The sequence below is a fragment of the Streptomyces sp. NPDC048496 genome (assembly GCF_043200055.1).
In the GTDB taxonomy this organism is placed as follows: Bacteria; Actinomycetota; Actinomycetes; order Streptomycetales; family Streptomycetaceae; genus Streptomyces.
The window spans coordinates 1-113,552 of record NZ_JBICXB010000008.1 but is presented as its reverse complement, the minus strand read 5'-3'; the positions used below and the strand labels follow the sequence as shown (position 1 = coordinate 113,552).

Genomic DNA, 113,552 nt, shown 5'->3' with positions numbered 1-113,552 from the left:
AAAAGGCCCTGGAATACATGGGGTTGACCGCCGGCCAGCCGCTGCGGGAGATCAACGTCGACACCGTCTTCGTAGGCTCCTGCACCAACGGCCGGATCGAGGACCTGCGCAACGCGGCCGCGATCCTGGACGGCCGCAAAGTCGCCGACGGCGTACGGATGCTGATCGTCCCGGGCTCGGTCCGGGTCGCCCTGCAGGCCGTCGAGGAGGGCCTGGACAAGGTCTTCACCGCGGCCGGCGCGGAATGGCGGCACGCGGGCTGCTCGATGTGTCTCGGCATGAACCCCGACCAGCTGGCCCCCGGCGAGCGCTCCGCGTCGACCTCGAACCGTAACTTCGAGGGCCGGCAGGGCAAGGGCGGCCGTACCCACCTGGTCTCCCCGCAGGTCGCCGCCGCCACCGCCGTGCTGGGCCGTCTGGCCTCGCCGGCCGACCTGTCCGACGCCCTTACGTCCGCCGGAGTCTGAGAACCATGGAAGCTTTCACCGCACACACCGGCCGGGCCGTCCCGCTGCGTCGCAGCAACGTCGACACCGACCAGATCATCCCCGCCCACTGGCTGAAGAAGGTCACCCGCGACGGCTTCGAGGACGGGCTCTTCGAGGCGTGGCGCAAGGACCCCGAGTTCGTCCTCAACCGGCCCGAGCGGGACGGTGCAACGGTCCTGGTGGCCGGTCCCGACTTCGGTACCGGATCCTCCCGCGAACACGCTGTCTGGGCCCTGCAGAACTACGGCTTCAAGGCCGTCATCTCCTCCCGGTTCGCCGACATCTTCCGTGGCAACTCGCTGAAGAACGGGCTGCTGACCGTGGTCCTCGACCAGAAGGTCGTCGACGCACTGTGGGAGCTGACCGAGGCCGACCCGGCCGCCGAGGTCACCGTCGACCTGGAGGCACGCCAAGTCCGGGCCGATGGCATCACCGCCGACTTCGAGCTCGACGAGAACGCCCGCTGGCGACTGCTGAACGGGCTGGACGACATCAGCCTCACCCTTCAGAACGAAGCGGACATCGCGACTTATGAGGTGGCAAGGCCGACCTTCAAGCCGCGTACAATTAACGCCTGAGCAGCGCGTTTCCAGTACTGCGCCCCCTGCCTTCTGGTAGGGGGCGCAGTCGCTTGTTGGGACCCCATCGGGCGACAACTCGCCCCAGATGGCACAATCGGTGCATGGAAAGCGACAGCCAACTCAAGCTTTACGGCCAAGTCGCCGACCGATTGAAGGAAGCGCACACAAGAGTGCGCGCACTGCAAGTCCCGGAGGGCGTACGGATGGCGCTGTCCCGGAAGCTGTTGGTCATCACGGCCGCGGCGAAGCACGATCTCCCGGATGCGGCAAGGCGTCTGGAGCGGTTGATGAAGGACCTCGATGAGGGCCGATTCCCCGAAGGTGACTGACCTCTGCGGAACTGCGCAGCGGTCGACTTCGTTGCGGCACTAGGGTGATTAGCCCGTTTCGTGTTTGATTTGCGGTATATATCTGCCTAACGTGCGAAAACGCTTGAACACTTACGTTCTGGCAATGTCTCCGAAGGGGAAGACGTGAACAAGGCACAGCTCGTAGAAGCGATTGCCGACAAGGTCGGCGGCCGCCAGCAGGCCGCGGACGCTGTTGACGCGGTACTCGACGCGATCGTCCGTGCAGTTGTCGCGGGGGACCGGGTTTCGGTCACCGGTTTCGGCTCGTTCGAGAAGGTCGACCGCCCGGCCCGCTACGCCCGCAACCCGCAGACGGGTGAGCGCGTGCGGGTCAAGAAGACCTCGGTGCCCCGCTTCCGCGCGGGACAGGGCTTCAAGGACCTGGTGAGCGGCTCGAAGAAGCTCCCCAAGCACGATGTGGCCGTGAAGAAGGCGCCCAAGGGCAGCCTCTCGGGCGGTGTTTCCGCCCGTGCGACCACCAAGGCCGCGGCCAAGAAGGCCGCCGCCAAGAAGGTCGCGGCGAAGAAGGTCACCGCCAAGAAGACCGTGACGGCGGCGAAGGCCGCCGCGGCCAAGAAGGTCACCGCGAAGAAGACCACCGCGGCGGCCAAGAAGACCACGGCGGCTGCGAAGACCACCGCGGCGGCGAAGAAGACGACGGCTGCCAAGAAGGCCGTCGCCGCCAAGACCGCGCCCGCCAAGAAGGTCACGGCGAAGAAGGCGCCCGCGAAGAAGGCCACGGCGCGCAAGACCACGGCCAAGAAGGCCGTCGCACGGAAGAAGTGACACCGAGCAGCGCAGGGCTACTCACACGCGCCGGGCCGGGCTCCCCTCGGGGAGCCCGGCCCGCGGGCTGTCCGGGGTGTGCTCAGCGGCCCCGTGGGCCGGACGCGCCCTTCAGAACGTCTGCAGCGTCACCAGGGTGATCCGCAGGGCCGCCCCCTCGCCCTCCACCTCGATCCGCACCCGCTGCCCCGGGCGCAGCAGCCGCAGGCCGCCCGCGTCGAAGGCCGGGGCGTCGAATTCCACCGGGGTGCCGTCGTCGAGCAGCACGCTGCCGGTGCGGGTCTCGGGGTCGTACGTGTACGAGGTCGCCTGCATGAACGGCAGCCTATCGGTCCCTCGCGGGCACTTCCGCGGCCAAGCTGCCCGCCGTGTGCGGACCCACCCCGAGGGCCAGCGCGGCCCGCAGATCGGCGCCGGTGTCCACGTCCTGGCGGACCGATTCGATACCGGCCGGGACTATTTCCACCGCGCCGGAGGCAAGATGCCGGGCCCGGGACGGACCCCCGAAAGCCGGACGCAATTCCACCCCCGCCGAAGCCGACAGAAAAGTCGTGCCGATTCCCGCCATATCCGTGACAAATGCGCGCGGAAATTCAGTGGCGAATTCGAGAACCCGGGCCAATTCCGCAGGACGCAGCGCGGGCAGATCCGCGTTGAGCGCGGCGAGTGCCGAGGCGGGCCTTCGGTCGCGTATCGTCCGCTCGCCGTGGGCCAGCGCGGCATTGAGACCGGCGGCCGGCCGGTCGGGAACGATACGCGCGCCGAGCGCCGAGAGCGCGGCCCCGGCCACCGGGTCGTCCGTGACGACCACCACATCCCGTACGGCCCGGCAGGCCAGCGCGGCGGCCACGGTGTCCTGTGCGAAGGCCAGAGCGAGCCGGGGGCGCAGCAAGGGGCCCGTTGCCTGCGTCAGCCTGCTCTTGGCCCGTGGCAGCGGCTTCAACGGGACGACCAGGGACCACACCCCGGTCCGGTCGGCGTTCGTGGCGATCTCCCCCTCGGTGCGCATCGCCGCCTATTCTCGCCTGCCGGTACGACAACCCGGCGCGACAACCCGGAGGGGCGGCCCCGGGGCCGGGGCGTACGGTGTTCTCGACAGAGCAGGGGCCTGGGGTGACACTTGACCGCCACAGGCAGGCAAACGCGTCAGGTCCGTAGAGGAAGGTGTCCGAGTGTCCGGCCGCAGAATCGGCTTCTGGTACCGCCTGGCGGCGGTCATCGCGAAACCGCCGCTGGTGGTTCTGTTCAAGCGTGACTGGCGGGGAATGGAGCACATTCCGGCCGAAGGCGGATTCATCACTGCGGTCAATCACAACTCGTATCTGGACCCGCTCTCCTACGGTCATTTCCAGTACAACACCGGCCGGGTGCCGCGGCTCCTCGCCAAGGCGGGGCTGTTCAAGACCCCCTTTGTCGGAATGATGCTGCGTGGCACCGGACAGATCCCCGTGTACCGCGAGACGACCAATGCGCTGGACGCCTTCCGGGCCGCCGTCGACGCCATCGAGCGCGGCGAATGCGTCGCCTTCTATCCGGAGGGGACCCTCACCCGCGACCCCGACATGTGGCCGATGGCCGGCAAGACCGGAGCCGCCCGCGTCGCGTTGATGACGAAGGCCCCGGTCATCCCCGTTGCCCAGTGGGGCGCGAACCTGGTGATGCCGCCGTACGCCAAGGAGAGGAAGCTCCAACTCTTCCCGCGCAAGACCCTCCAGGTGCAGGCCGGTCCGCCCGTCGACCTCTCCCGGTTCTACGACAAGGAGCCGACGCCCGACGTCCTGCGCGAGGCGACCGAGGTCATCATGGCCGCGGTGACCGCGCAGCTGGAGGACGTCCGCGGCGAGAAGGCGCCCGCCGAGCTCTACGACCACCGCAAGGCGCGTGCCGAACAGCGGCGCAAGGCCGAAGGAGAGGGACCCAAGTGACGCACCCCGTAAAAGCAGCCGTCTTCGGAACCGGCTCATGGGGTACGGCCTTCGGCATGATCCTCGCCGACGCCGGCTGCGAGGTCACCCTCTGGGGCCGCCGCGCCGAGGTCGCCGAGGCCATCAACACGACCCGTACCAACCCCGAATATCTGCCGGGAATTGAACTCCCCGAGTCCATCCGGGCCACCACCGACGCCGCCCGGGCGCTGCGCGGCGCCGACTTCGCCGTACTCGTCGTGCCCTCGCAGACGCTGCGCGCCAACCTCGCCGACTGGGCCCCGCACCTCGACCCCGACACCGTCCTCGTCTCGTTGATGAAGGGCGTCGAACTCGGCACCGCGAAGCGGATGAGCGAGGTCATCGAGGACGTCACCAAGGTCTCCGCGGACCGCATCGCCGTCGTCACCGGACCCAACCTGGCCAAGGAGATCGCCGAACGCCGCCCCGCCGCGGCCGTCGTCGCCTGCCAGGACGAGTCGGTGGCCCAGCGCCTCCAGGCCGCCTGCCACACCCCGTACTTCCGCCCGTACACCAACACCGACGTGGTCGGCTGCGAGCTCGGCGGCGCGGTGAAGAACGTCATCGGTCTCGCTGTCGGTATCGCCGACGGGATGGGGCTCGGCGACAACGCCAAGGGCTCGCTCATCACCCGCGGCCTCGCCGAGACCACCCGGCTCGGTCTCGCCATGGGCGCCGACCCGCTGACGTTCTCCGGACTCGCGGGCCTCGGCGACCTCGTGGCCACGTGCTCCTCGCCGCTGTCGCGCAACCACACCTTCGGCACCAACCTCGGCCGCGGCATGACGCTGGAGGAGACCATCGCCGTCACCAAGCAGACCGCCGAGGGCGTCAAGTCCTGTGAATCGGTGCTCGATCTGGCACGCCGGCACGGCGTCGACATGCCCATCACGGAGACGGTCGTCTCCATCGTCCACGAGGGCAAGCCGCCGATGGTCGCTCTGGGCGAGCTGATGTCGCGCAGCGCGAAGGCCGAGCGGCACTGACGCCCGACCGGCCCCGGTGACGCTGACGCGATCCGTACCAGCAGGTACGCTCAACGCGATATGAGCAGCGAGAACCTCCCCCAGAGCCCGGAGCAGCAGCTCCGCAAGCCGCGCGTGGCCGTCGTGTTCGGCGGCCGCAGCTCCGAACACGGCATCTCGATCGTCACGGCGGGTGCCGTCCTGAACGCCATCGACCGGACGAAGTACGACGTCCTGCCGATCGGCATCACGACGGACGGCCGCTGGGCGCTCACCGCCGACGAGCCCGAACGCATGGCCATCACGGACCGGAAGATGCCGGACGTGGCCCAACTGGCCGAGTCCACCGAGGGCGGCGTGGTGCTCTCCGTCGACCCCGGCAACCGCGAAGTGGTCTACAGCGAGCCCGGCTCGGTGCCCAAGGCGCTCGGCGAGGTCGACGTCGTCTTCCCCGTCCTGCACGGCCCGTACGGCGAGGACGGCACCCTTCAGGGACTCCTGGAGCTGTCCGGCCTGCCGTACGTGGGTGCCGGTGTGCTCGCCTCGGCGGTCGGCCAGGACAAGGAATACATGAAGCGGGTGTTCACGTCGTTCGGGCTGCCCGTCGGCCCGTACGTCGTCGTCCGCCCCCGCGAATGGGACAACGACCGCCTCGCCGCCCGCAAGCGCATCGTGGACTTCGCCGGGGAACACGGCTGGCCGCTCTTCGTCAAGCCCGCGCGGGCCGGCTCGTCCATCGGCATCACCAAGGTCGACGACCTCTCCGGACTCGACGAGGCGATCGAGGAAGCCCGCCGCCACGACCCCAAGTTCCTCGTCGAGTCCCTGCTGCGCGGCCGCGAGATCGAGTGCGGGGTGCTGGAGTTCGAGGACGGACCGCGTGCCAGCGTGCCCGCCGAGATCCCGCCGGTCACCTCGCACGACTTCTACGACTTCGAGGCCAAGTACATCGACTCGGCGTCCGGGATCGTGCCCGCCCCGCTCACCGAGGAGCAGACCGCCGAGGTCCAGCGGCTCGCGATCGACGCGTTCGAGGCCGCGTCCTGCGAGGGCCTGGTGCGCGCCGACTTCTTCCTCACCGAGGACGGCACGTTCGTCATCAACGAGATCAACACGCTGCCGGGCTTCACCCCGATCTCCATGTACCCGCGGATGTGGCAGGAGAGCGGTGTGAGCTACCAGGAGCTGGTCGACCGGCTGATCCAGGCGGCGTTGACCCGGCCCACCGGTCTGCGCTGACCCGGCGCTACACGCTGCTGGGGACCGTCTTCCTGACGGCCGGGGCGAACGCCGCCAGCGGGCTGGCGTCATGGGCGTACGCCGTCGAGAGCGTCACCTCGACATACGCCTTGCGATAGGTCGTGGTGAAGCGCGGACCGGCGTCCTCCGGCTGCTCCAGCAGCCAGTTGACGCCGTCCGCCTCGGTCCCCTTGGCCATGGGATCGTCCATCTTCGCGGGCCGGTCGACACCGCAGCGCAGTACGATCGCCCCGTCCCCCCAGGAGGCGGTCAGCACGGACTTCGGCCCGGAGTCGTCACGGTTCTGTCCGGCGACGGTCTCCGGCAGCTCCTTGTGCAGGGCACCGCAGTAGGCTGCGACTTCCGGCATCGGGGTGGGGACCGTGATCGACGCCGCGGCGTCCGTTGTGGAGCAGCCCGCCGCGGCCAGCATCAGAACGGCAGCGGACGGACCGAGAAACACGGGGCGGCGGAGCCGGCGGCGGAAGGACGTCACCGGCCCAGCGTAGACGGGGGCTACAGGTGGACGACCGGGCAGGTCAGAGTTCTGGTGATGCCTTCCACCTGCTGGACCTTGGCGACCACCATGCGGCCGAGTTCATCGACTGTGCCGGCCTGCGAGCGCACGATCACGTCGTACGGGCCGGTGACGTCCTCTGCCTGGATCACTCCCGGGATTTTCGCGATGGTCTCGGCGACGGTCGACGCCTTGCCCACCTCGGTCTGAATAAGGATGTACGCCTGTACCACGGAACCTCCAGGGCGGCCACGAGGATCATGTGGGGGAAAGAGACGCCACGGTATCGCGTTGCCGAGGGCGGCGGGGAGACCTGTGGAACGGATGACGTCCACAGCGTGGCGCACGGATGCCATGAGTTGACGTATGCCTTGACAGTACCGACAGCACTGAGGGTCCGCGACCGCAAGCGCAGCGGTGCGGACGGGGGACAGGCATGCCGGTGACAACGGGGGCAGACTGCTCCCGGCGGCGGCCGGGCCACGGCCCGGACCACCGGTCGCCGACCCAGACCGGACGTCCGTCCGGCGCGACAGATGAGAGGTGAGACTCGGTGAAGGGAACCGTGGGCGAGTTGGGGGAGTTCGGGCTCATCAAGGAGCTCACGTCCCGGCTCACCAGCACTCCGGCGGTACGGCTCGGACCTGGCGACGACGCCGCGGTCGTGGCCGCTCCCGACCGCAGGGTCGTGGCCAGTACGGACATCCTGTTGGAGGGACGGCACTTCCGCCGCGACTGGTCGACGGCGTACGACGTCGGACGCAAGGCCGCCGCACAGAACCTCGCCGACATCGCCGCCATGGGCGCCGTCCCCACCGCGCTGCTGCTCGGCCTGGTCGTCCCGGCCGAACTCCCGGTCACCTGGGCGGGCGAGTTGATGGACGGCATCCGTGACGAGTGCCAGGTCGCGGGGGCGGCCGTGGTCGGCGGTGACGTCGTCGGCGGGGAGACCATCACCGTCGCGATCACCGCACTCGGCGATCTGCGCAACCACGAACCCGTCACCCGGGCCGGCGCCCGGCCCGGCGATGTCGTCGCCGTCACCGGCTGGCTCGGCTGGTCCGCCGCCGGGTACGCGGTCCTGTCCCGCGGTTTCCGCTCGCCGCGCGCCTTCGTCGAGGCCCACCGGCGCCCCGAACCGCCGTACCACGCGGGCCCCGCGGCCGCCGGACTCGGCGCCACCGCCATGACGGACGTCAGTGACGGACTCGTCGCCGACCTCGGACACATCGCCGAGGCCAGCAAGGTCCGGATCGATCTGCGGTCCGGGCTGATCGACATCCCCTCGCAGATGTCCGACATCGGCCAGGCGGTCGGCGTGGACCCGCTCCAGTGGGTGCTCACCGGGGGAGAGGACCACGCGATCGTCGCGACCTTCCCCCAGGACGTGAAGCTGCCCGCCCGCTGGAAGGTGATCGGCGAGGTCCTCAACCCGTCGGCGCTGCCCCAGGTGACGGTCGACGGGGCCCCGTGGACCAGCAAGGGCGGCTGGGACCACTTCGGCGGCATCGAGGACGCCCACTAGATCGAGGACGCCCAGTAGATTGAGGCGTATGCCCGTACCTTCTGCCGCACCGCAGGTACCGCTCGTTCCACCCCGTGTGCTCACCGTTGCCGGATCCGACTCCGGCGGCGGTGCGGGCATCCAGGCGGACCTCAAGACGATGCTGGCGCTCGGCGTGCACGGCATGAGCGTGATCACCGCGGTGACCGCGCAGAACTCGCTGGGCGTCCAGGGCGCATGGGAGCTGCCCGTGGAGGCGGTTCGGGCCCAGTACCGCAGCGTCGTCGACGACATCGGCGTCCAGGCGGTGAAGACCGGCATGCTCGCGTCGGCCGCCCTCGTCGAGACCGTCGCCGCACTCCTCGCGGGAACGGACGCCCCGGTGGTCGTCGACCCGGTGGGGATCTCCAAGCACGGTGACCCACTGCTCGCTGCCGAAGCCCTCGATTCCGTACGGACGAAGCTGCTGCCGGTCGCCACGGTGGCAACCCCCAACCTGGACGAGGTGGCGCAGCTCACCGGCGTGACGGTCACGGACGAGACCGGAATGCGGCAGGCCGCGGCGGAGATCCTGGGATACGGGCCGCGCTGGGTCGTCATCAAGGGCGGTCACCTGCCCGGCGAACCGGTCGACCTCCTCACGGACGGCACCGAGGAGCACTGGCTGCGCGCCCCCCGCCACGGCAACCGGCACACGCACGGCACGGGCTGCACCCTCGCCTCCGCGATCGCCTGCGGGCTGGCCCGGGGCAACGACGTACCGGCGGCCGTACGGGCCGCGAAGGCGTACGTCACCGGGGCGATCGCGGCGGGCTTCCCACTGGGCACCGGGATCGGCCCGGTCCGGCACGGCTGGCAGCTGTAACGGGCTCCCCCACGACAGGGAGTGGGGGAGCACAGCAAAAAGCCGGTCCACCGAGGTGGACCGGCTTTTTGGGCAACCGGAAGGCTGCGCTACGACGGGAACGTCAGCGCGCGACCTTGCCGGCCTTGATGCACGAGGTGCAGACGTTGAGCCGCTTCGGCGTCCGACCGACCACGGCACGCACGCGCTGGATGTTGGGATTCCAGCGACGGGACGTACGGCGGTGCGAGTGCGAAATGTTGTTGCCGAAGCCCGGCCCCTTGCCGCAGACGTCGCAGTTGGCAGCCACGGGTCACTCCAAAGACTTCAGGTGCACTTACAGTGAATTCCGGCGCGCCGGAATCATTTGACTGAAGTGGCGGTACCGGAGGAAAGGCCCGACTCTCATCGGGCAACCGAAGCAGCATACAACGGCTGCGTCGGTAGAAGGAAACTACCATGGGTTTCCCCGCCGTCCGCCCCGCCCCTGTCCCTGCCGGAGGCACCGGGCGGGACTAGTCTGCGGTTCAGTCCGCCCGCACGGCCGCTCTTCAGGAGGAACACCAGGTGCCGCAGACCGCCGACGACATGGACGCCGTCGCGGTGCGTACCTGGTGCTCACTGGCGCTGGAGGCGTTGGGCCGGGAGCGTGAGGCGATCGACGCGATCAACGTCTACCCCGTCGCGGACGGGGACACCGGCACCAACCTCTATCTGACGGTGGAATCGGCGGCGGCCGCCGTCGAGGCGGTCTTCGCCGCCCACGAGACCGGTACGTCCGTGCCCGCCCTCGCCGATGTCGTACGGGCCATGGCACACGGGGCGCTGATCGGCGCCCGCGGCAACTCCGGCACGATCCTTGCGCAGCTGTTGCGCGGCATGGCGGGGGTGCTGGCCGACGGGCACGACGCGGACCATCTGCGCCGCGCCCTGACCCGGGCCGCCGAGGCTGCCCGGCAGGCCGTCGCGCACCCCGTCGAGGGCACGGTGCTGACCGTGGCCACGGCGGCCGCCGTGGCCGCCGTGGCCACGGCGGGCGACCCGAGACCGGAAGCGGTCGCGCAGGCGGCGTACGAAGGGGCGCGTACGGCACTGGACGCGACCCCCGGGCAGCTCGCCGTCCTCGGGCGGGCGGGAGTCGTAGACGCCGGAGGCCGTGGCCTGGTGACCGTCCTGGGGGCGCTTGTCGAAGCGGTCTCCGGTGAGGCGCCCGCACGCGGGACCTGGGTGACGCCCGACATCGCCCCCGTGACCGCTGCCGCCGCCGACGACTGCGCGGCAGGCGGACCGGTGGACGGACCCGCCTTCGAGGTGATCTATCTCCTGGAGGCCTGGGACGACGCCGTCGACCGGCTGCGGGCCCGGCTCGACGGGCTCGGCGACTCGCTCGTCGTGGTCGGCGGCGACGGGCTGTGGAACGTCCACGTCCATGTCGACGACGCCGGTGCGGCGGTGGAGGCCGGGGTCGAGGCGGGCAGGCCGTACCGGATCCGGATCACCCACTTCGGCGCCGACCGGGTCCACCCCCACCACAGCGAGCCCGCGCAGCGCGGTGTCGTCGTGGTGGTCCCGGGCGACGGGCTCTCCGGGCTGTGCACGGAGGCCGGCGCGACCACGGTGCTCGCCCGCCCCGGAGAGCCGCCCGCCAGCGGTGAACTGGTCGATGCGATCCGTCGCGCCCACGCCCGTGAGGTGGTCCTGCTGCCCAACGACGCGGAGCTGCGCCACACGGCCGCGGCGGCCGCGGAGCAGGCCCGTACGGAAGGCATCCGGGTCGCCCTGATCCCGACCCGCGCCGCCGTCCAGGGCATCGCGGCACTCGCCGTCCACGAACCGGACCGCAGCTTCGACGAGGACGTGGTGGCGATGACCGCCGCGGCCGGCGCCACCCGGTACGCCGAACTGGCCGTCGCCGAGCGGCAGTCGTGGACCATGGCGGGCATCTGCCAGGCCGGCGACATCCTGGGTCTGATCGACGGCGATGTGGCGGTCATCGGCGAGGACGTGCCCGGCACGGCCCGGGCCGTCCTCGACCGGATGCTGTCGGCGGGCGGTGAACTCGTGACGCTGGTCCTGGGCGAGGACGTGTCGGACAGCCTGGCGGAGGCGCTGCAGGAGCATGTGCGCGAGGGGTACCTGGCGGTGGACACGGTGGTGTACCGGGGCGGCCGCCAGTGCGCTCCGCTGCTGATCGGGGTGGAGTAGGACAACCCGCCCCGGGGCGCGTTGTCGAGCGGGGACCCGGGGGACCGATCCCACGGGCGCCCAGACGTTTCCGACCAGGGGATTCCGGTGGTGCGGGCGACTTCTGTCAGTGGCTTGGTGTGCAATGGATCGCGTGTCCGCGTTCGATGAACCCCTGAAGAAGCTGCTCGGCGGTGCCACCGCGAAGGTGATGGCCGAGCACCTCGACCTGCACACGGTCGGTGATCTGCTGCACCACTACCCGCGGCGGTACGAGGAGCGCGGCCAGCTCACCGCGCTGACCGACCTCCCGCTGGACGAGCACGTGACCGTCGTCGCCCAGGTCGCCGACGCGCGGATCATGGTGTTCAACAACGGCAGGGGCAAGCGCCTGGAGGTGACCCTCACCGATGGCAGCGGCCGGCTGCAGCTGGTCTTCTTCGGCCACGGCGTGCACAAGCCGCACAAGGAGCTGCTGCCGGGCCGCCGGGCGATGTTCGCGGGCAAGGTCTCCGTCTTCAACCGGAAGATGCAGCTCGCGCACCCCACGTACCAGCTGCTCGACACCGCGGACGCCGACGAGGCCACGGAGGCGGTGGACGCCTTCGCCGGGCGACTGCTGCCCATCTACCCCGCCTGTAAGCAGCTCGACTCCTGGCGGATCGCCAAGGCCGTCGACACCGTGCTGCCCAGCGCCCGGGACGCCGTCGACCCGCTGCCGCTCCCGCTGCGCGAGGGGCGCGGCTTCACCCCGCTGCCCGAGGCGCTGCTGAAGATCCACCGCCCGCAGACCAAGGCGGACATCGCCGACGCCAGGGACCGGCTGAAGTGGGACGAGGCGTTCATCATGCAGGTCGCGCTCGCCCGCCGACGGTACGCGGACACCCAGCTCCCGGCGGTGGCACGCAGACCCGGGCACGGCAGGCTGCTCGACGCCTTCGACGCCAAACTGCCGTTCACCCTCACCGAGGGCCAGGAGAAGGTCTCCAAGGAGATCTTCGACGACCTGGCGACCGAGCACCCGATGCACCGGCTGCTGCAGGGCGAGGTCGGGTCCGGGAAGACCATGGTCGCGCTGCGCGCCATGCTCGCCGTCGTGGACGCGGGCGGACAGGCCGCGATGCTCGCCCCCACCGAGGTGCTCGCCCAGCAGCACCACCGCTCCATCACCGAAATGATGGGGGAGCTCGCCGAAGGCGGAATGCTGGGCGGCTCCGACCTCGGTACGAAGGTGGTGCTGCTGACCGGGTCCATGGGGATGGCGGCCCGCCGTCAGGCGCTGCTGGACCTGGTCACCGGCGAGGCCGGGATCGTGATCGGCACGCATGCGCTGATCGAGGACAAGGTGCAGTTCCACGACCTGGGGCTGGTCGTCGTCGACGAGCAGCACCGCTTCGGAGTGGAACAGCGCGACGCGCTGCGGTCCCGGGGGAAGCAGCCGCCGCACCTGCTGGTGATGACCGCCACCCCCATTCCCCGTACGGTCGCGATGACGGTCTTCGGCGACCTGGAGACGTCCGTCCTGGACCAGCTGCCGGCGGGCCGCTCGCCGATCGCCAGCCATGTCGTCCCCGCCAAGGACAAGCCGCACTTCCTCAGCCGCGCCTGGGAGCGGGTCCGCGAGGAGGTCGGGAACGGGCATCAGGCATACGTCGTCTGCCCCCGGATCGGTGACGACGCCGACGACGAGGCCGAGAAGAAGAACAGGAAGAAGGCCGCGGAGAAGGCGGCCGGGGACGACGGGGAGAAGCGCCCGCCGCTCGCGGTCCTGGAGATCGCCGAACAGCTCACCAAGGGCGCTCTCGCCGGTCTGCGCATCGAGGTGCTGCACGGCAGGATGAACCCCGACGACAAGGACGAGGTGATGCGGCGCTTCGCCGCGGGCCAGGTCGACGTCCTGGTCGCGACGACCGTCATCGAGGTCGGGGTCAACGTCCCGAACGCCACCGCGATGGTGATCATGGACGCCGACCGGTTCGGCGTCTCCCAGCTCCACCAGCTCCGCGGCCGGGTCGGCCGGGGCTCCGCCGCCGGCCTCTGTCTGCTCGTCAGCGAGGCACACGAGGCGAGCCCCGCCCGCGCCCGGCTCTCCGCCGTCGCCGCCACCCTCGACGGCTTCGAACTGTCCCGGATCGACCTCGAACAGCGCCGCGAGGGCGATGTCCTCGGCCAGGCCCAGTCCGGGGTCCGCACGTCCCTGAGGATGCTCTCCGTCATCGACGACGAGGAGGTCATCGCCGCAGCCCGCGAGGAGGCCGTGACGATCGTCGCGGCGGACCCGGAGCTGGTCCGCCTGCCGGAGCTGCGCACCGCGCTGGCCGCCCTGCTCGACAAGGAGCGCGAGGAGTACCTCGACAAGGGCTGAGGACGGGGGACGCACGGGGCCCCCAAGCCCCGGCGGGCCCGAAGCCATATCGTGGGATGCACGGCGCCCGCCCGACACCGGCGGGCCACCCCCCGACCCGAGGATCAGACACCCATGACCCGCGTGATCGCCGGCTCGGCCGGCGGACGCCGCCTGGCCGTCCCGCCCGGCACCGGCACCCGCCCCACCTCCGACCGCGCACGCGAGGGCCTGTTCTCCACCTGGGAAGCGCTCCTGGGCACCCTGGAGGGCATCCGAATCGCGGATCTGTACGCGGGCTCCGGCGCCGTCGGTCTCGAAGCGCTCTCCCGCGGCGCGGTCCACGCCCTGCTCGTCGAGGCCGACACCAAGGCCGCCCGCACGGTCCGGGACAACGTCCGTACGCTCGGTCTGCCCGGCGCCGAAGTCCGTACCGGCAAAGCCGAACAGATCGTGACAGGACCGGCGCCCGCGGACCCGTACGACGTGGTCTTCCTGGATCCGCCGTACGCCGTCACCGATGGCGATCTTGGCGAGATACTGCTCACACTCCGTGCTCAGGGCTGGCTCACCGGCGATGCCCTCGTCACCGTGGAACGGAGCACCAGAGGCGGAGAATTCAACTGGCCCAAGGGATTCGAGCCACTGCGGGCCCGTCGCTACGGCGAGGGAACGCTTTGGTACGGTCGCGCCGCCTCTACGTGCGAAGACGCACGATGACCGCACCGGAGAGCGAGGGACTCAAGTTGCGCCGCGCCGTCTGTCCGGGGTCGTTCGACCCCATCACCAATGGGCACCTCGACATCATTGGCCGCGCCTCGAAGCTGTACGACGTCGTACATGTCGCGGTGATGATCAACCAGTCCAAGAAGGGCCTGTTCACGATCGACGAGCGGATCGAGCTGATCCGTCAGGTCACCGCGGACTTCGGCAACGTCGAGGTCGAGTCCTTCCACGGCCTCCTGGTCGACTTCTGCAAGCAGCGCGACATCCCGGCGATCGTGAAGGGCCTGCGGGCCGTCAGTGACTTCGACTACGAGCTGCAGATGGCCCAGATGAACAACGGCCTCTCCGGGGTCGAGACGCTCTTCGTGCCGACCAATCCCACGTACAGCTTCCTGTCGTCCTCCCTGGTCAAGGAGGTCGCGGCCTGGGGCGGCGACGTCTCGCACCTGCTGCCGCCGCTGGTCCACGAGGCACTCGTCGAACGTCTCGCCCAGCAGTGATGCACTGACCGTCCGTCACCCGGTGTCGGACGGGCGCCGACTGGCCGTACAGTCGTGCCGTCCGTCTCCAATCAGCAGTAGAGAGTGGCGAGCACACGGTGGACGTGCAGAAGAAGCTCGACGAGATCGTCGAAGCGGTCGGGAACGCCCGGTCCATGCCCATGTCGGCGTCGTGCGTGGTCAACCGCGCCGATCTGCTCGCCATGCTCGAAGAGGTACGTGAAGCCCTCCCCGGCTCACTCGCCCACGCCCAGGAGCTCATCGGCGGCCGGGAGCAGATGGTCGAGCAGGCCCGGCAGGAGGCCGAGCGGATCATCGAGACCGCCCACGCCCAGCGCGGCTCACTGATCTCCGACACCGAGATCGCCCGGCAGTCCCGGACCGAGGCCGACCGCATCCTCGACGAGGCCCGCAGGGAGGCCGACGAGGTACGCGCCGAGGCCGACGAGTACGTCGACAGCCAGCTCGCCAACTTCGAGGTCGTCCTCACCAAGACCATCGGCTCCGTCGACCGGGGCCGCGAGAAGCTCCTCGGCCGTGGCCAGGGATTCGACGAGCAGGGGTACGAGGACCCCGACTTCGCCGAGGCCCCCGAGCGCAGCGCCGACCCGGAGACGCTCCGGCACCGCGCCGACGAGTACGTGGACACCAAGCTCGGCGCGTTCGAGGCCGTGCTCGCCAAGACCCTGGAAGCGGTCGGCCGCGGCCGGCAGAAGCTGCACGGCCGGGTCGCCACCGACGATCTCGGCGCGCACATGGCCGCCCAGGATGCCGCGGGCAGTCAGGGCCACACCAGCGACGAGGACCATTGGGCCGGTCTCGCCGAGCTCGCCACCCCGGAGCCGCAGCCGGTGCCCCAGCAGGTCCAGCCGCACTTCCCGGCACAGGCGCAGCCGAGCTACGCGGAGACGTACGCGTACCAGGAGCAGCCGCAGCAGGACATGTACGGGTACCAGCAGCCGGACCCGTACGCCGCCTATCAGCCGCAGGGTTACGACGAGGGCCGGGCACAGCTGCAGCCGCAGGGGTACGACGAGGGCCGGGCACAGCTGCAGCCGCAGGGGTACGACGAGGGCCAGGCACAGCTGCAGCCGCAGGGGTACGAGGGCTGGCAGCAGCCGATGCCGGCGCACCAGCCCCTTCCGCCGCAGGGCGAGAGCGCCCTCGACGAGACCAGCCTCTTCGACACCAGCATGATCGACATCAATCAGCTCCGCCGGTATGAGCAGGAGCGCTGACCGGGGCGATCCGGACGCAGGCCGAACGCGACCGGTTCCGGCCGGTTCGGGACCGGAATCGGCCCCGGTTGGGAGCAGGGTAACGCGTCCAGTATCCTGGTTCTTCGGTCGCGCGTAGATCTGCGGTCCCGGCTGTCCGCTTCGACTTCCGATCCGGTCGGCCCCTCCCCACGGTGCGCATTGCGCCATGCATACGATTTTCGAAAGCAGGAAAAGCCCTGAACGGCCACCTCGACCACCGAAACCCTCTCGTGTTCGATACGCACGAGCTGGGTCGGCGTCCCGGTGCCCTCCTGCGGCTGACCCGCTCGGTGGACGCGCCCCAGGACCTCGGTATCGACGGGGTCATCGGTGTGCCGGAAGGCGCACCCGTGGAGCTGGAGCTCCGCCTCGAATCGGTCATGGAAGGGGTGCTTGTCACAGGCACCGCCCGTGCGTCGGCCGAGGGGGAGTGCGTAAGGTGTCTGGAGCCGCTGCGCCAAGAGGTTGCGGCGGACTTCCAGGAGATGTTCTCGTACCCTGACGCCGATGACCGGGGCCGCAGCAAGGCGGCGGACCCGGCCGACGACGCCGAGGACGACGAGGACAGGCTCTTCATCGAGGACGGCTTGTTCGACCTCGAACCAGTGCTGCGTGATGCGGTGGTGCTCGCACTGCCGATGCAGCCGGTGTGCCGGGAGACCTGTGCCGGCCTGTGTTCCGAATGCGGGATCAGGCTGGACGAGAACCCCGGTCACCACCACGATGCCGTCGACATCCGTTGGGCGGCATTGCAAGGACTCGCCGAGACCGTTCAGGACGGCGAGAAGGACAACATGGGCGGCGCCGAAGCGGGCGTCGACGAGAAGCAGGAGAAGTAGCCGTGGCTGTTCCGAAGCGGAAGATGTCGCGCAGCAACACGCGCCACCGCCGGTCGCAGTGGAAGGCTGCGGTCCCCACCCTGGTTTCGTGCGAGCGTTGCCAGGAGCCGAAGCTGCAGCACATCGCGTGCCCCAGCTGCGGCACGTACAACAAGCGCCAGGTCCTCGAAGTCTGAGCGGCTGGTGAGAGGCCCGATGTCTGAGTTGTCCCACGCCAAGAAGCAGGCAGACAACGTCAACACAGCCTCGTCCCACACGCTTCTGGAAGGGCGGCTCGGGTATCACCTTGAGTCCGCCCTTCTGGTGCGTGCGCTGACCCACCGTTCGTACGCATACGAGAACGGCGGCCTGCCCACCAACGAGCGGCTCGAATTCCTCGGGGATTCGGTACTCGGTCTAGTGGTCACGGACACGCTGTACCGCACCCACCCCGACCTGCCCGAAGGCCAGCTGGCCAAGTTGCGGGCCGCGGTGGTCAACTCGCGTGCACTTGCGGAGGTGGGCCGCGGCCTCGACCTCGGCTCCTTCATCCGGCTCGGCCGGGGCGAAGAGGGCACGGGCGGCAGGGACAAGGCATCCATCCTCGCCGACACGCTTGAAGCGGTGATCGGCGCGGTCTATCTCGATCAGGGCCTCAGCGCGGCCTCGGAGCTGGTCCACCGGCTCTTCGACCCGCTGATCGACAGGTCCTCCAATCTCGGCGCCGGCCTGGACTGGAAGACCAGCCTCCAGGAACTCACCGCGAGCGAGGGCCTCGGAGTCCCCGAGTACCTCGTCACGGAGACCGGCCCGGACCACGAGAAGACCTTTACTGCTGCTGCTCGCGTCGGTGGTGTCTCGTACGGCACCGGCACCGGCCGTAGCAAGAAGGAAGCGGAGCAGCAGGCGGCGGAGTCCGCCTGGCGCGAGATCAGCGCTGCTGCGGAGCAGCGGGAGGCCGCGGCGAAGGCCGCAGCCGACGGAGGGGCCGCCGACACCCCTGCCGGCCCGTTGCTGTCCACGGACGTCACTCCGGCCTGACCCGGGAAACCCCTCGGCGCCTCGTGCACCGGGGGGTTCTCCCTGTCCGGACCCAGGGCGTGACCGCACAGTCACGCCCCGGGGGCGTCCGGCGGATCAGGGCCGTACACCCCGTAAACTGTCCAGTCTCTTGAGGAGCCACTCCGTGCCCGAGCTGCCTGAGGTCGAAGTCGTACGGCGCGGTCTTGAGCGCTGGGTCACCGGCCGCACGGTCGGTGAGGTCGAGGTCCTGCACCCGCGCGCGGTCCGCCGCCATCTCGCGGGTTCCACGGACTTCGCGGCCCGGCTCAGCGGTAGCCGCTTCGGTACGGCCATGCGCCGCGGCAAGTACCTGTGGGTTCCGCTGGACGACGACTCCTCCTCGCTCCTCGGCCACCTCGGCATGAGCGGTCAGCTGCTCGTACAGCCGCAGGACACCCCCGACGAGAAGCATCTGCGGATCCGGATCCGCTTCGACGACGCCCTCGGCACCGAGCTGCGCTTCGTCGATCAGCGGACCTTCGGCGGGCTCTCCGTCCACGAGAACACCCGGGACGGGCTGCCCGACACCATCGCGCACATCGCCCGCGACCCCCTGGACCCCGCCTTCGACGACGCGGCGTTCCACACCGCTCTGCGTCTGCGCCGTACAACGGTCAAGCGTGCCCTGCTCGACCAGTCGCTGATCAGCGGCGTCGGCAACATCTACGCGGACGAGGCGCTCTGGCGCACCAGGTTGCATTACGACCGGCCCACCGCGACCCTGACCCGGCCCAGGTCGGCCGAGCTGCTCGGCCATGTCCGCGACGTGATGAACGCCGCGCTCGCGCAGGGCGGCACCAGCTTCGACAGTCTCTACGTCAATGTGAACGGCGAGTCGGGCTACTTCGACCGGTCGCTCGACGCGTACGGGCGCGAGGACGAGCCCTGCCACCGCTGCGGTACGGCGATGCGCCGCCGCCCGTGGATGAACCGCTCCAGCTACTACTGCCCGAGCTGCCAGCGGCCGCCGCGGGTCAGCACGCCTAGAGCGTGACCTCGCGCGCCTCGTCGTAACGGCTGCGGGCGTCGAGGACCTCGGGCATCCGGCCCTCGACGAGGTGGATCAGCGCGAGCAGCCGGCCGGCGACCTCGCGTCCCAGCGGGGTCAGCTCGTAGTCGACGCGTGGCGGATTGGTGGGCTGCGCCTCCCGGAGGACGAGGCCGTCCCGCTCCAGTGCGTGAAGCGTCTGGGAGAGCATTTTCTCGCTCACCCCGTCGACCTTGCGGCGCAGCTCGTTGAAGCGGGCACCCGTCTCGTACAACGCGGTCAGCGTAAGGCTGCCCCAGCGCCCGGTGACGTGCTCCAGCGTGCCGCGCGAGGGGCACTGCCGGGAGAACACGTCGAAGGGCAGGCTGTCGGCGCCGTCCCGCGGGGTGGTCTCGTCCATGAGAAACAGCTTACGCCCGCACAGCGCTCCCTTTTGGAGTGCGCTGTGCGGGGGTAAGTGATGAGGCAGAAGTGCGGCCCGTGCGGTCCGGAAGGAATCCCGGAGAGCCCCGGAAGGATCAGAACCGAAGAAGTGACCTGCCGGGTCTTCGACCTGCGGTCATGTGAGCGATCAACGCTGTGACCTGCTGCTGAGCTGTCGGGCCTATCCACTGCGGGCGCGCGTCGGCGGCGGCAGCGCCGAGCGGGCCGCAGGCAGGAGCGCGGGCGCAGCCAGAGCCGGGTGCCTTGATGAGGTAGAGAAACCTGTAACAGTTCTAGGGTGAGCTTCCACCCACACAGCATGTCGGCCACGTGCTGTCCGGCATAGCACCTGGACGGCACGTCATCACAACAGGGCGAACGTTGCCGGGAGGGGCACTAGTTAGGGCGTGTATCGAAAGTAGATCTTGACCGCGCGATGATCTCGGCAAGTGCCGCCGATGTCGCCGACCTGTCAGCCGCCGGGTCCTCCACTGCCAAAAGCCCCACTGTTGTCATCCTTGTGTGCGTCCCTTGGCGAAGAGGGCCGGTTGATCTCATATGGGCTGAGACCTTCCCCGAAATCATCTGCATCCCTCAAGTTTTCGCCGCTTCGGGAGGAAGGCTGGGCCCGTGGTCCCTGCTGTCGTGCTCGAGACCGACGGCGCGTGTCCCACCAGACGAGGCCAAGCAGAACAGCGACTACGACCACTGCTATGCCGAGGGGGAAAATCCAGCGCACGGCCGAAGCGGCCACTGTGATGTCACTGATGGGCACCTGGCTCACAAGGTGGCTCATCTGGCCCACGTCCTTCCTGAGGGGATTCCACCGCTCACAACGCGAGGCAGAGGCTTCCGCTCATTGGAGAGAGCCCGCGATGGCCGGAGCCGCGGGAAACTCCGATCCCGCCGCCCTTGGCGGGATCAATCTCGCGGGGCCCGCCTGAACTGGACGTCTGGCAAGGCTCAAGCTCCCTGATAAGTCTACGGCGCGGAGCCGTACGGGGGACGCTCCGCGCCCGCCCGGACGGAGCCTCACGGTGGCGCACGCCTCTAGCTAGTGCCGCATCAGGCAACGTTCGCCGCGTTGCCTGATCGAACTCTGTTGCCGGTCTGGGCAGCGAGTTCTTTGGTCATGAAGACGCGGCTGGTGCCCGGCGGATCGCAGGGGACCTCTCCCAGGCGCTTCCACCCTTGTTTCCGATAGAAGCCGGGTGCCTGGAAAGTGATCGTGTAGAGCACGGCGGCGCGGCAGCCGTCGCCCGCTGGTGCGCGCGTGCCTGGACTGGACCGAGCGCCGCCCCCACCTGGCCGGCGCGGTGGGTGCCGCCCTGTGCAGCCACGCCCTCACCGCCGGCTGGGTCACGCGGATCGGCACGACCCGCGCGCTCGCCGTGACCGTCACCGGCCGCCGGGCATGGCACGATCACCTGGGCCTGCCGCTGGCTGATCTCTCGTTCTGCCACCCGGACGCCGTGACGACAGCGCACTGTGGGGACCAGTATCCGAACGGCGCGTCACGTCACAACGAGCATCAAGGCTCTCAGTGAACACCTCGGCCGCCATGACCCCGGCTTCACGCTGCGGACCTACACGCATCTGATGCCGTCGAGCGAGACCCGTACGCGGGCCGCCGTAGACACAGTTTGGGCCGCCTCGGTTGCCGATAACGGCCCCGAGGCGGCCCAAGAAATCTGACAGGTCGCTGACCTGTGAAAATCTCAGAAACCGAAGTCCTGGGTCCACCAGGGGCCGCCGGAGCCGAAGTGCACTCCCACGCCGAGGGTCTTGTAGTCACAGTTGAGAATGTTTGCTCGGTGGCCTTTGCTGTTCATCCAGGAGTCCATCACCGCCTGTGCGTCCGCCTGGCCGCGGGCGATGTTCTCGCCGCCGAGCCCCGTCACACCGGCCTTCGACGCGCGGTCCCAGGGGGTCCGGCCGTCGGGGTCGGTGTGGTCGAAGAAGCCGCGGGCCGCCATGTCGTCACTGAAGTTCTGGGCGAGCGAGGTGAGCGGGGCACTGGCCGTGACCGGGCTGCAGCCGACCTTCGCGCGCTCCTGGTTGACCAGCGCGAGCACGGCGGCCTGGGCGGAGGTGTCGCCGGCCGGGGGCGTGGCCCTGCGCGCCGGAGCGGCGGCAGATGTCGTCGGCGCCGCCGAGGCCGTGGCGGACGGCGCGGAACCGGTCGCCCCGGCTGCCGCGGGCGCCTTCGTCCTCTCTGTCTGCTCGGCCGCCTTCGAAGGGGAGGCGGACGGCGTGACCGAGGTGCTGGGGGAGCCCGACCGCTCGGACTTCCGGGGCCCCGGGGAACGCTCGGTGCTGCGGCCGGCCTCGGCCGACGCGATACCGCGGTCGGCCGGAGCGGTGGTGGAGCCGCCCTGCGTCAGCAGGTCCGGCGCTCCCTGGGAGCGGATCTGGTCGGTCGCCGCGCCACCGGTCACCTGGTACGTGCCGCCGCCGGGCAGCAGACCCGAAGCCACGGCCACGACTCCGACGGCCATCGCAGCGGAGACGCCGATCAGTCCCGTACGCATGGGCACGCCGGACCGCTTCCTGCGGCGCGCGCCGCGGCGCGCGCGGGCTTTCGCGACCGCGGGCGTGTCAGCGACCGAACCTGCCACGGGACCTGCGGCGGAGCGTCGATGGCGTCCCATCTGCCGTCCCCTTCTGATGGTCTGGACGCCAGAATCGGCGTCAATACGCCTCACCCGATCGAGTGAGGCTCTGGTTTCGACGGGACTGTACGCCATGGCTCAACGGGGCGAAGTGACCCTTGAGCAATTTGCCGGTTAGCGTTCGGCCATGAACGAAGATGTACGACTCACCGCCTGGGTGCGCGGCCGAGTACAGCAAGTAGGGTTCCGCTGGTTCACCAGGGCAAATGCTTTGGAGATCGGTGGCCTCACCGGATTCGCCCTCAATCTCGACGACGGTCGAGTACAGGTTGTCGCCGAGGGGCAACGTGAGAATTGCCACCGCCTGCTGGAGTGGCTGTGCTCCGACGACACACCCGGACGCGTGGATGGAGTCACTGAGATCTGGGGCACCCCGCGCGGCGGTTACGAGGGGTTTGCGATCCGCTGATCCCGTTCCGAATGAGGTCCGAATTCGGGGTCGTGTTCGGACCGTGTTCGATGGGCGGCGAGGGGTGACGAGAAAGCCCGCTCATCTGCGTACACATGAAATGACCTGCGGAAGGACCGGACAGTTGCCAAGATTCGGCTGCCGTGCCAGGCTGCGGCAGTAAGGATGATCTCCACGCCCCCCAGGGCCCCGCAGGAGAGTCGCGCCGCGTGATCGTCAAGCCGCGCGCCCCCGGGTCACCCGCGTCTACGGGGTGTGATCGTGTTGACCGTCAAACTTTTTGGTGAGACGCTGAAAACCCCGCGCACCTTAGCTGTTTGGCAGAGTTCTTTGGCAGCAGAACCGCAGTGATGACAGGGCACTGCCGAGCACCGCGGGTGCGATTCCCTCACGACCCACACCGCATCGGTCGGTCACTCAGTGTGGAGGACCATCCATCATGGCAAAGGCGCTTCTCGGTTACGTCGGCGGTTCCGACCCGCGACTCCTCGCCGAGATGCGACGGCTCCAGCAGCGCGTCCAGGACCTGGAATCCGAGCTCGTACGGATCCAGGACGAGAACGACGCGCTCAACGCCGCCGCCCAGCACCAAGAGTCGCTGCTCGACAGCATCGACATCGACGTACCTCAGGCGGAGCCGGCGCTGACCTGACCGAGGGCCCACAGGGGCCGGTCGGGCTGCTCGCGTCAGCCGTCTGAGTTCATCACCGGATCGTCACCGGAATCGTCACCGGATCATTGAAGATCATCACTGTGATCTGTCGCCTTCTTGATCCGCCGCGTTCTTTGATCCGTCACGCAGCACTTCGCAAGATTTGCAAGGGGCGCTTCGGCGTCCCTTCTTTCTTTTCCCCGACTGCGACAGACCCGCCCCGGATGTACACCCCTTCCCTTACGGCCTCCCGCGCGATAGGGAGTGGGCTCCCGACGCCCTGCGGCTCCGCTTGCCGCGTTGTCGTCAGTCACCGACGCTCCGCGTCGACTCCCTCGTCCGCCTTGCAGTCGAAGCCGCACGACGCCGCTCGCTGATCCACTCCCTATCGCGCGGGAGGCCGTTACCGTCTGATGTGCCCTGCACCTTCATCAGTGAAACCGAGAGCGAAAGGTAGAGTCCGGCGGCGTGCATCTCAAGGCCCTGACCCTGCGTGGTTTCAAGTCGTTCGCCTCCGCCACGACCCTGCGGTTCGAACCCGGGATCACCTGCGTCGTCGGTCCCAACGGTTCCGGCAAATCCAATGTGGTGGACGCGCTCTCCTGGGTCATGGGTGAGCAGGGAGCCAAATCCCTGCGCGGCGGCAAGATGGAGGACGTGATCTTCGCCGGCACCACCGGGCGGCCGCCGCTCGGACGCGCCGAGGTGTCGCTGACCATTGACAATTCCGACGGTGCGCTGCCTATCGAGTACGCCGAAGTGACGATCACGCGGATCATGTTCCGCAACGGCGGCAGCGAATACCAGATCAATGGCGATACGTGCCGGCTCCTCGACATCCAGGAACTTCTCTCCGACTCCGGTATCGGCCGGGAGATGCACGTCATCGTCGGACAGGGCCAGCTGGACTCCGTACTCCATGCCGATCCGATGGGGCGCCGCGCATTCATCGAAGAAGCCGCTGGTGTGCTCAAGCACCGCAAGCGGAAAGAGAAGGCGCTGCGGAAGCTGGACGCGATGGGAGCCAATCTGGCCCGTGTCCAGGACCTCACGGACGAACTGCGGCGGCAGTTGAAGCCGTTGGGCCGGCAGGCGGCCGTCGCCCGGCGGGCCGCCGTCATCCAGGCCGATCTGCGCGACGCGAGGCTGCGGCTGCTCGCCGACGACCTGGTGCGGCTGCACGACGCGCTGCGCAGCGAGATCGCCGACGAAGCGGCGCTGAAGCAGCGTCGGGAGGCGGCGGAGGCGGAGCTGAAGGCGGCGCTGACGCGTGAGGCGGAGCTGGAGGACGAGGTACGACGGCTGGCGCCGCGCCTGCAGCGGGCCCAGCAGACCTGGTACGAGCTGTCGCAGCTCGCCGAGCGGGTACGCGGCACGATCTTGTTGGCCGATGCCCGGGTGAAGAGCGCCACCGCAGCGCCCGAGGAGGAGCGGCGCGGTACGGGATTCAGGGACCCGGAAAGCATGGAGCGCGAGGCCGCCCGGATCCGGGAGCAGGAGGCGGAGCTGGAGGCCGCGCTGGCGGCGGCGGAACACGCGCTGGAGGACACCGCCGCCCACCGGGCCGAGCTGGAACGGGAGTTGGCGGCCGAGGAGCGCAGGCTGAAGGACGCTGCCCGCGCCATCGCCGACCGGCGCGAAGGGCTCGCCCGGCTGACCGGGCAGGTCAACGCGGCGCGCAGCCGGGCCGGTTCGGCGCAGGCGGAGATCGACCGGCTGGCCGCCTCGCGTGACGAGGCGCAGGAGCGGGCGGTCAGGGCGCAGGAGGAGTACGAGCAGCTCAAGGCCGAGGTGGAGGGGCTGGACGCGGGTGACGCGGAGCTGGGCGAGCGCCACGACGCCGCCAAGGGGGAGCTCGTCGAGGCGGAGTCGGCCCACTCCGCCGCCCGGGAGGCCGCCACCGGCGCGGAACGGAAGCGGGCGGCGGTCGCGGCCCGGCACGAGGCCCTGGCCCTGGGCCTGCGCCGCAAGGACGGCACGGGCGCGCTGCTCGCCTCGCGCGACAGCCTGTCGGGCCTGCTCGGCCCGGCCGCGGAACTGCTGACGGTGGCCCCGGGCCACGAGGTCGCGGTCGCGGCGGCACTGGGCGCGGCGGCGGACGCGGTGGCGGTGACGGACCCGGCTACGGCAGCGAACGCCATCCGGCTGCTGCGCAAGCAGGACGCGGGGCGGGCGGCGCTGCTTTTGGGGGGTGCGAGCGCGGGTGCGGGTGCGTCCGACGCTGATACGGGGCAGGTGCTCCTCCAGGGCGGGGCCGCGACGCAGCAGGTACCCGGGCAGGGTTCGGCGCCCGCCGCGGCCGGGGACGTCCCGGCGCCGGGTCAGGCCCCCGACGTCCCGTCCCACGGCCCCGCCGGCCGCCCCGAGGCACCCGGCCACGTGCTCCGCGCCGCTGCCCCGGACGCCCCGCCCGCAGTCGCCGATCTTGTCCGCGGACCCGCTGAGCTGATGGCTGCCGTGCGTCGGCTCGTGCGTGGCATGGTCGTCGTCCCCACCCTGGAGGACGCCGAGGATCTTGTTGCCGCGCATCCCGAGCTGACCGCCGTGACCGGTGAAGGAGACGTCCTCGGGGCGCACTTCGCGCACGGCGGTTCCGCCGGGGCGCCCAGCCTGCTCGAAGTGCAGGCGGCCGTCGACGAGGCCGCCGCCGAACTGGCGGACCTTGCTGTCCGGTGCACCGAACTGGCCCAGGCCCAGCGGCTCGCGGGGGAGCGACGCAGTGCCTGCGCCGCGCTCGTCGAGGAGCTGGGGGAGCGGCGCAGGGCCGCAGAGCGGGAGAAGTCGGGGGTGGCCCAGCAGCTCGGCCGGCTCGCCGGGCAGGCCCGCGGGGCCGCGGGCGAGGCCGAGCGGTCGGCCGCCTCCGCCGCCCGCGCCCAGGACGCCCTGGAGCGGGCGACCGAGGAGGTCGAGGAACTGGCGGAACGGCTGCTCGTCGCAGAGGAGATGCCGGTCGAGGAGGAGCCGGACAACTCCGTGCGCGACCGGCTCGCCGCCGACGGTGCCAATGCCCGCCAGACCGAGATGGAGGCCCGGCTCCAGGTCCGTACCCACGAGGAACGGGTCAAGGGACTCGCCGGGCGTGCGGACTCCCTCGACCGCGGTGCCCGCGCCGAACGCGAGGCCCGTGCCCGTGCCGAGCAGCGTCGCGCCCGGCTGCGCCACGAGGCTGCGGTGGCCTCGGCCGTTGCCTCCGGTGCCCGTCAGCTCCTCGCCCATGTCGAGGTGTCCGTCGAACGCGCCGGGCAGGAGCGGGTCGCCGCCGAGGCGGCGAAGGCGGAGCGCGAGCAGGAACTGATCGTCGAGCGTGGCCACGGACGTGAGCTCAAGGGTGAGCTGGACAAGCTGACCGACTCCGTTCACCGTGGTGAGGTGCTCGGCGCCGAGAAACGGCTGCGGATAGAGCAGCTGGAGGCGAAGGCCCTTGAGGAGCTGGGCGTGGAGCCGGCCGGGCTGGCCGCCGAGTACGGCCCCGACCAGCTGGTGCCCCCGTCGCCGGCCGCGGAGGGTGAGGAACTGCCGGAGGACCCTGAGCATCCGCGCAACCAGCCGAAGCCGTTCGTCAGGGCGGAGCAGGAGAAGCGGCTGAAATCCGCCGAACGGGCGTATCAGCAACTCGGGAAGGTGAATCCGCTCGCCCTTGAGGAGTTCTCGGCACTGGAGGAGCGGCACAAGTTCCTCTCCGAGCAGCTCGAAGACCTGAAGAAGACCCGGGCCGATCTGATGCAGGTCGTCAAGGAGGTCGACGAGCGGGTCGAGCAGGTGTTCACGGAGGCGTACCGGGACACGGCCCGTGAGTTCGAGGGCGTCTTCTCACGGCTGTTCCCGGGCGGTGAGGGGCGGCTCATCCTGACCGATCCGGACAACATGCTGGCGACCGGGGTCGATGTCGAGGCGCGCCCGCCGGGCAAGAAGGTCAAGCGGCTCTCCCTGCTCTCGGGCGGCGAGAGGTCTCTGACGGCTGTGGCGTTGCTGGTCTCGATCTTCAAGGCCCGGCCGAGTCCGTTCTATGTGATGGACGAGGTCGAGGCGGCTCTCGACGACACCAATCTGCAGCGGCTGATCCGGATCATGGAAGAGCTCCGGGAGAGCTCGCAGCTCATCGTGATCACGCATCAGAAGCGGACGATGGAGGTCGCGGACGCGCTGTACGGCGTCTCGATGCAGGGTGACGGCGTCTCCAAGGTCATCAGCCAGCGGCTCCGCTGAGGCTTTACTAAATCTTCAAGTCTTCAACGCACCTTTTGGGTGGCCCTGGGTAGATGTCGACTTACGCGTGATTGACTTCGAAACTTGAAGGCATAGGCTCTGGATCGTCTTTTTTGACTTCAAGTGGTGGCGCCTCTGGAGTTATGCGCCACTTGGAAGAGTTCCCCCCACGCCTGACGACGCGGCCAGGCACCAGGAGATCATGTGACCAGCACATCGCAGACACCGGGATCCGGAGCCCGCGCGGCCCATCCGGAACACCTCGGCCACGTCATCTTCATTACGGCAGCCGCTGCGATGGGCGGCTTCCTCTTCGGCTACGACAGCGCCGTGATCAACGGCGCCGTCGAGGCGATCCGGGACCGCTACGACATCGGCTCCGGAACGCTGGCCCAGGTGATCGCCGTCGCCCTGATCGGCTGCGCCATCGGCGCCGCCACGGCGGGCCGTATCGCCGACCGGATCGGCCGCATCCGCTGCATGCGGATCGCCTCGGTCCTCTTCACCATCAGCGCCATCGGCTCCGCGCTCCCGTTCGCCCTCTGGGACCTGGCCTTCTGGCGGATCATCGGCGGCTTCGCGATCGGCATGGCCTCGGTCATCGGCCCGGCCTATATCGCCGAGGTCTCACCCGCCGCCTACCGTGGCCGGCTCGGCTCCTTCCAGCAGGCCGCGATCGTCATCGGCATCGCCATCTCGCAGCTGGTGAACTTCGGCATCCTGCAACTCGCCGACGGCAAGCAGCGCGGAACGATCGGCGGCCTCGAGGCCTGGCAGTGGATGCTCGGCGTCATGGTCGTACCGGCGCTCCTCTACGGCCTGCTGTCGTTCGCGATCCCCGAGTCGCCGCGCTACCTGATCTCCGTCGGCAAGAACGAGCGGGCCAAGAAGATCCTCTCCGAGGTCGAGGGCAAGGAAGTCGACCTCGATGCCCGCGTGGCCGAGATCCAGACAGCCATGCACCGCGAGCACAAGTCCACCTTCAAGGACCTGCTCGGCAGCCGCTTCGGCTTCCTGCCGATCGTCTGGGTCGGTATCGGTCTCTCGGCGTTCCAGCAACTCGTCGGCATCAACGTGGCGTTCTACTACTCGGCGACGCTGTGGCAGTCCGTCGGTATCGACCCGACCACGTCGTTCTTCTGGTCGTTCACCACATCGATCGTCAACATCATCGGTACGGTGATCGCGATGGTCCTCGTCGACCGAGTGGGCCGCAAACCGCTCGCGCTCGCCGGCTCCACCGGCATGGCGATCGCACTGGCCTGTGAGGCCTGGGCCTTCTCCGCCGAACTGGTCAACGGCAAACTCCCCACCACTCAGGGTGTTGTCGCCCTCATCGCGGCCCATGTCTTCGTGCTCTTCTTCGCCCTGTCATGGGGTGTGGTGGTCTGGGTCTTCCTCGGTGAGATGTTCCCGAACAAGATCCGCGCCGCCGCGCTCGGTGTCGCCGCGTCCGCTCAGTGGATCGCCAACTGGGCGATCACCGCGAGCTTCCCGAGCCTGGCCGACTGGAACCTGTCGGGCACCTACATCATCTACACATGCTTCGCCGTGCTCTCGATCCCCTTCGTGCTCAAGTTCGTGAAGGAGACCAAGGGCAAGGCGTTGGAGGAGATGGGCTGATCCCCGCTGCCCATCTCCTCGACCACCCGTCCCCGGCCCGCGCCCGCGGGCCGGGGACGCGCGTCCGTCCCTGCGTACGTCAGCCGGAGATCGCCTCGCAGAACAGCCGCAGGCCGCGCCACCCCTCCTCGACCGGCATTCCGACGCACAGCGGATACAGCACCAGGCTGTCGGCGTCCAGCGCGACCAGCTGCTCCGGGGTGACGATCCGGTAGACCTCTTCGTCCCGCAGCTCCGCCACCGTCGTGGCCGCCGAGCGCACGGCCGACCGGACGTCCTTCGACTGCCAGGAGGCGTAGGTCCGGGCCTCGTGCAGGAAGTGCCCGCCGTGCCGGCCCCACGTCCGCTCCGGATCCTCCGACACATGCAGCAATGGCGTCTTTGTCGCCGGCACGGCGAAGCCGCCGGTGCACCAGTAGGCGCCCGCGGGACGGGTGTCCAGCAGCGCCGCATCGTACGAACGCCCCCGCAGCTGATCCACTCCGAATACGCCGATCCACATACGCCGATCCACGCCGAGAACGTCACGGCGAGCAAGGTCGGAAAGGGGATGAACGAATCCAGGGAAACTCGTCGCCACCATCATCAGCAGACTCCCCGGAAGGAGACTGATCGCGGCATTCATACCGATCGCCCAGGTGGGAGGGGACGCGAATCCCAGTGCCTGTGCGGTGAAACCGGCCGAATGCATCGACATCGCATTGATCAGCACGATTCCGACCGCGGCAGTCGGCAGATACGGCATGGAGATCCAGTCCGGCCGGTGCGCTCGCTGTCGGGGACGGGGTCCAGGCCGCGGGTCCCCGCGGGCCGGATCGTACCTTTGCCGCCAAAAGGGCCATAACGACCTTCCGGATCCCGGAGTGGTCCTCCGGGGCCGCCACCTGGCGGGGATGTGACTGATACTGGGTGGGTTATGGAATTCGTCATCCTTGCTGTAGTCATCGCCGCCCTGGTCGTGGCCGGCCTGATCAGCGGGCTCGTGGTCAGCGGCCGTAAGAAGAAGCAGCTGCCCCCGGCACCGTCGAGCACGCCGACCCTCACTCCCGCCGAACCCCATGTCGGCGAGGAAGCCGAGACACCGCGCGAGGAACCGCGCCGCACCATCGAGGAGGCCGGTCCCGCCGGCGCCGAGGCTCCCGCCGAGGAAGCCCCGGCAGTCGCCGAACCGGCGGCGCCCGCAGTCCCCGCGCTGGAGATCCCGGAGCCCACCGCGGGCCGTCTCGTACGGCTGCGCGCCCGGCTCGCCCGCTCGCAGAGCACCCTCGGCAAGGGACTGCTCACGCTTCTGTCCCGCGACAACCTCGACGAGGACACCTGGGAGGAGATCGAGGACACCCTCCTCACCGCCGATGTCGGCGTCGCCCCCACCCAGGAGCTGGTGGAGCGGCTCCGAGAGCGCGTCCGCGTCCTCGGTACCCGTACCCCCGAGGGGCTGCGCGGCCTGCTGCGCGAGGAGCTCCTGGCGCTGCTCGGCACCGACTTCGACCGTGCGGTCAAGACGGAGAGCGGCGTCGACACGCCCGGCGTCGTGATGGTCGTCGGCGTCAACGGCACCGGCAAGACCACCACCACGGGCAAGCTGGCCCGGGTCCTCGTCGCCGACGGCCGCAGCGTGGTGCTCGGCGCGGCCGACACCTTCCGTGCCGCCGCCGCCGACCAGCTCCAGACCTGGGGCGAGCGTGTCGGTGCCCGGACCGTGCGCGGACCCGAGGGCGGCGACCCGGCGTCGATCGCCTTCGACGCGGTGAAGGAAGGTATCGCCGAGGGTGCCGATGTCGTTCTCATCGACACCGCCGGCCGGCTGCACACCAAGACCGGGCTCATGGATGAGCTCGGCAAGGTCAAGCGCGTTGTCGAGAAGCACGGCCCGCTCGACGAGATCCTGCTCGTCCTCGACGCCACGACCGGGCAGAACGGCCTGGTTCAGGCACGGGTGTTCGCCGAGGTCGTCGACATCACCGGCATTGTTCTCACCAAGCTGGACGGCACCGCCAAGGGCGGCATCGTCATCGCCGTCCAGCGCGAACTGGGCGTACCGGTGAAGCTCGTGGGTCTCGGCGAGGGACCGGACGACCTGGCTCCGTTCGAGCCGGAGGCGTTCGTCGACGCACTGATCGGCGACTGACGGGCCGATTGCGGCTCCTCCGCCCCCGAACGCCGGGCGGGCTCGACAGCGAGCCCGCCCGGCGTCGTCGTTCCCGCCGCTGGTGCCGTGTCCGGCAGTGTCTGCCCCATGAGGAGCGTCGTCCGGTGCGTGCGATCGCGAGGCGGCCGGACGTCCTTGGACGGGGTCTCCCCTGCTCGAACGAAGCTGAGAGCTTGGGGAAGGAGCTACCAGGGCTTTTGGCCGACGCGGCGAGCGGGCGTGCCGGGCGGTGCGACGGGGCAGAGCGTGCCGGGAGGGGCACCAGGAGGGCACTGAAGATCTCGGCCGGGCTCCCGGCGTCTTGCACGCACATCTGCGGCGTTGCCAAAACGGCCTGATAGCTCCGTTATGAGGCCGCTTCGGCGCCTTGCAGCTGCACGCACCAGACGCCGCTCGCTGATCCGGCCAAGACCTTCAGCACCCTCCTAGGAGCGATGGCAGATGTACGCCAGGGTGCCCAGCAGCAGCCGCGCCTGCGGTGGCGTGGCCGCCGTGTCCAGGACCGGCGGACGCAGCCAGCGGACCGGCCCGAGACCGCCCTCGTCCGACGGCGGTGCGGTGATGTGGCAGCCGTGCCCCAGCGCCCGCAGATCCAGATCCGCGTCGTCCCAGCCCATCCGGTAGAGCAGCTGCGGAAGTTCGGCGGCGGCGCCCGGCGCAACGAAGAACTGCGCCCTCCCGGACGGCGTCACGGCCACCGGGCCGAGCGGCAGCCCCATCCGCTCCAGCCGCACCAGCGCCCGCCGCCCGGCCTGTTCGGCGACGTCGAGCACGTCGAACGTGCGCCCCACCGGCAGCAGCATCGAAGCGCCTGGCACCTCCGCCCATGTGCGTGCCGCTGTGTCCAGCGTGGCGCCCGCAGGCACCTCGTCGGCGAACTCCAGCGGATGAGTGCCGGGGGAGAGGCAGGCGGTGTCCCCGCAGGAGCACCTTCCGGCCGCGGCCCGCGCCCCCGGCGCGACGGCCCAGCCCCACAGCCCTGTGTACTCGGCCACCGCGGTGCACTCGGCCGCACGGCCTCGACGCCGTGAGCCGGATCGCATCTCCCGGATGCCGCCGATCGTGAAGCCCATGCCCCCTCCAACGGGTCCCGCTCGCCGGTGGTTACGACGCGGAGTAGCGTTGTGACACTCCGTCGCCCCGTCGATCCGGCAGCGCCCGGATGGTGCCCGGGGTCCTGCGACACGAGCCACGCGCCCCTGCGCGCTTCACTGCGTCGGCTGCTGATCGTCGTCTGTCAAGTGAATCGCGCCGGGCGGCAGGCGCGTTCATTCGAAGGGGTGGCGAATGGTGGCGTTTCTGTGAATGCCGTCGCGGGTCGGTGATCGTAGGATTACCGTCGGTACACGAACCATGGAAGTATGTGCGCCTGTGGGTATGCCGGAGGCAATCCGATTTCCTGTTCGATGGCGCCCCACCCCCATAGGGGCGGCTTTGGCTCACGGCAATCTGATAGTGGTTCGCGCGACAGTATTCAGCGGGATGGGGGCGTTCCAGTGAGTGGCAGCGGCGCAGGCGATTCGAATGCCGGTAAGCGCCCCAACGGGCAGTTGGGATCATGGTTCGTGCGCAGCGGCTGGTCGAAGGGCGAGCTGGCACGGCAGGTGAACCGCAGGGCGCGCCAGATGGGTGCCCACCACATCAGCACCGACACCTCCCGGGTGCGGCGCTGGCTCGACGGCGAGCAGCCGCGCGAACCGATCCCGCGCATCCTTTCCGAGCTCTTCTCCGAGCGCTTCGGCACCGTCGTCGCCGTAGAGGACATCGGGCTGCGCTCCGCCCATCAGTCACCGTCGGTGTCCGGCGTGGACCTGCCCTGGGCGGGCCCGCAGACCGTCGCCCTGCTCAGCGAGTTCTCCCGCAGTGACCTGATGCTCGCCCGCCGCGGCTTCCTCGGCACCTCGCTCGCCCTTGCCGCCGGCCCGGCCCTCATCGAACCCATGCAGCGCTGGCTGGTGCCGGTCGCCGCCGCGGCACCCGCGGAGCCCGAGTCGCCGGCCGCCGCCCGGCGCCCCTCCCGGCTCTCCGGCCCAGAGCTCGACCTGCTGGAATCCACCACCGTGATGTTCCGCCAGTGGGACGCGCAGTGCGGCGGCGGACTGCGACGCAAGGCCGTCGTGGGCCAGCTTCATGAGGTCACCGACCTGTTGCAGGAACCGCAGCCCGCGGCCACCGCCAAGCGGCTCTTCCGGTGTGCGGCCGAACTCGCCGAACTGGCGGGCTGGATGAGTTACGACGTCGGTCTCCAGCCCACGGCCCAGAAGTACTTCGTCCTTGCGCTGCACGCCGCGAAGGAGGCCGGCGACAAACCGCTGGGCAGTTATGTCCTGTCCAGCATGAGCCGTCAGATGATCCACCTCGGACGGCCCGACGACGCCCTCGAACTCATCCATCTCGCCCAGTACGGCAGCCGGGACTGCGCCACCCCGCGCACCCAGGCCATGCTGTATGCGATGGAGGCCCGCGCGTACGCCAACATGGGCCAGCCCAGCAAGTGCAAGCGAGCCGTCCGAATGGCCGAGGACACCTTCCTCGACGCCGGGACCGACGGCGAGCCGGAGCCCGACTGGATCCGCTTCTTCTCCGAGGCCGAACTCAACGGCGAGAACTCCCACTCGTACCGTGACCTCGCCTATGTGGCCGGCCGCAGCCCCACGTACGCCTCGCTCGCCGAGCCGGTCATGGAGAAGGCCGTCGAGCTCTTCGGTGAGGACGACGAGCACCAGCGGTCGTACGCCCTGAACCTGGTCGGCCTCGCCACCGTCCATCTCCTCAAGCGCGAACCCGAACAGTCCACGGTGCTCGCCGAGCGGGCCCTGCGGATCGCCAAGAAGGTCCGCTCCGAGCGCGTCAACACCCGGCTGCGCAAGACCGTCGACACCGCTGCCAGGGACTTCGGCGACATTCCCGCGGTTGCCCAACTCACCGATCTCCTCACCGAGCAGCTGCCCGAGACCGCCGAAGCGGTCTGACCGGGCACCCCCTCACTCCGGCCACGACGACCACCCTGCACAGACCGACTTCGGCTCCCCCTTGCCAGGTCAGCGGGTGATCGGCGTGGCCGGTTCGCGTTCCCGCTCCCGTACTCCAGAGTTGTCACCGCACCGTATGCGGCCACGGCGGCAGGGTAGGCCCGGCCCCGGATGCGCCACTCGCGGTTCATGGGGACGTAACACGCCACACCTCTTCGTCACTGCGGCGAAACACCGTGCGGCATCGGCGGAAACCGCGCTGGGCGAACCTCATGGCGCATAACCGGCCCGCACCCTTTCCACCGTGGTCCCGCACGTGGTCCCGCAGGTTTCGCCCCACGCGGCCGCACCGACGACGAGGAGACGCCGATGCCCCCAGGCATCACGACGCTTGCCGCAGACGCCCCGACGCTGTCTGCCGCCAACACAGGGTTCATGCTCATCTGCTCCGCCCTCGTGATGATCATGACCCCGGCCCTCGCCTTCTTCTACGGAGGCATGGTCCGCGTCAAGAGCACCCTCAACATGCTGATGATGAGCTTCATCAGCCTCGGGATCGTGACGATCCTGTGGGTGCTCTACGGATTCAGCCTCGCCTTCGGCACCGACATCGGCTCGTTCATCGGCTGGAGTTCGGACTTCGCCGGCCTGAGCGGGATCGGCATCACACAGCTCTGGGACGGCTACACCATCCCGGTCTACGCGTTCGCCGTCTTCCAGCTGATGTTCGCCGTCATCACCCCAGCCCTGATCAGCGGCGCTCTCGCCGACCGCGTCAAGTTCACCTCCTGGTCCCTGTTCGTCGCCCTGTGGGTGACCGTCGTCTACTTCCCGGTCGCGCACTGGGTCTGGGGCGCCGGCGGCTGGCTCTTCGAGCTCGGCGTCATCGACTTCGCCGGTGGTACGGCCGTCCACATCAACGCCGGTGCGGCAGCCCTCGGCGTGATCCTCGTCATCGGCAAGCGCGTCGGCTTCAAGAAGGACCCGATGCGGCCGCACAGCCTGCCGCTCGTCATGCTCGGCGCCGGTCTGCTGTGGTTCGGCTGGTTCGGCTTCAACGCCGGCTCGTGGCTCGGCAACGACGACGGCGTCGGCGCGGTCATGTTCCTCAACACGCAGGTCGCCACCGCCGCCGCGATGCTCGCCTGGCTCGGCTACGAGAAGATCCGCCACGGCTCCTTCACCACCCTCGGCGCCGCGTCCGGCGCGGTCGCCGGACTCGTCGCCATCACCCCGTCCGGCGGTGCGGTCAGCCCGCTCGGCGCGATCGCCGTCGGCGCGATCGCCGGTGTCCTCTGCGCCATGGCGGTCGGCCTCAAGTACAGGTTCGGCTACGACGACTCCCTGGACGTCGTCGGCGTCCACCTCGTCGGCGGTGTCGCGGGCTCGCTCCTCATCGGCTTCTTCGCCACCGGCGGTGTCCAGTCCGACGCCAAGGGCCTCTTCTACGGCGGTGGCCTCGACCAGCTCGGCAAGCAGGCCGTCGGAGTCTTCGCGGTCCTCGCGTACTCTCTGGTCGTCTCCGCGGTCCTCGCCCTCCTCCTCGACAAGACGATCGGCATGCGGGTCGACGAGGACGACGAGATCTCCGGCATCGACCAGGTCGAACACGCCGAGACCGCGTACGACTTCAGCGGCGCCGGCGGCGGTGCGGCCCCGCGTACGGCCTCCGCACCGGCATCGGAGACCACGGCAGCAGCGCAGACCAAGAAGGTGGACGCATGAAGCTCATCACGGCAGTCGTGAAGCCGCACCGGCTCGACGAGATCAAGGAGGCCCTCCAGGCCTTCGGCATCCAGGGCCTCACGGTCACGGAGGCCAGCGGATACGGGCGCCAGCGCGGCCACACCGAGGTCTACCGGGGCGCCGAGTACACCGTCGACCTCGTCCCCAAGATCCGTATCGAGGTCCTCGTCGAGGACGAGGACGCCGAACAGCTCATCGATGTCGTGGTCGAGGCCGCCCGAACCGGCAAGATCGGAGACGGCAAAGTCTGGAGCGTTCCCGTCGAGACAGCCGTACGGGTACGCACCGGCGAACGCGGCCCGGACGCACTCTGACCGACGGCCTCGCAAACTGAAAGGCAGCTGGGTGACGAGCACCGAAGTGACCACCGAATCCGAAGACTCGGGACCCAGCGGCTACGCGGCGGCCCGGCTGCGCCTCCTCCAGGAGACGGCGCGGTCCGGGCCGCCGCGCCGTGCGGCCCTCGCCTCACTCACCGACGACTGGCTGACCGCCCTGTTCGCCACCGCCACCGACCAGACCGGCGTCCGCGGCGCCGCCCTGGTCGCCGTCGGCGGCTACGGCCGCGGCGAACTCTCCCCGCGCAGCGACCTCGACCTCGTGCTCCTGCACGACGGCAGAGCCGACGCCGGAGCCATCGCCTCCCTCGCCGACCGCATCTGGTACCCCGTCTGGGACCTCGGCCTCGCCCTCGACCACTCCGTACGGACCCCCGGCGAAGCCCGGAAGACGGCCGCCGACGACCTCAAGGTGCAGCTCGGACTGCTCGACGCCCGGACCGTCGCCGGAGACCTCGGCCTGGTCGCCGCGATGCGCACCACGATCCTCGCCGACTGGCGGAACCAGGCTCCCAAACGGCTTCCCGCCCTCGACGAACTCTGCCGCGAACGCGCCGAGCGCCAGGGCGAGCTCCAGTTCCTCCTCGAACCCGACCTGAAAGAGGCCCGCGGCGGCCTGCGCGACGCCACCGCCCTACGCGCGGTTGCCGCCTCCTGGGTCGCCGACGCCCCCCGTGAAGGCCTCACCGAGGCCCGCCGCATCCTCCTCGACGCCCGCGACGCCCTGCACCTGACCACGGGCCGCGCCACCGACCGCCTCGCCCTCCAGGACCAGGACCAGGTCGCCACCGCCCTCGGCCTCCTCGACGCCGACGCACTGCTGCGCCAGGTGTACGAGGCCGCGCGCACCGTCTCGTACGCCACCGACGTCACCTGGCGCGAGGTCGACCGCGTCCTGCGCGCCCGGTCCGTACGCCCCCGGCTGCGCGCCATGCTGGGCGGCGGCAAGACCGCCGCCACCGAACGCACCCCACTCGCCGAAGGCGTCGTCGAGGCCGACGGCGAGGTCGTCCTCGCCCGCACCGCCCGCCCCGAACGCGACGCCGTGCTGGTCCTGCGCGCCGCCGCCGCGGCCGCCCAGTCCGAACTGCCGATCTCCCGCCACGTCGTGCGCCGCCTCGCCGCCGCCGCCCGCCCGCTGCCCGTGCCCTGGCCCGCCGAGGCCCGTGAGGAGCTCGTCACCCTGCTCGGCGCGGGCGAGGCCACCATCCCCGTCTGGGAGGCCCTCGAAGCGGAAGGGTTGATCACCCGGCTGCTGCCCGACTGGGAACGCGTCCACTGCCGCCCGCAGCGCAACCCCGTCCACACCTGGACCGTCGACCGTCACCTCGTCGAAGCGGCCGTCCGCGCCTCCTCGCTCACCCGCCGCGTCGGCCGTCCCGACCTCCTGCTCGTCGCCGCCCTGCTCCACGACATCGGCAAGGGCTGGCCAGGCGACCACTCCGTCGCCGGGGAGGTCATCGCCCGCGACGTCGCCGCCCGGATCGGCTTCGGCCAGCACGACGTGGGCGTCGTCGCCACCCTCGTACGCCACCATCTGCTGCTCGTCGAGACCGCCACCCGCCGTGACCTCGACGACCCGGCCACCGTCCGCTCCGTCGCCACCACCGTCGCCAGCGCGTCCACGCTGGAGCTCCTGCACGCCCTCACCGAGGCCGACGCGCTCGCCACCGGGCCCGCCGCCTGGTCCACCTGGCGTGCCTCCCTCGTCGCCGACCTCGTCAAACGTGTCGCCGCGGTCCTCGCCGGCGAGGCAACCACCGATCCGGAACCCGTCGAACCCAGTGCCGAACAGGAACGGCTGGCCATTGAGGCGCTGCGCACCGGCGAACCCGTCCTCGCCCTGCACGCCCAGGCCGAGACCCCGGATGAGGACGGCGAACCGGAACCCATCGGTGTCGAACTCCTCATCGCGCTCCCCGACCGCCCGGGCGTCATGCCCGCCGCAGCCGGAGTTCTCGCCCTGCACCGTCTGACCGTCCGCGCGGCCGACCTGCGCGCCGTCGAACTCCCCACCGAGCTCGGCGAGTGCGCCGACGTGCTGCTGCTCAGCTGGCGGGTGGCGGCGGAGTACGGCTCCCTGCCGCAGGCAGCCCGGCTCCGCGCCGATCTCGTACGCGCCCTGGACGGTTCCCTCGACATCCCGGCCCGTCTCGCCGAACGCGAAGCCGCCTACCCGCGGCGCCGCGGGGTGAAGGCACCACCACCTCGGGTGACGGTCGCGGCGGCGGGCTCGCGGCTGGCGACCGTGATCGAGGTGCGCGCCCAGGACGCCCCCGGGCTGCTGCACCGGATCGGGCGGGCGCTGGAACAGAGCGCGGTACGGGTGCGCAGCGCGCACGTGTCGACGCTCGGCGCCAACGCGGTGGATGCCTTCTACGTCACAGGGACGGACGGGGAGCCGCTGTCCGACGCACGCGCAACAGAGCTGGCCCGAGAGGTCGAGCGGACCCTGGGCTGACTCCCGCGCGCTACGCGGAAGGGCCCTCGTCCGTCACGAGAAACCGGGCGAGGGCTTTGCGTTTCCCGGTGTCCGGATACCCTTGGGGACGACTGACCTGCACCCGACCCCGACCCTGAGGACCGACGAGCGCCGTGTTCGATACTCTCTCCGACCGCCTTAGCGCGACTTTCAAGAACCTCAGGGGCAAGGGCCGCTTGTCCGAGGCGGACATCGACGCCACGGCCCGCGAGATCCGTATCGCCCTGCTCGAGGCCGATGTCGCGCTTCCCGTCGTGCGCGCTTTCATCGCCAACGTCAAGGAGCGGGCGCGCGGCGTCGAGGTCTCCCAGGCGCTGAACCCCGCCCAGCAGGTCGTCAAGATCGTCAACGAGGAGCTTGTCGGCATCCTCGGTGGTGAGACCCGGCGGCTGCGGTTCGCCAAGAACCCGCCCACCGTGATCATGCTCGCGGGTCTGCAGGGTGCCGGTAAGACCACCCTCGCCGGAAAGCTCGGCCTCTGGCTCAAGGGCCAGGGCCACTCCCCGCTGCTCGTCGCCTGTGACCTCCAGCGCCCCAACGCCGTCAACCAGCTGAGCGTCGTCGCCGACCGCGCCGGTGTGGCGGTCTACGCCCCGCAGCCGGGCAACGGCGTCGGTGACCCGGTCCAGGTCGCCAAGGAATCCATCGAGCACGCCCGCTCCAAGCAGTACGACGTGGTCGTCGTCGACACCGCCGGCCGCCTCGGTATCGACGAGGAGCTGATGCAGCAGGCCGCGGACATCCGCGACGCCGTCAGCCCCGACGAGATCCTCTTCGTCGTCGACGCGATGATCGGCCAGGACGCGGTCAACACCGCCGAGGCCTTCCGGGACGGCGTCGGCTTCGACGGCGTGGTGCTCTCCAAGCTCGACGGTGACGCTCGCGGTGGTGCGGCCCTGTCGATCGCCCACGTCACGGGCAAGCAGATCATGTTCGCGTCGAACGGTGAGAAGCTCGAGGACTTCGACGCCTTCCACCCCGACCGCATGGCGTCCCGCATCCTCGACATGGGTGACCTGCTCACCCTGATCGAGCAGGCGGAGAAGACCTTCAGCCAGGAAGAGGCCGCCAAAATGGCCTCCAAGCTGGCGTCCAGCAAGGGCAAGGACTTCACCCTCGACGACTTCCTGGCCCAGATGGAGCAGGTCAGGAAGATGGGCTCCATCTCCAAGCTGCTCGGCATGCTGCCCGGTATGGGGCAGATCAAGGACCAGATCAACAACATCGACGAGCGCGACGTGGACCGTACCGCCGCGATCATCAAGTCGATGACGCCGCACGAGCGCCAGGAACCGACGATCATCAACGGCTCGCGCCGGGCCCGTATCGCCAAGGGCTCCGGTGTCGAGGTGTCCGCCGTGAAGAACCTGGTGGAGCGGTTCTTCGAGGCGCGCAAGATGATGTCGAAGATGGCGCAGGGCGGCGGCATGCCCGGCATGCCGGGGATGCCGGGCATGGGTGGCGGCGCGGGCCGGCAGAAGAAGCAGGTCAAGCAGGCCAAGGGCAAGCGCAAGAGCGGCAACCCGATGAAGCGGAAGGCCGAGGAGCAGGCCGCGGCCGTCCGTCGCGAGCAGGCGGCGGCGCAGGGGGGCGCGTTCGGTCTCCCGGCGGCGCAGGAGGACCAGAGCTTCGAGCTTCCCGACGCGTTCAAGAAGTTCACGGGCTGACACCCGACGCCCTCAGGGGCACACAGGTAAGGGGCATTCGCCATGGGCGGGTGCCCCTTACCCGTGCCACCTGGTTGCGCGCCCGTATCGCGTCGGCGTCCCTCCACGGGCCCAGCGGACAGCTCCTCCGAGGGCTTTGATCGTATTTCTCCTTTAATGTCGGCTCAACGGCTGTCGGCAAAGGAGCGCGCGTGACCAATTCCGTACCGCCACGCGATCGGACCGACCAGCCGTGGCGCTCCGAAGGTGCCCCACCGCCCACGCCGAAAGGCCGGAAGATGCCGGGCGGCTGGGGCCGACTGCTGCTGACCGCGCTGGCCGTCTATCTGATCGCCAACCTGGTGCTGTCCTTCTTCAACGGCAGGAACGAGCCGACCATCGCGTACACGGAGTTCAGCAAGCAGGTCACGGCGGGCAACGTCTCCAAGATCTACTCCAAGGGCGATTCCATTCAAGGGCAGCTCAGGAAGGAGGCGAAGGTCCCGGGCACCGACCGCACGTACACGAAGTTCGTCACCCAGCGGCCCGCGTTCGCCGACGACAACCTCTGGGCCGAGCTGGTCAAGGAGGACGTCACCGTCACCGCCGAGCCGGTCGTCAAGGAACGCAGTTTCCTCGCCAACCTGCTGATTTCGCTGGCGCCGATGCTGCTGCTCGTCCTGCTCTGGGTGGTCATCGCCCGGCGGATGTCCCGGGGCATGGGCGGCGGGATGGGCGGCTTCGGCCGCAAGGCCCCGCCCAAACCGGTCGAACTGGAGGAGGGCAAGCGCACCACCTTCGAGGATGTGGCCGGTATCGACGAGGTCGAGGGCGAACTCAACGACGTCGTCGACTTCCTGAAGAACCCGCAGCAGTACCGGAGGATGGGCGCCCGGATGCCCGGGGGAGTGCTGCTCGCGGGTCCGCCCGGCACAGGCAAGACACTCCTGGCGCGGGCCGTGGCCGGCGAGGCGGGCGTGCCGTTCTTCTCCGCCTCCGCCTCCGAGTTCATCGAGATGATCGTCGGCGTCGGTGCCGGCCGGGTACGGGAACTGTTCGCGGAGGCCCGCAAGGTCGCCCCCGCCATCATCTTCATCGACGAGATCGACACCATCGGCCGGGCCCGTGGCGGCGGCTCCGGCATGGGCGGCCATGACGAGCGCGAACAGACGCTGAACCAGATCCTCACCGAGATGGACGGCTTCTCCGGATCGGAAGGCGTCGTCGTCCTCGCCGCGACCAACCGCGCCGACGTCCTCGACCCCGCCCTCACCCGGCCCGGCCGCTTCGACCGGATCGTCCATGTGAGCCCTCCCGACCGGACCGGCCGGGAGGCCATCCTGAAGATCCACACCCGGCAGATCCCGCTCTCCGACGACGTGAGTCTCGGCCAGGTGGCGCAAACGACCCCCGGCATGACCGGTGCCGACCTCGCCAACCTCGCCAACGAAGCCGCGCTTCTCGCCGTCAAGCGCAAGCAGTCCGAGGTCAGCCAGACCGACCTGTCGGACGCCCTGGAGAAGGTCCAGCTCGGAGCCGAACGACCGCTCGTCATGCCGGAGGAGGAGCGGCGCAGGACCGCGTACCACGAGAGCGGCCACGCTCTGCTCGGCATGGTCCAGCCGGGCGCCGACCCCGTGCGCAAAGTGACCATCGTGCCGCGCGGCCGGGCCCTCGGCGTCACTCTCTCGACGCCGGACGCCGACAGGTACGCGTACACCGAGCAGTATCTGCGCGGCCGTATCATCGGCGCCCTCGGCGGCATGGCCGCGGAACAGCTGGTCTACGACGTGGTCACCACGGGCTCGGAGAGTGACCTGGAACAGGTCACTCTTCTGGCGCGCGGAATGGTCGGACGCTGGGGGATGAGCAGCAGGATCGGCAGGCTGACGGCGATCCCGGGCGACGTCCAGCAGGCGTACGGACTCTCGGCGGCGCCGGCCACGCTGGACGCCGTGGACGACGAGATGCGGCGCATCGTCGACGAGTGCTACACCGAGGCGCAGCGGCTGCTGCGCGAGCACCGGGAGAAGCTGGACGCGCTGGCGTCGGCGCTGCTGCAGAACGAGACGCTGGACGAGGAGGCGGCCTACCGGACGGCCGGTATCCCGCGCCTGGCCAAGTAGGACCGCCCCACCGCGTTCGCACCGGCTTCAGGAGGTGCAGACGAGATAGCGGAAGACATTCGGCATCCACACCGTGCCGTCCTGGCGCCGGTGCGGGTGCAGTGCCTCCGCGACCTCCTTCTCCACCTGGGAGCAGTCCGTCGCCCGCACCGCCGCATCGAACAGCCGCGTCGACAGCAGCCCGCGCACCGCACTGTCCAGGTCCGCGTAGCCGAACGGGCACGCCACCCGCCCCGAGCCGTTCGGATTCAGTCCGGCCCGGAACGCCACGTCCTCCAGATCGTCCCTGCGCGCCGGGCGCCAGCCGCCCGCGCGGGGCGCCCGCGCCCCGTCGGTGAGCCGGGCCGCCACCCGGAGCACCGCCGCGGTCGCGCACCGCTCGGGGGGACCCCAGCCGGTCAGCACCACCGAGCTGCCCCGGGCGAGCAGCGCCACGGCGGACTCCAGGGCGGGCAGCAGCCCTTCGGAGTCACCCGCCGAGCAACCGATCGGGGTGAACGCGGTGAGCAGGTTGTACGGGACACCGTCGGCCGGCGCGACGGCGGACGGATCACCGGCGAAGAGCTGGGGCGGCCCGGCCGGGGCAGGATCGGGACCGCCGTCCCACGCCGCTCCCGGCAGCAGCCGTTCGCGGGCCAGGTCAAGGCGTTCACCGTCGGTGTCGACGCCGGTGACGCGAGCCCCGCGGGCGGCCGCGATCAGCAGCGCGAGCCCGGAGCCGCAGCCGAGGGAGAGCATCCGCGTACCGGCTCCGACCTCGAGCCGGTCGTACACCGCTTCGTACAGCGGCGCGAGCATCCGCTCCTGGATCTCGGCCCAGTCACGAGCACGGGTTCCGGGGTCCACCGGGGCGGACGGATCCGTCTGCCCGTGGTGCCGGACGAGCGTTGGTGTCATGGAAAGCGCCCCAATCCGCCGAGAGGTAGGTCGTTCCCGAGTGATGGACGGCCCCCGTGTGTGCGTGCCCGCACTCCCCCCGTATGTCAGAGAACTGCGCATCCGCGGCCGCGTCCAGAGGGCGGATGGCAATGGTTGTGCGCCTCGGTGGTGCGCCCCCGCAGACAGTCGGCCGTGACCGGTCCCGTCACTCCGTGGGAAAGGCGATGTCACCGTACGATGCGCGCCATGGCAAAGGCACCCGTTCTCACACCCCAGGCCGAGGACTTTCCCCGCTGGTACCAGGATCTGATCAACAAGGCAGAGCTCGCGGACAACGGCCCGGTGCGCGGCACCATGGTCATCCGACCGTACGGATACGGCCTGTGGGAGCGGATGCAGCAGGAGATGGATACCCGCATCAAGCGCGCGGGCGCCCAGAACGCCTACTTCCCGCTCTTCATCCCCCAGTCTTACCTGACACGCGAGGCCGAGCACGTCGAGGGCTTCGAACCCGAGCTGGCCATCGTCACCCACGGCGGCGGGAAGGACCTCGAAGAGCCCGTGGTGGTGCGGCCGACGTCCGAAACGATCATCAATGAGTACTTCTCGAAATGGGTGCAGAGCTACCGGGATCTGCCCCTGCTGATCAACCAGTGGGCGAACGTCGTCCGCTGGGAGATGCGCCCGCGGGTCTTTCTCCGTACGACCGAATTCCTCTGGCAGGAGGGCCACACGGCCCACGCGACCTACGAGGATGCCCGCGACTACGCCGCGTACATCCACCGGGACGTCTACGCGGACTTCATGACTCAGGTCCTCGGCATCGATGTGGTGCTCGGCCGCAAGCCCCCGAGCGAGCGGTTCGCGGGCGCCATCAACACCCTCACGCTCGAATCGATGATGGGCGACGGCAAGGCCCTGCAGATGGGTACGAGCCATGAGCTCGGCACCAACTTCGCCAAGGCGTTCCACACCGAGTACCTGTCCCGGGAGGGCAGGCAGGAGCTGGTCTGGCAGACCTCCTGGGGCACCTCGACCCGGATGGTCGGCGGCCTGATCATGTCCCACGGTGACGACCGGGGGCTCCGCGTCCCGCCGCGGCTCGCCGCCGTGCAGGCGGTCGTCCTCGCGATCAAGGAGGACGACGCGGTGCTGACCGCGGTCCGCGAGATCGGCGACCGGCTGCGGGAGGCCGGGATCAGGGTCCAGATCGACGATCGCACCGACACCCCGTTCGGCCGCCGCGCGGTCGACTGGGAGCTGAAGGGTGTGCCCGTACGGATCGAGATCGGTCCGCGCGACCTGGAGAACGGCACCGCGATGCTGGCCCGCCGCATCCCCGGCGGGAAGGAGCCGGTCGCGATCGAGGCACTGCCGGCCCTGCTCCCGGCGGTCCTGGAGGAGGACCAGGCGACGCTGTTGCGCGAGTCCCGGGCCCGCCGCGAGTCCCGCACCAGCGAGGTGTCCACCGTCGACGAGGCCGCGGAGGCGGCGGTCGCGGGCGGCTGGGCGCGTATTGCGTGGGATGTCCTCGGCCCGGCGGGGGAGGCCCGGCTCGCGGAGCACGGGGCGTCGGTACGGTGCCTGGTGGCCGAGGACGGGTCGGTGCCGGAGTCGGACGACGCCCCGGGTACTGTCGCCGTGGTGGCCCGCGCCTACTGACGCCCCGGGCGCTCCCGGAGCCGTCGGAACCCCGGCGCGGAGGCATCGTCTACGCACCGGGGCGTACCCGGCACTACGTACCACCTTGGTGTGAGCTGTGAGAGTTCTCCACAGATCTGCGCACCCGCCCTCGTCAGGGCGCATCAACGGCAACTGACTGGTACGTGCAAATTATTTGGGATGCCCCGGAATAGGAACACCGGGGCACTCGCGCTCGTTGTCACGACGTGAGCACGACACCACCTGTACTTGCCGCAGAGCTGGCACAGGCGTGGGCCGACATTCAGCGGTACCACCCCGAGCTGCCCGATCTTGCCGCGCCAGAGTCCCTGATCGGAGAGTCCTCGTCCGCCTGTGGCGGCGAGCTCTCCTTCGAGCGACTGCTGCATGAGGCAGTCCATGGAATCGCCGCCGCACGAGGTGTCCGCGACACCTCCCGCGCCGGCCGCTACCACAACCGCAGATTCCTCGCGATCGCCGAGGAGCTGGGCCTCGACCATGCCGAGGAGCCCCACCCCAGCAGTGGATTCTCGCTGGTCACGCTCAATCCCGAGGCGAAGCGCAGGTACCGCCCGACGATCGAGCGGCTGCAGCGCGCCCTCAAGGCGCACACGGTCGCCACCGCCGCCGACACCAAGCGCTCCTTCCGCGGGCCCGCCGCCCGGCACGGCTCCTCCGGAGGAGGCGTGCGGGTCAAGGCCGTCTGCGACTGCGGACGCAACGTCCGGGTCGTTCCCTCGGTCCTCGCCCAGGCGCCGATCGTCTGCGGTGGCTGCGGGAAGCCGTTCCGTATCCCGGAAGCAGTGGTCGCGGTGGGGTGACCCGACGTGGTGTGGCACAATGGCAAGCTGTACTCGACAGTCGCACAGGACCCCTCTCTCCTCCGGCTGACGCGTCCATCGGGCACCCGAGTACCGCAACCCCACGTGGCATCTTCGTTGTGCCCAACCACGTCATAGACCAGGAGACACCACTTCCGTGGCAGTCAAGATCAAGCTGAAGCGTCTGGGCAAGATCCGTTCGCCTCACTACCGCATCGTCGTCGCCGACTCCCGTACCCGCCGTGACGGCCGGGCCATCGAGGAGATCGGCCTGTACCACCCGGTGCAGAACCCCTCGCGCATCGAGGTCAACTCGGAGCGCGCGCAGTACTGGCTGTCTGTCGGCGCCCAGCCGACCGAGCCGGTTCTCGCGATCCTGAAGCTCACCGGTGACTGGCAGGCCCACAAGGGTCTCCCGGCCCCCGCGCCGCTGCTGCAGCCGGAGCCCAAGGCTGACAAGCGCGCCCTGTTCGAGGCCCTGGCCAAGGACACCGGCGAGGAGTCCAAGGGCGAGGCCATCACGCAGAAGGCAAAGAAGTCCGACAAGAAGGCTGACGAGGCTGCTGCCGCGCCGGCCGAGTCGACCGAGGCCTGAGCATGCTCGAGGAGGCTCTCGAGCACCTCGTGAAGGGCATCGTCGACAACCCTGACGATGTGCAGGTCGCCTCGCGCAACCTGCGCCGTGGTCGTGTGCTGGAGGTCCGGGTTCACCCCGATGATCTCGGCAAGGTGATCGGCCGCAACGGTCGCACCGCACGCGCACTGCGAACCGTCGTGGGCGCCATCGGCGGCCGTGGCATCCGCGTCGACCTCGTCGACGTGGACCAGGTTCGCTGACAGAGTTGAACACCGGCACGGGCCGGGGAGGGCCATGCGCCCGCCCCGGCCCGTCGTCGTATGACAGGAGAGACACAAGGTGCAGCTGGTAGTTGCGCGGATCGGCCGCGCCCACGGCATCAAGGGCGAGGTCACCGTCGAGGTACGCACGGACGAGCCCGAACTCAGGCTCGGACCCGGGGCCGTACTCACCACCGACCCGGCCGCGAACGGACCGCTGACGATCGAGACCGGCCGGGTGCACAGCGGCAGGCTGCTGCTGCGTTTCGAGGGCGTACGGGACCGTACGGCGGCCGAGGCCCTCCGGAACACCCTGCTGATCGCCGACGTCGACCCGGCGGAACTTCCGGAGGACCCCGAGGAGTTCTACGACCACCAGCTCATCGACCTCGATGTGGTCCTCGCCGACGGCACCGGGATCGGCCGGATCACCGAGATCTCGCACCTGCCGTCCCAGGACCTCTTCATCGTGGAGCGCCCGGACGGCAGCGAGGTGATGATCCCGTTCGTCGAGGAGATCGTCACCGAGATCGATCTGGAGGAGCAGCGCGCGGTCATCACCCCGCCGCCCGGCCTGATCGACGACAGCCAGGCCGTGGTCGCCTCCGCGCGGGACGACGAGGCCGCCGAGCAGGAGAACGAAGCCTGATGCGGCTCGACGTCGTCACGATCTTCCCCGAGTACCTGGAACCGCTGAACGTCTCGCTCGTCGGCAAGGCCCGCGCCCGCGGCCGCCTCGATGTGCATGTGCACGATCTGCGGGACTGGACGTACGACCGGCACAACACGGTCGACGACACCCCGTACGGCGGCGGTCCCGGCATGGTCATGAAGACCGGCCCGTGGGGCGACGCCCTGGACGAGACGCTGGCGAACGGCTACGAGGCGGGGGCACACTCCCCGGTGCTCGTGGTGCCCACGCCCAGCGGCCGCCCGTTCACCCAGAAGCTCGCTGTGGAGCTCTCCGAGCGACCGTGGCTGATCTTCACCCCGGCCCGCTACGAGGGCATCGACCGCCGGGTGATGGACGAGTACGCCACCCGGATGCCGGTCGTCGAGGTCTCCATCGGCGACTACGTGCTGGCCGGCGGGGAAGCCGCCGTACTCGTGATCACGGAGGCGGTGGCCCGGCTGCTGCCCGGCGTGCTCGGCAACGTCGAATCGCACCGCGACGACTCCTTCGCCCCCGGCGCCATGGCCGATCTGCTGGAGGGCCCGGTCTTCACCAAGCCCCCCGAGTGGCGCGGCCGGGGCATTCCGGACGTCCTGCTCAGCGGTCATCACGGGAAGATCGCGCGCTGGCGGCGGGACGAGGCGTTCCGCCGCACCGCGCTCAACCGGCCCGATCTGATCGAGCGCTGCGAGGCGAGCGCCTTCGACAAGAAGGACCGTGAGATCCTCTCCATCCTCGGCTGGTCCCCGGAGCCCGGTGGCCGATTTTGGCGCAGGCCCGAAGCCGTGGAAGAATGAGCCGCTGCTGTACGTCCGGTGTGCGCCCCTGCCACAGGGGGAACGACGCCCGCCCGACGCGATCAGCACCCCATCTCCTTACGATCTCCCGTCGATGACCTGTGGCATCGGCGAAGAAAGCAGACAACATGGCTTCCCTGCTCGATGGCGTCAACGCCGCTTCCCTGCGTACGGACGTCCCGGCGTTCCGTCCCGGTGACACCGTCAACGTCCACGTGCGAGTGATCGAGGGCAACCGCTCCCGTATCCAGCAGTTCAAGGGCGTAGTCATCCGCCGCCAGGGCGCTGGCGTCAGCGAGACCTTCACGGTCCGCAAGGTCTCCTTCAGCGTCGGCGTCGAGCGCACCTTCCCGGTGCACAGCCCGATCTTCGAGAAGATCGAGCTCGTCACCCGCGGTGACGTCCGTCGCGCCAAGCTGTACTACCTCCGTGAGCTGCGCGGCAAGGCCGCGAAGATCAAGGAGAAGCGCGACAACTGAGCTGGTGCCCCTCCCGGCAAGCTTTGCCCCGTCGCGGCAAACATTGCCGGTCACGGCACTAGCTCCCAGCTCCACGGCTCGGCCGGATAAACTCTGGCCCCGATGGACACGGAAGCAGAGCACACGGAGCGCGACCGCTCTTCCGCACCCGAAGCAGGGGCGGAGGGGAGGTCGCGCTCTTTGCGTATCCCGGACCGGTTCGCCTCGTTGTCGTGGCGGCGCGCAGCCTTCCTGGGCGCCGTCTGCGCGGTCTTCCTGCTGCTCTTCAGTACCTATGTGCTGCAGCCGTTCCTGATCCCCAGTGGCTCGATGGAGTCCACCCTGCGCGTGGGGGACCGGGTGCTCGTCAACAAACTGGCGTACCGTTTCGGCTCCGTACCGCACCGCGGCGACGTGGTGGTCTTCGACGGCACCGGATCCTTCGTCCAGGTGGCGCCCGCCGAGAACCCCGTCACCGGGCTGCTGCACGGCGCGGCAGCGTCCCTGGGGCTGGCGCAACCTGCCGAGACCGACTTCGTGAAGCGGGTGGTGGGCGTGGGGGGCGACCGAGTGGTCTGCTGCGACGAGCGGGGCAGGATCGAGGTGAACGGCCAGCCGGTGGACGAGGACTATCTTCATTCCGGCGACGACCCGTCCCGGGTGGCCTTCGACATCGTCGTCCCCGACGGCACGCTGTGGATGATGGGCGACCACCGGAGCAACTCCCGCGACTCCCGTGACCATCTCGGAGAGCCCGGCGGCGGCATGGTGCCGGTCGACATGGTCATCGGCCGGGTGGACTGGATCGGCTGGCCGCTGGGCCGGCTGGGCTCGATCCGGGAGACCGGCGCCTTCGACTCCGTACGGGTACCTGGCGGGACGCATGGGTAACCGCGGACGGGCGAGCGGCGCGTCCGACGCCGACGATCCGCTGCCGACCGGCACCAGGCCGACGGTCGCGCGCTCGCTGCCGACCCGGGCGGAGCGGCGCAAGCTGGCCCGCCGGGTCAAACGGCGGCGGCGCAGGTCCGCCGTGAAGGAGATACCCCTCCTCATCACCGTGGCGCTGCTCATCGCACTCGTCCTCAAGACGTTCCTGGTACAGGCCTTCGTGATCCCGTCGGGGTCGATGGAGCAGACGATCCGGATCGGCGACCGGGTGCTGGTGGACAAGCTGACGCCCTGGTTCGGATCCAGGCCCCAGCGCGGCGACGTGGTCGTCTTCAAGGACCCGGGGAGCTGGCTGGGACAGGAGAACGTCGCGAAGAGGGATCCACCCGTCGTCGTCAAACAGGTGAAGGAAGTTCTCACCTTCATCGGGCTGCTGCCGTCCGACGACGAACAGGATCTGATCAAGCGGGTGATCGCAGTCGGCGGTGACACCGTGAAGTGCTGCGACAAGGACGGCAGGGTCACCGTCAACGGCGTACCGCTCGACGAGCCCTATCTGCATCCGGGCAATCCGCCCTCCACGCTCAAATTCGAGGTAAAGGTTCCGGCCGGCCGAATCTTCGTCATGGGCGACCACCGCTCCAATTCCGCCGATTCGCGCTACCACCTGGACGAGCCGGATCACGGCACGGTCTCCGAGGACGAGGTCGTGGGACGGGCTGTGGTCATCGCCTGGCCCTTCGGGCACTGGCGGAGACTGGAAGAGCCCGAGACGTTCGCTTCGGTCCCGGACGCGCGTGCCGGGACGTCGGTGGCGTACGCACCGTCGAATAGTGTGTCGTCCCAGGACCTCAATGGAGTGGTCCGGCTCCCGACCCCTGCGGAACTCCCGCTCGTTATGGGAGTGGTGGGCCTGCACCTACGAGGGGGCAGGCGGTGGCACGGAGTGAGGAGTGGATGTGGGGGATTTGGCGGTCGGCGCACGATCCGGACACGACGAACCCGAGGACCGGCCCGAGAGCGAAGGGTCTGCCGAGGCGACGCCGGGCCGGGCGGAGAGTGACGGCGACTCCCCGGACGGTGGTGGTAGGGCTCCGGCGAAGCCACGCTCCTTCTGGAAGGAGCTGCCCCTGCTCATCGGCATCGCGCTGATTCTGGCGCTGCTGATCAAGACGTTTCTGGTGCAGGCGTTCTCGATCCCCTCGGACTCGATGCAAAACACGCTCCAGCGGGGCGACCGGGTGTTGGTCGACAAGCTGACCCCCTGGTTCGGCTCCGAGCCGCAGCGCGGCGAGGTCGTGGTCTTCCACGACCCGGGCGGCTGGCTGCCGCCCGGCGAGTCGGCGCCGCAACCCAACCTCGCGCAGAAGTTCCTCAGCTTCATCGGACTCATGCCGTCCGCCGAGGAGAAGGACCTGATCAAGCGGGTCATCGCGGTCGGCGGTGACACGGTGGAGTGCAGCAAGAACGGGCCGGTCATTGTCAACGGCAAGGCGCTGGACGAGCAGTCGTTCATCTACCCGGGGAACACCCCGTGCAACGACGAGCCGTTCGGTCCGATCAAGGTGCCCGAGGGCCGTATCTGGGTGATGGGCGACCACCGCCAGAACTCCCTGGACTCCCGCTACCACCAGGCCCTGCCGGGCGGCGGCACGGTCTCCAACGACGAGGTCGTCGGCCGAGCCATCGTCGTGGCGTGGCCGATCAACCGCTGGGCGACCCTGCCGGTCCCGAGCACCTTCGACCAGCCGGGGCTGAACGCCGCGATGGGGCTGGCGCCGGGAGCACTCGGTGTAGCCGGAGCGCTGCCCCTCGTGTTGTGGCGTCGCAAGAGGCTGACCGCCGGGCGTACTGCCGGGTAGGGTGCCGACTCGGATCAGCGATTGTCGATCTCCGAGGTGGGGGACGCTGGGATGAGTGGAACAGGACGTACGGGTGACGGCCACGGTCGGCTCGGCAGCATGCTGTCGGGGCTGGCCGTGGCCGTCGGCTGTGTGCTCTTCCTCGGCGGGTTCGCCTGGGCGGCGGTGGTGTACAAGCCGTACACCGTGCCGACCGAGTCGATGACGCCGACGGTGAACGCGGGTGACCGGGTGCTCGCGAAGCGGGTGGACGGCGCCGAGGTGCGCCGAGGTGACGTGGTGGTCTTCAAGGACCGCGCGTGGGGCGACATGCCCATGGTGAAGCGGGTCGTGGGCATCGGTGGCGACAGGATCGCCTGCTGCGAGAAGAGTGGCCGGCTCACCGTCAACGGCAAGCCCATTGAGGAACCGTATCTGCAGACCAAGGGCCTCGCCTCGGTGGAGAACTTCACGGCGGAGGTGCCCAAGGGGCAGCTCTTCCTCCTCGGGGACGAGCGCAGCGGCTCCCTGGACTCCCGGGTCCACCTCGACGACCCGGGGCAGGGTTCGGTACCGCGCAGTGCCGTGCAGGCCCGGGTGGACGCCATCGCATGGCCGATGAACGGGATGATCGAGCGACCGCAGGCGTTCGCGGACCTTCCCGGCGGGGTGTCGGAGCCCGGCCCGCTGAAGCTGCAGCTCGCGGCCGTGGTGGCGGGTGTGGTGCTCATCGTCGGCGGCGCGGCGTACGGACCGATCGCGGCACGGTCCGCAGGGAGCAGGCGCGGACAGGGCGGGAAGGTGCCTGCGGGTGCCCGCTGAGACCCGGAAGGTCGCCCGGGTGATCCTGCTCGACCCCGACGACCGCATTCTGCTGATGCACGGCTACGAACCGGACAACCCCGACATCACCTGGTGGTTCACGCCCGGAGGCGGCCTGGAGGGCGACGAGACCCGCGAGGAGGCCGCGCTGCGCGAGCTCGCCGAGGAGACCGGGATCACGGATATCGAGCTCGGCCCCGTGCTCTGGCGGCGCATCTGCTCCTTCCCGTTCGACGGGCGGCGCTGGGACCAGGACGAGTGGTACTACCTGGCACGAACCACGCAGACCGACACGGATCTGAGCGGGCTCACAGGGCTGGAACAGCGCAGTGTCTCGGGCCTGAGGTGGTGGACCTGCGCCGAACTGTCGGTGGCGCGTGAGACGGTGTATCCGACCAGGCTCGCCGGGCTGCTGCGCACGCTGCTCGACGAGGGTCCGCCACGTACGCCAGTGGTTCTGGCCCCCGAAATCGTCTGAGCCTTCGGGGGCGCGGGAGCCTGGCGCACAATAGGTGGACGCACGGCTGAAGGGGAACATGCCAATGAGCGCCGAGGACCTCGAAAAGTACGAGACCGAGATGGAGCTGAAGCTCTACCGGGAGTACCGAGACGTCGTCGGTCTGTTCAAATATGTGATCGAGACCGAACGGCGTTTCTACCTCACGAATGACTACGAGATGCAGGTGCACTCGGTTCAGGGTGAGGTCTTCTTTGAGGTGTCCATGGCGGACGCATGGGTCTGGGACATGTACCGGCCCGCCCGGTTCGTCAAGCAGGTACGCGTCCTGACCTTCAAGGACGTCAACATCGAAGAACTCAACAAGAGCGATCTCGAACTCCCTGGCGGCTGAGTCGCTCCGGCGGTGGCCGGTCCGTCCGGGTGACGGAGTTGTCCACAACCGCTGAGTTGTCCACCAAGATCCACCAGCGGGGTCCGGACGCGTCAGAGTCGGTGCCGGAGGTGGTGCCGACATGAACGCACGGGGGGCACTCGGGCGGTACGGCGAGGATCTGGCGGCGCGGCTGCTGACCGACGCCGGCATGGCCGTACTGGAACGGAACTGGCGCTGTCGCGCCGGTGAGATCGACATCGTCGCGATGGACGGGGACGCGCTGGTCGTCTGCGAGGTCAAGACCCGCAGGGCGGGGGCGTTCGAGCATCCGATGGCGGCCGTCGGCCCGGTCAAGGCGGACCGGCTGCGGCGGCTCGCCGAGATCTGGCTCGACCGGAACGGCGGCCCGCCGCCGGGCGGGGTACGGATCGATCTGATCGGCGTGGTGCTGCCCAGACGGGGCGCGCCGGTCGCCGAGCATGCGCGCGGGGTGGCCTGATGGGGTTCGCGCGGGCGTGCTCGGTGGCGCTGGTCGGCGTCGAAGGCGTGGTGGTGGAGGTCCAGGCGGACCTGGAGCCGGGCGTGGCGGCGTTCACCCTGGTCGGTCTGCCGGACAAGAGCCTGGTGGAGAGCCGGGACCGGGTCAGGGCCGCCGTGGTCAACTCCGGGGCCGAGTGGCCGCAGAAGAAACTCACGGTTGGGCTCTCCCCGGCTTCCGTGCCCAAAGGAGGCAGCGGCTTCGATCTCGCTGTCGCGTGTGCCGTACTCGGCGCGGCCGAGCGGATCGATCCCTCGGCCATCTCCGATGTGGTGATGATCGGGGAACTCGGCCTCGACGGCCGGGTGCGGCCGGTCCGCGGTGTGCTGCCTGCCGTGCTCGCCGCGGCGGAGGCGGGGTACCGGAAGGTCGTCGTGCCCGAACAGACCGCGGGCGAGGCGGCGCTGGTGCCCGGGGTCTCGGTCCTCGGGGTGCGGAGCCTGCGGCAGTTGATCGCCGTGCTCAGCGACGAGCCGGTACCCGACGAGCGGGAGAGCGACGAGGAGGGACGCCCGTCCACGATGCTGGCGGGGCTGATGGTGCCGGGCGCGGGCATCGGTACCGGACTGGCACGGGTCTGCGCACAGGGCGAGGGACATCACCCGGACCTGTCGGACGTCGCCGGCCAGGAGACGCCGCGTCTGGCCCTCGCGGTCGCGGCGGCGGGCGGGCATCATCTGCTGCTCTCCGGACCCCCGGGCGCGGGCAAGACCATGCTGGCCGAGCGGCTGTCCGCGATTCTGCCGACGCTGACCCGGCAGGAATCCCTGGAGGTGACCGCGGTGCACTCGGTGGCGGGCATTCTGCCGCCGGGTGAACCGCTGGTCACCCGGGCGCCCTACTGCGCACCGCACCACTCGGCGACGATGCAGTCGCTGGTCGGCGGGGGGAACGGACTGCCGAGGCCCGGGGCGGTCTCGCTGGCCCACAGAGGTGTGCTGTTCCTGGACGAGGCGCCGGAGTTCTCCGTCCGGGCGCTCGACGCGCTGCGCCAGCCGTTGGAGTCGGGGCATGTGGTGGTGGCGCGCAGCGCCGGGGTGGTGCGGCTGCCCGCCAGATTTCTGATGGTGCTGGCGGCCAATCCCTGCCCCTGCGGGCGCCACACCCTCATCGGCGCCGGTTGCGAATGCCCGCCCTCTTCGGTCCGCCGCTACCAGGCGAGACTCTCCGGGCCGCTGCTCGACCGGGTGGATCTGCGGGTGGTCGTCGCACCAGTCACGCGCGAGGACCTGATGGGCAGGGGAGGCCGGGGCGAGTCCACGGCCGTCGTCGCGGCGCGGGTACGGGAAGCCAGGGCCCGGGCGGCAGAACGGCTTGCGGGCACGGGATGGACCACCAACAGCGAGGTACCCGGCCATGAGCTGCGAACCCGGCTGCTCACGGCGCCGGGGGCGCTCATGGAGGCCGAACGGGACATGGAGCGGGGGCTGCTCACCGCGCGGGGACTCGACCGGGTGCTGCGGGTGGCGTGGACCGTCGCCGATCTGCGCGGCGCGGATCGCCCGGAGGCGTCCGATATCGCGGCGGCCCTGGAACTGCGGACCGGGATCGCCCGGGGAGCCTTGGCCCGGGGCGGGGCGTCATGACGCCGGAGTCGGTGGGAGACCGCGAATCAGGGCGCGGGCAGGAGGCGGTGGGCGGCCGGCAACCGGTACGTGCGCCAGGGACGGTGGGGGAGCGGGAGCGGCTGGCACGGGCCGCACTGACCCGCGTGCTGGAGCCGGGGGACGAGCACGGTGGCCGCTGGCTGCGCCAAGTCGGCGCCGTCGAGCTGATGCGGAGGCTGACGTCCCGGGACGGGACCGCGGAAGAGCTGAGCGGCATGACGCCGAAGCGGCTCGCCGGATACCGGTTGCGGGTCGGGTCCGCCGAGCCCGAGCGGGACCTGGCGGCGGTCGCCGCGGTGGGCGGCCGTCTGGTCTGTCCCGGTGACCGGGAGTGGCCCAGCCAGCTCGACGACCTGGGCGACTCCAGGCCGACCGCGCTCTGGGTGCGGGGCCGGCCCGATCTGCGGCTCTGGGCGCTGCGTTCCGTCGCCGTGGTCGGCGCCCGCGCCTGCACTCCGTACGGGGCGCACATGGCGGCGAGCCTCGCTTCCGGGCTGGCGGAGCTGGGGTGGGTGGTCGTGTCGGGCGCCGCGTTCGGGGTGGACGGGGCGGCTCACCGCGGCGCACTCGCGGCCGGCGGGGCGACCATGGCGGTCCTGGCCTGCGGTGTCGACATCGCCTATCCCCGAGGCCACGCCGAGCTGATCGGACGCGTGGCGGAACAGGGTCTGGTCATCGGCGAGTTGCCGCCGTCCGATCATCCGACACGCAGCAGATTTGTCCTTCGGAACAGGGTGATTGCCGCGTTGACGCGGGGGACGGTCGTGGTGGAGGCGCAGTACCGCAGCGGTTCGCTGGTCACGGCGCGCAGGGCTCAGCAGCTCGGCCGCTTCACCATAGGGGTTCCGGGACCCGCCACCAGCGGGCTGTCGGCCGGTGTCCATGAACTGCTCCGGGGCGAAGGTGTCCTGGTCACAGACGCCTCGGAGGTGGCCGAACTGGTGGGGGACATCGGTGATCTCGCTCCCGCCCGACGCGGCCCTCTGCTTCCCAGGGACCTGCTGGACGCCGTCTGCGCCCGGGTCCTCGACGCACTGCCCTCCCGCGGTTCCGTCAACGCGAGGGACGTCGCCCGCACTGCGGGGACCGGCGCCGACGAAGCGCTCGGAAAGTTGTACGAACTCCACTCACTGGGGTTCGTCGAACGTGATGGCGAAGGATGGCAGTTGACGCGGCGGCCGGCATGCGACGGGGACGCGCGGCGAGGCGGTCCTTGACCTGGAGCATTCGGGTGAAAAGGTGATGCCGATGACCTCGGCGGATCCTTCAGCGACCCCTCCGGGACCGCTGCACAGGCGACGGGCCCGGAGCGTAGTCGTGTCCGTTCCCCCAGAAGTACCCGGCGTCGATGCTCTATCCTGCGCGCACCGCGACGCTTCAGTCACGCTACGCTCACAAGGAATCCGACTCAGACACAAGTCCCCCGGCACTTCACAGCAGAACGGCTCAAGGCACCACATGCCCCAGCACACCTCCGGGTCTGACCGCGCAGCAGTGCCACCCGCTGCGCGTGGCACTGTGCGCCCCCCTGCCCCCTCCTCGCTCGACGAGTTGTGGCGTTCGTACAAGTCCACGGGCGACGGCCGGCTGCGGGAGCAGCTGATCCTTCACTACTCGCCGCTGGTGAAGTACGTCGCGGGCCGGGTGAGCGTGGGACTGCCGTCCAATGTCGAGCAGGCGGACTTCGTCTCCTCGGGAGTCTTCGGACTGATCGACGCGATCGAGAAGTTCGACATCGAACGGGCCATCAAGTTCGAGACGTACGCGATCACGCGCATCCGCGGCGCGATGATCGACGAGCTCCGGGCGCTCGACTGGATCCCGCGCTCCGTACGGCAGAAGGCGCGGGCCGTGGAGCGCGCCTACGCGACACTGGAGGCGCAGCTGCGGCGTACCCCGTCCGAGGCGGAGGTCGCGGCGGAGATGGGCATCGCCCTGGAAGAACTGCATGCGGTTTTCAGCCAGTTGTCGCTGGCGAACGTGGTCGCGCTGGAGGAGCTGCTGCATGTCGGCGGCGAGGGCGGCGACCGGCTGAGCCTGATGGACACCCTTGAGGACACCGCCGCCGACAATCCGGTGGAGGTCGCCGAGGACCGTGAGCTCCGCCGGCTGCTCGCCCGGGCGATCAACACGCTCCCGGACCGCGAGAAGACTGTCGTCACCCTCTACTACTACGAGGGGCTCACCCTTGCCGAGATCGGCAACGTGCTCGGGGTGACCGAGAGCCGGGTCAGCCAGATCCACACCAAATCGGTGCTGCAGCTCCGTGCGAAACTGGCCGACGCGGGACGTTGAGCAGGCGTCCGGCCGGGCGATGTTGGCTGCCCGCGCCCCTCTCGAACACCTGCCGCCGTAGAGTGGATCCGTGCCCAGGATTCGAGCGGCCTCCGTGGCCGAGCACCGGACCATGCAGCGCGGCGCCCTCCTGGACGCTGCCCGCTCCCTGCTGTCCGAGGGCGGTACGGAGGCGTTGACCTTCCCCGCTCTCGCCGAGCGCACGGGCCTTGCACGGTCCTCCGTCTACGAGTACTTCCGTTCCCGCGCGGCCGTCGTCGAGGAGTTGTGTGCCGTCGACTTCCCCGTCTGGGCGGCCGAGGTCGAGAACGCGATGGAGCGGGCGCAGACGCCCGAGGGAAAGATCGAGGCGTATGTACGCCGCCAGCTCGATCTGGTCGGGGACCGGCGGCACCGCGCTGTCGTCGCCATCTCGGCGAGCGAGCTGGACGCGGGCGCACGGGAGAAGATCCGGGCAGCGCACGGCGGGCTGATCGCCATGATCGTCGAGGCACTCGGTGACCTCGGCCATGAACAGCCGAGGCTGGCGGCGATGCTGCTGCAGGGCTCGGTGGACGCCGCCGTGCGCCGTATCGAACTGGGTGTGGCGGAGGCGCCCGGGGTGATCGCTGACACCGCCGTCGCCATGATCCTGCGGGGCGTACGGGGCTGACGCCCGTACCAGGCCCCCGTCGCGACGAGGAGCACGGCAGGGTCTGCGTACCCGACGGCGCCCGGCGCCCGCGGCTCCGGTACGCCGAACACCGGCAGCAGCCGCGCAGGGCCCCGCCGCAGCAGCGCCGGAGGCAGCAGCGACAGCGGATCCAGATACGCGTCACCACGCCGCAGCCCCCAGTGGAGACACCCGGACTCGCAGTGGAACGGTCCGCCCTCCACGACCGCGACCGTCTGGCCGGCGCGGACCTCGTCACCTTCCGAGACCAGCGCCCGCACCGGCTCGTACGTCGTGCGCAGCGGCGGATCACCGGTCCCCGCCACCTCGATCGCCAGCACCCCCCGTCCGGCGACGCGCCCCGCGAACGAGACCCGGCCGTCGGCGGCGGCTCGCACCCGGGCACCCGGCGCGGCGGTGAGGTCGACGCCACGGTGCCCCCGCCCGTAGGTGCCGGCCGGCGGCTCCCACCCCCGTACGACCGCGGGCCGCCCCGCGAGCGGCCACGCGCGCCCGCCGTCCGGCATGGGGTCGTCCGCGGCGGCGCCGCCCGCACCGCACAGCATCGTGAGCACGGCCATGAACGCCGCCACGAGCGCCGCCCGGGCGCGGCGAGCCGTCGGTTCTGGTGTGTATCGCATGGCCCGAACCGTTCCGCACCCGGCGGATCCGTGGGGATCATGGACTGGATCTGTGGACTACTCGCCGGTTGTGGACAGCGCCGTCACCCGGCACTCGACGGGTCCCGTACACTTCTTGTGGCGATCCGGGTCACCGGGTCGACTTCGCACGCCCCGCCACCTCCCTCTCTGCGGACGGTGGCCGCGCTCCTCGGTCCCTTGTGGCACGGCGCGTCGGGGCGTCAGGCGCGACCGCAATCCTGCGGTTGCGACAACCGAGCACCTCAAGGAGTACGGCCATGGCCGTCGTCACGATGCGGGAGCTGCTGGAGAGCGGCGTCCACTTCGGTCACCAGACCCGTCGCTGGAACCCGAAGATGAAGCGCTTCATCTTCACCGAGCGCAACGGCATCTACATCATCGACCTGCTCCAGTCGCTGTCGTACATCGACCGCGCCTACGAGTTCGTCAAGGAGACCGTCGCACACGGCGGTTCCATCATGTTCGTGGGTACGAAGAAGCAGGCCCAGGAGGCCATCGCCGAGCAGGCGACGCGCGTCGGCATGCCGTACGTCAACCAGCGTTGGCTCGGTGGCATGCTCACCAACTTCTCCACCGTCTACAAGCGCCTTCAGCGTCTGAAGGAGCTTGAGCAGATCGACTTCGAGGACGTGGCCGCCTCCGGCCTCACCAAGAAGGAGCTCCTGGTCCTCTCCCGCGAGAAGGCCAAGCTGGAGAAGACCCTCGGTGGTATCCGCGAGATGCAGAAGGTGCCCAGCGCCGTCTGGATCGTCGACACCAAGAAGGAGCACATCGCCGTCGGTGAGGCGCGCAAGCTCCACATCCCGGTCGTCGCGATCCTCGACACCAACTGCGACCCCGACGAGGTCGACTACAAGATCCCGGGCAACGACGACGCGATCCGCTCCGTCACCCTGCTCACCCGCGTGATCGCCGACGCCGTCGCCGAGGGCCTCATCGCCCGCTCCGGCGCCGCGACCGGCGACCAGAAGCCGGGCGACAAGGCTGCCGGTGAGCCGCTCGCCGAGTGGGAGCGCGACCTGCTCGAGGGCGACAAGAAGGCAGACGCCGAGGTGCAGACGTCCGCCGAGACCGAGAAGGTCGCGGACGCCGCCGAGGCGCCGGCCGAGGCCGCTGCCGAGGCTCCGGCCGCGGACGCCGAGCAGGCCTGACAACTCCGTCACGGCTGAATGACGGCGGGGGCCGGTGCCACAGGCACCGCCCTCGCCGTTCACCCGTAGATCTTTCAGACTTCGAGAGAGAACACAGACTCATGGCGAACTACACCGCCGCTGACGTCAAGAAGCTCCGCGAGCTCACCGGCGCCGGCATGATGGACTGCAAGAAGGCGCTCGACGAGGCCGACGGCAACGTCGACAAGGCCGTCGAGGAGCTCCGTATCAAGGGTCAGAAGGGCGTCGCCAAGCGCGAGGGCCGTTCTGCCGAGAACGGTGCCGTCGTCTCCCTCATCTCCGAGGACAAGACCTCCGGCGTCCTGCTCGAGCTGAAGTGCGAGACGGACTTCGTCGCCAAGGGCGAGAAGTTCCTGGCCGTCGCCGACGCTCTCGCCGCTCACGTCGCCGCGACCTCGCCGGCCGACCTGGCCACGCTGCTCGCCTCCGAGATCGAGGCCGGCAAGACTGTTCAGGCCTTCGTCGACGAGGCCAACGCCAACCTCGGCGAGAAGATCGTCCTGGACCGCTTCGCGCAGTTCACCGGCGGTTACGTGGCTGCGTACATGCACCGCACCATGCCCGACCTTCCGCCGCAGGTCGGCGTCCTGGTCGAGCTGGACAAGGAGAGCGCCGAGGTCGCCAAGGACGTCGCGCAGCACATCGCCGCCTTCGCCCCGAAGTACCTCAACCGCGACGAGGTCCCGGCCGAGACGGTCGAGAACGAGCGTCGTGTCGCCGAGGCCACCTCTCGCGAGGAGGGCAAGCCCGAGGCCGCCCTTCCGAAGATCGTCGAGGGTCGCGTCAACGGCTTCTTCAAGGACGTCGTCGTCCTGGAGCAGGCCTTCGCCAAGGACAACAAGAAGTCCGTCCAGAAGGTCCTGGACGAGGCCGGTGTCACCCTGAAGCGCTTCTCGCGCATCAAGGTCGGCATCTGAGTCCGTCCGCGAAAAACGGTGGACCCCGATAGGGTCCAGTGCAGTCGTCGGCCGCACACCCGCCGTACGACCGCAGATCTGACGAGGAGGCCATTGCCGCTGAGGGACACCAGACCCACCGGCAATGGCCTTCTTCGTATGTGCACGAGGAGAATCTCCATGAACAAGGGCGCGGACGCCGCCAAAGGTGACCACAAGCGCGAGGACGGCAAGGTGGCCGGACGCTTCATGCTGAAGCTGTCCGGGGAGGCATTCGCCGGCGGCGGGGGCCTCGGCGTCGACCCCGATGTCGTACACGCCATCGCCCGGGAAATCGCGGCTGTCGTCCGGGGCGGCGCGGAAATCGCGGTTGTCATCGGCGGCGGCAACTTCTTCCGCGGCGCCGAGCTCCAGCAGCGCGGCATGGACCGGGCCCGGTCCGACTACATGGGCATGCTCGGCACCGTCATGAACTGCCTGGCGCTCCAGGACTTCCTGGAGAAGGAGGGCATCGACTCCCGCGTCCAGACCGCCATCACCATGGGGCAGGTCGCGGAGCCGTACATCCCGCTGCGCGCCGTGCGCCACCTGGAGAAGGGACGCGTCGTCATCTTCGGCGCCGGTATGGGCATGCCGTACTTCTCCACCGACACCACCGCCGCCCAGCGCGCCCTGGAGATCGACGCCGAGGGTCTGCTCATGGGTAAGAACGGGGTGGACGGGGTCTACGACTCCGACCCGAAGACCAACCCCGACGCGGTGAAGTTCGACGCGCTGGAATACAGCGAGGTGCTCGCCCGCGATCTCAAGATTGCCGACGCCACCGCCATCACCCTCTGCCGTGACAACCAGCTGCCGATCCTCGTCTTCGAACTGACCGCAGCCGGCAATATCGCCCGCGCCGTCAAGGGTGAGAAGATCGGCACGCTCGTGAGCGACCAGGGCACCCGGGCCTGACAACCGGGGGGCCGCCCGGGGGAATCCCCCGACGGCCCCGGGGCCGGCCGGGGACACCCGGGGGACGGTCCCGAAGGATGGACAACGGCCTGCCGGTCGGACACCGTGCAGGTGAGGACGCGACGCAGGACCCGCCGGGCCCGAGCACGCCGGGCCCACTCAAGACACGCAGGAGCACGTGGTGATCGAAGAAACCCTCCTCGAGGCCGAGGAGAAGATGGAGAAGGCCGTCGTGGTCGCGAAGGAGGACTTCGCCGCGATCCGCACCGGCCGTGCGCACCCGGCGATGTTCAACAAGATCGTCGCCGACTACTACGGCGCGCTGACCCCGATCAACCAGCTGGCCTCTTTCTCGGTTCCCGAGCCGCGCATGGCCGTCGTGACGCCGTTCGACAAGAGCGCGCTGCGCAACATCGAGCAAGCCATCCGCGACTCCGACCTCGGCGTCAACCCGAGCAACGACGGCAACATCATCCGAGTGACCTTCCCCGACCTCACGGAGGAGCGTCGTCGCGACTACATCAAGGTCGCGAAGACGAAGGCCGAGGACTCCAAGATCTCGATCCGGGCCGTCCGCCGCAAGGCGAAGGAGACCCTGGACAAGCTGGTCAAGGACAAGGAGTCCGGCGAGGACGAGGTGCGCCGCGCCGAGAAGGAGCTCGACGACACCACTGCGAAGTACGTCGCGCAGGTCGACGAGCTGCTCAAGCACAAGGAAGCCGAGCTGCTCGAAGTCTGATGAACGACTCTTCCTGGGGCGCCCCGCAGGGAGCCGGCTACGGGGGTACGCCCGAGATGAGGGCTGCCCCGGCAGGTCCTGCATACGATGTGCATGACGCCCAGCAGACTCGGCCCATGCCCATCGTGCCGGACGTTCCCGATGCAGGTAGAGACGCTCACGACCATGACGACCGGAACGGGGGAGCCGCCGGCCGGCGCGGCGGCCCCCCGTACCGTGACGAGAAGCAGCAGGAGCCCATGTCCACCGCGCCGCCGCCCCCGCAGAAGAAACGTGCGGGCCGTGACCTGCCAGCCGCCATAGGGGTCGGTGTGGGGCTCGGGGCCGTCATCGTCGCCTCGCTGTTCATCGTGAAGGCCGTCTTCATCGGCGTGATAGCGATCGCCGTCGTCGTCGGCCTCTGGGAGCTCACCTCCCGGCTGCAGGAGCGCAAGGGCATCAAGGCACCGCTCGTACCGCTCGCGATCGGCGGCGCGGCGATGGTCGTGGCCGGCTATGTGCGCGGAGCCGAGGGCGCCTGGGTCGCCATGGCCCTGACCGCTCTGGCGGTGCTCGTCTGGCGGATGACCGAGCCGCCCGAGGGGTACCTCAAGGACGTCACGGCCGGTGTTTTCGCCGCGTTCTACGTACCCTTCCTGGCCACCTTCGTCGCGATGCTGCTGAGCGCCGACGACGGGCCGCAGCGGGTCCTCACCTTCCTCCTGCTGACCGTGGTCAGCGACACGGGCGCGTACGCCGTCGGCTGGCGCTTCGGCAAGCACAAGCTCGCGCCGCGGATCAGCCCCGGGAAGACCCGCGAGGGACTGTTCGGAGCCGTCGCCTTCGCGATGGTCGCCGGTGCGCTGTGCATGCAGTTCCTGATCGACGACGGCACCTGGTGGCAGGGGCTGCTGCTCGGCCTGGCCGTCGCTGCCAGCGCCACCCTGGGTGACCTGGGCGAGTCCATGATCAAGCGGGATCTCGGGATCAAGGACATGGGTACGCTGCTCCCCGGTCACGGCGGGATCATGGACCGACTGGACTCGCTGCTGCCGACCGCTCCGGTGGTCTGGCTCCTGCTGGTGCTTTTCGTCGGCTCCGGCTGAGAAGCCGGGCCCCCAGCCTGACCTGCGTTTTTATGAGTGAGGGTCCGTTGTCCACAGGACAGCGGACCCTCACTCCTCTGTCTCGGCGAGGATCACCGCCGGCCGGACGCGGTCGCACCCTGTCCCGCCTGAGCCGGCGACGACAGCTGGCACCACGGCGTGTCTGCGACACTGGAGGAACCATGCCTAAGCCCGGAGAACTCACTTTCGTCGCGCCCCGCGGAGCCAAGAAGCCGCCGCGGCACCTCGCCGACCTCACGCCCGCCGAGCGCAAGGAAGCCGTCGCCGCGATCGGCGAGAAGCCGTTCCGCGCGCAGCAGCTGTCGCAGCACTACTTCGCGCGGTACGCGCACGACCCCGCCGAGTGGACCAACATCCCGGCCGGTTCACGGGACAAGCTCGCCGAGGCGATGTTCCCCGACCTGATGTCCGTGGTCCGGCACATCAGCTGCGACGACGACACCACCCGTAAGACGCTGTGGAAGCTGCACGACGGGACGCTGGTCGAGTCCGTCCTGATGCGCTACCCGGAGCGGGTGACGATGTGTATCTCGTCGCAGGCCGGGTGTGGGATGAACTGCCCGTTCTGCGCGACGGGGCAGGCCGGTCTGGACCGCAATCTGTCGACCGCCGAGATCGTCCACCAGATCGTGGACGGCATGCGGGCGCTGCGCGACGGGGAGGTTCCGGGCGGGCCCGCGCGGCTCTCCAACATCGTCTTCATGGGCATGGGTGAGCCGCTCGCCAACTACAAGAGGGTGGTCGGCGCGATTCGCCGGCTGACCGACCCGGAGCCGGACGGTCTCGGTCTTTCGCAGCGCGGCATCACCCTCTCCACCGTGGGCCTGGTGCCGGCCATGCTGCGCTTTGCCGACGAGGGCTTCAAGTGCCGTCTCGCCGTCTCGCTGCACGCGCCGGACGACGAGCTGCGGGACACGCTCGTGCCGGTGAACACGCGCTGGAAGGTGCGCGAGGTGCTGGACGCGGCGTGGGAGTACGCGGAGAAGTCCGGCCGCCGGATCTCCATCGAGTACGCGCTGATCCGCGACATCAACGACCAGGCCTGGCGCGGTGATCTGCTCGGCCGGCTCCTCAAGGGCAAGCGCGTCCATGTCAACCTGATCCCGCTCAACCCGACGCCCGGCTCGAAGTGGACCGCTTCCCGGCCCGAGGACGAGAAGGCGTTCGTCGACGCGATCGCCTCCCACGGAGTGCCCGTGACCGTGCGGGACACCCGCGGCCAGGAGATCGACGGGGCCTGCGGGCAGCTGGCGGCATCCGAGCGCTGAGGCCGAAAGAGCCCGTGTAACCTGGGCCCGAAATCAACTTCATATTCCGACAGGGGAGCGCCACAGCGCTGAGAGTGCGGCACCGAGGACAGGTTGGCCGCAGACCCTCTGAACCTCGCCCGGGTCATTCCGGGTAGGAAGTTCGGTCATCAACTCATGCTGTTGCGCCCTGCCCGCTTCTCCAAGGGCAGGGCCGCGTCTCTTCCTGGTCAAACCCAGGAGGAATTCATAATGAGCACCACCCGCACCACGCGTGGGACCAAGCAGCTCGCGGCGACGGCCCTCGCTGCCGCGCTCGGCGTCACGGCACTCGCCGGCTGCGGCAGTTCCGACGACTCGGCGTCAGGGGCCGGTGACACGAAGGGTTCCGGCTCCAAGACCGTGACCCTTGTCAGTCACGACTCGTTCAACGTCTCCAAGGACGTGCTGAAGGCGTTCACGAAGGAGACCGGCTACACGGTCAAGGTGCTGAAGAGCGGTGACGCAGGCGCTGCCCTCAACCAGGAGATCCTGACCAAGGGTTCCCCGCGCGGTGATGTGTTCTTCGGCGTCGACAACACGCTGCTCTCCCGCGCCCTCGACAACGGACTGTTCACCCCGTACGAGGCGAAGGGCATCGACCGCGTCGCGGCCGATGCCCAGCTGGACGCGGCCAAGCACCGGGTCACTCCGATCGACACCGGCGACATCTGCGTCAACTACGACAAGAAGTACTTCGCCGACAAGAAGCTCGCGCCGCCGAAGACCTTCGACGACCTGGCGAAGCCCGCGTACAAGAACCTTCTCGTCACCGAGAACGCCGCGACCTCGTCGCCCGGTCTCGGCTTCCTTCTCGGCACCGTCGCCACCTACGGCGAGAGCGGATACCAGGACTACTGGAAGAAGCTGAAGAGCAACGGTGTGAAGGTGGTCGACGGCTGGGAGCAGGCGTACAACGAGGAGTTCTCCGGGTCCGCGGGCGGCAAGAAGGCCAAGGCGGACCGGCCGCTCGTCGTCTCGTACGCCTCCAGTCCGCCGGTCGAGGTGCTCTACGCGAAGCCGCAGCCGAGCGAGGCTCCGACCGGGGTCGCGACCGGGACGTGCTTCCGGCAGATCGAGTTCGCCGGTCTGCTGAACGGCGCGAAGAACGAGGCGGGCGGCAAGGCGCTGCTGGACTTCCTGATCAGCAAGAAGTTCCAGGAGGACATGCCGCTCAACATGTTCGTGAACCCCGTCACCAAGGACGCGAAGCTGCCGGAGCTCTTCACGGAGTTCGGCGCCACGGTCGACAGGCCCACCACGGTGGCCCCGGACGCCATCGCCAAGAACCGTGAGCAGTGGGTCCGGTCGTGGTCCTCGCTCGTAGTGAAGTAGCGAAGAGTCCCGTACGCGGTCCGGGCGCGGGCGGGAAGGGTTCGCGCGCCCGGTCCGGGCTCGCGCGTCCCCGGCGCGCGGGGGCGTGGCGGGGGAGCGTGGTGCGGCTCGGTCTGATGGCCGTGCCCGTCGCGTTCTTCGCGCTGTTCTTCGCCTACCCCGTCGTCGCGATCGTCGGCCGCGGGCTGAACGCCGACGGCGCCTGGCAGTTCGGCCGGATCGGCGAGGTGCTGACCCGGCCGGACATCCTCGACGTCCTCTGGTTCACCACCTGGCAGGCCCTCGCGTCGACTGCGCTGACCCTGTTGATCGCGCTGCCCGGCGCGTATGTCTTCGCCCGCTTCGACTTCCCCGGCAAGCAGGTGCTGCGGGCGGTCGTCACCGTGCCGTTCGTCCTGCCGACCGTCGTCGTGGGGACGGCCTTCCTGGCGCTGCTGGGGCGCGGCGGTTTCCTCGACGAACTGGCGGGCGTGCGTCTCGACACCACGGTGTGGGCGATCCTGCTCGCCCATGTCTTCTTCAACTACGCGGTCGTCGTGCGGACCGTCGGCGGGCTGTGGTCGCAGCTCGACCCGCGGCAGGAGGAGGCCGCCCGGGTGCTGGGCGCCGGGCGGTTCGCGGCGTGGCGGCGGGTCACTCTGCCGGCCCTCGCGCCCGCGGTGGCCGCCGCCGGGCTGATGGTCTTCCTCTTCACGTTCACCTCCTTCGGTGTCGTACAGATCCTCGGCGGTCCGGCCTACTCCACGCTGGAGGTCGAGATCTACCGGCAGACCGCCCAGCTCCTCGACCTTCCGACGGCCGCCGTGCTGACGCTGGTTCAGTTCGCCGCGGTCGGCGCGATCCTGGCCGTGCACGCGTGGACCGTGCGGCGCGGGGAAACGGCGCTGAAGCTGGTCGATCCGGCGCGTACCTCCCGCAGGCCGCGCGGCACCGGGCAGTGGGCGCTGCTCGGCGGGGTCCTGCTGACGGTACTGGTGCTGATCCTGCTGCCGCTCGGTGTGCTCGTGGAACGTTCGCTGGACACGCCCGGCGGCTTCGGCTTCGGCTACTACCGCGCCCTGCAGTCCGCGGAGGCGAGCGGCAGCACGTTCCTGGTCGCACCTCTCGAAGCGATCGGGAACTCACTGCAGTACGCGCTGGTCGCGACTGTGATCGCGCTGATCGTCGGCGGGCTCGCGGCGGCCGCGCTGACGCTCCCCCAGCCTCGAACGGACTCGGCCGGGGGGACCCCCCTGGCCGGGCGGCTGGTCCGGGGTTTCGACGCGCTGCTGATGCTGCCTCTCGGGGTGTCCGCCGTCACCGTCGGCTTCGGCTTTCTGATCACGCTGGACAAGCCCCCGCTGGACCTGCGGACTTCGTGGATCCTGGTGCCGCTCGCCCAGGCGCTGGTCGGCGTTCCCTTTGTCGTACGGACGATGCTGCCGGTCCTGCGGGCGGTGGACGGCCGGCTCCGGGAGGCGGCGGCGGTGCTCGGGGCGTCGCCGCTGCGGGCCTGGCGCGAGGTCGATCTTCCGCTGGTGCGAAGAGCGGTGCTGGTCGCGGCGGGCTTCGCGTTCGCCGTGTCGCTCGGCGAGTTCGGGGCGACGGTGTTCATCGCGCGGCCCGACAACCCGACCCTGCCGGTGGCCGTGGCGCGGCTGCTGGGACGGTCCGGGGAGCTCAACTACGGGCAGGCGATGGCGCTCAGCACGATTCTGATGCTGGTGTGCGCGGTGTCGCTGCTGCTGCTCGAACGTATCCGCCCGGACCGGTCCAGGGAGTTCTGACGATGCTCGGGGTGTGGACATGCTGACACTGGAATCCGCCACGGTCCTCTTCGGGAAGCGGGCGGCGCTCGAAGCGGTGGATCTGAAGGTCGCGGACCACGAGATCGTCTGTGTCCTGGGGCCCAGCGGCAGCGGCAAGTCGACCCTGCTGCGCGTGGTTGCCGGACTGCACCCGCCGGACGGCGGCCGGGTGCTCCTCGACGGCGTCGACCAGGCCGGCGTGCCGGTCCACCGGCGCGGTCTCGGCCTGATGTTCCAGGATCATCAGCTCTTTCCGCACCGGGACGTCGGCGCCAACGTCGCCTTCGGGCTGCGCATGCACGGCGTCACACGCGGCGACCAGGACCGCAGGGTCGCCGAACTTCTCGAACTGGTGGGTCTGCCCGGCGCCGAACGGCGGGCCGTCGCCGCACTGTCCGGCGGAGAACAGCAGCGCGTCGCCCTCGCGCGGGCGCTCGCCCCGCGGCCGAAGCTGCTGATGCTGGACGAGCCGCTCGGCCAGCTGGACCGCAGCCTGCGCGAACGCCTCGTCGTCGAACTGCGCACCCTGTTCGCCCGGTTGGGGACGACGGTGCTCGCCGTCACCCACGACCAGGGCGAGGCCTTCGCCCTCGCCGACCGGGTCATCGTGATGCGCGACGGGCGGATCGCCCAGGCGGGCACCCCGTTGGAGGTCTGGCAGCGCCCTGCCTCAGCGTTCGTCGCCCGGTTCCTCGGCTTCGACAACGTGGTGGACGCGACGGTGACCGGCGCGGTGGCCGGTACGGCGTGGGGGAAGGTGCCGGTGCCGGACGGCTCGCCGCACGGCCCGCGCGCTCTGCTGGTGCGTCCGGCGGGCGTACGGCTCGGATCCCCGGAGTCCGGGCTGCGCTGCACGGTCGGCGCGCGCACCTTCCGGGGCAACCATGTCGCCGTGACCCTTCACCCCGAGAGCGGACCGCTCCTGGAGGCGGAGTGCCCGCTGCGGGACACCCCGCAGGAGGGCGCGTCGGTGGGTGTGACCTTCGACGCGTCGGAGACAGTGGTACTGCCCGCGACGTTCTAGGCGCAGCGCGCCCCGGTTGACGGGGCAGTTCCGCGCTATATTAAACACATCGGTTAATTAACGAGGTGGTTAAGGGCGTGGCTGAAACGGACCGGCTCAGCACCGTCTTCGCGGCTCTGGCCGACCCGACGCGTCGCGCGATCCTCGCGCGACTCGCCGTGGGCGAGGCCACGGTCACCGAACTTGCCGAGCCGTTCGACATGAGCCTTCCTGCGGTTTCCCGGCATCTGAAGGTGCTGGAGCGCGCCGGGCTGATCACGCGCGGCCGGTCGGCGCAGTGGCGGCCGTGCAGGCTGGAGGCGGCGCCGCTGGCGGACGCCACGGAGTGGCTGGACCATTACAGGACGTTCTGGGAGAGCAGTTTCGACCGCCTCGGGGAACACCTCACGCAGCTTCAGAAGATCCGGAACGATTCCGAGAAGGACAGGGGCCATGACTGAATCGGTACGCGAGGGCATCGACATCACCCGTATTTTCGACGCCCCGCGGGAACTCGTCTTCGAGGCCTGGACGACCCCCGAGCACTTCGCCGCCTGGTACGGCGGGGACGCCGAGGTGCCGCTCGACCGGGTGTCGATGGACGTCCGGCCGGGTGGCATGTGGAGCCTGGTCATCGTGGTGCCGGGCACGGAGATGCCGTTCCACGGTGTCTACCGGGAGGTGGTCGCACCCGAGCGGCTCGTCTTCACACTGAAGGACGCGACCGCGCCCGACGACATCGAGGGCGAGATCGTCACCGTCACGTTCACCGATCGCGGCGACAAGACCACCGAGATGGTCTTCCAGCAGCGCGGCGGCAACCTCACGGCCGAGCAGTACGCGGCGGCGGAGGACGGCTGGGAGGCGTTCTTCGACGCGCTGGCCAACCGGCTCGCGACGATCTGAACCGCTCAGCCGGACAGCCGGGCGAGTGCCTCGGGGGCCTCGTCCACCGTGTCGACCAGGGCGATACGGGACTCCATCGGCCGGCCGGCGGCCAGCGTCCGCAGCAGTGGCCAGGCGGGCACTTCCTCCGTCCAGTGGGCGCGGCCGACCAGCACCATCGGGGTCGGTGTGCCGCGTGAGCCGTAGTAGTTCGGTGTCGCGTTGTCGAAGACCTCCTGCACGGTTCCGGCGGCGCCCGGCAGGAAGACGACGCCCGCCGTGGAGCGGGCGAGCAGCCCCTCCTCGCGCAGCGCGTTGACGAAGTACTTGGCGATGTGGTCCGCGAACGGGTTCGGCGGCTCATGACCGTAGAACCAGGTGGGGATCGAGACCGAGCCGCCGCCGTCCGGCCAGCGTTCCCGCACGGCGAAGGCGGCCAGCGCCCAGTCGGTGACCGACGGGGTGAAGGACGGGGCGGCGGCAAGGAGTTCGCATGCCTTGTCCAGCATCGGATCGGGATGCGGCGCCGCGTACGCGCCGAGGTTCGCCGCCTCCATCGCGCCCGGACCGCCGCCGGTGGCCACCGTCAGCCCGCCGCGCGCCAGGGTCCGGCCCAGCCGGGCGGCGGCCGCGTACGCCGCGCTGCCGCGCGCGGTCGCGTGGCCGCCCATCACCCCGACCACCCGCGCCCCGGTGAGGACCTCGTCCAACGCGTCGGAGACCGCGTCGTCATGGAGTGCGCGCAGCATCGAGGCGAAGGCGTCGCCGTTCGCGCGGGTCCGCTGGAACCAGCGGTACGCGCGCGCGTCGGGCGTCGCCTCGTAACCCCCCTCCGCCAGCCCTTCGTAGAGCGCGTCGGGGGAGTAGAGCAGGCCGCGGTACGGATCGAAGGGCAGCCCCGGCACGGGCGGGAAGACGAACGCCCCGTCGGCCCGCACCTTCGCCGCCGCGTCCGGCTCCATCCGGCAGCCGAGGAAGACCGCGCCGGACGTGTCCGCGGCGAACAGCGCGGCGCTGCGGTCCGTCAGATCGACGGACTGGACGCGATATCCCGCCAGTGACCCGCCGGCGATCACCGCGTCGAATTCGGCGAGCGACTCGATCTCGATGCCGGGTGCAGGAATGCTGTCGTCCGGGTTCTCCACGCTGTCATGCTACGTACCGGCCGGGGTGTACCGCTCCAGCCGTACGGTCATATGCCCCCGAGTGGGAGGTGGCACCGTGACGGACGTGGCGCCTGGGGCGGAGCGGGACGGAGTGGTGCGAGCGCCCGTACCGTCGGGCCCGCCTTCCGTCGCACTGCGTGGCATCGCCGCCGTCTGCGCCGTACCGGGATCGTGGCAGTCGGCGGTGCCGATCGAGAACGGGTACGGCGTCGACGACGAGGAGCAGGGCGCGGGGGTCCGGATCTGCCGGGGGCTGCGCGAGCCCCGGCCGGAGATCCGGCCGGCCTTCCGGCACCTCGGCCGGCTGCCGGTCGGCTCCACGGCCGGCCGGCGGACCCTCAGCCGGTCAGCGGCAGCGCGGCCAATTCGGCGATCGCCCAGGTGATCGGGGTGAATACGACCAGCAGAATGCCGACCCGCAGGGCCGTCGCTGCCCGCAGCGCCGAGGCCGGCGCACCGAGCCGCAGCAGCGTCTGAGCCAGGTGGGCGCGGGCCTGCTTCGCCTCCAGGGCGGAGGTCAGCAGCGTCGCCGTCGTGCAGCCCAGTACGAGTACGGCGCCGAGCGCGGTGAGCGGGCCGAAGGGACGCGGACCCGTCCCGTACAGCGCGAACGCCGCGATCACCGCGGAGAGCACCGCGCAGACCACACCCAGCGGCCGGCCGATCCGGCGCGCCTCGTCCATCAGCACCCTTCCGGCCAGCAGACGTACGGCTCCGGGACGCACCGCCTGCAGCAGCTGTCCGCAGAGGTGCGTCAGTCCGGGACCCGCCATGGCCAGACCGATTGCCGTCAGCGACCACCCCGCCAGCACCCACACCGGGGTGCCGTCGGGAATTCCCGGCAGGGGGAACGGGCTGCCCGCGCCATCGCGGCTCGCGTACGCCTCGACCGCGAGACCGGCTGCCGCCAGCGCCACGCCCCACGGCAGTCCGGTCGGCGGAGCCGCCGGAGCCGGAATCTGCTCGTCCGGCACGATGTCCTGCGTGCCGTCCTCCGGCACCGCCGCCTGTAGCGGCCGGGTGCGCAGCGCCATCGCGCTTGCCGCCGCCGCGGCCACCGGCACCAGCGTCAGCAGAACAAGGGTCGCGGCCACCGGCAACGGGGCTCCTGCGCCCAGCGGTTCGGCCGCCGCACCGTCGAACGGCAGCCCGGTCAGATCGCCGCGCAGATGCACGAAGAGAAGCAGCGCCACCATCGACCCGAGGGTGCAGGACATGGCGGTGGAGACTGCGGCCAGCACGCCGAGCCTGACCGGCCCCAGACCGACGGCGGACAGCCCCGGACGCGGGCGGGTGCTCGGGTCCGTACGGGCCACCGCGACCGCGAACTGCACGGTGGCGGCCAGCGGCACGAAGCACCACAGCAGCCGCAGCACCGAGGCGGTCGAGTACGCCGGATGCGTCGACGCGTATGCCAGGGTGCACAACAGCAGGAAGCCGACCCCGGCTGAGGCGGCCGAGACCAGCAGTCGCCGCACCAGGACCAGCGGATGGGTACCGCGGGCTAGACGGAGAGCGAGCACGCCGCGCGGCCTTCCGTATCGGACACCGCGGGCAGGGCGACGGTGGCGACGCGGCGGCCGTCCAGCAGCGGGACCGTGCGGTCTGCCAGCGAGGCGACCTCCACGTCATGGGTGGCGAGCACGACCGTGATGCCGTGCGAGCGGGCCGCGCTCGTCAGTGTCCGCAGCACGTGGGTGCGGTCCGTGCGGTGCAGCGTCGCGGTCGGCTCGTCGGCGAAGATCACCGTGGGTGAGCCGGCCAGCGCGCGGGCGACGGCGATCCGCTGGCGCTGTCCCTGGAGCAGCGTGTGGGGACGCTGCTTGGCGCACATGCCGATGTCGAGCCGCTCCAGCCACTCCATGGCGGTCTTCTTCGCGGCCCGGTGCGAGGTGCCGCGCAGCAGCAGGGGAAGCGCTGCGTTCTCCCAGGTGCTCAGCTCCGGTACGAGCTGGGGATCGGGTGCGATCCAGCCGAACCGGTCACGGCGCAGCCGCTCGCGCAGCCGCGGACCCATGGTGTGGACTGGGACGCTGTTGAACCACACCTCGCCCTGCTGAGGCACCAGTTGGCCGGAGAGGCAGTGCAGCAGAGTCGTCTTGCCGCTGCCTCGCGGGCCGGTCACGGCGAGGATCTCGCCGTCGTGGACCTCCAGGGAGATCCCGCCGAGCGCGGGTGAGCCGTTGTGGGAGTGGTGCAGGGAACGCGCCCAGATCACGTCGTTGTCCGGCGGGGCCACCATGGCGTACACCTCGGTTCAGATCAGATTTCCCGTCCCCCGTACGGGGGAACGAAGAGGAGGCCGATCGGTCACTCGGCACCGTAAGGATTCGGACCGCGGTGTGCGCACAGCACGCGGCCCGGGTGCGCTTCTTCCCACTCGAATGGGCGCATCCGGGCCGCGTGGACCATATGAAATGACCGCTGGAATGCGGTCGGCCGGTGATCGGGCCGGGGTCAATCGGTCAATCGATCCGTGGTCGATCAGCCGATCGACCCGCGGCCTGGGTCACCGTCCCTCTCAGAGCTTCGTCCAGGCTTCCGTCAGGACGCTCCGGAGGATGCCCTCGATCTCGTCGAACGTCGACTGGTCGGAGATCAGCGGCGGCGCGAGCTGGACGACCGGGTCGCCGCGGTCGTCGGCCCGGCAGTACAGACCGTTGTCGTACAGCGCCTTGGAGAGGAAGCCGTAGAGAACGCGCTCGGTCTCCTCGTCGGTGAACGTCTCCTTGGTGACCTTGTCCTTCACCAGCTCGATGCCGTAGAAGAAGCCGTTGCCGCGGACGTCGCCGACGATCGGCAGGTCGTGCAGCTTCTGCAGCGTCGTGAGGAACGCGTTCTCGTTGTCCAGGACGTGCTGGTTGAGACCCTCGCGCTCGAAGATGTCGAGGTTGGCGAGGCCGACCGCCGCGGAGACCGGGTGGCCGCCGAAGGTGTAGCCGTGCAGGAAGGTGTTGCCGCCCTCGTAGAACGGCTCGGCGATGCGGTCCGAGACGATGCAGGCGCCGATCGGGGAGTAGCCCGACGTCATGCCCTTGGCGCAGGTGATCATGTCCGGCACGTAGCCGAACTTGTCGCAGGCGAACATCGTGCCGAGGCGGCCGAAGGCGCAGATGACCTCGTCGGAGACGAGCAGCACGTCGTACTTGTCACAGATCTCGCGGACCCGCTGGAAGTACCCGGGCGGCGGCGGGAAGCAGCCACCGGCGTTCTGCACCGGCTCCAGGAAGACCGCGGCGACCGTCTCCGGTCCCTCGAAGAGGATCTCCTGTTCGATCTGGTCGGCGGCCCAGCGGCCGAAGGCCTCCGGGTCGTCGCCGTGGATCGGGGCGCGGTAGATGTTGGTGTTCGGCACCTTGTGCGCGCCGGGGACCAGCGGCTCGAAGGGGGCCTTCAGGGCCGGCAGGCCGGTGATGGACAGGGCGCCCTGCGGGGTGCCGTGGTAGGCGACCGCACGCGAGATGACCTTGTACTTGGTCGGCTTGCCCTTGAGCTTGAAGTACTGCTTGGCGAGCTTCCAGGCGGTCTCGACGGCCTCGCCGCCGCCGGTGGTGAAGAAGACCTTGTTGAGGTCGCCCGGCGCGTAGTCGGCGAGCCGCTCGGCCAGTTCGACGGCCTTCGGGTGGGCGTAGGACCACACCGGGAAGAAGGCCAGCTCCTGGCCCTGCTTGTAGGCCGCTTCGGCGAGCTCGTGACGGCCGTGACCGGCGTTGACCACGAACAGGCCGGACAGGCCGTCGAGGTAGCGCTTGCCCTGGTCGTCATAGATGTAGGTGCCCTCGCCACGCACGATGGTGGGAACGGGCGCGTTCTCGTAGTCCGACATGCGGGTGAAGTGCATCCACAGGTGGTCGTACGCGGTTCGGCTGAGGTCCTTGCTCACGGCTATCGGGTTCCCCACATATAGGTCTGCTTCTTGAGCTTCAGGTAGACGAAACTCTCGGTGGAGCGCACGCCGGGGATGGCCCGGATGCGTTTGTTGATCGTTTCCAGCAGGTGGTCGTCGTCCTCGCAGACGATCTCCACCATCAGGTCGAAGGAGCCCGCGGTCATCACCACGTACTCGCACTCGGCCATGGCCGACAGCGCTTCCGCGACAGGATCGAGGTCGCCTTCGACATTGATGCCGACCATCGCCTGCCGCCGGAACCCCACGGTGAGCGGGTCCGTGACGGCGACGATCTGCATCACGCCCTGATCGAGCAGCTTCTGGACGCGCTGCCGCACGGCCGCCTCGGAGAGGCCGACGGCCTTGCCGATCGCGGCGTACGGACGACGCCCGTCCTCCTGGAGCTGCTCGATGATTGCGAGGGAGACGGCATCGACCGCTGGTGACGATCCGTTCCCGGTCCTGGAGTCTGCGCTGCGACTGGCCACGCGTCCACTGTGCACCGAGACTCGTCTGTCTTGCAACCCTCAATCGATGAAATTCGTTGTTTGAGGATCCAGATCTCACTGAATCCGAAGTTCTCAGTGGTTTGGTATGTCGAAAGCGATACCTCTGCGACTAGGCTGGACGTCTCACCCATTGGACGTGTCGACAGGAGGGGTGGTTGTGACCACCGAGGTGCGCCGTCTGCGCAACTACATCAACGGGGAGTTCCGGGACGCCGCGGACGGGCGGACCATCGACGTGGTCAACCCGGCGACGGAAGAGGTCTACGCGACCTCCCCGCTCTCCGGCCAGACCGATGTCGATGCCGCCATGGACGCCGCCGCGGCGGCCTTCCCCGCCTGGCGCGACATCACGCCCGCCGAGCGCCAGAAGGCCCTGCTGAAGATCGCGGACGCGTTCGAGGCGCGGGCGGAGGAGCTGATCGCCGCCGAGTCCGAGAACACCGGCAAGCCGATCGAGCTCACCCGCACCGAAGAAATCCCGCCGATGGTGGACCAGATCCGCTTCTTCGCGGGCGCGGCGCGGATGCTCGAAGGCCGCTCGGCCGGCGAATACATGGAGGGGATGACCTCCATCATCCGCCGCGAGCCGGTCGGCGTCTGCGCCCAGGTCGCGCCGTGGAACTACCCGATGATGATGGCGGTATGGAAGTTCGCCCCGGCGCTCGCCGCGGGCAACACCGTCGTCATCAAGCCGTCCGACACCACCCCGGCGTCGACCGTGCTGATCGCCGAGATCATCGGCGACATCCTGCCCAAGGGCGTCTTCAACGTCCTCTGCGGCGACCGCGAGACCGGCCGCGCGATGGTCGAGCACCGGACCCCGGCGATGGCCTCCATCACCGGTTCGGTACGGGCCGGCATGCAGGTCGCCGAGTCCGCCGCCAAGGACGTCAAGCGCGTTCACCTGGAGCTCGGTGGCAAGGCGCCCGTCGTCGTCTTCGAGGACTCCGACATCGCCAAGGCCGTCGAGGGCATCTCCGTCGCGGGCTTCTTCAACGCGGGTCAGGACTGTACGGCCGCGACCCGCGTCCTCGTCCACGAGTCGATCCACGACGAGTTCGTCACCGCGCTCGCCAAGGCCGCCGCCGACACGAAGACCGGGCAGCCGGACGACGAGGACGTGCTCTACGGCCCGCTCAACAACGCCAACCAGCTGAAGCAGGTCAGCGGGTTCATCGACCGGCTGCCCACGCACGCCAAGGTCGAGGCGGGCGGCCACCGGGTCGGCGAGAAGGGCTACTTCTACGCCCCGACCGTCGTTTCCGGTCTGCGGCAGGACGACGAGATCATCCAGAACGAGGTCTTCGGACCGGTGATCACGGTCCAGTCGTTCACCGACGAGGACCAGGCCGTGGAGTACGCGAACGGCGTCGAGTACGCCCTCGCCTCCTCGGTGTGGACCAAGGACCACGCCCGCGCGATGCGCATGTCCAAGAACCTCGACTTCGGCTGTGTGTGGATCAACACCCACATCCCGCTCGTCGCCGAGATGCCGCACGGCGGATTCAAGAAGTCCGGCTACGGCAAGGACCTCTCCGCGTACGGTTTCGAGGACTACACGCGCATCAAGCACGTCATGACCTCGCTCGACGACTGACACCCCGCGGTGGTGACGGCCCCTCGAATGCGCTACTTCGAGGGGCCGTTCCCGTGTGCGCCGCCTGACGGGGTATCGACAGGGTGTGCGGGAGAGGCCCGCTCTGCTGGACGGTTGGTCCATTGTCCGCGGCGTTCCCGGCCGGGCATCCTGCGCAGGTGCGAGCGATCCCGAACAACCCCATGTCCCGCCGGTCCCTGCTGCGCGCCTTCGGGGCGGGAGCGGCCGGTGTCACGCTGGCCGGCTGCGGAGTGCCCGCCGCCTACGTGCAGCCCGGCGACCGCACTGGACACGACTACTCCGGTGGCGACCACACGCTGCATTTCGCCAACTGGCCGCTGTACATCGACACCGGCGACAAGGACCCGTCGAAGCGGCCCACCCTCGACGCCTTCACCGAGCGCACCGGGATCTCCGTCACGTACACCGAGGAGATCAACGACAACGACGAGTTCTTCGGGAAGATCAGCCCAGCGCTGATGAACCATCAGCAGACCGGCCGGGACGTGTTCGTCATCAGCGACTGGATGGTCGCCCGGTTCGTACGGCTCGGCTGGGTGCAGGAGATGGACCGGGCCAAGCAGCCCAATGTTGCCAAGTACCTGGACCCGCAGCTGCGTTCCCCCGCCTTCGACAAGGGGCGGACGCACAGCGTTCCCTGGCAGTCCGGGATCACCGGCATCGCGTACAACCGCAAGAAGCTCGGCCGCGAGGTCCGGCACATGAGTGATCTGTGGGCGGACGACCTGCGGGGCAAGGTGACGCTGCTGTCCGGGCTCGACGAGTCCATCGCCCTGCTGATGCAGGGCAACGGCGTCGACATCGCCCGGTGGACGCTGGACGACTTCTACACGATGTGCGACCAGGTGGAGAAGCTGGTGAAGACGAAGCACATCCGCCGCTTCACCGGGAACGACTACATCAAGGACCTCTCGACCGGTGATGTGCTCGCCTGCCAGGCGTATTCGGGAGATGTCATCCAGCTGAAGGCGGACAACCCGGAGATCGAGTTCGTGGTGCCGGAGGAAGGAGCCGAGCTCTGGGCGGAGTCGCTCGTGATCCCCAACCTCGCCCGGCACAAGCGCAATGCGGAGAAGCTGATCGACTACTACTACGAGCCGGAGGTCGCCGCGGAGCTCGCGACCTGGGTCAACTACGTCTGCCCCGTCCCGGCCGCCCGCGAGGTGCTGGCCTCCTCGAAGGACGAGGAGACCGCGGCGCTCGCCGAGAATCCGCTGATCTTCCCCGACGACGCGATGCGCGGACGGCTGGCGATCGCCCGCGACATCACGCCAGAGGAGCGTACCGAGATGGCGAAGAAGTGGAACTCCATCGTCGGGTTGTGAAACCGGCCCCGGGGTGGCGTAAACGGCGGGTAAACACGGGCGTACGCTGCGGACATGAGCGAGCGAAGAGCCCTGCTGAGGCGCATACGCGTGTGGTTGGTCGTCTTTATCGTCTGTCTGGTGCTGAGCGGGCTGACCGCCTTCCCGCTCGTCCATGAACTCCACTGGGCCGAGGATCTGCTGAGGTCCTCGACCTCTCCCGTGCCCGAACACTTCCCGGCCCTCATGGAGTGGATCACCCGGGTCCGGACCGGCCTCGACGAGGCCGACGCGACGTACCCGTTCGTGCTGTACGGCACCGACTGGCTGGCTTTCGCGCATCTCGTCATCGCGGTCGCGTTCTACGGTCCGTACCGCGACCCGGTCCGCAACATCTGGGTCGTCGAGTTCGGCATGATCGCCTGCGCCGGGATCATCCCGCTCGCGCTGATCTGCGGACCGATCCGGGACATTCCGTTCTGGTGGTCGGTCATCGACATGTCGTTCGGCGCCTTCGGAGTGCTTCCGCTGCTCGTCGTCCGCCGGATGATCAAGCGGCTGGAAGCGCTGGGCCGGACGCCGGACCCGGTGGCCGGGCCGGCGTCCGCGGCGACGGTCTGAGTCACTGGGCCGACGGGGCACCGTACCGATGCCCTGGGCAGGGTGAACATCTCCTCCAGCAGCGGCCCGCGCACCACCTGCCCGCGGAACAGGGCCCGGATGAAGTGCTCCAGATCGGCGGTGGTGGAGATCAGATCACCCGCCGCCCAGGCGTCCGTCGCCCCCCCACACCGTCACATCCCGCAGTTCGCTGGTTCCGTCGGCCCCGGCGAAGACCTGGTAACCGTGGTTGTGCGGGCCGCGGATCGTCGGGTCGATGCCGGGGAAGCCGGTGTCCTTCAGTCCCAGGGGATCCAGGATGCGGCGGGACACCTCCGACTCGTACGTGCGGCCCGTGACCTTCTCGATCAGCAGGCCCGCCACGGTGTAGCCGATGTTGTCGTAGTGCTGCCGTGTGCCGGGCGCGAAGTCCGGCCGCTGGGAGGTGGCTTCGCGCACCGTGTCCGCCGCGTCATGCAGATCGAAGCGGTGCGCGTACCACTCGTCGAGCGTGTCGCCGCCGGAGCCGACGGACGGGATGCCGCTGGTGTGGTTCAGCAGCTGGCGCACGGTGACCTTCTTGTACGCCGCCGGGATCAGCTCCGGCAGATAGTGCCGGACCGGCAGGTTCAGGTCGAGCTTCCCCTCCCCGGCCAGCTGGAGTACGACGGCCGCCGTGAAGACCTTGGTGACCGAACCGGCCCGGAAGCGGCCCCCCGGGTCCGCCGGGAGCCCCGACTCCAGATCGTGCACACCGGAGCTACCCCGCCAGGTTCCCGCGGTGCCTGCGACTCGGACGAGTGCGGCCGTGGCGTCGGTCCTCGGGAGCCCGGCGATCGCGGCCCGCAGGGCCTCGGCGTCCGGAGCGGCCTGCCCGGTGGCCGCGGCGGCGGTCGCCGGGGTGAGGTCTGCCGCGAGCGCCGGTCCGGCAGGGCCGACGGCGATGCCGAGGAGCAGGGCGGCTGCGACGACGGTACGGGAAGTGCGGGCGTTCATGTCCGGTGCCTCCTGGGCGTGGAATCCGTAACTGCTGATGGACTCCATCCTGTTGATCCGCAGGCCCCGGCGGATCACCCGGCCGAGCGGTCCTCGCCGGGCGTATTTCTCACCTGTGCGGGGGAGGCGGGTGACGGCTGTCCGTCCGGCGAGGGAGTGACGACACCACACTCGTACGCGCAGATGACCGCCTGGATCCGATCGCGCAGTCCCAGCTTGGACAGCACATTGCCCACATGGGTTTTCACCGCGTGTTCGCTGACGACCAGCGCGGCCGCTATCTCCGCGTTCGACAGACCGCGGGCCAGGTGCAGCAGCGTCTCGCGCTCGCGGGCGGTGATCGGCGGGGTGGCGTTCTCGATGTCGGAACGGACTCGGGCGGGACGGGGGCTGCTGTGCGGATCGGTCACATCTGCTCCTCGGGCACCAGTCTCCCTCACCGACGGTGAGACACCGCCCATCATGCCGGATCGATCAAGAAAGCTCAGCGGACCGGGAGTTGGCGAGCAGGCCGTGCAGGGCGTCGACCCGGTTGGTGGTGATCGAGTCGACGCCGTGTCCGATCAGACGGCGCATCGTGCGCTTGGTGTCGGCCGTCCAGGCGGAGACCAGCAGCCCGTCCCGGTGGATACGGTCCGTCAGGTCCCGGTTCAGCAGCCCGAACCGGTAGTTCAGCCAGCGCGGCCTCACCACGTCCAGCAGGGCGGAGCGCGGCGGGGCGAGTGTGGTCCAGGTGAGGGCGATCTCGGCGGACGGATCCGCGGCGCGCACCCGCAGCATGGCCTCGGGGCCCGCGCAGTAGTACGTACGCTCCGCGGCCCCGCACTCGCGGACCAGGCCGACGGTCTTCCGTACCGACTCGTCGGTGGAGCCGGGCAGATCGAGCATGAGGCGGTGCGCCCCGGCGGCGAGCAGCGCCTCGCGCAGGGTGGGCACACCGCCCGCGGTCAGCTCGGTGAGCTCCTGGTGGGTGAGCCGGTCCAGTCTGCGCTCGTGGCCCCACAGCCGTTCCAGCGTGGCGTCGTGAAGCAGGACCGGCACCCCGTCGCGGGTGACCCGGACATCGATCTCGACCGCGTCCGCCCCCCGTTCGATGGCGGAGCGGATCGAGGGGAGGGTGTTCTCGCGGGCACGGTACGGATCGCCGCGGTGAGCTACGGCGGTGACAGAGGTGGCCATGGGGCCATTGTCACCACCGGTGGTCACCGGCCGGTGCGCCGCAGCCAGTCCGACGTGTACGTGTCGATCTCGGCGGCCAGCGTCCGCTTGCCGGCCGGGTCGAGGTACGAGGCCTCCACCGCGTTCTTCGCGAGCACGGCAAGACCCCGCTCGTCCAGACCGAGGAGGCGGGCCGCGACCCCGTACTCGTTGTTGAGGTCGGTGCCGAACATCGGCGGGTCGTCGCTGTTGATGGTGACCAGGACTCCGGCGTCCACCATCTCCTTGACCGGGTGCAGGTCGAGATCGGTCACGGCGCGGGTTGCGATGTTCGAGGTCGGGCAGACCTCCAGCGCGATCCGGTGCTCGGCGAGGTGGTCGAGGAGCCTGCGGTCCTGGGTGGCGCTGGTGCCGTGGCCGATGCGCTCGGCGCGCAGTTCGGTGAGGGCGTCCCAGATCGTCTGCGGGCCCGTGGTCTCCCCGGCGTGCGGGACGGAGTGCAGCCCCTCGGCGATCGCCCGGTCGAAGTAGGGCTTGAACTGCGGTCGGGGCACGCCGATCTCCGGACCGCCGAGCCCGAACGAGACGAGCCCCTCGGGTCGCAGGTCCACGGCGAGCCGGGTGGTCTCCTCGGCTGATTCGAGCCCGGCCTCGCCGGGAATGTCGAAGCACCAGCGCAGGACGACCCCGAGCTCGGCCTCGGCGGCCTTGCGGGCGTCCTCTATCGCCTCCATGAACCCCTGCTCCGGAATGCCGCGCCGGGTCGAGCTGAACGGGGTGACGGTCAGTTCCGCGTACCGGATGTTCTGGCGGGCCATGTCACGGGCGACCTCGAAGGTCAGCAGCCGGACGTCCTCCGGGGTGCGGATCAGGTCCACGACGGAGAGATAGACGTCGATGAAGTGGCCGAAGTCGGTGAAGGTGAAGTAGTCGGCCAGCGCCTCCGGGTCGGTGGGGACCTTGGAGTCCGGGTGGTGGGCGGCCAGTTCGGAGACGATGCGGGGCGAGGCGGATCCGACATGGTGGACATGCAGTTCGGCCTTGGGCAGCCCCGCGATGAAGGCGTGCAGATCGGTCATCGGATCCTCCGGGGGCATGACGTGGAGCGGTCCGGGCACGGGACGGCCCGGTGTGGGACGGGGATCATCGTAGGCCGGAGCGGCGGTTGTCTGGGCGGGCCGTAGCATGACGGGACCACGATGGGGGAGGCCCATGTCAGAGAACACAGAGCAGCCCGCGAACGGGGCTGCGCCACGCGATCCGTGGGCTCCGCCGGACAACAGGGTGCCGCTGGAGAAGCAGACCGGTGACCCACTCCCGCCCGCTGTGCACGACCAGCAGACGGTCACCTCGATGCCGACCGCAGGAACGGGACCGGCGCCCACGGCGGGGTTCGGCGCCGCACCGGGGACCGGCCCCTTTGCCGCCCCGGGGACCGGCCCCCTGCCCGGAGCGGGACCGGGGCCCGGGAACGTACCGCCGCCGCCGATCGCGCCGAACGGTCCCGGGCAGCAGGTCCCTCCGGCAGGACCGTACGGATACCCGGCCGCACCCGTTCCGCAGTACGGCGGTTATCCGGGATACCCCGGCTACGGCCAGGCGGCCTGGGGCGGACCGGCGCCCGCGAACGGGCTCGGTATCGCGTCGATGGTGCTCGGCATCATCGCCGTGGCCGGCTTCTGCATGTGGGGGCTCGGGGTCGTCCTCGGCGTCCTCGCGCTGATCTTCGGTCTCATAGGCCGTGGCCGGGTCAACCGGGGTGAGGCGAACAACGGCGGCGTCGCGCTGGCCGGCATCATCCTGGGCTCGCTCGGCATCGTGATCAGCGGAGCGTTCCTGGGCTTCCTGATCTGGAGCGTGAGCCACGACTTCAACAATCACGACAGCTACCCCTACGACGACACGTACGGAACGTCCCTGGTCGTGGACGGCACGCGATAGAGGCAGGAATGCCGCCGCACAGAGCAAGGCCCGCGGGGCGGTGGGGAGAACCCCGACCGCCCCGCGGGCCTTTTCATATCGCGTCGGGCACAGCGCGCAGCCGTGTTCGCGCCTCCATGAGGGCGAACCCCAGCAGATTCAGCCCCCGCCAGGACGCCGGATCCTCCGCTCGCGGGTCGTCCGCCGCCAGTCCGATGCCCCAGATCCGGTCCACGGGGCTGGCTTCGACGAGCACCCGGTCCCCGGTGTTCACCAGGAACTCCCGCAGCTCGGCGTCCTGGCCGAACTTGTGGACACTGCCCGCCACCACCAGGGCGAACCGCTCCCGCTCCCACACCGTGTCGTCGAAGGCGCGGACCAGCCGGCCTGCCTTCTTCGCCGCCGCGGGGCTGCTCGCGGACAGCGCACGGTGCTCCGCCTCCGTGTCGCCGAAGAGCCGCGCCTTGCCGGCCATCATCCAGTGCTCGGCCGACGCGTACGTCACCCCGTCGACCGTGAACGGCGAGGGCCACCACTGGCTGAGGCAGCTCGCGCCGATCCGCCCGTCCGGCCGAGGGCGGTGCCCCCAGAACGGCAGGTACTTCACCTTCTCACCGCGACGGGTTCGCGCCACGAGCTCGCTCAGGTGTTCCATGACATGCGAGTGTGGCATCCGCCACTGACACTCCGTACGTGGATTTCCGCGGCGACGCGACACATGGTCGACAGATTCCGTTGCGTAACCAAAAGGCAACAACGGAATCACTTGTTGGGCTCCGTCTCCTCTGTCAGGATCGGCACTCAAATCGAGCAGAAGCTACGCCGCCCCGGTACACGGAGACAGCGGCGGAGGAGAGCGTCATGGGCAAAGGCTTCCACGTGCGGGACCGCTTCGCGGCCGGCGCGCAGTACATCGGCGGAAAGCTGCGCTCCGGCACATCGGGACGCAGCCACGACGTCGTGAACCCGGCTACGGGCGAGATCGTCTACACCTACGAACTGGCGGGCACCGCCGATGTCGACGCGGCCGTCGCGGCCGCCCGCGAGGCGTTCCCCGGCTGGTCGGGTGCCACCCCGGCCGAGCGGTCCGAGGCGATGCACCGGTTCGCCGCCGTCCTCGCGGAGCAGGCCGACGACTTCGCGTACGCCGAGTCGCTCCAGTGCGGCAAGCCCATCAAGCTCTCCACCGAGTTCGACGTGCCCGGCACCGTCGACAACACCTCCTTCTTCGCGGGCGCCGCCCGCCACCTGGAGGGCAAGGCCGCCGGGGAGTACGACGGCGACCACACCTCGTACGTACGCCGTGAGGCCATCGGCGTCGTCGGCTCGATCGCCCCCTGGAACTACCCGCTCCAGATGGCCGCCTGGAAGATCCTCCCGGCGGTCGCGGCGGGCAACACGATCGTGCTGAAGCCCGCCGAGATCACCCCGCTGACCTCGCTGATGTTCGCCCAGGCGGCCACCGAGGCAGGCATCCCGGACGGTGTGATCAACATCGTCACCGGCGCGGGCAAGGACGCGGGCGAACATCTCGTCGGCCACCCGGACGTCGTGATGACCTCCTTCACCGGCTCCACCGCCGTCGGCAAGCGGGTCGCGGAGATCGCCACCGCCACCGTCAAGCGCCTCCACCTCGAACTCGGCGGCAAGGCCCCCTTCCTGGTCTTCGACGACGCCGACCTGGAGGCCGCGGTCAACGGCGCGGTCGCCGGAGCGCTCATCAACACCGGCCAGGACTGCACCGCCGCCACCCGCGCCTACGTCCAGCGGCCGCTCTACGACGCCTTCGTGCAGGGCGTCGCCGAGCTGATGGAGACCGTCCGGCTCGGCGACCCCTTCGACCCGTCGACCGACCTCGGCCCGCTGATCAGCCACGCCCAGCGGGACCGGGTCGCCGGCTTCGTCGAGCGCGCCCGTGCGTACGCCACCGTCGTCACCGGCGGTGAGGCCCCCGGCGGCGACCTGGCGGACGGTGCCTACTACCGGCCGACGCTCGTCGCGGGCGCCGCCCAGGACAGCGAGATCGTCCAGTCGGAGATCTTCGGCCCGGTCCTGGTCGTGCTGCCCTTCGACACCGACGACGAGGGCATCGCCCTCGCCAACGACACCCCGTACGGACTCGCCGCCTCCGCCTGGAGCCGCGACCTGTACCGGGCGGGCCGCGCCACCCGCGAGATCAAGGCGGGCTGCGTCTGGATCAACGACCACATCCCGATCATCAGCGAGATGCCGCACGGCGGATACAAGGCCAGCGGCTTCGGCAAGGACATGTCGGTGTACTCGTTCGAGGAGTACACACAGGTCAAGCACGTGATGTACGACAACACCGCGGTCGCCCGGAAGGACTGGCACCGCACAATCTTCGGGGACCGATAGCCAGGCCGGACAACGGCCACACCCACCCGAAAGGGCAACGCGCATGGAGCAGTACGAGCCGGAGCACCTCTCCGCGGCCCAACTGGCCGCGATGCGGCGCAGTCTTACCAGTGGCAGGGGTGCCCTCACCCGCCGTTCGTTGCTGCGCGCCTCCGGCATGGGCGCGCTCGCGCTCGGCGGCCTGGGCACGCTGAGCGCGTGCGGCATCCCGCCCGCGCAGCGGGAGGGGGACGCAGCGGCGGCCTCCGACGACCACTCGGCCAAGGAGAAGCAGGTCAACTTCTCCAACTGGACCGAGTACATGGACGTCACCGACGACGGCAAGCACCGGCCCACCCTGGAGGCGTTCACGGAGCGCACCGGGATCAAGGTCAAGTACACCGAGGACATCAACGACAACGTCGAGTTCTTCGGCAAGATCAAGCCGCAGCTCGCGGCCGGCCAGGACACCGGCCGCGACATTATCTGCGTCACCGACTGGCTGGCCGCACGCGTCGTCCGCCTCGGCTGGGCGCAGAAGCTCGACGCGTCGAACCTGCCGCACGCCTACGCCAACCTCTCGGCCCAGTTCCGCTCCCCGGACTGGGACCCCGGCCGCGCCTACTCGTACCCGTGGGCGGGCATTCCCACCGTCATCGCCTACAACTCCAAGGCGACCGGGGGCCGCAAGGTCGATTCCGTCAGCCAGCTGCTCGACGACCCGAAGCTCAAGGGACGGGTCAGCTTCCTCTCGGAGATGCGCGACTCCATCGGCATGACCCTGCTCGACATGGGCAAGGACCCCGGCACCTTCACCGACGCCGACTACGACGCCGCGATCGGCCGGCTCCAGAAGGGCGTCGACAAGAACCAGATCCGGCGCTTCACCGGCAACGACTACACGGCCGACCTCGACAAGGGCGACATCGCCGCCTGCGTCGCCTGGGCGGGCGACATCATCCAGCTCCAGGCCGGAAACCCGGACATCAAGTACGCCGTCCCGGCCGCCGGTTACATCATTTCCAGCGACAACCTGCTCGTCCCGGTGAAGGCCCGGCACAAGACCAACGCCGAGAAGCTCATCGACTACTACTACGAACCGTCGGTCGCTGCCAAGCTCGCCGCGTACATCAACTTCGTCTGTCCGGTCGACGGAGTCCGCGACGAACTGGCGAAGATCGACCAGGCGATGGCCGACAACGTCCTGATCCTTCCCGACAAGGAGATGGCGGCCCGGTCGCACGCCTTCCGTTCGCTGACCTCCAAGGAAGAGACGGCGTACGAAGAGAAGTTCGCCAAGCTCATCGGCGCCTGACCGACCCGCCTTTCCTTCCCCCGACCTCCCCCTGACACCACTGGGACTGCGACCCATGACACAGCAGCAGACAGAAGGCGGCGACGTCCGCCTCACCGGGATCAGCAAGTCGTACGGTTCCTTCAAAGCCGTCCAGCCGCTCGATCTGACCGTTCCGCAGGGCTCCTTCTTCGCCCTGCTCGGGGCGTCCGGCTGCGGCAAGACCACCACCCTGCGGATGATCGCGGGGCTGGAGGAGGCCACGACCGGCACCATCTCGCTGGGCGGCCGGGACATCACCGACCTCCCTCCGTACAAGCGGCCCGTCAACACCGTCTTCCAGAGCTACGCGCTCTTCCCGCACCTCGACATCAGCGAGAACGTCGCCTTCGGTCTGCGCCGGCGCGGCATCAAGTCGGTCAAGAAGCAGGTCGACGACATGCTGGACCTCGTCCAGCTCGGCGACTTCGCGAAGCGCAAACCGCACCAGCTCTCCGGCGGCCAGCAGCAGCGCGTCGCCGTCGCCCGCGCCCTGATCAACCACCCGCAGGTGCTCCTGCTCGACGAGCCGCTCGGCGCCCTCGACCTCAAGCTGCGCCGCCAGATGCAGCTGGAGCTCAAGCGCATCCAGACCGAGGTCGGCATCACGTTCATCCACGTCACCCACGACCAGGAGGAGGCCATGACCATGGCCGACACCGTCGCGGTGATGAACGCGGGCCGCGTCGAACAGCTCGGCGCCCCGGCCGATCTGTACGAGAATCCGAAGACGACGTTCGTCGCCAACTTCCTCGGCACCTCCAACCTCATCGAGGGCGAGATCACCGAGGCCGGCGAGGACATCCTGGTCGGTGCGGGCGGCATGACGCTGCGGCTGCCCGCCGGGCGGTGTCAGGCACCCACCGCCCGTGGCGGCAGGCTGCTGCTCGGCGTCCGTCCGGAGAAGATCTCCCTCGCCCACGCCGACGACGCGGACTCCATAGCCGCCGGACGCAACCGGGTCACCGGCCGGATCACCGACTCCAGCTTCATCGGTGTCTCCACGCAGTACGTGGTGGAGAGCCCGGCCGGCAAGGCGCTTCAGGTGTACGAGCAGAACATCGAGCGCGACACCCGGCTCACCTCGGGAGCCGAAGTCGTCCTGCACTGGAACCCCACGCACACCTTCGGCCTCGACGCGGCCCAGGACATCGACGCGGGCGTGGAGACGGTGGAGGACGCGACGTGACCGTCACCGAAGCGCCGCCCGCGCCGCCCACAGACCCCGCCGAGCTTCCTGTACGCAAGGCCTCCACCCGCAAGCGGCTCGTCCCGTACTGGCTGCTGCTCCCCGGCATCCTGTGGCTCGTCGTCTTCTTCGCGCTGCCGATGGTCTACCAGGCGTCGACCTCCGTACAGACCGGATCCCTGGAGAAGGGGTTCGAGGTCACCTGGCACTTCCAGACCTACTGGGACGCGCTGTCCGAGTACTACCCGCAGTTCATCCGGTCCCTGCTGTACGCGGGCACCGCGACGATCCTGTGCCTGCTGCTCGGCTACCCGCTCGCGTATCTCATCGCGTTCAAGGCGGGCCGCTGGCGCAACGTGGTGCTGGTACTGGTCATCGCACCCTTCTTCACCAGCTTCCTGATCCGTACGCTCGCCTGGAAGACGATCCTCGCGGACGGCGGTGCGGTCGTCGACGTGCTGAGCACCCTGCACGTCCTGGACGTCACCAGCTGGCTCGGCTGGACCGAGAACAACCGGGTGCTGGCCACGCCGATGGCGGTGGTCTGCGGTCTGACGTACAACTTCCTGCCGTTCATGATCCTGCCGCTCTACACCTCGCTGGAGCGGATCGACGGCAGGCTGCACGAGGCGGCCGGCGACCTGTACGCCACCCCTGCCACCACCTTCCGCAAGGTGACGTTCCCGCTCTCCATGCCGGGCGTCGTCTCCGGCACGCTGCTGACCTTCATCCCGGCCAGCGGTGACTACGTCAACGCGGAACTGCTGGGCTCCACCGACACCAAGATGGTCGGCAGCGTCATCCAGACCCAGTTCCTGCGCGTCCTCGACTACCCGATGGCGGCCGCGCTCTCCTTCATCCTCATGGCGGTCGTCCTGCTGATGGTCACCGTCTACATCCGCCGCTCCGGGACGGAGGACCTGGTCTGATGTCCGTACTGCGCTGGCTCCGCCGCCATCTGATCGTCATCGCGGGTCTGCTGACCCTCGCGTACATGATCCTGCCGAACATCGTCGTCATGGTGTTCTCCTTCAACAAGCCGAACGGGCGCTTCAACTACGCCTGGCAGCGCTTCTCACTGGACGCCTGGACGGACCCCTGCGGCGTCGCCGACATGTGCGGCTCGCTCTCGCTCTCCCTCCAGATCGCCACCTGGGCGACCATCGGCGCGACCGCGCTCGGCACGATGATCGCCTTCGCGCTGGTCCGCTACCGCTTCCGGGCACGCGGCGCGATCAGCTCGCTGATCTTCCTGCCGATGGCGATGCCCGAGGTCGTCATGGCCGCCTCACTGCTCACGCTCTTCCTCAACATGGGTGCGCAGCTCGGTTTCTGGACGATCCTCATCGCGCACATCATGTTCTGCCTGAGTTTCGTCGTGACGGCGGTCAAGGCGCGCGTGATGTCGATGGACCCGAGGCTGGAGGAGGCGGCCCGCGATCTGTACGCGGGCCCCGTGCAGACGTTCCTGCGGGTGACCCTGCCGATCGCCGCCCCCGGAATCGCCGCGGGAGCGCTGCTCGCCTTCGCGCTCTCCTTCGACGATTTCATCATCACCAATTTCAACGCGGGCTCGACCGTGACCTTCCCCATGTTCGTCTGGGGTTCGGCACAGCGCGGCACACCCGTGCAGATCAACGTCATCGGCACGGCGATGTTCATCATTGCCGTACTGGTGGTTGTCGCCGGCCAGCTGATCGCGAACCGGCGGAAGAACAGCGCACGATCCTGAAGTCCTGAAGGAGTTGGAAACCATGGCCCCAGTTGCCATGCGTACTGCTGCACAATCACTCTCCGGCGCCCGGCCGGTCTCGTTCTGGCTGGACGACCCCGGCAGGCCCGACGCGCTTCCCGCGCTCACCGGCGACGAACACTGCGATCTGCTCGTCATCGGCGGCGGATACAGCGGACTGTGGACCGCGCTGATCGCCAAGGAACGCGACCCGGAACGGGACGTCGTACTGATCGAGGGGCACGAGGTGGGCTGGGCCGCCTCGGGCCGCAACGGCGGATTCTGCGCCGCCTCCCTCACCCATGGCCTCCCCAACGGCCTGGAACGCTGGCCCGACGAGATCAAGAAGCTGGAGCAGCTGGGCGAGCAGAACCTCGACGCCATCGAGGCGGCTGTCGCCCGCTACTCCATCGACTGCGAGTTCGAGCGCACCGGCGAGATCGATGTCGCCACGGAACCCCATCAGCTCGAAGAACTCCGGGAATGGCACCGGGAAATGGAGCAACTCGGCTTCACCGGAGTGGAATTCCTCGATCAGGACGCACTGCGCGCGGAGGTCGACTCGCCGACATTCCTGGGTGGGCTCTGGGACCGGCGCGGGGTCGCCATGCTGCACCCCGCCAAGCTCGCCTGGGGGCTGAAGCGGGCCTGCCTCGATCTGGGCGTACGGGTGTACGAGCACACTCGGGGCCTCGAACTGGCCAGGACCGCCACCGGGATGGCGGTCCGCACGCCGTACGGGAAGGTCCTCGCCCGGCGGGTCGCGCTGGGCACGAACATCTTCCCGTCACTGGTGAAGCGGGTGCGTCCGTACACCGTCCCGGTCTACGACTACGCGTTGATGACCGAACCGCTCACCGCCGACCAGCTCGCCTCCATCGGCTGGAAGAACCGGCAGGGGCTCGGCGACAGCGCCAACCAGTTCCACTACTTCCGGCTCTCCGCGGACAACCGGATCCTGTGGGGCGGCTATGACGCGATCTATCCGTACGGTGGCCGGCTGAGCGCCGATCTCGACCAGCGGCCGGAGACGTTCCTCAAGCTCGCGGGCCAGTTCTTCGACTGCTTCCCGCAGTTGGCCGGGGTGCGTTTCAGCCACGCCTGGGGCGGTGCGATCGACACCTGTTCCCGCTTCTCCGCCTTCTTCGGTACGGCCCATCAGGGTCGGGTCGCCTACGCCGCCGGATTCACCGGGCTCGGTGTCGGAGCAACCCGGTTCGGCGCCGATGTGATGCTCGACCTGCTGTCCGGCGAAAGGACCGAGCGGACCGGTCTGGAAATGGTGCGCACCAAGCCGATGCCGTTCCCCCCGGAGCCGTTCGCCTGGACCGGGATCGAACTCACGAAGAGGTCCCTGGCCAGGGCGGACAGCAATGGCGGGCACCGCAATCTGTGGCTGCGGACGATGGACCGCCTGGGGCTCGGCTTCGACAGCTGACCGGGCCGCGAGCCGGGTCATACGCGGTGTGACCCGGTTCACTGCTAGTGCCGGGAGGGGCACTGGTGGCCCCAACCCGCACCTGGCCCGGACTGCTCGGTCTGATGACGTGGTCCATCAACGGGGACCGCTTCGACAACGGTGAGTTCTCGAAGAACGTCGACGCCTACTTCGGCGGCCGACGCCGCCGTGAGGGACAGCTCGACCAGCGGAGTGCCAGGAGGAGCAGCCCGCTCAGGCACCAGCTGCCGAGCACATCCAGCGGCCAGTGATAGCCGCGCAGCACCAGACCGATGCCCGTCGCCACTGTCAGCAGGACAGCGGCGACGGGCATCGGCCATGACCACGTCGACCGCCCTGCCGTACCTGTGCGCGGTGCGAGCAGCAGCGCCGCGGCCCCGTACGCCACCGCGGCCGTCGCCGCATGGCCCGACGGGTAGTAGCCGGTCGCCTCGGTCAGCGGTCCCGGACGGGCGATCACGTCCTTGAGCGGGACGATCAGCGCGGGTACCGCCGCCATGGCGAGCGCCGCGGACAGCGGCGCACGGCGTGCGCCGCGCAGCAGCGCGTAGACGATCGCGCACCCCAGGACCGGGAGCGCGACCTGCATGTTGCCGAGATCGGCGAGGAATTCGGTGAGCCGGGCGGGACCGTGTCCGACGACGGTCCGGCCGATCCGCTCGTCCAGCCCGCGCAGCGGGCCGTCGGCCGCGACCTGCCAGGTGAGGAGCGCGAAGACCGTGAGCAGCGACGACACCAGCGAAAGGAGAAAAGCCGACCGCCCCGGAACAGGGGGGGTGGTTCCGGGGCGGCCGCCTGGATCGGTTTGCCGCGCGCCCCGGGGGGTTTGGGGCGAGCGGCCATCCGATCGGTGAGGAGTTCCGGAGCCAGAGGCTCCGGTGGTGTGCGCGAAGGCACGGCCAGGACGGTGCTGGGGAAGCGCCGGCCCGGCGTCGCCGGCAGTCCCCTGCGGGCGGGGTGTTTCTCTCATCTGCAGAAACCGTACGGCAGCCGACGGGGGACCGACAGCCGGAATCGGATCCCGCCATCGGCCCCCCACACGTTCTTCACAGGCCCTCACGTGGGCCCGGTCAGGATCGGCTCCGGGACCGGATCAGATCTGGGTGAACGCCTGCTCGATGACGTCGAGGCCCTCGTTCAGCAGGTCCTCGCCGATCACCAGCGGCGGCAGGAAGCGCAGCACATTGCCGTACGTGCCACAGGTGAGGACGAGCACGCCCTCGGCGTGGCAGGCCTTCGCGAGCTTCGCGGCGGCCTCCGGGTTCGGGTCCTTCGTGCCGGACTTCACCAGCTCGATCGCGATCATCGCGCCGCGGCCGCGGATGTCACCGATGACATCGCCGTTCGGCAGCTTCGCCTGCATCTCGGCGAGGCGGCCCTTCATGACCTCCTCGATGCGCTTCGCCTTCCCGTTCAGGTCCAGCTCACGCATGGTCTCGATGGCACCGAGCGCACCCGCGCAGGCCACCGGGTTACCGCCGTACGTACCGCCGAGGCCGCCCGCGTGCGCGGCGTCCATGATCTCGGCGCGGCCGGTCACCGCGGAGAGCGGCAGACCGCCCGCGATGCCCTTGGCGGTGGTGATCAGGTCGGGGACGATGCCCTCGTCCTCACAGGCGAACCACTGGCCGGTACGGCAGAAGCCGGACTGGATCTCGTCCGCGACGAAGACGATGCCGTTGTCCTTGGCGAACTGCGCGATGGCGGGGAGGAAGCCCTTCGCCGGCTCGATGAAGCCGCCCTCGCCGAGCACCGGCTCGATGATGATCGCGGCGACGTTGTCGGCGCCGATCTGCTTGGTGATCTGGTCGATGGCCTGGGCGGACGCCTCGGCACCGGCGTTCTCCGCACCGGTCGGCCAGCGGTAGCCGTACGCCACCGGGACGCGGTAGACCTCGGGCGCGAACGGACCGAAGCCCTGCTTGTACGGCATGTTCTTGGCGGTCAGCGCCATCGTGAGGTTCGTCCGGCCGTGGTAGCCGTGGTCGAAGACGACGACGGCGGTGCGCTTGGTGTAGGCACGGGCGATCTTCACGGCGTTCTCGACGGCCTCGGCGCCGGAGTTGAACAGCGCGGACTTCTTGGCGTGGTCGCCCGGCGTCAGCTCGGCGAGCTGCTCACAGACCTCGACGTACCCCTCGTACGGCGTGACCATGAAACAGGTGTGGGTGAAGTCGGCCAGCTGCGCGGACGCGCGGCGTACGACGGCCTCGGCGGAGGCGCCGACCGAGGTCACGGCGATGCCGGAGCCGAAGTCGATCAGGCGGTTGCCGTCCACGTCCTCGATGATCCCGCCACCGGCACGGGCGGTGAACACCGGCAGGGTGGAGCCCACACCTGCGGCGACCGTCGCGAGACGGCGGGCCTGCAGCTCCACCGACTTCGGGCCGGGAATGGCAGTGACGACGCGGCGCTCCTGCGGAATTGCGGTCATGCGGGGCTCCTGGGGGTGTTTCGGACGCTTCTCTCTGCAGGCTAGGGGCGAGGCCGGGGGTCCGGCATGTTCCGTTCGGGAGAAGTGGCGGGTCACGGTTGTCCGTCACGGACATAGCGACCGGCATGGCCCCGGCCCGGCAACAGGTGCGAGACATCCCGATCGACAGCGTCTGACGGGGTGGTACGGGGCACTAGATTGAGGGGATCGGGCGCCCGCGCCCGGAGTTACCGGTCGGCGCTGGTCAGGGGACGAGGGACAGCACATGGACACCGAGGGCACGTACGAATCACGCGGCACCCGCTCCGGTCATTCGGTGCCGCGCCCGGCCGGCCCACCACCCCCCGTGCTGCCGCCCATGCCGGGCCACGCACCGGCCTCCGGGCCCTCCCTCGGCGACTGGCTGCGCATCCCCAGGCCCCTCGCGGAACCGGGCGTCTGGCGGTTCGGTCACACCTCCCGGCCCGCCCAGGAAGAGGAGCGCACGCCCGACCGCACCCTGCTCAGCGGAGCCGTGATCTCGCTGCTGGCCTCCATCCTCGTCTGGTCGCTCTGGCGCAACGGATACATCCCGTACTGGCGGGTGCCGCTGAAACTCTTCACCCCCGACGGCTGGTGGGGACCGTTCGGCGATCAGCCGCTGACCCACGGGGCCGTACGGGCGCTCGACATATACCGCCTCCTGATCATCGGAGCCATCTTCTACGGGTTCGGCCGCTTGGGTAACTGGCGCGCCGCGTTCGAACGATGGGTCGGGGGCCGGGGACCCGCCACCCGGGCAGGCGGCGCCGCGGTCGGCGCCCTGCTGGTCTGGATCCTCGTATGGAACGGGACCGTGCCGGGCATGAAGCTCACCTTCAGCTTCGCCGCACCCTGGCTGGGCACCGACCGCACCGTGACCACCGCGGTCACGTACACGCTGTACGCCCTGATCACCCTGGTGATCGTGTGGCCGTTCGCGAAGCTCGGACGATGGGCGGAACTGCGGCGCCGTACCTCCGGCGGCAACGGACCGCAGCACCCGCCGACGGCCCACGCCGCCACGACCGGGCGCGCGAACGACAACGTGCACGGCGGCACGGCCCAGGACACGGACCGCGGCACCGGAGGCCGCACGGACGACGGCGCGGACGATCCGGCCGAGTGGCCCGATCTGCGCGCCGTCGGACAGAACCAGGTCGCCGCCAAGCTCTCCCAGGAGGCGCGGTCGGGCCGGATGAACGACGTCGACTACGCCCGTATCCGACGTGCCTGGACGTCCGTACGCGCCGACAGCAGCCGGCTCCCCGCCTTCACCGACACCGTGCTGCGCAACGGCGCCGCCGCCTGCACCCACCCCTCCGGCGCACGTGATCTCCCGGTCCGTGCCGCCCGGCACGATCTGCTGGTCGACCAGGTCAGACTCGGCACCGTCGACGACAGCGAACGCAACCCCTACGCACGCCGCGGCAACGGCATCGCCCTCGACCCCGGGCTGCTCGGCACGTCCCTGTTGGCGGTCGGGCCGCCGGGGGCGGGCAAGAGCCGCGCATTGATCCGGCCGGTCGTCGAATCCCTCGCCCTCCAGGCGCTCGCCGGGCGCGCCGCCGTCGTCGCGGTGTGCGCCGCCGGAACCCAGCTCGGCGCCGACGAGGGCTTCGACGTCGTGGTCAAGCTCGGAGACCCGTCCTCCGTCCACGATCTCGACCTGTACGGAGGCACCACCGACCCCGACGAAGCCGCTGCCGTGCTGGCCGAGGGGCTCGTCGGTGATCTCCAGGAGGTGGACAGCCGACGCGCCGCCACCGCCCTCGCCCAGCTCCTCGGTCCCTACCGCGCCGCCCACGGCCGCTTCCCCTCCGTCCCGGAGCTGCGGGAACTGCTCGACGGCGTACCGGAGACGCTCTCCACCCTGCGCGAGGCCCTCGACGCCACGGGCCGGCAGGACATGCACCGCGAACTGGACGCGCGCACCCGCCAGTCCGGTGCCACCGGCGACGCCGGACCCGCGCTCGCGGACCGGGTCGCGCTCCTCGACCGGCCCGCGTTCGCCGACTTCTTCGACACCACCGGCAAGGCCCGCCCCTTCTCCCTGCGGGCCCTGGAACACCCACTCAGGGTCCGCATCGACCTGCCCGAACGCGGCCACGCCGAGGCGTCGCGGATGCTGGCCCGCCTTGTCCTCGCCCAGTTCACGGCGAGCGCCGCCACCCGCACGGACCGCTCGCTCTTCGCCTGCCTCGTCCTCGACGACGCGACCCGCACCCTGACCCCCGACACCGTCCGCGGAATCCAGCGGCTGCGCTCCGCGCACGCCGGAGCCGTGGTCACGCTGCGCACCCTCGACGACGTCCCGGAGGGCCTCCACACGGCGTTGCTCGGCGCCGTGGGCTGCCGGATGGCGTTCTCCGGGATCACCACCTGGGACGGCAAGAAGTTCGCCGAGGCGTGGGGCACGGAATGGGTCGAGACGAGAGACGTCACCCAGCGCACGGTCTTCGCCGACCAGCCGATGACCCGGGCCATCCACGCCTTCCGCAAACTGGTCACCGGGAAGGCCGTGACCACGGACGCGGTGACCGTACGCCAGGTCGAACGCGAACGCTGGTCCGCCTCCGAACTGGCCCATCGCGTTCCGGCCGGACACGCGGTGCTGTCCCTCACGACCGTACGAGGGGACCACGCGCCGCCCCTGCTGGTGAACCTGAACGGCTGAACCGTGTGTCCATGCGGCCTTGACGTGCGAACCGGGTCCTCCGCAGCTGATCCGGCGGGCGGGAACGGTGCCGTATATCCGGGAGCGGTTACGGCGGACCCTGCCGCCCTGGCAGAATCGGGAGGAGCCGTTCGTACGGGACGGCAAAAACGACTCCTGAAGGTCCCGCGGTCTCCATGCCCCCCACTCTCGCCTCGCTCGTCCAGCACTCGGCGCTCAAACTCACGGTGCGTGCGGGGGCGGACCGGCTCGACCAGCCCGTGCGCTGGGCGCATGCCAGCGAGCTCGCCGACCCCGTCCCTTACATGGAGGGTGGAGAACTCCTTCTCGTCACCGCCACCAACCTCGACGCGGAGAACCCCGAAGCGATGCGACGGTACGTGCGACGGCTGGCCGGCGCCGGAGTCGTCGGGCTGGGCTTCGCCGTGGGCGTCAACTACGACGACGTACCCCAGCCGCTGATCGACGCCGGGGAGGAGGCCGGGCTGCCGATCCTGGAAGTGCCGCGCCGCACCCCGTTCCTCGCCATCGCCAAGGCTGTTTCGTCGGAGATCGCCGCAGACCAGTACCGGGCGGTGACAGCGGGGTTCGAGGCCCAGCGGGATCTGACCAAGGCCGCACTCGCGGGGGACGGACCCGCCGAACTCCTCACCAGGCTCGCCGCGCAGGTCGACGGGTGGGCCGCGCTGTACGACGCCTCCGGTGCCGTCGTGGCCGCCGCCCCCGACTGGGCCGCCCGGCGTGCCGCCCGGCTCACCCCCGATGTGGAGCGCCTGCGGGAGCGTCCTGCTCCGGCGAGCGTGGTCGTCGGCGACACCGACGACCGGGTCGAGCTCCAGACCCTGGGCACCGGCCGCAGGGCCCGGGGCGCCCTGGCCGTGGGCACCGGTTCGGCTCTCGGCACCGCCGAGCGGTACGCCGTGCACTCGGCCGTCGCCCTGCTGACACTCACCACCGCCCGCTCGCGCTCCCTCCAGGGCGCTGAGCAGCGGCTCGGCGCGGCGGTGCTGCGCATGCTCCTGGCCGGCCAGCCGGACCACGCGCGGGCCGTTGCCGGGGATCTGTACGGAGGGCTGCTCGACGCTCCTTTCCGGCTGCTGATCGCGGAGGCGACCGAGCCGTCGACACAGGCGCTGCTCGGTGAGGCGATGGAAGCGGCGGCCTCCCGGGCCGGCGAGACGCTGTTGACGGTTCCCGAGGGTGAGCGGCTCGTCGTCCTGGCCGCGGACGGTGGTGCGGCTGTCGCCGCGTGCATGGCATACGCGGGGGCACAGGACGAGCGGACCCCACGCGACCAGAAGACCCCCGAGGAGGGGGAAGTGGTGATCGGGCTGTCCGCACCGGCGGGTCCGATCGCCGTATCCGCCGCGTACAAGCAGGCCGAACAGGCACTCTCGGTCGCTCGCCGCCGAGGCAGGGCCCTCGTCGAGCACGAAGAGCTGGCGGCCGGCTCGGTTCTGCCACTGCTCGCGGACGACGCGGTACGGGCCTTCGCGGACGGCATGCTCCGCGCCCTGTACGAGCACGACGCGAAGGGGCGCGGCGACCTCGTCGCCTCGCTGCGCGCCTGGCTCTCCCACCACGGTCAGTGGGACGCGGCCGCAGCCGACCTGGGCGTGCACCGCCACACCCTGCGCTACCGGATGCGGCGTGTGGAGGAGATCCTCGGCCGCTCCCTGGACGACCCGGATGTCCGGATGGAACTGTGGCTGGCACTGAAGGCCACCAGCTCCCCGTCGACGCCGTGAAACGGAGCCCGGCCGGCGCCTGAGGACGCCCCGCGCGCCGGACGGGTGCGGCACACCATGCCGACAGGCGCGGTCATCCGACAAACCGGCGCATGCCTGCCGCGCTTCGCTCCACGGCGGACAAGCGTCAGGGCGACGGCCCGGCCCTACGGTGGGGGACAAGACACCCACGACTCCGAAGGGCCGGAATCTCCATGACTTCCACCCACGCCTTCTGGCTCGCCGGCCGCCAGGCCACCGGCGAGGACAGCTTCGACGTCACCAACCCCTGGGACGGCCGTCTCGTCGGTACGGTCAGCGTGCCGACCGACGCGCAGATCGAGGAGGCCGTCGCCGCCGCGCACGCCGTGCGCGAGGAGTTCGCCGCGACGCCCGCCCACGTCCGCGCCGCTGCCCTCGACCACGTCGTACGACGTCTCGTGGAGCGCACCGAGGAGATCGCCCAGCTGATCTCCGCCGAGAACGGCAAGCCCATCAAGTGGGCGCGCGGCGAGGTCGGCCGCGCCGTCTCCGTGTTCCGGTTCGCCTCCGAGGAGGCCCGTCGCTTCAACGGCGGCGACGCCCAGCGCCTCGACACCGACGCCGGTGGCACCGGCCGTCTCGGGCTGACCCGGCGCTTCCCGCGCGGCACGGTCCTCGGTATCGCGCCCTTCAACTTCCCGCTGAACCTGAGCGCCCACAAGGTCGCCCCGGCCATTGCCGTCGGCGCCCCGATCATCCTGAAGCCCGCCCCGGCCACCCCGATCTCGTCGTTGATCCTCGGCGAGCTGCTGGCCGAGACCGACCTCCCGGCCGGTTCGTGGTCCGTGCTCACGGTGCCCAACGACCGTATGCCCGCCCTCGTCCAGGACGAGCGCCTGCCCGTGATCTCCTTCACGGGTTCCGGCCCGGTCGGCTACTCCATCCTGGAGTCGGTGCCGCGCAAGCACTGCACCCTGGAGCTGGGCGGCAACGGTGCGGCGGTCGTCCTCGGCGACTACGCCTCCGACGAGGACCTGGACTGGGCCGCGAGCCGGATCGCGACCTTCTCCAACTACCAGGGCGGCCAGTCCTGCATCTCGGTGCAGCGCGTCATCGCGGACGCCTCGGTCTACGACCGGCTCGTCCCGAAGATCGTCGCGGCTGTCGAGGCTCAGGTCACCGGCGACCCGTCCGACGCCGCCACCGACGTCGGCCCGCTCGTCAGCGAGGACGCCGCCAAGCGCGTCGAGTCCTGGGTGGACGAGGCTGTGCAGGCAGGCGCCCAGCTGCTCACCGGAGGCAAGCGGGACGGTGCCACCTATGCGCCGACCGTGCTTGCGGAACTCCCGGACGGCGTCAAGCTCTCCTGCGAGGAGGTCTTCGGACCGGTCCTGTCCGTACAGAAGGTGGACGGCGAGGCCGAGGCCTTCGCCTCGGTCAACTCCTCGAAGTACGGCCTGCAGGCAGGTGTGTTCACCCACGACCTGCAGACCGCGTTCCGTGCGCACCGGGCCCTTGAGGTCGGTGGCGTGATCATCGGCGACGTCCCGTCCTACCGTGCGGACCAGATGCCGTACGGCGGAGCCAAGCAGTCCGGCGTCGGCCGTGAGGGTGTTCGCTACGCGATGGACGACTACACCTACGAGCGCGTGCTGGTCCTCACCGGCCTCGCTCTGTAGCCCGTAAGCAGGATCGAACCGATCCACAGGAGCCGCCTGTAATCCGCCTGGACAGCACGACAGCAGGCGGCAGACGAACGGCCGGAGCCCACTGTGCGGGGGCTCCGGCCGTTCTCGCGTATCCGCACCCTGACCTGCGAAGACTGTCGGATCCTGACTGGTTCGTACGGCGTAGTGGGAACACCGTGGGAACACGCGGCTCAGTAAGCAGGACCAGGTCCTCGGCGAGATCCACGAGAACCCCAACGGAGTGCTGAAGCAGAAGATCCGGGACGTTGTCACCGAAGCGCTCAACGACCGCGCCGACAGCTGAGACCTCCGAACCCTCCCGAGCGCGGCGGCGAGCAACGCCCACGGGAGGGGTGGGTATCGCGCCCCGAATCCCCCAGGGGAGACACCACCCAGGTGTGCCCGGTCTTATGCCGGTTCGTACAGATGGGCCCGGCCGCCGCGCCATTCGATCCAGTGCGGGTCGTCGAGGCAATGCTCGGCGTCATAGATTCCGGCCCGCCGGAGAAGTTCGATCAGGTCGCGGTCGTCGTGGACGAGGCCGGCCATCTCATTATTGATCGTGACCGCCCGACCACCGGACGGTGCAGAGCGATGCACGACTATCGGGGCGCTCGTCATGCATCCAGGGTGCGCTTGCTCGGCTGCTCGTGCGAGCCGCGCATCACGCAGTTTCGTATCTGTGCGCTGCGGCTCCCTGCCACTCGACCACGGCCGGGTTGTCGAGGATCCGTTTCGGGTCTTTCAGTCCGGCGTCGGCGAGGAACACGATGAGGTCGTGATCGCTGTGAGCGAGTCCGAGCCGTTCGTCACGATTGTTGATGTGCACGATGACGGGCCGGGCGCCGGACGGGGTGGGTGCGTGGATGGTGATCGGTGGTGTTGCCATAACTCCAAGGGTGGCCCGAGGTGCCGGTGGGTGCATCCGGCTGGCCCAGGTGCGAAGGGCCTGGTCCGGCGTGAGGATCGGGGTACGGGCGGTGGTCCGGCTGCCCCGGCCCTGCCAGTAGGGATGCGGCCGAGAGAAGGTGGAGGCATGGCTATATCACTGAATCCCCCAGGGGAGACACCACCTGCCGAGGGCTCCATCAGCGAAGCCCACCAGGAACGCCCGGACGGAGGTATCTGGGAACACCCCGCCCTATGGGCAGGGCTCATTCTGCTGGGATCGGTCATTTTCGCCGCGTTTTTCATCGCGCGGATTTTCGGATACGGATGACCAACCGCACCCGGCGATGACCGGTGACCAGTCCTCGGCCGGAGCCGACGGCGATGAGCATCGGACGAGAGGGACCGGTGGTCCCCGTGGGCGCACCCGGGCGGCCCAGATGCGAGCCGCCCGGTCCGGCGGCGCGAGGATCGGCTGCCGGACTCGGGCCCTGCGCGCCTACCTCCGGTGGCGCGACGCCAACGCCCGCCACCCCGACGTCCTCGCAGCACAACGCCGCGAGCGCGCCCGAATCCGCAGCGAGAAAGGCATCCGCTGGGGCGGGCGACCGCTGAAAGCCGCCTGATCAGTCGCGGACGACGGCCTGAGCCGACTCGCTCACGCCGAGTTCCACGAGGACGCTGTGGAGCCTCCTCAGAGCCTCGTCTCCATCGGCGCGGTCCTCGATCTCCAAGTCGAGGTGGCATTGGCCCATGCCACCCCCGGCGCCCGTGATCTCACCGTCGTCCTCGAACGCGGCCTCCAAGGCATCCTCGACCTCGTCACGATCGACAGACAGACCAACGAAGACGATCTCCACGAACAAGCCAGGCTCCCTCCGAATCCGGTGAACCATACCGGTCACAGCACTGGCCCCCTCGGGTCAGGGCACGGTCCTGGGCGCAAGGTGGGGCCGCCTTCGACGCCTTCCGCATGCGGGCCCAGGAGTGGGCCCGCAGAGCTGGACGCGGCCATACGGGGCCGGACCGCTACGGTCGGTCGTCGTTGTGGCCGCAGGCCCGGTGTCGTCCGCCGTGCACCGCCGCGTAGGCCGACGGGCGGGGCGCGGCGGTGGCCCGGTCGAGTCGCGCGACCGCGGCCCGGCCCGCCGATGAGTGCGCGTCGTGGACGACCCGGCCGCCCACCAGAGTCAGCTCGACACGGGTGTCGCTGATGTCGGCCACAGGGCATTCCGTCACATCACGGTCGAGAACGATCAGATCCGCTGCCAGCCCAGGGCGGACGGTTCCCGTAAGCCGGTCCATGCGCAGCTGCCATGCTGTGCCGGACGTGTGCATCCGCAGCGCCGACGTACGGCTCAACCCCTCCAACTCCCGGTAGAGCGGCCCCTCGCCCTCCGCGCCCGTGCGGTCGATCGCCGTACGGATCTGGTTCCACACCTGGAGCGGGTCCACCGGCCAGTCCGAACCGCCCGAGAGCCGGGCCCCGTGCCGCTCCAGGGAGCGGGCGGGGTACATCCACCGGTGCCGCTCGGGCCCGATGTACGGCAGGAGCGCCTCCATCGTCCATGTGTCCTGTTCCGCCCACTGGAGCTGCATGCAGGCCACCACGTCCAGTGCGGCGAACCGCCCCAGATCCGCCGGGTCCACCAGCTGGAGGTGTGCGATGGTGTTCCGGGCGTCGCGCAGCCCGGTAGTGCGCCGGGCGTAGGCGTACCCGTCGAGCGCCGTGCGCACCGCGCGGTCGCCGAGCCCATGGGCGTGCAACTGCCAGCCGGCCCGGTTGAAGGCAGCGGTCAGCCGCCCGTAATCCTGCCCGGAGACATACAGATCACCCCGGTTGTCCGTCGGGCGTCCGGAGCCGTCCAGATAAGGCGCCAGGAGCGCCGCCGTCTGCGCCGGGTACTCGATCACCCCGTCGAGGAACACCTTGACCATCCCGAACCGCAGCCCAGGTACGTTACGGAAAGAGCGCTGCAGCCCGCGCGCATACGCGAGCGCCGCCTTCGGATCCTTCGCCAGGTCTGTGTCGATCCTGATCGCGGGGACGATCCGCTGCGGCAACGACCCCGCGTTCGCCAGAGCCTGATACGTCGCCAACTCGCTCTGCCCGACCAACGCGTCCATCATCGTGGTCACCCCGGAGGCCGCCGCCTGGGCGAGGACCCGGGAGCAGGCGGCGACCAGATCGGCCTCGCTCGGCTCCGGAATGTGGCGGGTCACCAGGGACTGGGCGTCGTCCTTGAGCACCCCGCTGGGCTGCCCGTCCGGCCCCTTCACGATCTTTCCGCCCACAGGTTCGGGGGTCGCCGCGGTGATGCCGGCGATCTCCAGGGCGCGGGCGTTGACCCAGGTGTTGTGGCCGTCGCCCCCGAGGAGGGCGACCGGGCGGCGGGTGGGGAGTTGGTCGAGCAGGGAGTGGTGGGGGAGGGTGCCATGCGGCAGCAGCCCGATCGGGTTCCAGTCAGAGACCACCAGCCAGCCGTCGGGCTCCTGGCCGGGCGTGTCCTGGAGGAAACCGGTGAGGATCGCGAGGAGTTCCTCGGCGGTCGTCTCGGCGCCCTCCAGGGAGGGGCGCAGTGAGCGGTCGCCCGCGCCGAGCGGGTGCACATGGCCGTCGTGGATGCCGCTCATCACGGTCGCCCCGCGCGCGTCGACGATGTCGGTGCCCCGTCCGACGAGGCGCTGCAGTTCGCGGCCCCGGCCGGTGGCGAGAATCCGGCCGTCGCGCCCGACGGCCACGGCCTCGACGGGGCGGGCACCGGGCAGCCCGGTGAACACCCGTGCATTGTGGACGACCATGGCCGCGGCACTCCGCTGCGCGGCACTCCGATGCGCGGCGGCCGCGGGGCCGGCCGCCGCACCCACCAGTCCGGCCGCACCCGCGGCGAGCATGGTCCGCCGGGCGAGAGAAGAAGTCATGGCCACTCCAAGGGTTGGGCTGCATACGCTGTGGCCGGACCCTCGTTGATTAACGCCGTAACCAGAACCCGCCCGCAATGACGGAATCCGTAGGATGACGCCATGCCAGGGCCCACCCTCGCCGATGTGGCACGTGCCGCAGAGGTCTCCACCGCCACCGTCTCGCACGCTCTCAACGGAACAGGCCGGCTCGCCGACTCCACGCGCCGCCGGGTCCGCGAGGTGGCCACCATGCTCGGTTACGGCTCCCAGCGGACCCCGCGGACCGGAAAAATTCTGGGCGTGGCCGTCACGACCTACGCCGGATCGGCCTGGAACTTCTTCGACGTCCCGTACTTCGCCCGGCTCCTCACCGTCGCCACCGCCACCGCGCACGCCCACGGCTATGCCCTGACGATCCTCCCCGCCACCTGCGGGGCCGAGACGCCCTGGCACACCCTCACCGTGGACGGCATGCTGCTCCTCGACAGCCCCACGGACGACCCGGTGCTACGTGCGCTGCGCGCCCGGGGCATCCCGCTCGTCTTCGACGGCCGACCCGTCGATCCGAGGCCCGGGGACGTCTGGGTCGACAACGACCACACCGCCACCACCCGCGAAGTCCTCGGCCACCTGGCCGCCTCGGGCGCCCGACGGATCGCCCTGCACGCCGGGTACGGCGACGAGCACTACACCCGGGCTGTGACCCGCGCGTACGAGCAGTGGTGCCACGAACACGGCCGGACTCCACTGGTCGTCACCTTCGACCCGTACGACGCCCCGGGCCACGGCTTCGACGCCGTCTTCGCCGCCCGCGCCTGCGACGCGGTCTACACGGTCTACGACCGCGGCGGCCGCCAGGTCCTGGCCGCAGCGGCTCGTCACGGCCTGCGGATCCCCGACGACCTCCTCCTCGTCTGCGCCAGCGAGGACCAGGCCTACGCCGAGAACGATCCGTCGGTGAGCACTGTGACCCTGCACCCCGCAACGATCGCCGAGACCGCGGTGACGGCCCTGGTCTCCCGCCTGTCTCCCACCACCACCCCGCCACCACCCCCTGGCGCCCTGACGGTCCCGGCGGTCCTCCACCCCCGCCGCTCCTCACGCGGCCGGGCCCGGCTTGCCTGCACCCGACCGGGAGGTTGATGACGCGCCCCTGTCGATTGTGGGGCATGGAAGGACCTCCGGACGTAGGGCCTTCTCCGCGCCGAGATCAGCAACAGCTTCCCGGCCTCCCGCCGTCGGGGGAACCTCAGGTGGACCGGGTGTCTGCCTGACTTGGGCAAGCAACGGCCCCGGCAACCAGTCGCCTGGGTGCCGGGGCAGTTGCATCTGGGGCAGGGTCAGCTCGCGATGGGTTAACCGGATGAGCTGCAGCATTTTTCGGTCAGCTTGGTGGCTGACCGGGCTCGTGGAGCCCGGGAATGGGTACCCGCAGGTCAGGCAACTTCGCGTTCGCGGTTCCCGTGGGAACACGGCGGCGAGCTGAAACGGCTTGGAACGGGCAGGAACGGGTCGAGATGGGCCGAAGCGCTGAGCGGTTCGTGCAGGTCAGAGGAAAACTGCAGGTCAGGGCGTTGTAGTGGGCCCACTGTGCGGGGGCTCCGGCCGTTCTCATGCATCCTCATCCTGACCTGCGAGAACCGTCGAAAATCGGCTGATTCCGGTGGCGGCGTCCACGGCGACGAGGTGGCTGCCCGTGGTGGTGTAGCCGAAGTAGTGGACGGTGGAGCCGGAGACGGTCGCGCCGCCGTAGGCGTAGCCGTCGTAGCGGCCGGTCTCCGAGGATCCGGGGAGGGTGTAGCTCCACTTCTTCGCGCCGGTCGCTGCGTCCACCGCGGTCAGGGTGCCACGCATCTCGGTGACGTAGACGGTCCCTTCGTGCACCACGGGCGTGGACTGGACCAGGCTGTCGGTGGCGAAGTGCCACTTCGTCCGGCCGGTGGCGAGGTCGACGGCGTCCACGCCGTTGCCCTTGGACCCGTCGGTGTCCCAGGTGCCGATGTACGCGGTTCCGTTCGCGACCACCGGGGAGGACATGCCGATGGTGGAGCCGGTGCGGTGGGTCCAGGCGTTGGTGAGGCTGCCGGAGCCGAGGCTCCCGGGCTGCACTCCGGTGTGGAGGGCGTCCCCGTGGAACTCGGGCACGTCTGCGCCCGGGAGCAGCTGGTCGGCCTTCGGTACGACGGTGAAGCGGCTCGTGGTGGACCAGCTGTTGCCCGCGTCGTCGAAGGCGGTGACCTTGGCGGTGTGGTCGCCGAGTGCCAGGTGGCGGGTGTCCCACGGCGCCGACCACGAGAACTTGCCGGTGGGCCGCAGGTTCGGGACCTTGTGGCCGTCGATGCGGACCTCGGCCCGCACCACATGGCTGGAGGTGTTGTAGGCGTCCACCTGGAACTCGGTACGCCCCTGGCCGACCTGGGAGCCAGGCGCAGGCGAGGTGACCGCGATCGTGTGCTCCTGGTTGAACATCCGGAACTCGGCCTTTACCTTACCGTCGCGCATGGTGACCTCGCGGAAGCCGATGGGCGAGTGGTCGTCGTTGTACGTTGCCGAGGCCGTGTTGTACTCCACCGCGCCGTCCAGCAGGTGGGGGTCGGTGAAGTTGGTGTGCATGTGACCGTTGAAGATGGCCCTGACGTCGTAGCCCTTGAGTAGTGCGAGCAGGGCGTTGATCTGCCCGGTGGAGCCGCCGGGGTCGGGGGTGTCCAGCGGCTCGTGGGTGTTGACCACGATCTGCTTGCTGGTGCCGTCGACGTTCTTGCCGTTCAGCTCCAGGTCCTGCTTCAACCAGGCCATCTGCACCGGATCGCCGAGGCCGCCGTTGTTCTCGAGCTGGACGAAGTGGGTGTTGCCGTAGTCGAAGGAGTACCAGGAAGGCCCGAGCAGCGAGCGGTAGTTGCCGACGCCGCCGTCCCCGCCGCCGTGGTCGTGGTTGCCCGTCAGCGGCCAGATCGGGAGCTTGGAGTTCGCTGAGCCCTTGAGCCATGCCTGCCAGTGGGAGGGCGCACCGTCGCCGCTGAGGTCTCCGGTGGCCGCGATGAAGGCCGGCTTGGTGGGCAATGCGGCGATGTCGTTCAACTGCTTGGCGAGCTTGCCCGGGGTGACGCCACGCCGTCCGCGGGCGCCTCCGGACCGTCGGGGCTGGTCACGTGGGTGTCGGTGATCTGTGCGAAGGTGAAGTCAGGCCGCTCGCTGGCCTTGTCTCGCCGCAGATCGAAGTTCTGGGTGAGGGTGGCGTCGGCCTCCGGTGAGCCGAGGTCGCGGTAGAAGCGCGGAACCCGGTTGCTGCCGAGGGTGGCCGAGTAGCCGCGCGGCATGGTGATGTTGACGATGGTGCGAGTCCACTGGTTGAGGTCAGCGGAGAGCACGTAGCGGCCGTCGCTGTCGGTGCGGACGACGGTCGCGCCGTCCGAGACGGACACACCGGCCAGCCCCGGCTCGTTCTTGTCCTGGGCGCCGTCGCCGTTCTTGTCGTCGAAGACGGTGCCCTGGACGGTGGCATGGCGCGGGGGGCGGGGGGCGATGTCGAAGTTCACCGGCGCGGCGAGTGCCTGGTACCCGTTGTTGGCCAGCAGGTACGCGGAGTAGGAACCGGCGGGCAGACCGGAGGTGTCCAGGGTCGCTGTGCCACTGGCGTTCGGGACGTAGACCCAGGTGAGCGAGGCCCCGTCGCCAGGCTTGCGGTTTGCCGGGTAGATGCCGATCCAGTTCGTGGCGCTGGGAGCGTCTGTGGCGTAGCTGAAAGTGAGCTTCTGACCCACCTGGGGCTGCTGGGTGACCAGTGTGAGGGTGGATGCGCTCACGGCCGACTGCGCACTGCTGATCGGCGCGGCGGAGGAGGCGGGCGCGCCCACCACAGCCAGAACAACGGCGCAGGACCCAGCCAGTACTGCGGATCGGATACGGGAAGAGGGCACGCTGTACTCCTTGCGGTGCGGAAAGTTGTCTTGACAACTCCGGCCAACACAGCAGAGGAAAAGGTGTCCCGTAGGTGTTGCAGCGAAGTACTGCACACGATGATCGTGTGTCTCCGCTGGACGGCTCCAGGCCGGCTGCGCACAGCGCGGTGGTGCCGATCCCGTTCGGAGCGTCCGCGGCGGCCTGGGCGGCGCGAGCCTCGGCCGGCTCAGCGGTGAGCGGGACCAGGGCAGGCTTCGGGCGGATCATCGCGATGACGGTCTCGACCCGGCCGTTCCCGCTTCCCCCTCGACCCGGCCCGACCGCAGTTCGCCCGCTGAACGTGCCACTGGAGTGGCTCCCGACCCGATCGGTGTTCGGGGGATGGCGGGAGGGCCGGTAATCGGGTACATCAGGACAAGTAGCACCGGTTGGTACGGCTCGGTAGGCGCCCATGCGCGCTCCGCGCGGACCGGCCGCGTCCGCCCACTCCACAACGCGGCGAGGTGAGCTCCTCATGTCCGCACCATCCGCTCCGAAGAACACGCCCAAGGTCACCGAGCGTGAAGCGCGTCAAGTGGCCGAAGCCGCACGCGAGCAGGACTGGCGCAAGCCCAGTTTCGCCAAGGAACTCTTCCTCGGCCGCTTCCGGCTGGACCTGATTCATCCGCATCCAATGCCGCCCGGCGACGACGTCCGGCGCGGCGAGGCGTTCCTCGCCCGGTTGCGCGACTTCTGCGAAACCAAGATCGACGGCGCTCTGATCGACCGTGAGGCGAAGATCCCCGACGAGGTCATCAACGGCCTCAAGGAGCTCGGCGCCCTCGGGATGAAGATCGACCCGAAGTACGGCGGCCTGGGACTCACCCAGGTCTACTACAACAGGGCGCTCGCCCTGGTCGGCTCCGCCAACCCGGCGATCGGCGCGCTGCTCTCCGCCCACCAGTCCATCGGCGTACCGCAGCCGCTGAAGCTCTTCGGCAGCCAGGAGCAGAAGGACACGTTCCTTCCCCGGCTCGCCCGCACCGACATCTCGGCGTTTCTCCTCACCGAACCGGATGTCGGCTCCGACCCTGCCCGGCTCGCCACCTCGGCCGTTCCGGACGGTTCCGACTACATCCTCGACGGTGTGAAGCTGTGGACGACCAATGGCGTCGTCGCCGACCTGCTGGTCGTCATGGCCCGCGTCCCGAAGTCGGTCGGCCACAAGGGCGGCATCACCGCGTTCGTCGTCGAGGCGGACGCCCCGGGCATCACCGTGGAGAACCGCAACGCCTTCATGGGGCTGCGCGGGCTCGAGAACGGCGTGACCCGCTTCCACCGCGTCCGGGTCCCGGCCGCCAACCGTATCGGCCCCGAGGGAGCCGGTCTCAAGATCGCCCTCACCACGCTCAACACGGGCCGGCTGTCGCTCCCCGCCATGTGCGTCGGAGCGGGAAAGTGGTGCCTGAAGATCGCCCGCGAATGGTCGGCGGTCCGCGAACAGTGGGGCAGGCCGGTTGCCCGGCACGAAGCCGTCGGCGCCAAGATCTCCTTCATCGCGGCCACCACATTCGCCCTGGAAGCAGTTGTCGACCTCGCCTCGCAGATGGCGGACGAGGATCGCAACGACATCCGCATCGAGGCCGCCCTGGCCAAGCTGTACGGCTCCGAGATGGGCTGTCTCATGGCCGACGAACTGGTCCAGATCCGGGGCGGCCGTGGCTTCGAGACCGCCGACTCCCTCGCCGCCAGGGGCGAACGGGCCGTCCCCGCCGAACAGCTCCTCCGTGACCTGCGGATCAACCGGATCTTCGAGGGCTCGACAGAGATCATGCATCTGTTGATCGCCCGCGAGGCCGTCGACGCCCACCTGAAAGTCGCCGGAGATCTTATCGACCCCGACAAGCCCCTCTCGGCCAAGGCGAAGGCGGGAGCGAACGCGGCCGGCTTCTACGCCCGCTGGTTGCCCAAGCTTGTCACCGGGCCAGGTCAACTGCCGCGCACCTACAACGAGTTCCATCCACCCGGGTACCCGGACCTGTCCACCCATCTGCGCTACGTCGAACGCTCTGCCCGCAAACTGGCCCGCTCCACCTTCTACGCGATGTCGCGGTGGCAAGGACGCATGGAGACCAAGCAGGGCTTTCTCGGCAGGATCGTCGACATCGGTGCCGAACTCTTCGCGATGAGCGCCGCCTGCGTCCGTGCCGAACTTCTGCGCACCACCGACGAGCACGGCCGGGAGGCCTACCAACTCGCCGACGCCTTCTGCCACCAGTCCCGCATTCGCGTCGAGGAACTCTTCACCCGCCTGTGGTCCAACACCGACCAGCTCGACCGGCACGTGGTGGACGGCGTCCTCTCCGGCGCGTACCTCTGGTTGGAGGAGGGCGTCGTCGACCCGAGCGGTGAGGGCCCCTGGATCGCCGATGCCACTCCCGGCCCGGCAACCAAGGACAACGTCCACCGCCCCATCCGCTGACCGCCGGCCCATCGCGCCGGCCGGCCGGGCCGGGCGGGGGCGCCCACTTGCTGGACGCTCCCCGCCCGGCCGTGTGCCGCACGGCAGGATGGGGTCCCGTGACCGTCATCGGCATCCCCGGTTCCACGTCCGTCACCGCACGCGCCCTGTTCCTGGCTGCTGCCGCGAACGGCTTCAGCACCTTTGTGCGCCCCCTGCGCTCGGTCACCTGGAACGCTTCGATCTGCCCGGAGCCGTCACAGCCGCCCATGCCCGCGCCACGGCGCTCACCCGCGCCGCCCTCGGCGAGGACGCCGACGCCTGGTGGGCCGCCGCCCACAGGCTGCCGGAATTCACAGGAACACTTCCTGAGCCGCTCCTCCCGGAGGTCTCCGGGGACGCGCTGTCCTCCCGCCGGGCCGATGCGGCAACAATGGGGGGCATGAGCGACAGCCCTGCCCCCCTCGCCGACCCGCACCTCGTCTTCGACGCAGTGGAAGGACGCCGGGATCTCGTCATCCTCGGCTCCACCGGGTCCATCGGCACCCAGGCCATCGACCTGGTGTTGCGTAACCCCGACCGCTTCCGCGTCACCGCGCTCTCCGCCGCGGGAGGCCGGGTTGCCCTCCTCGCGGAGCAGGCGCGGAGACTGAGGGTGCGCACCGTCGCCGTCGCCGTACCGGACGCGGTGCCGGCCCTCCGCGAAGCGCTGCGCGAGCAGTACGGCACCGGGGAACCGCTTCCTGAGATCCTGGCGGGGCCGGACGCCGCCACGCAGCTCGCCGGGAGCGCCTGCCACACCGTGCTCAACGGAATCACCGGCTCGATCGGTCTGGCCCCCACGCTCGCCGCGCTGGAGGCCGGCCGTACGCTCGCCCTCGCCAACAAGGAATCGCTGATCGTGGGCGGACCGCTGGTGAAGGCTCTGGCCAAGCCGGGCCAGATCATCCCGGTCGACTCCGAGCACGCCGCGCTCTTCCAGGCGCTCGCCGCCGGCACCCGGGCCGATGTCCGGAAGCTTGTCGTCACCGCATCCGGCGGACCGTTCCGGGGACGGACGAAGAGCGAGCTGGCGAGCGTCACCCGTGAGCAGGCGCTCGCGCACCCCACCTGGGCCATGGGCCCGGTGATCACGATCAACTCCGCCACCCTGGTCAACAAGGGACTGGAGGTCATCGAGGCGCATCTCCTCTACGACATCCCGTTCGAGCGGATCGAAGTCGTCGTCCACCCCCAGTCGTACGTTCACTCCATGGTGGAGTTCACCGACGGCTCCACCCTCGCCCAGGCCACCCCGCCGGATATGCGCGGACCGATCGCCATCGGCCTGGGCTGGCCGGAGCGCATCCCGGACGCGGCACCCGCTTTCGACTGGTCGAAGGCGTCCAGCTGGGAGTTCTTCCCGCTCGACAACGACGCCTTCCCGTCCGTGGGCCTGGCCCGACACGTCGGTGGGCTCGGCGGCACCGCGCCGGCGGTGTTCAACGCCGCGAACGAGGAGTGCGTGGACGCTTTCCTGGCGGGACAGCTGCCGTTCAACGGAATCATGGATACGGTCACGGCGGTGGTGGCCGAACACGGCACCCCTCCCACGGGAACTTCACTCACGGTCGCAGACGTCCTGGAAGCGGAGACCTGGGCACGCGCCCGGGCCCGTGAACTCTCGGCGAAAGCGACAGCGGAGGCGCGCGCATGAGTATTACGACGGTCCTGTTGACGATTCTGGGCATCGTCGTCTTCGTCATCGGGCTGCTGTTCTCGATCGCCTGGCACGAACTGGGACACCTGTCGACCGCGAAGCTCTTCGGGATCCGCGTCCCGCAGTACATGGTCGGCTTCGGTCCGACCATCTGGTCGCGGAAGAAGGGCGACACCGAGTACGGGATCAAGGCCATCCCGGCCGGTGGCTACATCCGCATGATCGGCATGTTCCCGCCCGGTCAGGACGGACGGATCGAGGCGCGCTCCACCTCGCCGTGGCGAGGAATGATCGAGGACGCCCGAGAAGCTGCTTTCGAGGAACTCGAACCGGGTGACGAGAAGCGCCTCTTCTACACGCGCAAGCCATGGAAGCGCGTGATCGTCATGTTCGCCGGACCGTTCATGAACCTGGTCCTGGCCGTCGCGATCTTCCTCGGTGTGGCGATGACCTTCGGCTTCCAGACGCAGACCACCGAGGTCGCGGGCGTCCAGAAATGCGTGATCGACCAGAGCGAGAAGCGGGACGCCTGCAAGAAGACCGACCCGGTCTCGCCCGCGCAGGCCGCCGGACTGAAGAAGGGCGACAAGATCGTCGCCTTCGACGGTCAGAAGGTGGACGACTGGGCCGCCCTCTCCGACCGGATCCGCGCCACCATCGGCCCCGCCACCATCACCGTCGAGCGCGGCGGCCAGGAGACGACGCTCCACGCCGTGCTGCAGAAGAACATGGTGGCCAAGAAGGACTCCAAGGGCGAGGTAGTCCCCGGGAAGTTCGTTCCGGCCGGATACCTCGGCTTCGCCGCCCAGACCGAGATCGTCCCCCTCTCCTTCGGCGACTCGGTCGTCCGCATGGGAGACATGATCGAGAACGGCGTCGACTCGATCATCGCCCTCCCGTCCAAGATCCCGGGCCTGTGGAGCGCGGCCTTCGGAGACGGCGAGCGAGCGGCCGACTCCCCGGTCGGCGTCGTGGGCGCGGCCAGGATCGGCGGCGAGGTGATGGCGCTGGACATCCCGGCGACGAACCAGATCGCGATGATGCTGTTCCTGCTGGCCGGCTTCAACCTCTCGCTGTTCCTCTTCAACATGCTGCCCCTGCTGCCGCTCGACGGCGGGCACATCGCGGGAGCGCTCTGGGAGTCCCTGCGCCGCAATGTGGCGCGGGTCTTCAAGCGCCCCGACCCCGGCCCCTTCGACGTGGCCAAGCTGATGCCGGTCGCCTATGTCGTCGCCGGCGTCTTCATCTGCTTCACACTGCTCGTCCTGGTGGCCGACATCGTCAATCCGGTCAAGATCTCCTGACCGGCCTGAGAGCCTGTCGGGTGACCTCTGATCGGGCGGCCACGCCCTGGCACGCACGCTTCCCGCGTTGCCGAAATGCCCTAGTAGCTCCGCTACGAGGACCTTCCAGCGCCTTGGAATCGCACGCACCAGACCGCGTCCGCTTTCCGATCGAAGGTCACCCGACAGGCTCTGAGGCGACGGCCGGCCCGAGACATGGGCCGGCCCGGAGCGTCGCCGGTCCCGGGCACCCATGGGCTTGGCGCCCGCCCGGCCGGCGCGTCGGCCTGCCATGCGTCGCGCCGGACGACCCCGGCGCGATGATCGGGCAGATCGAGCCGGGCGCACCACAGGCGGTGACCGGGCATACATCTGATCTGATGTCCGGGCGCCTCTGTTTGTACGGACTTCGGGATGCGGTGTGCTCCGGGTTCCCCCCGGTGCCGTAACCTCGAAGGCCGGAGCCCGCCGATCTCGGGACCTTGATCCACACCTTGGGGATGCTCAGCGCATGACTGCGATTTCTCTCGGAATGCCGTCCGTTCCGACCAAGCTCGCCGACCGGAGGGTCAGCCGCAAGATCCAGGTCGGGTCGGTGGCGGTCGGTGGAGATGCGCCGGTGTCGGTGCAGTCGATGACCACGACCCGTACGTCGGACGTCGGTGCGACGTTGCAGCAGATCGCGGAATTGACGGCGTCGGGCTG

103 protein-coding genes, 7 pseudogenes and 1 riboswitch (1 of these 111 running past the window's edge) are annotated in these 113,552 nt (G+C 69.7%); of the genes and pseudogenes, 79 read left to right on the top strand and 31 right to left on the bottom strand.

The genetic code is table 11. The features are described 5' to 3' along the window. The 4 genes from leuC to ACGFSA_RS11605 all read left to right on the top strand — a co-directional run. On the top strand, positions 1–467 hold the 3' end of the coding sequence (gene leuC / locus ACGFSA_RS11620; RefSeq protein ID WP_393303012.1) for a 3-isopropylmalate dehydratase large subunit. Its footprint begins 958 nt before the window's first position; 467 of the gene's 1,425 nt are visible here — the last part of the coding sequence; the start codon falls outside the window, past its left edge; it ends in the stop codon at positions 465–467. Between the two features lie 5 nt (positions 468–472). Beyond that, positions 473–1,066 (top strand): 3-isopropylmalate dehydratase small subunit, encoded by a 594-nt coding sequence (gene leuD, locus ACGFSA_RS11615; protein WP_393303010.1) that lies wholly within the window; start codon positions 473–475, stop codon positions 1,064–1,066. 104 nt (positions 1,067–1,170) lie between these two features. Further along, complete coding sequence (locus ACGFSA_RS11610) at positions 1,171–1,398, top strand: hypothetical protein (protein ID WP_393303008.1); 228 nt, start codon at positions 1,171–1,173, stop codon at positions 1,396–1,398. 144 nt (positions 1,399–1,542) lie between these two features. Beyond that, positions 1,543–2,205, top strand: a complete 663-nt coding sequence (locus tag ACGFSA_RS11605) for an HU family DNA-binding protein (RefSeq protein WP_393303006.1) — start codon at positions 1,543–1,545, stop codon at positions 2,203–2,205. Between the two features lie 111 nt (positions 2,206–2,316). On the opposite strand, the gene ACGFSA_RS11600 is transcribed toward ACGFSA_RS11605, so the two are convergent. Further along, positions 2,317–2,520 carry a hypothetical protein gene (locus tag ACGFSA_RS11600; RefSeq protein WP_326792733.1) on the bottom strand — a complete coding sequence of 68 codons (204 nt, stop codon included), beginning with the start codon at positions 2,518–2,520 and terminating at the stop codon, positions 2,317–2,319. Between the two features lie 10 nt (positions 2,521–2,530). Next, complete coding sequence (cofC, locus tag ACGFSA_RS11595) at positions 2,531–3,214, bottom strand: 2-phospho-L-lactate guanylyltransferase (RefSeq protein WP_393303004.1); 684 nt, start codon at positions 3,212–3,214, stop codon at positions 2,531–2,533. A 163-nt stretch (positions 3,215–3,377) separates the two neighbouring features. Here cofC and ACGFSA_RS11590 point away from each other — a divergent pair, with 163 nt between their 5' ends. Genes ACGFSA_RS11590 through ACGFSA_RS11580 form a run of 3 tightly spaced genes read left to right on the top strand, consistent with a single transcriptional unit; the run spans position 3,378 to position 6,355 of the window. Beyond that, positions 3,378–4,130 carry a lysophospholipid acyltransferase family protein gene (locus ACGFSA_RS11590; protein ID WP_393303002.1) on the top strand — a complete coding sequence of 251 codons (753 nt, stop codon included), beginning with the start codon at positions 3,378–3,380 and terminating at the stop codon, positions 4,128–4,130. Further along, positions 4,127–5,137 (top strand): NAD(P)H-dependent glycerol-3-phosphate dehydrogenase, encoded by a 1,011-nt coding sequence (locus ACGFSA_RS11585; RefSeq protein ID WP_393303000.1) that lies wholly within the window; start codon positions 4,127–4,129, stop codon positions 5,135–5,137. Before ACGFSA_RS11590 ends, ACGFSA_RS11585 begins: the two co-directional genes overlap by 4 nt. 60 nt (positions 5,138–5,197) lie before the next feature. Beyond that, complete coding sequence (locus ACGFSA_RS11580; RefSeq protein WP_393302998.1) at positions 5,198–6,355, top strand: D-alanine--D-alanine ligase family protein; 1,158 nt, start codon at positions 5,198–5,200, stop codon at positions 6,353–6,355. A gap of 7 nt (positions 6,356–6,362) precedes the next feature. On the opposite strand, the gene ACGFSA_RS11575 is transcribed toward ACGFSA_RS11580, so the two are convergent. Further along, entirely contained in the window at positions 6,363–6,851 is a 489-nt protein-coding gene (locus tag ACGFSA_RS11575; protein ID WP_393302996.1) for a DUF3515 domain-containing protein, read from the bottom strand. 20 nt (positions 6,852–6,871) lie between these two features. Then, complete coding sequence (locus tag ACGFSA_RS11570) at positions 6,872–7,105, bottom strand: Lrp/AsnC ligand binding domain-containing protein (RefSeq protein ID WP_358861084.1); 234 nt, start codon at positions 7,103–7,105, stop codon at positions 6,872–6,874. A gap of 320 nt (positions 7,106–7,425) precedes the next feature. On the opposite strand from ACGFSA_RS11570, the gene ACGFSA_RS11565 reads away from it, so the two are divergent. Next, positions 7,426–8,397, top strand: a complete 972-nt coding sequence (locus tag ACGFSA_RS11565) for a thiamine-phosphate kinase (RefSeq protein ID WP_393302993.1) — start codon at positions 7,426–7,428, stop codon at positions 8,395–8,397. A 28-nt stretch (positions 8,398–8,425) separates the two neighbouring features. Next, the gene (thiD, locus tag ACGFSA_RS11560; protein ID WP_393302991.1) at positions 8,426–9,241 is read left to right on the top strand and encodes a bifunctional hydroxymethylpyrimidine kinase/phosphomethylpyrimidine kinase; all 816 of its coding nucleotides are present in this window, start codon (positions 8,426–8,428) and stop codon (positions 9,239–9,241) included. 103 nt (positions 9,242–9,344) lie between these two features. On the opposite strand, the gene rpmB is transcribed toward thiD, so the two are convergent. Further along, a complete protein-coding gene (gene rpmB / locus ACGFSA_RS11555) occupies positions 9,345–9,530 on the bottom strand; it encodes a 50S ribosomal protein L28 (protein WP_030928661.1) in 186 nt (61 codons plus the stop codon). A 257-nt stretch (positions 9,531–9,787) separates the two neighbouring features. Here rpmB and ACGFSA_RS11550 point away from each other — a divergent pair, with 257 nt between their 5' ends. From ACGFSA_RS11550 to mutM, 9 genes are all read left to right on the top strand, one after another. Further along, positions 9,788–11,425, top strand: a complete 1,638-nt coding sequence (locus tag ACGFSA_RS11550; RefSeq protein WP_393302989.1) for a DAK2 domain-containing protein — start codon at positions 9,788–9,790, stop codon at positions 11,423–11,425. Positions 11,426–11,549: 124 nt separating this feature from the next. Continuing rightward, a complete protein-coding gene (gene recG, locus ACGFSA_RS11545) occupies positions 11,550–13,769 on the top strand; it encodes an ATP-dependent DNA helicase RecG (RefSeq protein WP_393302987.1) in 2,220 nt (739 codons plus the stop codon). Positions 13,770–13,883: 114 nt separating this feature from the next. Beyond that, the gene (rsmD, locus tag ACGFSA_RS11540) at positions 13,884–14,468 is read left to right on the top strand and encodes a 16S rRNA (guanine(966)-N(2))-methyltransferase RsmD (RefSeq protein ID WP_393302985.1); all 585 of its coding nucleotides are present in this window, start codon (positions 13,884–13,886) and stop codon (positions 14,466–14,468) included. A 26-nt stretch (positions 14,469–14,494) separates the two neighbouring features. Continuing rightward, the gene (coaD, locus tag ACGFSA_RS11535) at positions 14,495–14,974 is read left to right on the top strand and encodes a pantetheine-phosphate adenylyltransferase (RefSeq protein ID WP_366134445.1); all 480 of its coding nucleotides are present in this window, start codon (positions 14,495–14,497) and stop codon (positions 14,972–14,974) included. A 98-nt stretch (positions 14,975–15,072) separates the two neighbouring features. Beyond that, positions 15,073–16,212: a cell division initiation protein gene (locus ACGFSA_RS11530; protein WP_393302983.1), complete on the top strand. Its 1,140-nt coding sequence runs from the start codon at positions 15,073–15,075 to the stop codon at positions 16,210–16,212. Positions 16,213–16,463: 251 nt separating this feature from the next. Further along, a complete protein-coding gene (locus ACGFSA_RS11525; protein ID WP_393302981.1) occupies positions 16,464–17,072 on the top strand; it encodes a YceD family protein in 609 nt (202 codons plus the stop codon). Between the two features lie 2 nt (positions 17,073–17,074). Then, positions 17,075–17,248, top strand: coding sequence for a 50S ribosomal protein L32 (gene rpmF, locus ACGFSA_RS11520; RefSeq protein WP_003965982.1), 174 nt, complete (start codon positions 17,075–17,077; stop codon positions 17,246–17,248). A 19-nt stretch (positions 17,249–17,267) separates the two neighbouring features. Continuing rightward, positions 17,268–18,092 (top strand): ribonuclease III, encoded by an 825-nt coding sequence (rnc, locus tag ACGFSA_RS11515; protein WP_393302979.1) that lies wholly within the window; start codon positions 17,268–17,270, stop codon positions 18,090–18,092. Between the two features lie 145 nt (positions 18,093–18,237). After that, entirely contained in the window at positions 18,238–19,107 is an 870-nt protein-coding gene (mutM, locus tag ACGFSA_RS11510) for a bifunctional DNA-formamidopyrimidine glycosylase/DNA-(apurinic or apyrimidinic site) lyase (RefSeq protein WP_393302977.1), read from the top strand. Here mutM and ACGFSA_RS11505 read toward each other — a convergent pair. Together ACGFSA_RS11505 and ACGFSA_RS11500 are read right to left on the bottom strand one after the other, a co-directional pair. After that, entirely contained in the window at positions 19,097–19,501 is a 405-nt protein-coding gene (locus ACGFSA_RS11505) for a winged helix-turn-helix transcriptional regulator (protein WP_393302975.1), read from the bottom strand. The two genes, mutM and ACGFSA_RS11505, sit on opposite strands and share 11 nt — an antisense overlap. 1,088 nt (positions 19,502–20,589) lie before the next feature. Beyond that, on the bottom strand, positions 20,590–20,763 hold the full coding sequence (locus tag ACGFSA_RS11500) for a hypothetical protein (protein WP_393302973.1): 174 nt from the start codon (positions 20,761–20,763) through the stop codon (positions 20,590–20,592). Positions 20,764–20,771: 8 nt separating this feature from the next. Here ACGFSA_RS11500 and ACGFSA_RS11495 point away from each other — a divergent pair. Next, positions 20,772–20,975, top strand: a pseudogene (locus tag ACGFSA_RS11495) (transcriptional regulator); the annotation flags it as partial. 267 nt (positions 20,976–21,242) lie between these two features. Here the strand turns inward: ACGFSA_RS11495 and ACGFSA_RS11490 are convergent. Further along, complete coding sequence (locus ACGFSA_RS11490; protein ID WP_393302971.1) at positions 21,243–22,175, bottom strand: CAP domain-containing protein; 933 nt, start codon at positions 22,173–22,175, stop codon at positions 21,243–21,245. Between the two features lie 148 nt (positions 22,176–22,323). On the opposite strand from ACGFSA_RS11490, the gene ACGFSA_RS11485 reads away from it, so the two are divergent. From ACGFSA_RS11485 to ACGFSA_RS11470, 4 genes are all read left to right on the top strand, one after another. Continuing rightward, positions 22,324–22,605, top strand: a complete 282-nt coding sequence (locus tag ACGFSA_RS11485) for an acylphosphatase (protein WP_393302969.1) — start codon at positions 22,324–22,326, stop codon at positions 22,603–22,605. A 439-nt stretch (positions 22,606–23,044) separates the two neighbouring features. Continuing rightward, positions 23,045–23,257 carry a hypothetical protein gene (locus ACGFSA_RS11480; RefSeq protein WP_018551753.1) on the top strand — a complete coding sequence of 71 codons (213 nt, stop codon included), beginning with the start codon at positions 23,045–23,047 and terminating at the stop codon, positions 23,255–23,257. A 468-nt stretch (positions 23,258–23,725) separates the two neighbouring features. Beyond that, entirely contained in the window at positions 23,726–27,463 is a 3,738-nt protein-coding gene (locus ACGFSA_RS11475; RefSeq protein WP_393302966.1) for an AAA family ATPase, read from the top strand. A gap of 204 nt (positions 27,464–27,667) precedes the next feature. Continuing rightward, complete coding sequence (locus tag ACGFSA_RS11470; RefSeq protein ID WP_393302964.1) at positions 27,668–29,086, top strand: sugar porter family MFS transporter; 1,419 nt, start codon at positions 27,668–27,670, stop codon at positions 29,084–29,086. 79 nt (positions 29,087–29,165) lie between these two features. Here the strand turns inward: ACGFSA_RS11470 and ACGFSA_RS11465 are convergent. Both ACGFSA_RS11465 and ACGFSA_RS11460 read right to left on the bottom strand, forming a co-directional pair. Next, positions 29,166–29,495 (bottom strand): annotated as a pseudogene (locus ACGFSA_RS11465) (LLM class flavin-dependent oxidoreductase); the annotation flags it as partial. A gap of 33 nt (positions 29,496–29,528) precedes the next feature. Next, positions 29,529–29,783: pseudogene (locus ACGFSA_RS11460) on the bottom strand (cytosine permease); the annotation flags it as partial. 219 nt (positions 29,784–30,002) lie between these two features. Here ACGFSA_RS11460 and ftsY point away from each other — a divergent pair. After that, complete coding sequence (gene ftsY, locus ACGFSA_RS11455; protein ID WP_393302962.1) at positions 30,003–31,214, top strand: signal recognition particle-docking protein FtsY; 1,212 nt, start codon at positions 30,003–30,005, stop codon at positions 31,212–31,214. Positions 31,215–31,660: 446 nt separating this feature from the next. On the opposite strand, the gene ACGFSA_RS11450 is transcribed toward ftsY, so the two are convergent. Beyond that, on the bottom strand, positions 31,661–32,308 hold the full coding sequence (locus tag ACGFSA_RS11450) for a bifunctional DNA primase/polymerase (protein ID WP_393302960.1): 648 nt from the start codon (positions 32,306–32,308) through the stop codon (positions 31,661–31,663). 423 nt (positions 32,309–32,731) lie between these two features. On the opposite strand from ACGFSA_RS11450, the gene ACGFSA_RS11445 reads away from it, so the two are divergent. From ACGFSA_RS11445 to ftsH, 6 genes are all read left to right on the top strand, one after another. After that, positions 32,732–34,207 carry a hypothetical protein gene (locus tag ACGFSA_RS11445; protein ID WP_393302958.1) on the top strand — a complete coding sequence of 492 codons (1,476 nt, stop codon included), beginning with the start codon at positions 32,732–32,734 and terminating at the stop codon, positions 34,205–34,207. Between the two features lie 369 nt (positions 34,208–34,576). Further along, positions 34,577–35,932: an ammonium transporter gene (locus ACGFSA_RS11440; protein WP_393302956.1), complete on the top strand. Its 1,356-nt coding sequence runs from the start codon at positions 34,577–34,579 to the stop codon at positions 35,930–35,932. After that, positions 35,929–36,267 (top strand): P-II family nitrogen regulator, encoded by a 339-nt coding sequence (locus tag ACGFSA_RS11435; protein WP_393302954.1) that lies wholly within the window; start codon positions 35,929–35,931, stop codon positions 36,265–36,267. The genes ACGFSA_RS11440 and ACGFSA_RS11435 overlap by 4 nt, the downstream gene beginning before the upstream one ends. 31 nt (positions 36,268–36,298) lie before the next feature. Then, a complete protein-coding gene (locus tag ACGFSA_RS11430) occupies positions 36,299–38,752 on the top strand; it encodes a [protein-PII] uridylyltransferase (RefSeq protein WP_393302952.1) in 2,454 nt (817 codons plus the stop codon). Between the two features lie 134 nt (positions 38,753–38,886). Continuing rightward, positions 38,887–40,440 carry a signal recognition particle protein gene (ffh, locus tag ACGFSA_RS11425; RefSeq protein ID WP_393302950.1) on the top strand — a complete coding sequence of 518 codons (1,554 nt, stop codon included), beginning with the start codon at positions 38,887–38,889 and terminating at the stop codon, positions 40,438–40,440. A 191-nt stretch (positions 40,441–40,631) separates the two neighbouring features. Next, positions 40,632–42,545, top strand: coding sequence for an ATP-dependent zinc metalloprotease FtsH (ftsH, locus tag ACGFSA_RS11420; protein ID WP_393302948.1), 1,914 nt, complete (start codon positions 40,632–40,634; stop codon positions 42,543–42,545). A 27-nt stretch (positions 42,546–42,572) separates the two neighbouring features. Here ftsH and ACGFSA_RS11415 read toward each other — a convergent pair whose 3' ends face one another. Continuing rightward, on the bottom strand, positions 42,573–43,442 hold the full coding sequence (locus ACGFSA_RS11415) for a methyltransferase domain-containing protein (protein WP_393302946.1): 870 nt from the start codon (positions 43,440–43,442) through the stop codon (positions 42,573–42,575). Between the two features lie 228 nt (positions 43,443–43,670). On the opposite strand from ACGFSA_RS11415, the gene proS reads away from it, so the two are divergent. The 18 genes from proS (at position 43,671) to ACGFSA_RS11325 (ending at position 58,151) form a co-directional block, all read left to right on the top strand. Next, positions 43,671–45,086, top strand: a complete 1,416-nt coding sequence (gene proS, locus ACGFSA_RS11410) for a proline--tRNA ligase (RefSeq protein WP_393302944.1) — start codon at positions 43,671–43,673, stop codon at positions 45,084–45,086. A gap of 227 nt (positions 45,087–45,313) precedes the next feature. Next, the gene (locus tag ACGFSA_RS11405; protein ID WP_393302942.1) at positions 45,314–45,907 is read left to right on the top strand and encodes a hypothetical protein; all 594 of its coding nucleotides are present in this window, start codon (positions 45,314–45,316) and stop codon (positions 45,905–45,907) included. Between the two features lie 157 nt (positions 45,908–46,064). Next, positions 46,065–46,502, top strand: coding sequence for a 30S ribosomal protein S16 (gene rpsP, locus ACGFSA_RS11400; RefSeq protein ID WP_393302940.1), 438 nt, complete (start codon positions 46,065–46,067; stop codon positions 46,500–46,502). Between the two features lie 2 nt (positions 46,503–46,504). Next, positions 46,505–46,744 carry an RNA-binding protein gene (locus ACGFSA_RS11395; protein ID WP_005311361.1) on the top strand — a complete coding sequence of 80 codons (240 nt, stop codon included), beginning with the start codon at positions 46,505–46,507 and terminating at the stop codon, positions 46,742–46,744. A 79-nt stretch (positions 46,745–46,823) separates the two neighbouring features. Further along, positions 46,824–47,393 (top strand): ribosome maturation factor RimM, encoded by a 570-nt coding sequence (rimM, locus tag ACGFSA_RS11390; RefSeq protein WP_393302938.1) that lies wholly within the window; start codon positions 46,824–46,826, stop codon positions 47,391–47,393. Next, a complete protein-coding gene (trmD, locus tag ACGFSA_RS11385) occupies positions 47,393–48,214 on the top strand; it encodes a tRNA (guanosine(37)-N1)-methyltransferase TrmD (RefSeq protein ID WP_393302936.1) in 822 nt (273 codons plus the stop codon). The genes rimM and trmD overlap by 1 nt, the downstream gene beginning before the upstream one ends. A 128-nt stretch (positions 48,215–48,342) precedes the next feature. Then, on the top strand, positions 48,343–48,693 hold the full coding sequence (gene rplS / locus ACGFSA_RS11380; RefSeq protein WP_093545046.1) for a 50S ribosomal protein L19: 351 nt from the start codon (positions 48,343–48,345) through the stop codon (positions 48,691–48,693). A gap of 102 nt (positions 48,694–48,795) precedes the next feature. Further along, positions 48,796–49,563 (top strand): signal peptidase I, encoded by a 768-nt coding sequence (lepB, locus tag ACGFSA_RS11375; RefSeq protein WP_393302934.1) that lies wholly within the window; start codon positions 48,796–48,798, stop codon positions 49,561–49,563. Continuing rightward, positions 49,556–50,626, top strand: a complete 1,071-nt coding sequence (gene lepB, locus ACGFSA_RS11370; protein ID WP_393302932.1) for a signal peptidase I — start codon at positions 49,556–49,558, stop codon at positions 50,624–50,626. Before lepB (ACGFSA_RS11375) ends, lepB (ACGFSA_RS11370) begins: the two co-directional genes overlap by 8 nt. Then, the gene (gene lepB / locus ACGFSA_RS11365; protein ID WP_393303180.1) at positions 50,532–51,425 is read left to right on the top strand and encodes a signal peptidase I; all 894 of its coding nucleotides are present in this window, start codon (positions 50,532–50,534) and stop codon (positions 51,423–51,425) included. Before lepB (ACGFSA_RS11370) ends, lepB (ACGFSA_RS11365) begins: the two co-directional genes overlap by 95 nt. Positions 51,426–51,476: 51 nt before the next feature. Then, entirely contained in the window at positions 51,477–52,226 is a 750-nt protein-coding gene (gene lepB, locus ACGFSA_RS11360) for a signal peptidase I (RefSeq protein ID WP_393302931.1), read from the top strand. Beyond that, positions 52,216–52,704, top strand: coding sequence for an NUDIX hydrolase (locus ACGFSA_RS11355; protein WP_393302929.1), 489 nt, complete (start codon positions 52,216–52,218; stop codon positions 52,702–52,704). The genes lepB (ACGFSA_RS11360) and ACGFSA_RS11355 overlap by 11 nt, the downstream gene beginning before the upstream one ends. Before the next feature lie 64 nt (positions 52,705–52,768). Beyond that, the gene (locus tag ACGFSA_RS11350) at positions 52,769–53,077 is read left to right on the top strand and encodes a DUF2469 domain-containing protein (protein ID WP_003965949.1); all 309 of its coding nucleotides are present in this window, start codon (positions 52,769–52,771) and stop codon (positions 53,075–53,077) included. Positions 53,078–53,198: 121 nt separating this feature from the next. After that, a complete protein-coding gene (locus tag ACGFSA_RS11345; protein ID WP_358860116.1) occupies positions 53,199–53,558 on the top strand; it encodes a YraN family protein in 360 nt (119 codons plus the stop codon). After that, entirely contained in the window at positions 53,558–55,183 is a 1,626-nt protein-coding gene (locus ACGFSA_RS11340) for a YifB family Mg chelatase-like AAA ATPase (RefSeq protein WP_393302926.1), read from the top strand. The genes ACGFSA_RS11345 and ACGFSA_RS11340 overlap by 1 nt, the downstream gene beginning before the upstream one ends. Then, positions 55,180–56,421 carry a DNA-processing protein DprA gene (gene dprA / locus ACGFSA_RS11335; RefSeq protein WP_393302924.1) on the top strand — a complete coding sequence of 414 codons (1,242 nt, stop codon included), beginning with the start codon at positions 55,180–55,182 and terminating at the stop codon, positions 56,419–56,421. Before ACGFSA_RS11340 ends, dprA begins: the two co-directional genes overlap by 4 nt. A 241-nt stretch (positions 56,422–56,662) precedes the next feature. Further along, positions 56,663–57,499, top strand: a complete 837-nt coding sequence (whiG, locus tag ACGFSA_RS11330) for an RNA polymerase sigma factor WhiG (protein WP_266981018.1) — start codon at positions 56,663–56,665, stop codon at positions 57,497–57,499. Positions 57,500–57,593: 94 nt separating this feature from the next. Beyond that, the gene (locus ACGFSA_RS11325; protein WP_037689819.1) at positions 57,594–58,151 is read left to right on the top strand and encodes a TetR/AcrR family transcriptional regulator; all 558 of its coding nucleotides are present in this window, start codon (positions 57,594–57,596) and stop codon (positions 58,149–58,151) included. Between the two features lie 206 nt (positions 58,152–58,357). Here ACGFSA_RS11325 and ACGFSA_RS11320 read toward each other — a convergent pair. After that, positions 58,358–58,678: pseudogene (locus ACGFSA_RS11320) on the bottom strand (murein hydrolase activator EnvC family protein); the annotation flags it as partial. A gap of 392 nt (positions 58,679–59,070) precedes the next feature. On the opposite strand from ACGFSA_RS11320, the gene rpsB reads away from it, so the two are divergent. The 11 genes from rpsB (at position 59,071) to ACGFSA_RS11265 (ending at position 70,000) form a co-directional block, all read left to right on the top strand. Further along, entirely contained in the window at positions 59,071–59,964 is an 894-nt protein-coding gene (gene rpsB / locus ACGFSA_RS11315; protein WP_393302922.1) for a 30S ribosomal protein S2, read from the top strand. Between the two features lie 101 nt (positions 59,965–60,065). Further along, complete coding sequence (gene tsf / locus ACGFSA_RS11310; protein WP_393302919.1) at positions 60,066–60,902, top strand: translation elongation factor Ts; 837 nt, start codon at positions 60,066–60,068, stop codon at positions 60,900–60,902. A 159-nt stretch (positions 60,903–61,061) separates the two neighbouring features. Then, complete coding sequence (gene pyrH, locus ACGFSA_RS11305) at positions 61,062–61,838, top strand: UMP kinase (RefSeq protein ID WP_266981013.1); 777 nt, start codon at positions 61,062–61,064, stop codon at positions 61,836–61,838. 181 nt (positions 61,839–62,019) lie between these two features. Beyond that, complete coding sequence (gene frr / locus ACGFSA_RS11300; RefSeq protein ID WP_093899080.1) at positions 62,020–62,577, top strand: ribosome recycling factor; 558 nt, start codon at positions 62,020–62,022, stop codon at positions 62,575–62,577. Beyond that, complete coding sequence (locus ACGFSA_RS11295) at positions 62,577–63,662, top strand: phosphatidate cytidylyltransferase (protein WP_393302916.1); 1,086 nt, start codon at positions 62,577–62,579, stop codon at positions 63,660–63,662. The genes frr and ACGFSA_RS11295 overlap by 1 nt, the downstream gene beginning before the upstream one ends. A gap of 182 nt (positions 63,663–63,844) precedes the next feature. Further along, positions 63,845–64,951 carry a 23S rRNA (adenine(2503)-C(2))-methyltransferase RlmN gene (rlmN, locus tag ACGFSA_RS11290; RefSeq protein ID WP_393302914.1) on the top strand — a complete coding sequence of 369 codons (1,107 nt, stop codon included), beginning with the start codon at positions 63,845–63,847 and terminating at the stop codon, positions 64,949–64,951. 41 nt (positions 64,952–64,992) lie between these two features. After that, positions 64,993–65,109: riboswitch (TPP riboswitch) on the top strand. A gap of 73 nt (positions 65,110–65,182) precedes the next feature. Continuing rightward, positions 65,183–66,304 (top strand): thiamine ABC transporter substrate binding subunit, encoded by a 1,122-nt coding sequence (locus ACGFSA_RS11285; protein ID WP_393302912.1) that lies wholly within the window; start codon positions 65,183–65,185, stop codon positions 66,302–66,304. Positions 66,305–66,420: 116 nt separating this feature from the next. Further along, complete coding sequence (locus ACGFSA_RS11280; protein WP_393303178.1) at positions 66,421–68,070, top strand: ABC transporter permease; 1,650 nt, start codon at positions 66,421–66,423, stop codon at positions 68,068–68,070. 19 nt (positions 68,071–68,089) lie between these two features. Then, complete coding sequence (locus ACGFSA_RS11275; RefSeq protein ID WP_393303176.1) at positions 68,090–69,115, top strand: ABC transporter ATP-binding protein; 1,026 nt, start codon at positions 68,090–68,092, stop codon at positions 69,113–69,115. Positions 69,116–69,192: 77 nt separating this feature from the next. After that, positions 69,193–69,555, top strand: a complete 363-nt coding sequence (locus ACGFSA_RS11270; RefSeq protein ID WP_393302910.1) for an ArsR/SmtB family transcription factor — start codon at positions 69,193–69,195, stop codon at positions 69,553–69,555. Continuing rightward, positions 69,548–70,000, top strand: a complete 453-nt coding sequence (locus tag ACGFSA_RS11265; protein ID WP_393302908.1) for an SRPBCC domain-containing protein — start codon at positions 69,548–69,550, stop codon at positions 69,998–70,000. The genes ACGFSA_RS11270 and ACGFSA_RS11265 overlap by 8 nt, the downstream gene beginning before the upstream one ends. A 5-nt stretch (positions 70,001–70,005) precedes the next feature. Here ACGFSA_RS11265 and ACGFSA_RS11260 read toward each other — a convergent pair whose 3' ends face one another. The 5 genes from ACGFSA_RS11260 to ACGFSA_RS11240 all read right to left on the bottom strand — a co-directional run bounded on the left by ACGFSA_RS11260 (position 70,006) and on the right by ACGFSA_RS11240 (position 75,537). Further along, positions 70,006–71,124, bottom strand: coding sequence for an LOG family protein (locus ACGFSA_RS11260; RefSeq protein WP_393302906.1), 1,119 nt, complete (start codon positions 71,122–71,124; stop codon positions 70,006–70,008). 359 nt (positions 71,125–71,483) lie between these two features. Then, a complete protein-coding gene (locus ACGFSA_RS11255) occupies positions 71,484–72,668 on the bottom strand; it encodes a hypothetical protein (protein WP_393302904.1) in 1,185 nt (394 codons plus the stop codon). After that, entirely contained in the window at positions 72,650–73,387 is a 738-nt protein-coding gene (locus tag ACGFSA_RS11250; protein ID WP_393302902.1) for an ABC transporter ATP-binding protein, read from the bottom strand. Before ACGFSA_RS11250 ends, ACGFSA_RS11255 begins: the two co-directional genes overlap by 19 nt. Positions 73,388–73,666: 279 nt before the next feature. Continuing rightward, positions 73,667–75,046, bottom strand: a complete 1,380-nt coding sequence (locus ACGFSA_RS11245) for an aspartate aminotransferase family protein (protein ID WP_393302900.1) — start codon at positions 75,044–75,046, stop codon at positions 73,667–73,669. After that, positions 75,031–75,537 carry an Lrp/AsnC family transcriptional regulator gene (locus ACGFSA_RS11240; protein WP_393302898.1) on the bottom strand — a complete coding sequence of 169 codons (507 nt, stop codon included), beginning with the start codon at positions 75,535–75,537 and terminating at the stop codon, positions 75,031–75,033. Before ACGFSA_RS11240 ends, ACGFSA_RS11245 begins: the two co-directional genes overlap by 16 nt. 163 nt (positions 75,538–75,700) lie before the next feature. Between ACGFSA_RS11240 and ACGFSA_RS11235 the strand changes: the two genes are divergently transcribed. From ACGFSA_RS11235 to ACGFSA_RS11225, 3 genes are all read left to right on the top strand, one after another. Continuing rightward, entirely contained in the window at positions 75,701–77,140 is a 1,440-nt protein-coding gene (locus ACGFSA_RS11235; protein ID WP_393302896.1) for a gamma-aminobutyraldehyde dehydrogenase, read from the top strand. A 182-nt stretch (positions 77,141–77,322) separates the two neighbouring features. Then, positions 77,323–78,486, top strand: coding sequence for a PotD/PotF family extracellular solute-binding protein (locus ACGFSA_RS11230; RefSeq protein ID WP_393303174.1), 1,164 nt, complete (start codon positions 77,323–77,325; stop codon positions 78,484–78,486). Between the two features lie 54 nt (positions 78,487–78,540). Continuing rightward, positions 78,541–79,086 (top strand): hypothetical protein, encoded by a 546-nt coding sequence (locus ACGFSA_RS11225; protein ID WP_393302894.1) that lies wholly within the window; start codon positions 78,541–78,543, stop codon positions 79,084–79,086. A gap of 26 nt (positions 79,087–79,112) precedes the next feature. On the opposite strand, the pseudogene ACGFSA_RS11220 reads toward ACGFSA_RS11225, so the two are convergent. The 4 genes and pseudogenes from ACGFSA_RS11220 to ACGFSA_RS11205 form a co-directional block, all read right to left on the bottom strand. Beyond that, positions 79,113–80,061 (bottom strand): annotated as a pseudogene (locus ACGFSA_RS11220) (serine hydrolase domain-containing protein); the annotation flags it as partial. A 74-nt stretch (positions 80,062–80,135) separates the two neighbouring features. After that, positions 80,136–80,402 (bottom strand): annotated as a pseudogene (locus tag ACGFSA_RS11215) (response regulator transcription factor); the annotation flags it as partial. A gap of 133 nt (positions 80,403–80,535) precedes the next feature. After that, complete coding sequence (locus ACGFSA_RS11210) at positions 80,536–81,240, bottom strand: glycerophosphodiester phosphodiesterase (protein ID WP_393302892.1); 705 nt, start codon at positions 81,238–81,240, stop codon at positions 80,536–80,538. A gap of 23 nt (positions 81,241–81,263) precedes the next feature. After that, positions 81,264–82,298, bottom strand: coding sequence for an adenosine deaminase (locus ACGFSA_RS11205; RefSeq protein ID WP_393302890.1), 1,035 nt, complete (start codon positions 82,296–82,298; stop codon positions 81,264–81,266). Between the two features lie 133 nt (positions 82,299–82,431). Between ACGFSA_RS11205 and ACGFSA_RS11200 the strand changes: the two genes are divergently transcribed. After that, positions 82,432–83,160: a DUF4190 domain-containing protein gene (locus ACGFSA_RS11200; protein ID WP_393302888.1), complete on the top strand. Its 729-nt coding sequence runs from the start codon at positions 82,432–82,434 to the stop codon at positions 83,158–83,160. A 73-nt stretch (positions 83,161–83,233) separates the two neighbouring features. Here ACGFSA_RS11200 and ACGFSA_RS11195 read toward each other — a convergent pair whose 3' ends face one another. After that, a complete protein-coding gene (locus tag ACGFSA_RS11195) occupies positions 83,234–83,794 on the bottom strand; it encodes an NADAR family protein (RefSeq protein WP_393302886.1) in 561 nt (186 codons plus the stop codon). 206 nt (positions 83,795–84,000) lie between these two features. On the opposite strand from ACGFSA_RS11195, the gene ACGFSA_RS11190 reads away from it, so the two are divergent. From ACGFSA_RS11190 to ACGFSA_RS11165, 6 genes are read left to right on the top strand one after another with little or no spacing between them, the layout of a single operon-like run. Continuing rightward, positions 84,001–85,515 (top strand): gamma-aminobutyraldehyde dehydrogenase, encoded by a 1,515-nt coding sequence (locus ACGFSA_RS11190; protein WP_393302884.1) that lies wholly within the window; start codon positions 84,001–84,003, stop codon positions 85,513–85,515. Positions 85,516–85,558: 43 nt separating this feature from the next. After that, the gene (locus ACGFSA_RS11185; protein WP_393302882.1) at positions 85,559–86,809 is read left to right on the top strand and encodes a PotD/PotF family extracellular solute-binding protein; all 1,251 of its coding nucleotides are present in this window, start codon (positions 85,559–85,561) and stop codon (positions 86,807–86,809) included. Between the two features lie 55 nt (positions 86,810–86,864). Further along, entirely contained in the window at positions 86,865–88,016 is a 1,152-nt protein-coding gene (locus tag ACGFSA_RS11180) for an ABC transporter ATP-binding protein (RefSeq protein WP_393302880.1), read from the top strand. Further along, positions 88,013–88,945, top strand: coding sequence for an ABC transporter permease (locus tag ACGFSA_RS11175; protein ID WP_393302878.1), 933 nt, complete (start codon positions 88,013–88,015; stop codon positions 88,943–88,945). Before ACGFSA_RS11180 ends, ACGFSA_RS11175 begins: the two co-directional genes overlap by 4 nt. Next, positions 88,945–89,748: an ABC transporter permease gene (locus ACGFSA_RS11170; RefSeq protein WP_393302876.1), complete on the top strand. Its 804-nt coding sequence runs from the start codon at positions 88,945–88,947 to the stop codon at positions 89,746–89,748. The genes ACGFSA_RS11175 and ACGFSA_RS11170 overlap by 1 nt, the downstream gene beginning before the upstream one ends. Positions 89,749–89,770: 22 nt before the next feature. Beyond that, the gene (locus ACGFSA_RS11165) at positions 89,771–91,186 is read left to right on the top strand and encodes an NAD(P)/FAD-dependent oxidoreductase (RefSeq protein ID WP_393302874.1); all 1,416 of its coding nucleotides are present in this window, start codon (positions 89,771–89,773) and stop codon (positions 91,184–91,186) included. A 166-nt stretch (positions 91,187–91,352) separates the two neighbouring features. On the opposite strand, the gene ACGFSA_RS11160 is transcribed toward ACGFSA_RS11165, so the two are convergent. Both ACGFSA_RS11160 and gabT read right to left on the bottom strand, forming a co-directional pair. After that, positions 91,353–92,177, bottom strand: a complete 825-nt coding sequence (locus tag ACGFSA_RS11160) for a phosphatase PAP2 family protein (RefSeq protein WP_393302872.1) — start codon at positions 92,175–92,177, stop codon at positions 91,353–91,355. A 123-nt stretch (positions 92,178–92,300) separates the two neighbouring features. Beyond that, positions 92,301–93,641, bottom strand: a complete 1,341-nt coding sequence (gene gabT / locus ACGFSA_RS11155; RefSeq protein ID WP_327244090.1) for a 4-aminobutyrate--2-oxoglutarate transaminase — start codon at positions 93,639–93,641, stop codon at positions 92,301–92,303. 265 nt (positions 93,642–93,906) lie between these two features. Between gabT and ACGFSA_RS11150 the strand changes: the two genes are divergently transcribed. From ACGFSA_RS11150 to ACGFSA_RS11140, 3 genes are all read left to right on the top strand, one after another. Then, positions 93,907–96,336, top strand: coding sequence for an ATP/GTP-binding protein (locus ACGFSA_RS11150; RefSeq protein ID WP_393302869.1), 2,430 nt, complete (start codon positions 93,907–93,909; stop codon positions 96,334–96,336). Positions 96,337–96,512: 176 nt separating this feature from the next. Next, a complete protein-coding gene (locus ACGFSA_RS11145; RefSeq protein WP_393302867.1) occupies positions 96,513–98,084 on the top strand; it encodes a PucR family transcriptional regulator in 1,572 nt (523 codons plus the stop codon). A gap of 194 nt (positions 98,085–98,278) precedes the next feature. Beyond that, positions 98,279–99,724, top strand: a complete 1,446-nt coding sequence (locus ACGFSA_RS11140) for an aldehyde dehydrogenase family protein (protein ID WP_037689742.1) — start codon at positions 98,279–98,281, stop codon at positions 99,722–99,724. Positions 99,725–100,141: 417 nt separating this feature from the next. Here ACGFSA_RS11140 and ACGFSA_RS11135 read toward each other — a convergent pair whose 3' ends face one another. Together ACGFSA_RS11135 and ACGFSA_RS11130 are read right to left on the bottom strand one after the other, a co-directional pair. After that, positions 100,142–100,354 carry a hypothetical protein gene (locus tag ACGFSA_RS11135; protein WP_393302865.1) on the bottom strand — a complete coding sequence of 71 codons (213 nt, stop codon included), beginning with the start codon at positions 100,352–100,354 and terminating at the stop codon, positions 100,142–100,144. Positions 100,355–100,397: 43 nt separating this feature from the next. Next, complete coding sequence (locus tag ACGFSA_RS11130; protein ID WP_393302863.1) at positions 100,398–100,622, bottom strand: hypothetical protein; 225 nt, start codon at positions 100,620–100,622, stop codon at positions 100,398–100,400. A gap of 147 nt (positions 100,623–100,769) precedes the next feature. On the opposite strand from ACGFSA_RS11130, the gene ACGFSA_RS11125 reads away from it, so the two are divergent. Next, positions 100,770–100,952: a DUF6480 family protein gene (locus ACGFSA_RS11125; RefSeq protein WP_345515775.1), complete on the top strand. Its 183-nt coding sequence runs from the start codon at positions 100,770–100,772 to the stop codon at positions 100,950–100,952. Between the two features lie 148 nt (positions 100,953–101,100). Continuing rightward, a pseudogene (locus ACGFSA_RS11120) lies at positions 101,101–101,247 on the top strand (IS630 family transposase); the annotation flags it as partial. On the opposite strand, the gene ACGFSA_RS11115 reads toward ACGFSA_RS11120, so the two are convergent. Together ACGFSA_RS11115 and ACGFSA_RS11110 are read right to left on the bottom strand one after the other, a co-directional pair. Beyond that, positions 101,248–101,481 (bottom strand): hypothetical protein, encoded by a 234-nt coding sequence (locus ACGFSA_RS11115; protein ID WP_393303172.1) that lies wholly within the window; start codon positions 101,479–101,481, stop codon positions 101,248–101,250. It lies immediately after the preceding pseudogene. Between the two features lie 169 nt (positions 101,482–101,650). Then, a complete protein-coding gene (locus tag ACGFSA_RS11110) occupies positions 101,651–103,543 on the bottom strand; it encodes an amidohydrolase (protein WP_393302861.1) in 1,893 nt (630 codons plus the stop codon). Between the two features lie 102 nt (positions 103,544–103,645). Here ACGFSA_RS11110 and ACGFSA_RS11105 point away from each other — a divergent pair, with 102 nt between their 5' ends. Beyond that, positions 103,646–104,668, top strand: coding sequence for a LacI family DNA-binding transcriptional regulator (locus ACGFSA_RS11105; protein ID WP_393302859.1), 1,023 nt, complete (start codon positions 103,646–103,648; stop codon positions 104,666–104,668). A gap of 468 nt (positions 104,669–105,136) precedes the next feature. On the opposite strand, the gene ACGFSA_RS11100 is transcribed toward ACGFSA_RS11105, so the two are convergent. Further along, complete coding sequence (locus ACGFSA_RS11100) at positions 105,137–106,603, bottom strand: PQQ-binding-like beta-propeller repeat protein (RefSeq protein WP_393302857.1); 1,467 nt, start codon at positions 106,601–106,603, stop codon at positions 105,137–105,139. Then, positions 106,600–107,442: a metallophosphoesterase N-terminal domain-containing protein gene (locus ACGFSA_RS11095; protein WP_393302855.1), complete on the bottom strand. Its 843-nt coding sequence runs from the start codon at positions 107,440–107,442 to the stop codon at positions 106,600–106,602. The genes ACGFSA_RS11100 and ACGFSA_RS11095 overlap by 4 nt, the downstream gene beginning before the upstream one ends. Positions 107,443–107,939: 497 nt before the next feature. Between ACGFSA_RS11095 and ACGFSA_RS11090 the strand changes: the two genes are divergently transcribed. The 4 genes from ACGFSA_RS11090 to ACGFSA_RS11075 all read left to right on the top strand — a co-directional run. Beyond that, positions 107,940–109,886: an acyl-CoA dehydrogenase family protein gene (locus tag ACGFSA_RS11090; RefSeq protein ID WP_393302853.1), complete on the top strand. Its 1,947-nt coding sequence runs from the start codon at positions 107,940–107,942 to the stop codon at positions 109,884–109,886. Positions 109,887–110,298: 412 nt separating this feature from the next. Continuing rightward, the gene (gene dxr / locus ACGFSA_RS11085; protein WP_393302851.1) at positions 110,299–111,561 is read left to right on the top strand and encodes a 1-deoxy-D-xylulose-5-phosphate reductoisomerase; all 1,263 of its coding nucleotides are present in this window, start codon (positions 110,299–110,301) and stop codon (positions 111,559–111,561) included. After that, entirely contained in the window at positions 111,558–112,868 is a 1,311-nt protein-coding gene (locus ACGFSA_RS11080) for a M50 family metallopeptidase (protein WP_393302849.1), read from the top strand. Before dxr ends, ACGFSA_RS11080 begins: the two co-directional genes overlap by 4 nt. Before the next feature lie 490 nt (positions 112,869–113,358). After that, positions 113,359–113,552, top strand: a 194-nt coding sequence (locus tag ACGFSA_RS11075) for a flavodoxin-dependent (E)-4-hydroxy-3-methylbut-2-enyl-diphosphate synthase (protein ID WP_393302847.1), incomplete at its 3' end; no start/stop codon positions are given.

What these genes read in the sequence shown, in the direction of transcription:
- leuD (WP_393303010.1), top strand. Translation starts at nt 473, where the DNA reads ATGGAAGCTTTCACCGCACACACCGGCCGGGCCGTCCCGCTGCGTCGC.
- ACGFSA_RS11610 (WP_393303008.1), top strand. Translation starts at nt 1,171, where the DNA reads ATGGAAAGCGACAGCCAACTCAAGCTTTACGGCCAAGTCGCCGACCGA.
- ACGFSA_RS11600 (WP_326792733.1), bottom strand. Translation starts at nt 2,520, where the DNA reads ATGCAGGCGACCTCGTACACGTACGACCCCGAGACCCGCACCGGCAGC.
- cofC (WP_393303004.1), bottom strand. Translation starts at nt 3,214, where the DNA reads ATGCGCACCGAGGGGGAGATCGCCACGAACGCCGACCGGACCGGGGTG.
- ACGFSA_RS11580 (WP_393302998.1), top strand. Translation starts at nt 5,198, where the DNA reads ATGAGCAGCGAGAACCTCCCCCAGAGCCCGGAGCAGCAGCTCCGCAAG.
- thiD (WP_393302991.1), top strand. Translation starts at nt 8,426, where the DNA reads ATGCCCGTACCTTCTGCCGCACCGCAGGTACCGCTCGTTCCACCCCGT.
- recG (WP_393302987.1), top strand. Translation starts at nt 11,550, where the DNA reads ATGGATCGCGTGTCCGCGTTCGATGAACCCCTGAAGAAGCTGCTCGGC.
- rsmD (WP_393302985.1), top strand. Translation starts at nt 13,884, where the DNA reads ATGACCCGCGTGATCGCCGGCTCGGCCGGCGGACGCCGCCTGGCCGTC.
- rnc (WP_393302979.1), top strand. Translation starts at nt 17,268, where the DNA reads ATGTCTGAGTTGTCCCACGCCAAGAAGCAGGCAGACAACGTCAACACA.
- ACGFSA_RS11505 (WP_393302975.1), bottom strand. Translation starts at nt 19,501, where the DNA reads ATGGACGAGACCACCCCGCGGGACGGCGCCGACAGCCTGCCCTTCGAC.
- ACGFSA_RS11490 (WP_393302971.1), bottom strand. Translation starts at nt 22,175, where the DNA reads ATGGGACGCCATCGACGCTCCGCCGCAGGTCCCGTGGCAGGTTCGGTC.
- ACGFSA_RS11485 (WP_393302969.1), top strand. Translation starts at nt 22,324, where the DNA reads ATGAACGAAGATGTACGACTCACCGCCTGGGTGCGCGGCCGAGTACAG.
- ACGFSA_RS11480 (WP_018551753.1), top strand. Translation starts at nt 23,045, where the DNA reads ATGGCAAAGGCGCTTCTCGGTTACGTCGGCGGTTCCGACCCGCGACTC.
- ftsY (WP_393302962.1), top strand. Translation starts at nt 30,003, where the DNA reads ATGGAATTCGTCATCCTTGCTGTAGTCATCGCCGCCCTGGTCGTGGCC.
- ACGFSA_RS11450 (WP_393302960.1), bottom strand. Translation starts at nt 32,308, where the DNA reads ATGGGCTTCACGATCGGCGGCATCCGGGAGATGCGATCCGGCTCACGG.
- ACGFSA_RS11440 (WP_393302956.1), top strand. Translation starts at nt 34,577, where the DNA reads ATGCCCCCAGGCATCACGACGCTTGCCGCAGACGCCCCGACGCTGTCT.
- ACGFSA_RS11435 (WP_393302954.1), top strand. Translation starts at nt 35,929, where the DNA reads ATGAAGCTCATCACGGCAGTCGTGAAGCCGCACCGGCTCGACGAGATC.
- ACGFSA_RS11415 (WP_393302946.1), bottom strand. Translation starts at nt 43,442, where the DNA reads ATGACACCAACGCTCGTCCGGCACCACGGGCAGACGGATCCGTCCGCC.
- proS (WP_393302944.1), top strand. Translation starts at nt 43,671, where the DNA reads ATGGCAAAGGCACCCGTTCTCACACCCCAGGCCGAGGACTTTCCCCGC.
- ACGFSA_RS11395 (WP_005311361.1), top strand. Translation starts at nt 46,505, where the DNA reads ATGCTCGAGGAGGCTCTCGAGCACCTCGTGAAGGGCATCGTCGACAAC.
- trmD (WP_393302936.1), top strand. Translation starts at nt 47,393, where the DNA reads ATGCGGCTCGACGTCGTCACGATCTTCCCCGAGTACCTGGAACCGCTG.
- rplS (WP_093545046.1), top strand. Translation starts at nt 48,343, where the DNA reads ATGGCTTCCCTGCTCGATGGCGTCAACGCCGCTTCCCTGCGTACGGAC.
- lepB (WP_393302934.1), top strand. Translation starts at nt 48,796, where the DNA reads ATGGACACGGAAGCAGAGCACACGGAGCGCGACCGCTCTTCCGCACCC.
- lepB (WP_393302932.1), top strand. Translation starts at nt 49,556, where the DNA reads ATGGGTAACCGCGGACGGGCGAGCGGCGCGTCCGACGCCGACGATCCG.
- lepB (WP_393302931.1), top strand. Translation starts at nt 51,477, where the DNA reads ATGAGTGGAACAGGACGTACGGGTGACGGCCACGGTCGGCTCGGCAGC.
- ACGFSA_RS11350 (WP_003965949.1), top strand. Translation starts at nt 52,769, where the DNA reads ATGAGCGCCGAGGACCTCGAAAAGTACGAGACCGAGATGGAGCTGAAG.
- ACGFSA_RS11345 (WP_358860116.1), top strand. Translation starts at nt 53,199, where the DNA reads ATGAACGCACGGGGGGCACTCGGGCGGTACGGCGAGGATCTGGCGGCG.
- ACGFSA_RS11340 (WP_393302926.1), top strand. Translation starts at nt 53,558, where the DNA reads ATGGGGTTCGCGCGGGCGTGCTCGGTGGCGCTGGTCGGCGTCGAAGGC.
- dprA (WP_393302924.1), top strand. Translation starts at nt 55,180, where the DNA reads ATGACGCCGGAGTCGGTGGGAGACCGCGAATCAGGGCGCGGGCAGGAG.
- whiG (WP_266981018.1), top strand. Translation starts at nt 56,663, where the DNA reads ATGCCCCAGCACACCTCCGGGTCTGACCGCGCAGCAGTGCCACCCGCT.
- rpsB (WP_393302922.1), top strand. Translation starts at nt 59,071, where the DNA reads ATGGCCGTCGTCACGATGCGGGAGCTGCTGGAGAGCGGCGTCCACTTC.
- tsf (WP_393302919.1), top strand. Translation starts at nt 60,066, where the DNA reads ATGGCGAACTACACCGCCGCTGACGTCAAGAAGCTCCGCGAGCTCACC.
- pyrH (WP_266981013.1), top strand. Translation starts at nt 61,062, where the DNA reads ATGAACAAGGGCGCGGACGCCGCCAAAGGTGACCACAAGCGCGAGGAC.
- ACGFSA_RS11295 (WP_393302916.1), top strand. Translation starts at nt 62,577, where the DNA reads ATGAACGACTCTTCCTGGGGCGCCCCGCAGGGAGCCGGCTACGGGGGT.
- rlmN (WP_393302914.1), top strand. Translation starts at nt 63,845, where the DNA reads ATGCCTAAGCCCGGAGAACTCACTTTCGTCGCGCCCCGCGGAGCCAAG.
- ACGFSA_RS11285 (WP_393302912.1), top strand. Translation starts at nt 65,183, where the DNA reads ATGAGCACCACCCGCACCACGCGTGGGACCAAGCAGCTCGCGGCGACG.
- ACGFSA_RS11280 (WP_393303178.1), top strand. Translation starts at nt 66,421, where the DNA reads ATGGCCGTGCCCGTCGCGTTCTTCGCGCTGTTCTTCGCCTACCCCGTC.
- ACGFSA_RS11275 (WP_393303176.1), top strand. Translation starts at nt 68,090, where the DNA reads ATGCTGACACTGGAATCCGCCACGGTCCTCTTCGGGAAGCGGGCGGCG.
- ACGFSA_RS11265 (WP_393302908.1), top strand. Translation starts at nt 69,548, where the DNA reads ATGACTGAATCGGTACGCGAGGGCATCGACATCACCCGTATTTTCGAC.
- ACGFSA_RS11250 (WP_393302902.1), bottom strand. Translation starts at nt 73,387, where the DNA reads ATGGTGGCCCCGCCGGACAACGACGTGATCTGGGCGCGTTCCCTGCAC.
- ACGFSA_RS11230 (WP_393303174.1), top strand. Translation starts at nt 77,323, where the DNA reads ATGTCCCGCCGGTCCCTGCTGCGCGCCTTCGGGGCGGGAGCGGCCGGT.
- ACGFSA_RS11225 (WP_393302894.1), top strand. Translation starts at nt 78,541, where the DNA reads ATGAGCGAGCGAAGAGCCCTGCTGAGGCGCATACGCGTGTGGTTGGTC.
- ACGFSA_RS11210 (WP_393302892.1), bottom strand. Translation starts at nt 81,240, where the DNA reads ATGGCCACCTCTGTCACCGCCGTAGCTCACCGCGGCGATCCGTACCGT.
- ACGFSA_RS11205 (WP_393302890.1), bottom strand. Translation starts at nt 82,298, where the DNA reads ATGACCGATCTGCACGCCTTCATCGCGGGGCTGCCCAAGGCCGAACTG.
- ACGFSA_RS11200 (WP_393302888.1), top strand. Translation starts at nt 82,432, where the DNA reads ATGTCAGAGAACACAGAGCAGCCCGCGAACGGGGCTGCGCCACGCGAT.
- ACGFSA_RS11195 (WP_393302886.1), bottom strand. Translation starts at nt 83,794, where the DNA reads ATGGAACACCTGAGCGAGCTCGTGGCGCGAACCCGTCGCGGTGAGAAG.
- ACGFSA_RS11190 (WP_393302884.1), top strand. Translation starts at nt 84,001, where the DNA reads ATGGGCAAAGGCTTCCACGTGCGGGACCGCTTCGCGGCCGGCGCGCAG.
- ACGFSA_RS11185 (WP_393302882.1), top strand. Translation starts at nt 85,559, where the DNA reads ATGGAGCAGTACGAGCCGGAGCACCTCTCCGCGGCCCAACTGGCCGCG.
- ACGFSA_RS11180 (WP_393302880.1), top strand. Translation starts at nt 86,865, where the DNA reads ATGACACAGCAGCAGACAGAAGGCGGCGACGTCCGCCTCACCGGGATC.
- ACGFSA_RS11170 (WP_393302876.1), top strand. Translation starts at nt 88,945, where the DNA reads ATGTCCGTACTGCGCTGGCTCCGCCGCCATCTGATCGTCATCGCGGGT.
- ACGFSA_RS11165 (WP_393302874.1), top strand. Translation starts at nt 89,771, where the DNA reads ATGGCCCCAGTTGCCATGCGTACTGCTGCACAATCACTCTCCGGCGCC.
- ACGFSA_RS11160 (WP_393302872.1), bottom strand. Translation starts at nt 92,177, where the DNA reads ATGAGAGAAACACCCCGCCCGCAGGGGACTGCCGGCGACGCCGGGCCG.
- gabT (WP_327244090.1), bottom strand. Translation starts at nt 93,641, where the DNA reads ATGACCGCAATTCCGCAGGAGCGCCGCGTCGTCACTGCCATTCCCGGC.
- ACGFSA_RS11150 (WP_393302869.1), top strand. Translation starts at nt 93,907, where the DNA reads ATGGACACCGAGGGCACGTACGAATCACGCGGCACCCGCTCCGGTCAT.
- ACGFSA_RS11145 (WP_393302867.1), top strand. Translation starts at nt 96,513, where the DNA reads ATGCCCCCCACTCTCGCCTCGCTCGTCCAGCACTCGGCGCTCAAACTC.
- ACGFSA_RS11140 (WP_037689742.1), top strand. Translation starts at nt 98,279, where the DNA reads ATGACTTCCACCCACGCCTTCTGGCTCGCCGGCCGCCAGGCCACCGGC.
- ACGFSA_RS11135 (WP_393302865.1), bottom strand. Translation starts at nt 100,354, where the DNA reads ATGACGAGCGCCCCGATAGTCGTGCATCGCTCTGCACCGTCCGGTGGT.
- ACGFSA_RS11130 (WP_393302863.1), bottom strand. Translation starts at nt 100,622, where the DNA reads ATGGCAACACCACCGATCACCATCCACGCACCCACCCCGTCCGGCGCC.
- ACGFSA_RS11125 (WP_345515775.1), top strand. Translation starts at nt 100,770, where the DNA reads ATGGCTATATCACTGAATCCCCCAGGGGAGACACCACCTGCCGAGGGC.
- ACGFSA_RS11110 (WP_393302861.1), bottom strand. Translation starts at nt 103,543, where the DNA reads ATGACTTCTTCTCTCGCCCGGCGGACCATGCTCGCCGCGGGTGCGGCC.
- ACGFSA_RS11105 (WP_393302859.1), top strand. Translation starts at nt 103,646, where the DNA reads ATGCCAGGGCCCACCCTCGCCGATGTGGCACGTGCCGCAGAGGTCTCC.
- ACGFSA_RS11090 (WP_393302853.1), top strand. Translation starts at nt 107,940, where the DNA reads ATGTCCGCACCATCCGCTCCGAAGAACACGCCCAAGGTCACCGAGCGT.
- dxr (WP_393302851.1), top strand. Translation starts at nt 110,299, where the DNA reads ATGGGGGGCATGAGCGACAGCCCTGCCCCCCTCGCCGACCCGCACCTC.
- ACGFSA_RS11080 (WP_393302849.1), top strand. Translation starts at nt 111,558, where the DNA reads ATGAGTATTACGACGGTCCTGTTGACGATTCTGGGCATCGTCGTCTTC.